Source organism: Caballeronia sp. SL2Y3 (assembly GCF_022879575.1).
Classification (GTDB): Bacteria; Pseudomonadota; Gammaproteobacteria; order Burkholderiales; family Burkholderiaceae; genus Caballeronia.
Genome location: NZ_CP084263.1, coordinates 343,984 through 455,506, shown reverse-complemented (window position 1 = coordinate 455,506; position 111,523 = coordinate 343,984). Strand labels below are relative to the sequence as shown.

Sequence of the window (111,523 nt, the reverse complement as noted above, 5' to 3'; positions counted from 1 at the left end):
GATGAGCAGCAATCGACTTCTTGTACTTCAAGAGGCATTATGCCAATCCCAATCGAATCAGTCAACTATTTCTTCGGCTGTATTCGATAAGGACGGTTGAGCAAGCCCGGCCGCGTGTTCCACGCGACCGGGCCGACGTCATGTTGCCGTTACAGCGGGGTCTTCTTCGTGCCGGTCACGCCGGTGGTGCCTTCGAGACCCGTGGTGCCTTGCACGCCGGTCGTCGTGCCTTCCACGCCCGCGGTGCGTTCCACTTCCACTTCCGTGCCGCGGACCGTATCCGTGATCGTCTCGGTGCGGTTCGAGCTTTCCTTGCCGACGACCACTTCCTCGACCACGCGCGCCGTCTTCGCGACGACCGCTTGTTCAGCCGTTTCCTTGATCTCGACGAAGCCTTCCTTCAGGTCCGCCGCCGTCGCCGGACGGTCCACTGCGCGGCGCTCGATGCTCGCGTGTTCTTCATGCAGGTTCACGGACTCGCTGACCGGCGTTTCGGTCAGGCGCGAGTACACGCGCACGCCGCCCGTTTGCACTTCACGCTTGCCGACTTCGAGCGACTCCTGCACGACCGGGAATGCCTGACGTTCTGCTGCGATTTCATCTGCGGTGTAGGCGGGCGCATTGCGGTCGTAGCCCGTGTAGCCCGTATTGCGCCACTGAGCCACGCGCGAGTCGATGTCGATTGCGCCGGCCGCATACAGCGCGTCGCGCACGCGTTCGGTCGCCGTTTCGTCCCGCACGTCGACCGACAGCAACGCGCTTCCGCGACGCACCGCTTCCTGATAATGACCGATCTCTTCCGGGCGGTCGTCATCGCCGAAGAGGTTCTTGAAGAAGTGTTCGATACGGCCCATGGCGCCTTCGTGCGCCTCGCCGACGGGGCGGTCCGTCGAGACATCGCTCATCGTCGAGCCCGACGTCATCGACGAGCCGGCATCGTTCGAATGCACGCTCATGTCCGTGCGCGCGATGCCTTCTGCTTCGAGGCGGGTCTGGGCGAGTTCGGCGTCCTGAAGCGTATTGAATACACCAATGATAGTCTGAGTCATAGCAGCATCTCCGAGAAAAAGGCGTACGCAAGCCGGGATTAAAGCGCGTGCGAGGTGAAGCGCAACGCGCGTTCCTGCGCAACTCCCGAGCGTTCTTCAGCCTGCCTGCGAATCGCGCTTCCATTCGCCGTCCGGCCCCTCGCGCCGCTCCACGACGAGTTCCTCAGAATTCACGAGAACCTGGTGCACGACGTCCTGTTGCGTCTCGGTTGTCTTCACGTACACCTCTTCTTTCAACGTCAGTTGCATCCTGACCACCGGCACGTATTCGTATACCGGTATGACGAGCGTATCGCCTTCGCGGCGCGGCTCGCTACGCTCCTCGACAGGCCGATTCACTGCCACGCGCCTCACTTCCACTTGCTGCGTGGAGAGGCGCATCGAAACGGGTTGCATTTCCTCATGCACGACCTTGCGCACGCGCACGGAGCCGGTCTCGGTCGTGCGCACGCCGACCGAGAGTTCTTCCTGCACGGCGGAGAGGCGCACCTCTTCGGACGGCGGCGTGGCATTGGACGGGGTATCGTCTGGGTTCATCGGCTTCTCCATCGCAGATTCGCGGAACGCTGATTCGCCCGCTGGAAGACGGCCGCGTTGCGCGGGTTGCGCAGCGGCCATCCGACCCATGGACGGCGCAAGCACTGTGCCGCTCGTGAGCGAACGCAAGCCCGTGTGCGCTCAATGTATCGGCGCGACGGTCCCGAGCTTCTCCGCAAGCATTCTTTCGTACACGCCGAAGTGCAGGTCCACTTCCTCCTGCGTGACCGTCTGAACGAAGAGATTGATCTGCTCCGGCATGAGTCCGAAGACGGCGGCGATAGCGGCTTCCAGTTGCGGCGCACAGACGCGGTCTTCGGCGATCGTCGTGCCCACGGTGATGTCGTACACCTTCTCGTGCCGAAAGACGATCTCGACGATCCGCGCCCGCGCGCTCATGTTGTGATCTACCGCGAGGCGCGCCACTTCGGCGAGCTGATTCATGATCTCCGTGGGAAAGCCCCGGGTCGAACGCAGCTTGATGCGATGCCGTCCGAGCGTTCTCCAGTCGGTATCGAATTCCACGAAATTCTCCTTGTGACCTGGTGCGCGGATGGTATGGGCGACGCCTCCGTTTTCAAGCGTGCGAAGCGCACGCGCGACCCCTTGAAAATCTCGCGGCGTTTCATATATTGGCCTCGTAAAGGCAGCCGCTCTCGTCATGGGCGCTGCGTGTTTCAACCTTAATTGTCCGCGGCATGGGGCAGCTAAAGCTGAAGCGCATGGAGCTTCCCTCTTGCCGCCGGAGGAGAGCGAAAATGAACGAAGTATTCACTGGGGCCGACCTCTTCAGCGAACTGGAGAGAGTGCAGCGGCAACTGTCCAGCGTGTTCGACGGCTTTCCGCGAAGCCTGCGATCGAGCCGTCCCGGCGTGTTCCCGCCCGTCAACATCGGTTCGACCGATGACACCATCGAGATTGTCGCGTTCGCGCCGGGCCTCGACACCGCGAAGCTCGACGTGTCCATCGACAAGGGCTTGCTCAACATCGCCGGCGAACGCGCGACGCGCGAGCGCGACTTGCCCGAAGGCGCGCGCGAGTATGCGCAGGAGCGCTTCAACGGCGCGTTCCGTCGCGTGATCGAACTGCCGCAGCAGGCCGATCCGGACAAGGTGCAGGCGCGTTATGTCGATGGCTGCTTGCTGATCTCGGTCGGCAAGCGCGAGGCATCGAAGCCGCGTGCGATCAGTGTTCAATGAACCACGCAATGACCCATGCAATGAGCGAAAGAAGAGGTGACATCATGAGCGACAACACTCAGATCGCGGAACGCGAAAAAGGCGCTGTGGCTCGTCAGGAGTCCAGCCAGGAACGGCGCCGCACGACGCTTGCGCCGAATGTCGATATCGTCGAGGACGTGCATGCCGTCACATTGTGGGCGGACCTGCCGGGCGTATCGAAGGATCGGCTCGATGTGAAGGTACACGACGGCAGTCTCATCATCGAAGGCGAGTCCGTCGTGCCGGTGCCGTCCAATCTGCGCCTCGCGCATGCGGAAGTGCGCGCGCCGTACTTCTCGCGCACGTTCACCGTGAGCGAAGACTTCGATACGTCGAAAATCGAAGCGACGCTCAAGGACGGCGTGCTGAAGCTGACGCTGCCGCGCCGCGAGGAAGCGAAGCCGCGACGCATTGAAGTAACTGCCGCGTAAGGTCGTGACGCGGTGACGGGGCCGGCGCGACGCTGGCCCCGCCGATGTTATCGCTGGCTGCTCGCGCGGCCTTCGTCGCGCAACGCTTTTTCGAGTTGTTCGAGCGTGTACGGCTTGCGCAGCGCCTGCCATTCGAAGCCCTGCACTTCGTTGTCGAGCACGCTGTCTCCCGACGCGAAGATCACGCGCATACCGGGGCAACGTTCCACCGCGCGCCGCGCGAGTTCGGTGCCCGCCATGTCGGGCAAATTGACGTCGGTCAGCAGCACGTCGAAAGCGTCGAGCGTCAGCGCTTCGAGCGCCCCGCTTGCCGTGGCCGTGCTCACCGCGTGATGGCCGAGCATGACGAGCAGCTCGCTCACCGCTTCGCGCGCGAAGCGGTCGTCTTCCACCACCAGCACGCGTTTTGCAGCGGCGGGCGCGGCGGGCGGTTCGGCTTTCGTCACGGTCGTTTCGGACGATTGATTTGGAGTGCCGAGCATCTGCCGGATCTTGGAGGCGAGGTCCTCGCGGCTGTACGGCTTGCTCAACAGTTCGACGCCGGGATCGAGGCGTCCGCCGTGAACGATCGCATTGTGCGTGTACCCGGACGTGAAAAGCACGCGCAGATTCGGGTGCATCTTCACGGCGCGCCGCGCCATCTCGGGACTCTTGAGCGAGCCGGGCATCACGACGTCGGTGAAGACGAGGTCGATGTGCACGCCGCTGCTCAACACGACGAGCGCCTGATCGGCGTTGTCGGCCTTGAGCACGTTGTAGCCGAGGTCCGTCAGCATCTCGATGACGGTGGACTGCACCTTCTGGTCGTCCTCCACGACGAGTATCGTTTCCGTGCCGCCCGTCACCGGCGCGTTGCGCCACTGCGTGGGTTCGAGCGCTTCCACCAGCGATCGCGGCAGGTAGACGCGCACCGTGGTGCCGTGCCCGACTTCGCTGTAGATGCGGATATGCCCGCCGCTTTGCTTGATGAACCCATACGCCATGCTGAGACCGAGCCCGGTGCCTTCGCCTTCGGGCTTCGTGCTGAAGAAAGGATCGAATGCGCGCTCCAGCACTTCGGGCGGCATGCCGACGCCCGTATCGGTCACGCCGAGCATCACGTACTGTCCCGCCGGCACGTCGGAAAGCGAGCGCACGTAGCGGTCGTCGAGCATGGCGTTCGCGAGTTCGAGCGTGAGCTTGCCGCCGTCGGGCATCGCATCGCGCGCGTTGATGGCAAGGTTCAGCAGCACGTTTTCCAGTTGATGCAGGTCGACGAACGCATTCCACAGGCCGCCGGACACCACCGTCTCTACCTCGATGGTTTCGCCGAGCGCGCGGCGCAGCAGGTCGTCCATGCCGCGCACCATCGTGGCGAGATTCACGGACACGGGCCGCAGCGCTTGCCTGCGGCCGAACGCGAGCAATTGCGACGCGAGCTTCGCGCCTCGTTCCACTGCGTCGATCGCGTTGCCCAAGCGGTCCATGCTCCAGTTGTCGCCCATGCAGCGGCTGCGCAGCAGTTCGAGATTGCCGCGCAGCACTTGCAGCACGTTATTGAAGTCGTGCGCGACGCCGCCCGTCAGCTTGCCGATGGCTTCCATCTTCTGCGCCTGCAACAGCGCGGCGCGCGTTTCTTCGAGTAGCTGATCCGCTTCGCGCTTCTCGGTGACGTCGCGCGTGATCTTCGCAAAGCCGATCAGCGTGCCTGTTTCGTCGCGAATGGCGTCCACGATCACGTGCGCCCAGAAGCGCGTGCCGTCGCGGCGCAGGCGCCAGCCTTCGGATTCGAACCGTCCTTCGCTGGCGGCAATGCGCAGCGCGCGTTGTGGCAGGCCGGCCGCCGCATCTTCCGGGGAATAGAAGCGCGAGAAATGCGAGCCGATGATTTCTTCGGCGGTATAACCCTTGATGCGCCGCGCGCCGCTGTTCCAGTTGGTCACGAGACCTTCGGGCGAGAGCATGAAGATGGAGTAGTCCGTCACGCCCTCGACAAGCAGACGAAAGCGCCGCTCGCTTTCGATCACGGCATCGTGCGCCTTTCGTTTGTCGCTTTCGTCGCGGACAATCTTCACGAAGCCGATGAGCGACCCGTCCGCCTCGATCAGCGCCGTGGTGAGCACGCTCGCCCAGAACACGGACCCGTCCTTGCGCCTGCGCCATCCTTCGGTTTCGAAGCTGCGGTGCGCGCGCGCTTCGCGCAATTCGCTTTCGAGCGTCGCGCTCTCGCGGTCGTCGTCGGGGAAAAAGACCGAATAGTGCTGGCCGATGATTTCTTCGGGCGCATAGCCGTAGATGGCCGTGCCGCCCGGGTTCCACGTCGACACATAACCTTCCGGCGTCAGGCAAAACGCCGCAAGAGCGGTCGTGGAATCGACCCAGATGCGTGCCCAGTCGGGGCGCATGCCGGCCGGCGTGTTCTCGCTATCGCGCATGACGTTCGTCATCGGTTCTTTTGGTTCGCTGACCCCGCTGACCTGAAAGCGGCAATGAGCATCGTTTTGGTGGGCGTCTCCGAACGGACCATTCTAGCGGCTTGCTCGCCCGGCGTCGAACGACGCCCGGCCGGCTGCGGAAAAGCGCGAAAAACGGGCGGAAGGTGCGTGGCGGAAGGTGCGTGGCGAGACGCGCAACGACGGTTGCGCGCAGGCAGGCGACGGACAGGACGGGCCACCGCGCTGGACGCGCGGAAGCGCGGAAGCGCGGGCGCTGGTGCTGGCTTTCAGCCCCGCCGCAAGTTAGTCGAGGTCGCTGTAATAGACGTAGGAGGGCTGGCGCAGTTTGCCTTCCTTGCCGACCGAATCGGGCGAATCCGGCAGACGCGGCAGCTTGTCCCACAAGAGCGCGCGCCCGAGCATCTGGTTCCGGTCCATGTCCGGATGGTCCTCTTTCAGCCGGTTGAGGAACTGCTCGAACTCCGATACATACAGGCCGGTCGATACGCCGCCTTGCTCACGATGACGTTTGAACAAGCCCACTTTCTTTCTCCTTCACCAAAGTCGATGGTTTAGATCGCCGCGCGCTCAAGCATCGCCGACACGCTCGAAGCTGAACACGTGCGATGTCTTCGATCCGTTCATCTGCTGCTCGTAGACCGTCTCGCTGAACACCACGCGATAGCCGCGCTTGGCCAGAATCGGCGGGACGTTGCCGGTCGGACGGCTGTCGATGCCGCCGAGTCCGCGCGCCGGTGCGCGCACGTTATTGGACAGCGTCGCGTTCGACGAGATCACGTTGTCGTGCCAGCCGGACATATCGCGGCTCGCTTCGATCGACTTCGCGTCGGCGTCCACGGTGTCGTCGGTGGACTCCATGCCTGCGTCGTCGACCGCGCGAATGCGGCTCGCCGCTTCCTGCACCGGATCGGACGAGCCGTTGCTGGCCGCGCGGTCGTCGATGGACGGCAGCGCGCCGTTCTCGTCGGCCGGGCCGGGTTCGGCCGAGCCCGCGTGTTTCGTGCTGCCGAACTCCTTCGCCTGCGTGGCGGCGTCGGGCGAAGCCGTGCCGGTCGCGGGCGTCTTGACGGGGCTCTTCGCCGCCATTTCCTTTTGCTGTTGCTGTGTCGGATTGCCTTCTGCGTTCTGCATTGCGTCCTCGTCTAATCCAATTGCTCGATGTCGTTGCGATGCATTCCGCGTGCCCGGGCGCGCGTCAGGCCGCCGCGAGCGCGTAGCGCCGGCAATGTTCGAGATAGCCGACCTCGTGACTGCCGACCAGTTCCACGATGCTGCTCCACAGCCACAACGGCGCGTCGATGGACTTGGGCTTCGTGCGCTTCAGTTCGGCAAGCCAGCTTTTGCGCGTGGCGCGGTCCATCTGCCGCGCGTGCGCCTGACCGACGACGAAGGCGAGATAGCGCGCCACTTCCATCGCTTCCGTATGCCCGATGTGCTCGATTTCCAGCTTCAGGTCTTGCGGCAGCAGTTCGCGCAGAATCACGGGACGTCCTTGCAAAGTCGCGGATCGCATGCGCTCGCCGAGATGCGGCGACAGGTTGCGCGCGCCCTCGACCACGCGTTCCGCGTTGTCGCGCGGCATGCTCGTGCCGGGATAGCGCGGCGCGGCGGCCTTCACGCCTTCCTTGATGTCGATGAGGCACAGATCGTCGCCTTCGACCACGCCGCCGTCCACATCCAGCAGCACCGCGTAACGCAGGCGTCCGAGCGAACTGCAGCCTTTGACCCAGTACGCGGCATCCAGCACGGTGACCTTGCCGGTATCCGGACGACCGCGAAGGCTCGTCGCCAGCTTGGCGAGCGTCTCCTTCTGGAACAGCGCCTCGATCTCCGCGCGCTCGTCCTTGTTGACGGGCCAGAAGCGGCTTCCGTACGGGATGGTCGGCTGCGTGTCGTCGAGCCGTTCCAGCGCGAGATGCTTCCACGAGCGGCGCACCGCTTCGCGCATGACCACGCGCACCAGTTCGGGCTTGCGGCAGGTGTCGTCCGCGTCGCTGTCGGCATCGAAGGCGAGCGCGTAGCCTTCGAACAGCGCCTCGATCATGTTGATGGTGGTGACGCCCGGCAGCGCCGAGCCGCGCGCCGTCGTCGCGAGCGAGAGGCCGAGCCGGATCAGGTCGTGCACCGGATTGCCGATGACTGTCTGGTCCAGATCGCGTATCTGAATCTCGATGCGCTTGTTCGCGTCCGCGACGGGGCCGAGATTGCCGGTGTGGCAGTCGCCGCAGATCCAGATGGCCGGGCCTTGCGGCAAGCCGCGAATCTCCGCCTGTTCGAGCCAGTCGTAGAACTTGGACGTGTTACCGCGCACATAGGCGTGCGTCGAACGGGCCATCTTGGCATTGCGTCGCGCCGTGAGTATTTCCTGCCGGCTCTCGAACTCGGGTACTTTGTGCTTGGATGGCTTGGACATGAATCGTCTTGCGGGATAGAGTAGCGCGGTCTTTTCTAGTGCATCGCACAAGATGTGCCTGCGGCCCTGCAGGCGCTACGTCAAGCCCGTTTCAGGCACGCCGAATGCGCCGTGCTCCGCACTCGACCTGCGCTCAGGTGCCGCTTTGCAATCCCCTCCGTTCAGACTGACCGACTGGCATCGCTTCCTGTTCGGCAATGCGTCATGGCACTTCCTGCTGGAAGTGCTGCTGAGAACGTGCGCGACTTACGTGCTGCTCGTCATCGCCATGCGCTTGCTGGGCCGGCGCGTCGCCGCGCAGTTCACGCTCTTCGAGATCTCCATCGTCGTGACGCTGGCCGCTGCCATCGGCGTGCCGTTGCAAGCGGCGAATCGCGGCATGCTGCCGCCGTTCTTGATCGCGCTCGTCGCGGTCGTGCTCCAGCGGATCATCGCGGCGGCGGGCATCACGCATCGGCGCGTCGAGACGATGGTATCGACCGATGTCACGCTGCTCGCCCGCGAAGGGCTGCTCCAGCATGCCGAACTGGCGCGCGCCGCGATGCCCCGCGAGAAAGTCTACGAAGCGATGCGGCTCGCAGGCTGGCAGCATCTCGGCCAGATCAGCCGCCTCTACATGGAGCCTTCCGGCGCGTTCTCGTTCATCCCCGCGCGGCCCGCGAAACCGGGCTTGTCGGTGCTGCCCGCCATCGACGAGGAACTGCGCGACGAAGCCCGCGTGCCGGGCTGTTCCGCGTGCCTGCAGTGCGGCAATACGGTTCGCACCGACGAGAGCGGGCACGCCGACGACCTGCGCTGCGACAACTGCGGATCGCGCGAGTGGACGTACGCCGTGACGGAAGTGGAGCGCTGATGCCTTTCATCGAGCGACTGCTGATCGGCGACGGGCCGTGGGCCTTTCTCATCGAAGTCATCCCGCGAGCGGTGGTCATGTATTTGATGCTGCTCGTCGCCATGCGCATGATGGGCAAGCGCGTCGCGGCGCAGTTGAGCATCACGGAACTCGCCGTCATTCTGATGCTGGGCGCGGCCATCGGCGTGCCGATTCAGGTGTCGTCGCAAGGCGTGCTGCCGGCCGCTGTCGTGCTGCTCGCGGTGGTCGCGCTGCAACGCCTGAGCGCGCGGGCCGGCCTGCGCTGGCGCAGATTCGAAGTGCTGGAGCAGGGCGACGTCACGATCCTCGTGAAAGACGGCCGCATACTGCTCGACGAACTGAAAGCCAGCCAGGTCTCGCGCGAAATGCTCGCCTCCGAGTTGCGGGCGGCGAACGTCGCGCATCTCGGGCAACTGCGCCGCGTGTACATGGAGGCGTCCGGGTCCATCAGCATCGTGTGGCGAAAGGAGCCTACGCCGGGGCTGACCGTGCGGCCGGACATGGAGCGGTCGCTGCTCGACGCCATCGGCGCGAAGGGCTATTTCTCGTGCTGGAGCTGCGGTGTCACGGTGCAGTCGGATGAGCGTCCGGACCGGCCGTGCGAGGCGTGCGGCTACGAGCGGTGGGAGTCCGCCGTGCGCGTGCCCGTCGAGCGGTCGACCGCCACGGACACCGGCGCCGCCGCCGATACCGGTACCGAACAGACCGCGGCCAGCTGAACCCGGCAACTCCTTGCCGATGCCATCCACCGGCCCGTCTCGCGCCGGTCACATTGCTTACACATGCCACCGATACTCTTGCGTGCGCTGAGTGCAACTGCCCACTTGCCCGAGAGGACGCATGAAGAGAGCCGGAAGACGCCGCCACGTAGCGGCGGGCATCGCCGTATTCGCGTGCGCAACCGTTGGCGGCTGCAACAGCAATAGTAATCACGATACGGCAGCCGACCCTGCTGCGGCCGCACCGGCGCGCACGAGCGCCCAAGCGGATGCCGCGACTGCGGGAACGAGCGAACTGGAGAACTGGGCGATCTCGGCCACGTCCACCGGCACGCCCCGTCCGCCTCGAGCGCTGTCCGCGCAGGCCGTTTCCGCGCAGGCATCGTCCGATGCGCTCGCGCCGCCGGTCATTCACACGGTCGACTGACGCCTTTCCTTCTTTCCCCAGGTACACGGATGACAACCCATAACAGACGTGACTTCCTGCGCGCGGCCATGCAGACCGCTGGCGCGGCCACCGCACTCAACATCGTTCCGCTTGGCATTCGCCAGGCGCTCGCCATTCCCGCGAACAACCGTCACGGTTCGATCGAGGATATCGAGCACATTGTCGTGCTGATGCAGGAGAACCGCTCCTTCGATCACTACTTCGGCACGCTGCGCGGCGTGCGCGGTTTCGGCGATACCCGCGCCGTGCGGCTCGCGAACGGCAACACCGTCTATCACCAGCCGATTGCCGCCGGCGCGGGCGACGTGCTGCCGTTTCATCCGGGCGCATCCAACCTCGGGATGCAGTTCCTGCAAGACCTGCCGCACGACTGGGTGAGCGGGCAGGGCGCGTTCAACGGCGGCCGCTACGATCAATGGGTGCCGTTCAAGGGCACGACGACGATGGCGTACCTGAAGCGCGACGACATCCCGTTCCACTATCAGCTCGCCGACGCCTTCACCATCTGCGACGCGTATCACTGCTCGACCAATACGTCGACCGATCCGAACCGCTACTACATGTGGACCGGCTACGTGGGCAACGACGGCACGGGCGGCGGTCCGGTCGTCGACAACGCGGAAGCGGGCTATGGCTGGTCCACGTTCCCCGAAGTGCTGGAGCGCGCGGGCATCTCGTGGAAGATCTATCAGGACGTCGGCACCGGGCTCGACGCGAAGGGCTCGTGGGGCTGGACGCAGGACCCGTACATCGGCAATTACGGCGACAACTCGCTGCTCTACTTCACGCAGTACCAGAACGCGCAGCCGGGCAGCCCGCTCTACGAAAAGGCGCGGCGCGGCACCAACGCCGCAGCAGGCGAAGATTACTTCACGCAGCTCAGGCAGGACGTGCAGGCAGGCACGCTGCCGCAGGTCTCGTGGATCGTCGCGCCGGAAGCGTATTCCGAGCACCCGAACTGGCCGGCCAACTACGGCGCGTGGTACGTCGATCAGGTGTTGCAGGTGCTCACCTCCAACCCGGACATCTGGAGCAAGACCGCGCTCCTCATCAACTACGACGAAAACGACGGCTTCTTCGATCACATCGTGCCGCCGTTTCCGCCGACATCGAGCGCGAACGGCCTCTCGACCGTCGATACGAGCCTCGAAATTTTCCCCGGCAGCCAGAAGTACGCGGCGGGTCCGTACGGCCTCGGCGCGCGCGTGCCGATGATCGTCGTGTCGCCGTGGTCGCGCGGCGGCTGGGTGTGCTCCGAAACGTTCGATCACACGTCGGTCATCCGCTTCATTCAGAAGCGCTTCGGCGCGTCGCACCGGCTTCCCGAGCCGAACATCACGCCGTGGCGGCGCGCCATTTGCGGCGATCTGACCTCCGCGTTCGACTTCCGCAATCCGAATCGCGGCATGCCGACGCTGCCGGGCACGGCATCGTACGCGCCGCCCGACAAGGCGCGTCATCCCGACTATGTGCCGGTGCCGCCGGTCGTCGGCGCGATGCCGAAGCAGGAGCCGGGCGTTCGTCCCGCGCGCGCGCTGCCGTACGAGCTCTTCGTGCGCACGCACGCGAACGCGAGCCAGCGGACGGTGGCGTTCGACTTCGTGAACACGGGCGCGGCGGGCGCGGTGTTCCTGCTGTATCGGCAGGGCAGCACGGATGCGCCGCGCACCTACACGGTGGAGGCCAAGAAGCGCCTTGCCGATCACGTCGCGACGAACGCCGACGGCAGCTACGACTTCGTCGTGCATGGGCCGAACGGGTTCCTGCGCCGGGTGGCCGGCAAGGCGGCGGCGTCGCATAGCTGGTGGTCGCGCGAAGAGGCGCTGCCCGAAGTCGCCGAAGGCTACGACGTCGCGAACGGCAATCTGCAATTGCGCCTGAAGAACACCGGCAGCGGGCCGTGCACCTTCAGCGTGACGAACGACTACGAGCCTTCGAAGACCGTGACGCGGCGCGTGGCGGGCGGCGAGACCGCGCAGTTGTATCTGGATCTGCGCGCGTCGCACGGCTGGTACGACGTGCGCGTGACGGTGGATACGGACAGCGCGTTCGCGCGCCGTTTCGCCGGGCACGTCGAAATGGGTTGCGACAGCATGAGCGATCCCGCGCTGTCGGCGTAAGCGGTACTGGCGAGGCTAGCGCGCGGGATGAGCGTCGCGCGCGGCCTCGCGTTCGATCCATGCGAGAAACCGCTCGACGCGCGGCAAGTCGGCGTTCTGGCTCGGATAGACGAGATGATGGGCGCCGACTTCGACCGCGTAGCTCGCGTCGAACACCGGGACGAGCACGCCCTCGCTGATCTTGACGGACGCGAGCATCAGGCTTTCCAGCGCGATGCCGAGCCCGAGCGCTGCCGTTTCGATCGACATGTACGAGCGGTCGAACGAGAAGTCGAAGGTCTTCTGCGGCGCGGACACGCCCGTTCTGCCGAACCATTGCTTCCACTGCACGAGCGGCGTCTCCGAATAGATCAGACGATGCGAGAGCAGGTCGTCCGGCGTCTTCACGGGATGGCGTTCGAGGTACTTCGGCGAGGCGAGCGGCGCGATGAATTCGCCGCGCAAGGTCCGCACTTCGAGATTGGTCCAGTTGCCGTAGCCGTGGCGTATGTCGATGTCGTAATAGCCGTTCGAGAACGACACGTTTTCGTACGAGCACGCGAGGTTCAACTGGATATCGCCGTTGTCCTCCTGAAACGACGACAGGCGCGGCAAGAGCCACATGAGCCCGAAGCTCGGGCTCGAATGCACGCGCAGAATATCCACTTCCTTCTGGCTCGATGCGCGCTCGGTCGCGCGGCTCAGGTCCGCGAGCAGGCCCGTGACATCGGACAGATAGCGTTCGCCGGCGGGCGTGAGCACGAGGCCGCGTCCGGAGCGCTGAAAGAGCGGCTGCCCGATGATGCCTTCCAGATTCGCGATCTGATGGCTCACCGCCGACGCTGACAAGCCCATCTCCTCTGCCGCGCGATTCACGCTTTTCGTGCGCGCGACGCTTTCGAACGCGACGATGGCCTTGAGCGGCGGGATACGCATAGGTGCTGTATGTGGTTGTAGTCGGTTGTGGTCGAGTGTAAAGCACCGGCCCGCATTATCCGATTGTCGTCGGCCATGCGCGAGCGCCGCGCGCGGCACGCTCCATGCTGTGCCCTCCGTCAAACATCACATCCATACGCGGAGGCACACCATGGAATTCGAGTATCGTTCATGCAAGATTCACACGTCGGCGAGCATCGAAGACGGAACCATCGTCGGCAATGCGCGCATTTATATGCCGCCCGCGAACGAAGGCGACGACATCGAATCGCACGACATGGAGTTTCATCTCGCCTTCGTCGATGAAAACGAGGCGATTGCCTTCGCCCGCGAACGCGCGATGGCGTGGGTGGACGAACACGAGGCGCTCGCGCTCTGAACGAACGCGCGCAGCCTGCCATGCCCGCCGTCGTGCTCACGACGGCGGCTTGCTCTTGCTCTTCGAATTGACCGATCGTTCGCGAGCCGCATCCGGATTGTCCGCGTTCAGCTGCTCGCGCGCGCGGTGATAGTACTCGTCGGCCCGGCCGGCTTGCCGGCCTTCGGCCTCCCACATGTAATAGGCCAGCGTGCGAATGCGCTGTTCGAGGGCTTCACGCGTCATCGCGTCGCGTGCATCGTCGTCCTCGTGGTCCGGTGTGCTCGACATTCTCTCGTCCTGTGAAGTGGCGCGCTGCGCGCAGTTCGATTCTAGGGCCGCGACGTCCGCCTTGGAAGTTGTCCACTGCATTCCCCGTGCCGGCGCGAGCCGCAAACTAATGCTGCGCTTCGAGCGCGCCCGGAACCAGCACCTTGCCGGCGTAGTTGAGCGCGCGATCCAGCGGTTCGATTCCGCTGAACGACATGTCCGCATGGTCGAGCCGGCGATAGAACGCGGTTTCCATCAGTTCGCCTTTTGTGCGTCGATAGAAGATGCGCCCTGCCAGATACAACTGCGGCTCGCCGGGCATGGGGGCGTGCGCGGGAATGACGCCGCCGAAGGTCGTGCGCGTATCGCCGTCGAACCAGGCCCACCACTCGGCGCGGGCGTCGAGCAGCGTACCCTTCGTGATGACGGTGGTGACCGTATAGCCCCAGCCCGCTCTCGGCAGCGCATGCCGCGCGTCGCGATACGTTCGCTTCAGTTCGAACAGGCTGCGTACGATCTCGATGCGCGCGTCGCTCCGGTTCGCCACGGCCAGCGTCACGCGGCCGGGCTTTCCGGGGGCCGCGGTCGCCTTCAATAAAACAAGGGAGGTGTCCATGATGCTCGACTGCAAATTCAGTGAGTCCGGTGCGTAGTGGCGATTAGTGAGCCAGTGCGTTCATCTCGCAGCGCGCGACCTGCTGGAACTCGGCGAGAAACCGCAGACGATGGCTCTGCGTGGTGAAGCGTCCGAGTTCCACGGTCTCGCCGGCCACGCGCAGCGACAATCGCGTGCGCGCGCCTGTCTGCGCGACGAGAAGCACCGCCCAGCGCGCGTCGATCCGCCGCGTGCGCGTATCAGGTCCGCGCGCCGATTGGATGACGAGCGTGTGGCCGTGCAAGGTCACGATGTCGCCGTCCAGCGCGTGCCTTGCATGCCAGAAGAAGCACGACCAGATGATGCACGCGTGCAGGACTGCTAACCCGTAGAACACGACGTCGCCGTCGATCGCGTGCATCGCGGTCGCGAAGGCAACGGGGATGATCGAGAGGCTCGCGCAGACGCTCGCGAGGCCCGCCGGAGAACACGACGCGCGCCGCGCGAGCGACCATTGCTTCGGGGACGGATGGGCGAGCATGAGGACTCCTGCTTCACGTTGCGATGTCGGCGTGGCGGAAAAGCAATCCACAGTCCCGCGACAAAGCCGCTCCCGGCCGGCTCTTCATGGCGGAGGGGCATGTGGATTGCATCGTCCCCACGAACCTCGATGAAGAAAGGAGTCGCCATGCATGCAACGACACGCAATATCATCCTGGGCTCGATGCTCGTATTAGCCGGCAACGTTCATGCGGCTGGCGGAGGACTCGGCTGCGGCGGAGGCGGCTGCGTGAACAACGGACAGGGCGGGAGCACGTCCGGCGGCGCGGGAACTTCGGCAGGACAATCGGCGGATGCGTCCGGTACGCAGCGGTCGTCCAACGTTTCGCCGGGCACGGTATCGAAGGGCGGGCAGGGAAGCGGCATGAGCCGCGACATGGGCGGCGCGATGACGCCCGGCGCGCAAAGCGGCAAGCCCTCGCCCGTCACGAAGCACGATGCCGGTGGCTCGCAGGGATGGTGAGCGCGGATCAGCCGGCCTCGCGCAGCGAGCCGAAGAGACCTCGCAGTGCCGTGCGCAGCAAGTCGCCCGATGTCGGCTTGCTGACGAAGCTCATCGCGGGCGCATAGGTCAGCTCGAACACGAGCGCGCCGAGCACTTCCGGCTTGACGTCGAGGCCGGCGTCGAACCGAAGCAGCACCTCGCCGAGCGCCTTCCATTGCGCGCGCAGCACCTTCTCCTGCGACTTGCGGAAGGCGTCCGCGGGCTTCGTCACGCGCGAGTATTCGAGGATCAGCATCGGCCAGTTGCCGAGGCGCGAACTGCGCGTGGCCCATGCCGCAATGCGGTCGATGGCTTTCTCGATGCTCTGCGCACCCTGTAAATCGGCCAGTATCTGGTCGAGACTCACGCGCCCGTGCTCTTCCAGCACGCCGAGAAAAAGCTCGTCCTTTCCCGCGAAATTCGAATAGACCGCACCCTTGCTGAAACCGGCCTCGTCGGCGATGCGGTCGAGCGAGGCGGCGGCGTAGCCATCGCGGGCGAAGTGCTCTTTCGCGACCGACAGTAACCGCTGCCGCGTAAGCGCCTGAGTTTCCTCGCGCGAAAGCCTTGCCATGTTCGAATCCTCTCGATGGTGAATATTGCCGACGCCCGATACTAGCAAGTAAGGGCAGCACCGGAAACATTCGTGTTAGCATCCGGATACTTGCCGGTATCCGAAAACCGGTGAGTATGCGAAATCACTACGAGGCCGAAGGCATGTACAAGAAGGGCGCCGCGCTCGAATTGCAGTTCTCGTCGGCGCGGCTGAACAACGGCGCGGGCGATCCGTACTGGATCGACCTGACTGCGCAGGAAGCCATGCGGCTGCACGCCGAACTCGGCGCGTTTCTGGCGAAAGGCATCGATGCGCAGGCAGGTCCGCTCATCGTCTCGCTCGACGAAGACGTGCAGAGCGAATCCCGCGGATCGGATGGCCGGGGCGGGCCGCCCGAACCCGCGGCGTCCGCGCTCACCCAATGGGTCTGCCTGATCTGCGGATGGATCTACGACGAAGCCGCGGGCGACCCGGAGCACGGCATTGCACCGGGTACGCGCTGGCGCGAGGTGCCGGATGACTGGCGCTGTCCGCTCTGCGACGTCGGCAAGGACGACTTCGCGCTCGTGGAGTTTTGATAGTCGGTGCTGCCGCTTCGAGCCAGCGTGCGCACCCAATGCCACGCCATCGGCTTACCCATCCCATGCAACTAACGGTCCAGCCGAACCGCATCCACAGAACGGTCACGGGCCGAGCGCCCATGACCGCTACGTCACTAAGGCTTACAGAACCGGCAGCGCGCCGAGCTTGCCGATGGTATCCGCGCAGGCATGGGCCGCTTCTCGACCTTTCACGAGGAAATGATCGCGAAAGAAGCCGACGTGCTCGTCCCCGTGATGAAAATGATGCGGCGTAAGCACGGCGGAAAACACCGGTGTGCCTGTTTCGAGCTGCACCTGCATCAACCCGTTGATCACCGCCTGCGCGACGAATTCGTGCCGGTAGATGCCGCCATCGACCACCAATCCTGCCGCCACGATGCCCGCATAACGCCCGCTCTGCGCGAGCCGCTTCGCGTGCAGCGGAATCTCGAACGCGCCGGCGACTTCGAAAAGATCGATGTCGTCGCGCGCATAGCCCTGTTCTTCGATCGCCTGGAGAAAGGACGTCCTGCACTGGTCGACGATATCGCGATGCCAGCAAGCCTGGACGAACGCAATGCGCGGACGGCGAGCGCCCGCAGCCTGTACTGCCTGTGATTCGTTGAAAATGGATGTGTTCATGGACTTCAGCCTGTTTTGTGTGAACAGGGCGAAGGACGGCCGCGCGCCTCCCGGAGAAGGCGCGCGCACCGTCCTGTTCTCTTTCATCCGGACTATACCGTCGGCCCCGGAATCCAACCGGGTCTGCGGACATCGCCCCATGCCATCTTTCGATGATCCAGGCCGAGCAGCTCGCGGGCTACGCCCGCATGGGACGATTACCGCCGGTGGGGAATTGCACCCCGCCCCGAGAACGTGTCCTTCGTATGATCGAAGAACGCAGCCACGGTATCACGAGACGAAGCCGCTGCGCGGAATTCCCCGTGTCGCTTGAGGTTAATGCGAGGTGACTGCGGATTTCGACGGAAGCGATTCCATCGCGCGCGATCTATAATGCCTGCATCGAAGTCTCGCCCCGGAGAGCATCATGAAATCGACGGAACCGTCGTCCGCACCGTCGCTGTCGGACTTTCTGTGCTTTGCCGTGTACTCGGCGAATCTCGCGTTCGGCAAGGCGTACAAGCCCATTCTCGAAGAACTCGGCCTGACCTACACGCAATACATCACCATCATTGCGCTGTGGGAAGAAGACGATCAGACCGTCGGCAGGCTGGGGGAGAAGCTCTTTCTCGAATCCAACACACTGACGCCGATCCTGAAGAAGCTCGAAGCGATGGGCTACGTACAAAGACAGCGCGACCCCGCCGACGAGCGCCAGGTGCGCGTGAGCCTGACCAGAGAAGGCCGCCGGCTGCGCGAAAAGGGCGGCAAAATGGATCTCGTCGCAGCCACCGGTCTCAAGCCCGCCGAATTCGTGAAGGTGCAGAAGGCGATCGTCACGCTGCGCGAGAACCTCATCCGCTCGGTCAACGAAACGGCCTGACGTAGCGCCGGCGCCAACCGCGAGAGCACGCATGCAACGAAGGTTCGACGACCTGCTGCTCGGCAGTATCGAGCTCTTCTGCCTCGCTGCCGAACTGGAGAGCTTCACGCTCGCCGCGAATGCCGCGAGCGTGAATCCGGCGGCGGTGAGCCGGTCGGTCGCGCGGCTTGAAGAACGCCTCGGCGTACGGCTTTTCGTGCGCACGACACGGCAAATTCGTCTGACCGATCCGGGCCGTCGATATTACGAACGCTGTCGGCAAGCGCTCGGCGAACTGGTCGATGCCGAACGCGAAGTGACCGGTCAGCAAACCACGCCAGCGGGCGTGCTGCGCATCAGCATGCCGACGCCGTACGGGCATTACCGCGTCTTGCCGCTTTTGCCTGCATTTCGCGAGCGCTATCCTGATGTCAGCATCGAGACGCACCTGAGCAACCGCAACATCGAGTTCGCGGAAGACGGCTTCGATCTCGCGATACGCGGCCGCGCGCCGGACGATTCCTCGCTCATCGCCCGCAAGCTCGAAGATGCGGAGATGGTCGTCGTTGCGACGCCCGCGTATCTGAAGCGCAAGGGCGTGCCCGAGTCGCCCGGCGATCTTGCAGCGCACGAGTGCATTCAGTTCGAACTGCCGAGCAGCGGGCGCAATATCGCCTGGACGTTTCGCGATGCATCGGGCGATACGGATATCGTCACGCGAGGCGCCTATGGCTCGTCGGGAGACGCGCTCGCGGGCGTCACGCTCGCGCGAGCGGGCGCGGGCCTCTTCCAGACGTACCGCTTCATCGTCGAAGACGACCTGCGCGCGGGGCGTCTCGTCGAAGTGCTGTCCGGCTACCGCAGCACGCGTCCGTTCATCCTGCTGTATCCGCACGCGCGGCACCTGTCGTCGCGCGTCAGGGTGTTCGTCGACTTTCTTGTCGAACACCTGCCGCGCGCACGCGCCGATCGAGCGCCGCAGTAAAGCGTCAACCAGGCTTGGCCGCGAGCTTCTTGCGGTAGTCCTGCACCGGCAGTCCGCCCCAGCCCCAGTTCTCCAGTTCGACTTCTTCTATCACGACGAACGTCGCTTCGAGCGGCTTGTGCAACACGTCGAGCAATAGCTGGCTCGCGCCCGCGATCAGCCGCGCCTTTTCGTCGGCGGTAATCGCATTCGCGCCGGGCTGCGTGCCTTCGCGCGTGACCTGAATGGTGACGATAGGCATATCAGACTCCTGTGAAAATGGCTATTCAATGGCCCGCGCTTTGGCCGCCATCGACGTGCAGGATTTCGCCCGTGACGAACGGGGCATCGTCGAGAAAGAGAATCGCATTGACCACGTCGCTCATCTCGCCCATGCGGCCCACCGGATGCAGCGCCGACAACGCGGCGTGCGTCTGCTCCGGGTGCATCGGCGATTTGATCACGCCCGGCGATACCGCGTTCACCCGCACCCCCGAACGAGCGTACTCGATGGCGAGCGATTTCGTCGCCGCGTTCAGGCCGCCCTTCGTGAGCGAAGCGAGCACCGAAGGCACGCCGCTGATCGGGTGATCCACGAGACTCGTCGTCACGGTGACGATATGCCCGCTGCCTGCTTCCTGCATGTGCGCGATGACGCGCTGCGTGATGTGAAAGAAGCCGTCCACGTTCACGCGCTGAATGGCTGCGTAGTCCTGCGCCGTGTACTGCGTGAACGGCTTCGCGATGAAAATGCCCGCGTTGTTGACCAGCGTGTCGATGCGGCCGAATCGTTCGATGGCGGCCGCGACGATGCGCTCGGCAGTACCCGCATCGGCGATATCGCCTGCGATCGTGATGAGATTTTCGTCGGCCGATTCGCCGATGGAACGCGAAGTCGCAATGACACGATGGCCGCGTTCGCGAAAAGCCTTCACGGTTTCGGCGCCAATGCCTTGCGACGCGCCGGTGACGATGACCACTTTGCTTGCGTTCATGATGAGCCTCTGACGGTGTGAGTGCCGGCTGTGTTGCCGTTCGGATCGACGGATCCGATGGAGGGTCACTGTAGGCGCGCGCCGCCGCGCCGCGAACACCCACGGCGGACAAACACTATTGCGCGGCAGGAACAAAAGCAACAAGAGACGGCTATCGCCGGCTTAAGCATAAGCAATTGACACGCTGGAGCCGATCAAGCAGTATGGCGCAACCGATTAGATCGTATGCGATCTAAATAAACGGCCTTTCATTCATTGAGGAAAACATCATGTCCAAGATCGAAAAGGTGCTGTACACGGCGAAGACCCACACATCCGGCGGGCGCGACGGCACCGCGCGCAGCTCCGACGGCCGTCTGGATATCGACTTGTCGTCGCCCGGCAGCGCGGGCAAGGGCACCAACCCGGAGCAACTCTTCGCGGCGGGCTGGTCGGCGTGTTTCATCGGCGCAATGGGACTCGCGGCGCGCAAGCTGAAGGTGACGCTGCCGCCTGACTTGTCCGTGGACGCGGAAGTGGATCTCGGCATGACAGGCGACGCCTACTTGCTCGGCGCGCGCCTGAACGTGAGCCTGCCCGGCGTTGAACACGACGTGGCGCGTGCGCTCGTCGATGCGGCTCACGAAACCTGCCCGTATTCGAAAGCGACGCGCGGCAATATCGAGGTCGAAATCAAACTCGTCTAAGCGGATTCGCCGAGCAGCGCACTAATCAGCCTTGACGCCGATGGTTTTCGCGAAGCAGCGGGCGTCGGGCTGATGAACGTAGATGCCGTAACGGGCCGTCGGCGTGAAGCCGTTACGCTCATAGAACGCAATGGCGCGCCGGTTGAATGAGCGCGTTTCGAGCAGCAGCGTGTGATAGCCGACCGCAGCCGCATCCGCTTCGAGCTGCGTCAGAATCGCTTTCCCCACGCCGCACGTATTTGGCCTGCTGTAAAGGCGCTTGAGCTCGGCCACACCGTAGTCGAAGCGCCTGAACGCGCCGCATCCGAGGGCGAGACCCTGCGTCGTTCGCGCGACGACGAATGCGCCGCGTGCCGAACACGCATCTTCCGGGGAAAAGCGGCTTTGGCCGCCGTCGCCGGAGAACACGGCGAGCATGGCGCTCAGTTCGTCGAGCAGGGCCTGCGCTTCCAGCGACCACGGGTCTTCACGTCGGACAAGAATGGCTGTCTCAAAGGGCGTCACGGCGGGGGCTCCTTGGCTTGTCTACAGTGGCCCGGACGAGTCGAGCAAACCCCGGTCCCGCCGCCGTCTTATGAGGCGTTTTGAACGCGCGTTCGGCTGGTCAGAAGCGCGATGAAGCGTTCGGCCATCGGCGAGAGCACGCCGGTCTTGCGCGTCACGATGCCGTACGTCTGCGATGGCGAGCGCAACGTCACCGGAAGAATGCGCAGCATCTTGTGCTGCGCGAAGAAGTTGGCGATATCGGTGGGCAGCACGGACACGAGGTCCTTGCTCTGGTTGAGCAGCGCGACCGTGACGAACGTGGATGCCGTCGAGATCGTGTTGGCGGGCATGGCGACGCCCGCGAGGTCCATCTCGCGTTCCAGCAATTCGCGCAATGGCATCTGGCTCGGGTACGTGACCCAGCGGCAGTGCGCGAGATCGCGCATCTGAACGTGGCTGCGCGACTTCGTCGCGTGCCGGTAGCCGACCACCACCGAAAGCGGCTCGTCGGCGAGCTTCCAGTAGCGGTATTTGGAAGGCTGTTCGCTGACCGCCGATCTGCCGACCACGAGATCGAGAACGCCTTCGTCGAGTTGCAGCAGCATGCGCGCGCTCGTGTCCTCGACGATTTCCACCGACACATGCGGCTGGTCCGCGTGCAACGCATCGAGCGCAGGCACGACCACAGCCGGTATCGCGCCCATGATCGCGCCGATCGCAAGACGCCCGCCGCGCCCCGACTGAATCTCCGCGATGTCCTGACACAAGAGCGTCAGGTCCGTGGTGAGGAGCCGCGCGTATTGAATCACGCGATGCCCGTACTGATTCGGCAGCATGCCGCTCGCCGAGCGCTCGAAGAGGGGCGTGTCGAATAGCGCCTCCAGTTCATGCAACGCCTTGCTCGCGGCCGATTGCGTAACGGCCAGCACCGCTGCGGCCTTGTGCAGCGACTTGTGTTCGTCGAGCGCAATCAGCAATTGAAGCTGTTTCATTCTGAGTCTCGACAGCAGCATCTGGACCGTGTTCATCGGCGAGTCGCGGGGCAAGTAGGAGAAGTGATCGGGGGATGGAAACAATTCAATATACATGCCGCGTCCGGCAACCGTATAGTCGGTCTCGGAGACGACACTCGAGAAACCCGTTACGGGTTCACATCATGCAGAACGCAAGCCAAGACATAACTGGCCGGCTCGACGAAGCCCGGCCACGATCCCCCGTTATTCGCCTGCACCGTGACGACGACGTAGTCATCGCGCGGGAGCAACTGGTCGGCGGGGCGCGGCTCCCCGACGAAGGCATCACCGTATCCGGACTCATTCCGCCGGGCCATAAGATCGCGACGCGCGCCATCCATGAAGGCGAAGCGGTGCGGCGCTACGGCCAGATCATCGGCTTCGCGAGCCGCGCCATTGCGCCGGGCGAGCACGTTCACACGCATAACGTCGCGATGGGTGAATTCGATCGCGACTACGCGTTCAGCGCAAGCGCCCGCGCCACGCAGTACGCGAAGACGCCCGCCACGTTCGACGGCATCGTGCGTCCGGACGGGCGCGTGGCGACGCGCAATTACATCGGCATTCTGACCTCGGTGAACTGCTCGGCGACCGTCGCCCGCGCGATTGCCGATCACTTTCGCCGCGACACGAACCCCGCGAGCCTCGCAGCTTATCCGAACGTGGACGGCGTCGTCGCATTGACGCACGGCGCGGGCTGCGCGGTCGACCCTGAAGGCGAGGGGCTCGCGATGCTCCAGCGAACGCTCGGCGGCTATGCGACGCACGCGAACTTCGCGGGCGTCCTCGTCATCGGCCTCGGCTGCGAGACGAACCAGATTTCGCGCATTTTGGAAACGCAGGGCCTCAGCGAAGCGCCGTTTCTCCAGACGTTCAGCATTCAGGAAACCGGCGGCACCGCGAAGACGGTGGCGCACGGCATCGAGGTGGTGAAGGGCATGCTCGCTTCCGCGAATCGCGTGGAGCGCCAGCCGGTGCCGGCATCGCATTTGATCGTCGGGCTGCAATGCGGCGGCTCGGATGGCTATTCGGGCATCTCCGCGAATCCCGCGCTCGGCGCAGCCGTGGACCTGCTCGTGGCGCACGGCGGTACCGCGATTCTCTCCGAAACGCCCGAGATTTACGGCGCGGAGCATCTGCTCACGCGCCGCGCGATCAATCGCGAGGTCGGCGAAAAGCTGGTGGCGCGCATCCACTGGTGGGAAGACTATTGCGCGCGCAACCGCGCTGCGATGAACAACAATCCGTCGGCGGGCAACAAGGCCGGCGGCTTGACCACCGTGCTCGAAAAGTCGCTCGGCGGCATCGCGAAGGCGGGCAATACGAATCTCGTCGAAGTCTACGAATACGCGCAGCGCGTGGATGCGAAGGGCCTCGTCTTCATGGACACGCCCGGCTACGACCCGATCTCCGCGACAGGGCAGGTGGCAGGCGGCGCGAACCTGATCTGCTTCACGACGGGACGCGGCTCGGCCTACGGCTGCGCGCCGTCGCCTTCGCTCAAGATCGCGACCAACGACGCGCTGTGGAACCGCCAGCAGGAAGACATGGACCTGAACTGCGGCCCGATTCTGAGCGGCGAGAAGAGCATCGAGGAAATGGGCGAAGCCCTCTTCCAGCTGATGCTCGACACGGCATCGGGCGAGCGCACCCGCAGCGAGATTCACGGCTACGGCCAGAATGAATTCGTGCCCTGGCAGATCGGCGCGATCACCTGAAGGCGCATGGAAGTCCGGTCACATCCGGTACTCAACCCTTAACCATCGCATTCCTAACTATGAATAACACGACCTCATACCGCGGTGTCTTTCCCGTCGTTCCGACGATCTTCGACGAGGCGGGACAACTCGATCTCGAAGGCCAGAAGCGTTGCGTCGACTTCATGATCGATGCCGGTTCCAACGGCCTGTGCATTCTCGCCAACTTCTCCGAGCAATTCGCATTGTCCGATGAAGAGCGCGACACGGTGATGCGCGTAGTGCTCGAACACGTGGCCGGCCGCGTGCCGGTGATCGTCACGACGACGCATTTCAGCACCGACGTCTGCGCACGCCGCAGCCGCGCTGCGCAGGATGCGGGCGCGGCGATGGTCATGATCATGCCGCCGTATCACGGGGCGACCATCCGCGTGACCGAGAAGGGCATCTACGAGTTCTTCGGCAAGGTGTCGGATGCGATCGGCATTCCGATCATGATTCAGGACGCGCCGGTCGCGGGCACACCGCTGTCCGCGCCGTTTCTCGCACGCATGGCGCGCGAGATCGAGAACGTCGCGTACTTCAAGATCGAAACGGCACAGGCTGCCTCGAAGCTGCGCGAGCTGATCGAACTGGGCGGCGACAGCGTCGTGGGCCCGTGGGACGGCGAAGAAGCCATCACGCTGATGCCCGACCTCGAAGCGGGCGCGACCGGCTCGATGACCGGCGGCGGCTATCCGGACGGCATCCGCAAGATCGTCGATGCCTACGCGAGCGGCGACAAGGAGCAGGCGGCATCGCTCTATCAGCAGTGGCTTCCGCTCATCAACTACGAGAACCGCCAGTGCGGACTCTCGGCCTGCAAGATCCTGATGAAGGAAGGCGGCGTAATCGGCTCCGACGCAGTGCGTCACCCGTTTGCGTCCGTGCACCCGAAGACGCGCGAAGGCTTGCTCGAAGTCGCGCGCCGGCTCGATCCGCTGGTGCTGCGCTGGGGCCACTGAAGCACTCATGCACGACGAGCGAGCGATTCCGCTCGCCTGAACTATAAGACTGGTTAGGAGACGGACAATGGATGTGTCCAGCAGTAGTCGTGCGCAAGCCGTGAAGATGACGAATGTGCGGTGGAAGATCTTCCTTCTGCTGCTGATGCTCGTGTCCATCAATTACATCGACCGTGCGGCGCTTTCGGTCGCGATGCCCGCCATCTCGCAGGAGTTCAGCCTCACGCCGGAACGGCAGGGAATCATTTTGAGCTCCTTTTTCTGGACCTATCTGTTCATGCAGGTCCCGTCGGGCATGCTGGCGGACCGCCTGAAGCCGCGCGCATTGATCGCCGCCGCGACCGTCGGCTGGGGCTTCTTTCAGGCGCTCGGCGCGCTGAGTACCGGCTGGTTCCTGCTGTTGTTGACGCGCCTCGGACTCGGCGTGACCGAAGCCCCGATCTATCCGGGCGGCGGCAAGCTGAACGCACTGTGGCTCACGCAGAACGAAAAGACGCGCGGCGCGGCGCTGCTCGACGGCGGCAGCGCGCTCGGCTCGGGCGTCGGCGCGATCGTCGTGGCAACGCTGATGACGGTGCTCGGCTCGTGGCGCGCGGCCTTCGTGGTCGCGGGCGTCGGCACCATTCTGTGCGGCGTGTGGGCGTGGTGGTATATCCGCAATACGCCGCGCGAGCATCCGTCGATCAGCGAGGAAGAGGCCGCATACATCGAGCGCGCGCACGCCGAAGAAGACGCGAACGAGCCGAAGGTCGCGGCGGGCGGGTCGCTGTTTCGCTTCTTCGCGTACCGGTCCGTGTGGGGCATGTGCCTGAGCCATACCTGCACCAACCTGATTTTCTTCGGGCTGATGACCTGGCTGCCGACGTACCTGTTCAAGGTCCACGGTTTCGATCTCAAGTCGCTGGGCGGCGCGACGTTCCTGATCTTCTTCTGCGGCTTCGTGGGCGAAGTGCTCGGCGGTCAGCTCGCCGACAAGTGGAAGGCGTCGGGCGCGAGTGCGAACCTGGTGTATCGCTCGATGATGATCATCGGCGCGGCGGCCGTCGCGTTGTCGATGCTCGGCGTCGCCTTCGTGAAGACACCGTTCCTGGTCGTGACGCTGCTGTGCGTTGCGCTCTTCTTCCTGCGCTGGAACGGCGGCTGCAACTGGGCGACGCCCGCGATGCTCGCGACGCGCGCGCGCACTGGCACGCTCAACGGCATCATGAACTTCGTCGGCAATATCGCGGGCATCTTCGTGCCGATCTTCATCGGCTATATCGTGCAGACGACGGGCTCGTATTTCCTCGCGTTGATGTTCTTCGTTGCCGTGGCCGTGTTCCAGGTGGTGTCGGTACTCAACATCAACTATCAACGCAAGCTGCCGGTATAACGGACAGTACAGCAGGTATAGGTACGCGGTACCTGCATCGACTCCGGGCAACGCAGAGTCGATGCAGAAGCCGTCACTTTCTGAGCGCAACGTCAATGAACACGAACAACATGAGCCTGAACGAAACGGCATCTGCCGCGCGCATCGAACGCGTCGGCATGATCGGACTGGGACTGATGGGCAGCGCCATCGCCTCGCAGGTGATGAAGAAGGGATTCAAGCTCTCGGTGGTCGGGCACCGCAGCCGTCAGGCGCTCGAAGAACTGGTCGCGCAAGGCGCGACCGAACTCGGCAGCGCCGCCGAACTCGCGCGCAACGTGGATGTGGTGATCGTATGCGTCACGGGCACGCCGCACGTACGCGATGCCGTGTTCCGCGAAGATGGCCTGCTCGCGGGCGCGCACGACGGTCTGATCGTGATAGACAGCACGACGGCCGATGCCGACTTCGCCGCCGAAGCGGCCAGCGCATTCGCCGAGAAGGGCGCGGCGTTCCTCGATGCGCCCGTGAACCGCACGCCGAAGGAAGCGCGCGAGGGCCGGCTCAACGTGCTGGTCGGCGGCGATGCAGCGGTGCTCGACCGCGTGCGGCCGCTCATGGCTGCGTACGGGGAGACGGTGCATCATTTGGGCGCGCACGGGTCGGGCTATCGCGCGAAGCTCATTCACAACTTCATTGCGCAGGCGAACGGTGCGATTCTCGCTGAAGCGTTCGGCACGGCCGCGAAAGCGCAGTTGGACCTGCATGAGTTCGCGGCGGTGTGCCGTCTGAGCGGCGCGCATAGCAAGACTTTCGATCGTCTCATTCCGTATCTGCTCGAAGGCGACGACAGCGGACAACAGTTCGCAATCCGAAATGCCGCGAAGGACATGCGCTCGTATAGCCAGCTTGCGGCTTCGTATTCATCGACCGCCATTCTGGCCGAAGCCGTGCGGCAGATTTACGTGCTCGGCATCAACCTCGGCCACGGCGACGAATATGTACCGCATATGTTCGATGTCGTTGCCGAGTTGAACGGCACGAAACAAAACGGCTGATATCTCGCGGCGGCCTAATCGTCGAAGCCGCTTTCGGCGAGCAGGTCCGCCACGCTGTGATGAAGCGCCGGGTCGAACTGCGTCTGCCGCGCGTTGAAGCCGATCGAATAGCCGCGATGCACGCGCGCTTCGCGCTGACGCAGCGCGTGGCGCAGCCGTTCGATCAGATCGTCGGCGTCTTCGGCGCTCGTGTCGGTGAGCAGCACGGCGAACTCGTCGCCACTCAGCCGCGCGATCACGTCGCTTTCGGCAAGCACATCGCGCAGCACGTCGGAGAACGTCTGCAACGCGCGGTCGCCTTCGGCGTGGCCATAGGTATCGTTGATCTCGCGAAAACCGTTCAGGTCGATCAGAAGCAGCGTGGCCTCGCGCGCGAGCCGCTTGCAGACGTTCAGCGTATGTTGCGCGAGGGTCTCGAAGCCGCGGCGGTTCGAAAGCAACGTAAGTTCGTCGATGGTCGCGAGTTGCAGCGCGGCCATTTCCTGTTCCGCCATGCGGCCGAGGTCGCGCAAGAGCCGGCGGTCTTCCTCGCCGAATGCGCGCGGCTGCTGGTCGATGAGACATAGCGTGCCGAGCTTCGCGCCGTTGGACAGGCTCAGCGGATAACCCGCATAAAAGCGGATGAACGGCGGGCCGATGACGAGCGGATTGTCGTGGAAGCGCGCGTCGGCGCGGGCATCGGGCACGATCAACACGTCGCTGCCGCCGATGGCATGTGCGCAGAACGAAACATCGCGCGACGTTTGACGCGTCTTGAGGCCGGTGCATGACTTGAACCACTGGCGATTTTCGTCGACCAGACTCACCAGTGCGATGGGCACGTCGAACAGGCGCTTGGCGAGCCGCGTCAGGCGGTCGAAGCGCTCTTCGGGCGCGGTATCGAGAATATTCAGTGCGCGGAGCGCGGCAATGCGCTCGCTTTCGTTCGCAGGCTAAATAGGGACAAGCATCGGTGTCGGCAACGGCTTGCGGATGCCCGGGCGGGCGGGAGAACTTAAGACTATTCTACCGTCTGACGGCTCTTTATTGAGACACCGATGAAGCGAACATGCATGACGCCAGCGCGGCTCGAACCGCGCTGGCCTGATGCGTGAAACGCGTGCCTTACCATCCGCCGCGCGATCCGCCGCCGCCCGGCGACGGCGTGTTCTGCGGGCTCGTCACGCCGGACGACATGTTGCGCGTCGCGCCCGGCGGCTGCATGCCGCCCCGGCCCGGCGCTGCGCTCATGGTGCCGTCGTTCGCGCCGCCGATGCCGCCGCCGCGCGTCATGCCGGCGCCGTTGCTCGGCCCCGATGTGTTGGCGCCGGTCGCGCCGGACAGTCCGTTGACGCCGTTCGTCCCTGTGCCCGCGCCGCTTGTTCCGCCGACGGCGCCGCCCGCCGCGCCGCCGATCATGCCGCCACCCGCGCCCGCCGCGCCGGCCACATTCACGCCGCCTGACAGTGCGATCGCAAGCGCAGTCACTGCAAGTTTCGCTTTCATTTCGAATCTCCCACTGGATGCATACGAGAGCATTGCGCGCAAGCGTCGTGCCGCGCCTTGGGATGGCAGCGACGCAAAGCGATTGGTCTAGGCGCGGCTGCGTGCTGTCGTCGTAACCGAGTCATCGCGAAGGCGCGCAGGCGGTCGCGCCTTGCGGTGGATCGGATCGTCCTGTGGGCGTCGAATGTATCGACAGCTCGATGACGGTTCTGCGCGAACGGTACGGCTGGAGCGAGCAATGGCCGGCGCGGTTTCCCGGCGGTCTCGCGATGAATCGCCTGCGGGCATCGCTGCTTTTGCCGGGCTTCACTGTGACGGCGAACGGGCAGGCGCGCGAACGCCGCTCGCTGCCGTAACGTATCAGCGCAACGGAGCGATACCTTGCGCGACGCCGGACGGCATGCAGATATGCTTGATCTCGGTGAAGTCGGCGAGCGCGTCGTAGCCATGCAGACGCCCGAGGCCGCTTTGCCGGTATCCGCCGGTTTCCGCTTCCGCGAAGAGCTTGTTGTGGTCGTTGATCCAGACCGTGCCGTTACGCAGCGCACGCGCCATGCGAAAGGCGCGCGGGCCGTCGTGCGTCCATACGCTGGCCGACAGGCCGAAGACCGTGTCATTGGCCTTCGCGAGGGCTTCCTGCTCGCTCTCGAATACTTCCAGCGTGACGAACGGCCCGAAGATTTCGTCCTGGCAGAAGAACGCCTTCGGGTCGTCATGCTCCACCAGCGTCGGCGAAAGGAACGCGTGGCCCGAGCGCGCGCCGCGCAACAGCACGCGATCCGCCATGTCGCATGCGCGTTCGATGGTGCAGTCCACTGCATCGCGCGTGGGCGCATCGACGAGCGCGCCAATATCCGTCGCCGGCTCGATGCCCGGTCGCACTTTCAGCGCGGCGAGCGCGCCCGCGAGATGCTCGCGCATTTCGGCCGCGCGCGACGCATGCACCAGCACGCGACGCGCGGCCGTGCATTGCTGACCGGAGATGATGGTCGCGGCGCGCGCGAGACGCGGCGCGATGGCGGCGATATCGGCATCGTCGAACACGAGGCAGCACGACTTGCCGCCGAGTTCGAGCGAGAGCTTCTTCATGCTGTCCGCCGCCGCGGCCATGATCTTCTTGCCGGTCGCGGTCGATCCCGTGAAGCTCACCACGTCGACGTCGTGCGAATCGGCGAGCCGTTGACTGGCGGCGTGCGCCTGTTCGTTCACGAGGTTGACTGCGCCCTTAGGCAACGCGGTGTGCTCGAAGCAGCGCAGCATCGCGGCCGTGACGAGCGAGGTCTGCGCGGCCGGTTTCACGACCGCCGTGCAGCCTGCCGCGAGCGCGGGCGCGAGCGAGCGCACGAGCAGCACGGCCGGCGCGTTCCACGGCACGATGATCGCCGCGACGCCCGCGGCTTCGCGCAGCATCGTGGAAATGGTGCCGGGTTCCGGTTCGAGGACGTGACCCGCGATATGCCGCGCGAGCCCCGCGTAATAGCGCACCTCCGATATGGCGCCCGCAATCTCGCCGCGCGATTGCGCAATCGCCTTGCCATTTTCGCGCGTGAGCAGCGTCGCCAGCGCATCGCGCTGCTGTTCGAGCGCCGCGGCCCACGCAAGCAGCACGTCCTGGCGCAAACGCGCGTCCTGCGCCCACGTCGTGCGGTGGAACACATGGCGCGCGGCGGCAATGGCGGCGTCCGCTTCGTGCGCGCCGCCGTCGGCGTATTGGCCGATGGCTTCGCCCGTCGCGGGGTCGATGCTGTCGAGCGTCGGCGTGCCGGCCCATTCGCCGCCTATCCAGTGCAATGCGTTCATCGTGTTCGTTCCTTCATTGGGGTGATGTATCGGACACCGAAATATTAGATGCTTGATGCAGTTCGTCGCCGATGATCGCGATGAGCGCCTCCGCTGCCGCGCTCAGCGGCCGGCGCGGATGACTCACGCACACGATATGGCGCACGATGCGCGGCGCGAGAATGGGGCACGCGCGCAAGGTGCCGTGCCGCGCGGCGCGTTCGACCACGATGCGCGGAAGAATCGTCGCAAAGCGCGTGTGCTCGACGAGCTTGAGAATGGTGGAGAGCACGTCGATTTCGAAGCGCGGCGCGAGCAGCACGTCTTCGTGTTGCGCGGCGCTGTCGAGCACGCCGCGCAGACCGTGGCGCTTGGTCGGCAAGACGAGTTCGAGCTCCGGCAACTGCGCCAGTTCTATCGCGTGGGGCAAGTCGGGGCCGTGCGCGGCGCTGGTTGCGAGCACCATCTCTTCGTCGAGCAGCGGGCGCGAATCGAGCGAAAGGCGCGCGCGCGGCTTGTTGATGATCGCCGCATCCAGTTGGCCGCCCGCCACCCAGTCGATGAAGGTCGCGCTGTAGCCATCGGCGACGGTCACTTCGACATCCGGATAGCGCGCATGAAAACGCGAAAGCGAGTCCGCGAGCACGCTCTCCGTGACCGACGCGATCAGCCCGATGCCCACGTGTCCCGTCACGACTTCATCGCGCTGCACGAGTTGCTGCCGCGCGTGCGCGAGGTCGCGCATGATCGGCAGAAAGAGGCGATACATGAGCCGCCCCGCCGCGGTCGGCGCCATGCCGTGCGCGCCCCGTTCGAAGAGTTGCTGATGCAGTTCGTCTTCGAGCTTGGCGATCTGCATGCTCAACGCGGGCTGCACGATGTTCAGGCGCTTGGCCGCACGCGTGACGGAGCCGTCTTCGAAAAGCGCGATGAAGTACTGGATTTGCTTGAGGTCCATCTGATCCCATCGTCATCAGCAACGCTAATGGGTTTGCGCCGGGTCATCACTATGCGTCAAACGCGGCCCGTCGAGTTGCGCCCGACTGGGCGGCGTATCGAAGGCATCCATTGATACGGAACTGTAAGAACGCTGTCATCGGGGCTAACACGGATATAAGACGCGATGATTCGGCGCATCAGAAAACAGTATTAGAACTTATGGAGTGATCTCGCTACGCTTCAACCATGCGCTTGCTGCGGCATTTCCGATCAACGGCAGGCAATGGATGGAGACACCAATGAACACACGCGATGCCGCAACGAACGGCATTTCCTCACTGGCGTGGGCCCCCGAAGACGTTGACGCGGCCTCGCTCTCGCTGCGCGACTGGCTCGCGCATCTCGCGAAGACCGGACGCGTCGCGACCATCGACAAGCCCGTCGCGCTCGAACATGAACTCGCGGCCATCGCCAAACGGCTCGACGGCACGCGAGCAGCCTTCTTCACGCGTCCGGGCGGCCATTCGGTGCCGGTCGTGAGCGGCTTCATGGCGAAGCGCGCATGGATTGCCGAAGCAATGGGCGTCGAAGAAGCCGGGCTGCTCGCGCGATTTTCGGCTGCGGCCGCCGCGCCGCTCGCGTCGAAAGTGGTCGAGCGTGACGACGCGCCGTGCCAGCAAGTGGTGCATACGAACGGCATCGACCTGCACGCGCTATTGCCGATTCCCACGCACAGCGAGCACGACAACGGCCCGTACATCACGGCGGGTCTCGTGATCGCGCGCAATCCGCGCACGGGCGTGCAGAACGTGTCCATCAACCGTATTCAGGTGCATGGCCGCGACCGCATGGCGATTCTGCTGCTGCCGCGCCATCTGTACGCATTCCAGCGCGCCGCCGAAGAAGCGGGCGATGCGCTCGACGTGGCCGTCGCCATCGGCGTCGACCCGCTGACGATGCTCGCGTCGCAAGCCATCACGCCGATCGATCACGACGAGCTGGAAATCGCGGGCGCGCTGCACGGCGCGCCGCTGCCTGTCGTGTCGTGCGTGACGAACGGCGTGCATGTGCCGGCGTTCGCGGAGATCATCATCGAAGGGCGCATTCTGCCGAACGTGCGCGAACCCGAAGGCCCCTTCGGCGAGTTCCCGAAGTACTACAGCGCGAAGGAATCGCGCGAAGTCATCGAAGTGACGGCGGTCACGCATCGGCGCGACCCGATCTTTCATACGATCGTGCCGGCCGAGATGGAGCATCTGCTGCTCGGCGGGATCCCGCGCGAAGCCACGCTGCTCGCGCATCTTCAGCGCAGCCATCCTTCGGTCAAGGACGTGCATCTTTCGGTGGGCGGCGTGTGCCGCTATCACCTGTGGGTGCAGTTCGACAAGAAGCGCGAAGGCGAGGCGAAGAATGTGATTCTCTGCGCGTTCGGCGCGCACTACGACATCAAGCAGGTCGTCGTCGTGGATACCGATGTGGACGTGCATGATCCCGCCGAAATCGAATGGGCGATTGCCACGCGCTTTCAGGCCGACCGCGATCTCGTCGTGGTGGCGGGCGCGCAAGGCTCGCCGCTCGATCCTTCGACGACGGTCGGCCTGCCCGACGACGCGCCCGCGCATCTGCAAGGCGTGAGCGCGAAGATGGGCCTCGACGCCACGCGCCCGGTCGTTTATCCGGCGCACGTCTTCACGCGCGTGCGGATTCCGGGACAAGACACCGTCGATCTGGATGCGCTCGTCGCGAATGACAACAGCGCGCTCGACGCCTACCTCACGCGCGATCATGGCTGAGCGAAAGAAGCGCATCGTCGTCGGCATCTCGGGCGCGAGCGGCGCGGTCATCGGCGTGCGTCTCATCGCCGCGCTGCGCCGGCTCGGCACGCACGAGACGCATCTGATCGTCTCGGCATCGGGCGCGGTCACGGCGGCGCAGGAACTCGGCCTCGCGCGCGCCGACCTCGATTCGCTGGCTGACGTCGTGCACAACGTGCGCGATATCGGCGCGGCGGTGGCGAGCGGTTCGTTCCTGAGCGACGGCATGGTGATTGCGCCGTGTTCGATGAAGACGCTCGCCGCGGTCGCGAACGGCTTCGCCGACAACCTGCTGACGCGCGCCGCCGACGTCATGCTCAAAGAGCGCCGCCGCCTCGTGCTGGTCGCGCGCGAGACGCCGCTCAACCTCGCGCATCTGCGCAACATGACGCTCGCGACCGAAATGGGCGCCATCGTGATGCCGCCCGTGCCCGCGTTTTACGCGCATCCGCAGACCATCGACGATGTGGTCGATCACACGGTCGGGCGCATTCTGGATTTGTTCGGCATCGAGCACGGCGAGATCGCGCGCCGCTGGAGCGGTCTCGCCGATGAATTCGGCAGCCGCGCCGAGAGCAAGGAGTGACGCCATGAACCAGCGCGACACAGGATTCGCGGATATCAACGCACGCGTCGCTGACAACGCTGCCGCCGCGCCCGAGCGCCACGTCGGCCGTCCGATGCCGCGTTTCGAAGACCCGGCGATTCTGACGGGCCGAGGCCGCTACGGCGACGACCTCGCCGTGAAGCCGGGCACGCTGCAAGCCGCGATTCTGCGCTCGCCGCATGCGCACGCGGATATCGTGTCCATCGACACCGAAGCCGCATCGAAGCTGCACGGCGTGCGCGCCATTCTCACGCGCGACGACTTGCGTCCGTGGTCGCGGCCGTTCGTCGTCGGCGTGAAGTCGCCGATGGAGCAGTGGGCGCTCGCGATGGACCGCGTGCGCTATGTCGGCGAGCCGGTTGCAGTCGTGATGGCGGAATCGCGCGCCATTGCCGAAGATGCGATGGACCTCATCAAGGTCGAGTACGCGCTGCGCGATGCGGTCACGTCCATCGATCAGGCGGTGCAGGACGATTCGCCCGTACTGCACGAGCGCGTCGGCAGCAACGTGATCAGCGACCGGCATTTCAGCTATGGCGATCCGCAAGCCGCGTTCGAGCGCGCGCCGCATCGCGTGAAGCTCGTCGCGCACTATCCGCGCAATACGTGCGCGCCGATCGAATGCGGCGTGGTGATTGCCGAATACCTGTCGGGCGACGAAGGCTACGACGTCACGTCGAATTTCATGGGGCCGTTCTCGCTGCACGCCGTGATGGCGATGGCGCTCAACGTTCCCGCGAACCGTCTGCGTCATAAGGCTCCGCGCGATTCCGGCGGCAGCTTCGGCGTGAAGCAGGCGGTGTTTCCGTATGTCGTCTTGATGTGCCTCGCCTCGCGCAAGGCGGGCGCGCCGGTGAAATGGGTCGAGGACCGGCTCGAACACCTGAGCGCCGCGACCTCCGCGACCGCGCGCCTGTCCACCCTCGAAGCCGCCGTGGAAAGCGACGGCCGCATTCTCGCGCTCTCGTACGATCAACTGGAAGACGTGGGCGGCTACGTGCGCGCGCCCGAGCCCGCGACCTTCTACCGGATGCACGGCTGTCTGACGGGCGCATATGCGATCCCGAACCTCGCCGTGCGCAACCGCGTGGTGCTGACCAACAAGACGCCGACCGGCCTCGTGCGCGGCTTCGGCGGACCGCAAGTGTATTTCGCGCTGGAGCGGCTGATTCAGCGCATCGCCATCGAACTGAAGCTCGATGTGCTCGACGTGTACCGCCGCAACTTCGTTCCCGCCGATGCGTTCCCGTATCGCGCGGCAGCAGGCGCGCTGCTCGATTCGGGCAACTATCAGGAGGCGCTGCGCCTTTCGAACGTCGAGGGCGGCTACGAAGAACTCGTCGCGCGGCGCGACGCGGCCCGCAAGGAAGGGCGTCTCTACGGCATCGGCTTTGCGGCGATCGTCGAACCGTCCGTATCGAACATGGGCTATATCACGACCGTCATGCCGCCCGACGCGCGCAAGAAGGCCGGCCCGAAGAACGGCGCGATAGCCAGCGCGACCGTGAGCGTGGATCTGCTCGGCGGCGTGGTCGTCACGATTGCATCGACGCCGGCGGGACAGGGCCACATGACGGTGTGCGCGCAAGTCGTCGCGGATGTGCTCGGGCTGGACCCGAAGGACATCGTCGTGAACGTGGAATTCGACACGCACAAGGACGCGTGGTCCGTCGCGGCGGGCAACTATTCGAGCCGCTTCGCGGGCGCGGTGGCCGGCACGGTGCATCTCGCCGCGACGCGCGTGCGCGACAAGCTCTCGCGCATTCTCGCGAAGCAGTTCGGCTGTGCAGTGGATGACGTGCGCTTCGAGCGCGCGCGCATTTTCCCGAAGGATGCCGAAGACCGCGCGCTGCCGTTCGCGCGCGCGGCGAGCAACGCGCCGCACTGGGCGCCCGCGCTGCTGCCCGAAGGCGAAGAGCCAGGCTTGCGCGAGACTGTGTTCTGGTCGCCGCCGCACATGGACGCGCCCGATGAAGAGGACCGCATCAACACATCGGCGGCGTATGGCTTCGCGTTCGACATGTGTGCCGTCGAAGTGGATCGCGCGACGGGACGCGTGCGCATCGACCGCTACGTGACCGCGCACGACGCCGGCACGCTGCTGAATCCCGCGCTCGCGGACGGCCAGATTCGCGGCGCGTTCGCGCAAGGACTCGGCGCTGCTCTGATGGAAGAGTTCCGCTACGGCGCGGACGGCAGCTTCCAGTCGGGCACGCTCGCCGACTATCTGATGCCGACGACCTGCGAAGTGCCCGATCCGGTGATCGTTCATCTGGAAACGCCGTCGCCGTTCACGCCGCTCGGCGCGAAAGGGCTCGGCGAAGGCAACAACATGAGCACGCCGCCGTGCATCGCGAATGCGGTGGCGGATGCGCTCGGCGTCGACGACATTCGCCTGCCGCTCACGCCGCAAAAGGTGATGGCGCTGATCGGCATCGACGACCCAGAACCGTCGCGCCCCGAGTACCGCGAAGCAGCCGCGACGAAGCCCGCGACGCCGGGCGGCGGCAAGGCATTGACGGCGCAAGGCACGGTCGATCTGCCCGCGACGCCCGAAGCCGTGTTCGCCGTGCTGCTCGATCCGGAGGCGCTCGCCAACGTCATCCCCGGCTGTCACGCGCTGGACGAGACCGCGCCGAACCAGTATCGCGCGGACGTGACCGTGGGCGTCGGCATCATCAAGGCGCGTTTCGAAGCGCGCATCGGCTTGTCGGAGATCGACGCGCCGCGCCGCCTTCGTCTCGCGGGCGCGGGCATCTCGCCGCTCGGCAGCGCGCGCGGCAACGGTCTCGTCGAACTGACGCCGCACGGTAACGGCACGCGCCTCGCGTACGACTACGAAGCGCAGGTCTCGGGCAAGGTCGCGGCGGTCGGCGGACGCATGCTCGAAGGCGCGGCGAAGGTGGTGCTCAGGCAATTGTTCGAATCGCTCGGCCGGCAGGCGGCGGGCAAGCCGGTGGCAGAGCGCCGATCATGGATCGCGCGGCTGCTCGGCCGTTTCAGGAGGCATGCATGAAACCCGCGCCGTTCGATTATCTGCGCGCGATGACGACGCAACACGCGCTCGACGCGCTGGCGCAACACGGCGAGGACGCGCGCGTGCTGGCAGGCGGGCAGTCGCTGATGGCGGTGCTCAACATGCGGCTCGCGCAGCCGCGCGTGCTCGTCGATATCTCGCGCACCGCCGAGCTGGACGCCGTGCGCGTCGATAACGGGGCGGGGCATCTCGTCGTGAGCGCGGCGGCGACGCAAGGCAGCGTCGAGTGGCGCCGCTCGTTGCGCGACGAAGTGCCGTTGCTCGCGATGGCCTTTCCGAACATCTCGCATTTTCAGATCCGCAATCGCGGGACGGTGTGCGGTTCCATCGCGCATGCCGATCCGAGCGCGGAACTGCCGCTCGTGCTGGCCGCGCTCGGCGGCGACGTCATGCTGCGCTCGAAGAAGAAGCGCCGCGCGCTCGCCGCGCAGGACTTCTTTCAGGGAATGCTGATGACGGCGCGCGAGCCCGACGAACTGGTCGAAGCCGTGCGCTTTCCGTTGAGGAAGTCCGGCGAGCGCCATGCGTTCGCCGAGTTCTCGGCGCGGCACGGCGATTTCGCGGTGGTCGCGTGCGCGGCGGTCGTGACCGACGACGCCATTCGCATCGCGGTAGGCGGCGTCGCGGACCGGCCGGTGGCCGAGACCTGGCCGCGTCTGACAGGCGACGACCTGCGCGGCGCATTGAACGACCTGAGCTGGAAACTGAACGCGCAGGACGACGCGCACATCAGCGCGAAGTATCGCCGGAATCTGGTCCGGCAACTGGGATGGCGCGTGATCGAGGAGGCGAAGTGAGCAACACGGCGGACAACATCATGCGGCACGGCGAAGAGCAGCGCATCACGCTGACGCTCAACGGCCGCGAACGCAGCGGCTATTGCGAGCCGCGCGAACTGCTGTCGGATTTCATCCGGCACCAACTCGGCGCGACGGGCACGCACGTGGGCTGCGAGCACGGCGTCTGCGGCGCATGCACGGTGCATGTCGACGGCATCGCGGCACGGTCGTGCCTGATGCTCGCGGTGCAGGCGGACGGACGGCGCATTGATACCGTCGAAGGCCTCGCGCCGGAGCAGACGCTCGGCGACTTGCAACAGGCCTTTCAGCGCCATCACGCGTTGCAGTGCGGCTTTTGCACGGCGGGCATTCTGATGTCGTGCGCGGATTATCTGCAACGCGTACCGGACCCGAGCGAAGAGCAAGTGCGCGAGATGCTGTCGGGCCACATCTGCCGCTGCACGGGCTATACGCCGATCGTCGCGGCTGTGCTCGACGTCGCCGCGCGCCGTCAGGAAAAAGCAAATACGAAGGAGTCCGAACATGCTTGATCTCGGCCGCACTTTCCTGCAAAGCGTCGAGCGCAGCCCGAACGCGCTCGCGCTCGTCGACGGTGATCTGCAACTCACGTACGCGGCGTGGCATCGCGTGATCCTGAATGTCGCCGATGGCCTGCGCGCGCTCGGCGTGCGACGCGGCGACCGGCTGCTCGTCGTGCTGCAAAATCGCTGGGAAATGGCGACGCTGCATTGGGCGGGGCAGTTCGCGGGCATCGTGATCGTGCCGCTCAACTGGCGCGCGAAGCCGGAGGAAGTCGAATACTGCGTGACGGATGCGGGCGTGAAGGCCATCGTCTACGAACCCGTTTCCGCCGATGCCGTGATGCAGAGCGCGTCGGCGCAGAACCTGCCGCGCATCGGGCTCGACGACGTATCCGGCGGCACGCTGACATTCGACGCGCTGACCGCGGAGCGCACGCCGGAATGCGCGGGCGACTGCGCAACCGAAAGCACGCAAGCCACCGCCGACGACATCTCACTGATCCTGTACACGTCCGGCACCACCGGCAAGCCGAAGGGCGTGCCGCGCCGTCACCGCCACGAACGCGCGGGCGCGCTTGCGCACGTCGCGCAGAACCTGTACCGGCGCGGCGAACGCACGCTCGGCGTGATGCCGCTCTATCACACGATGGGCGTGCGCTCGCTGCTTGCGATGGCGCTCGTCGATGGCGTCTTCGTCTGCGTGCGCCGCTGGAACGCGAAGCTCGCGCTCGAATCCATCGCACGGCACCGGCTGACGTGCCTTTATCTCGTGCCGACGCTCTATCACGACCTGCTCGCCGACAGCGGTTTCGCGAGCACGGATACGTCGTCGGTCAGAAAGCTCGGCTTCGCGGGCGCGCCGATGAACGACGGTCTGCTCAAGCGCCTTTCGGCTGCGTTCGAGCCGGAGCTGTTCGTCAATCACTACGGCTCGTCCGAGGTCTACACGTTCAGCATCGATCAGGACGCGACGAAGAAGCCGGGCAGCGCGGGGCGCGCGGGCATCAACACGCGGCTGCGCGTGGTGAAGCTCGACGCGGTGTCGCCCGACGAGACGGCGGCCGTCGGCGAGGAAGGGCAGATCATCGCGGACCTGCTCGGCGACGAAGCATTCGAAGGCTACTGGAATCGCCCGGACGCGAACGCGAAGTCCTTGCGCGACGGCTGGTACTTCACCGGCGACACCGGCTATTTCGACGCAGACGGCGATCTCTACGTGACCGGCCGCGTGGACGACATGATCATCAGCGGCGGCGAGAACATTTCGCCCGTGGATATCGAGTCGGTGCTCTCGCTGCATCCCGCCGTCGATGAAGTCGCCGTCGCGGGCGTGAAAGACGAGCGCTGGGGCCAGCGCGTGGTCGCGTTCATCAAGCGCCGCGAATATGTGGATGCCGAAGGGCTCGACGCGTGGTGCCGCCAGTCCGACCTCGTCAACTTCAAGCGCCCGCGCGACTACGTGTTCGTCGATGACATTCCGAAGTCGCCGGTCGGCAAGATCCTGCGCCGCAAGCTCTCAGCGGGCGAGTACGTGCCCGACGACGCACCCCTTGCACAACATACAGAAACCACGAAGGAGTAACCCGACATGACCGACCTGAACCACCGCGGCCAGACGCTGCTGCAAGACCTCGACGGCTTCTCGGTCGAGATCGACGCCGAACGCGAACGCGCCGACATCATCCTGCACCGGCCGCCCTTCAACGTCATTTCGATGCACGCGCGCGATCAGTTGCGCGCCGCATTCGAAGCACTGGACGACGATGAGCGCGTGCGCGTGATCGTCGTGCGCGCGAACGGCGAGCACTTTTCGAGCGGCGGCGACATCAAGGGCTTTCTCGAAGCATCGCCGGAACACGTGTCGAAGCTCGCCTGGAACATCGCGGCGCCCGCGCGCTGCTCGAAGCCGGTGATCGCGGCCAATCGCGGATTCTGCTTCGGCGTGGGCTTCGAGTTGTCGCTCGCGTGCGACTTCCGCATCGTCACCGACACCACGTTCTACGCGCTGCCCGAACAGAAGCTCGGCCAGATTCCCGGCTCCGGCGGCTCGGCGCGCTTGCAGGCGATGGTCGGCATCGGCCGGACCAAGGACATCGTGATGCGCTCGCGCCGCATCCCCGGCAAGCAGGCGTACGAGTGGGGCATCGCGGTGGACTGCGTGCCGGATGCCGAACTCGAGGCCGCGACGGACGCGCTCGTCGACGAACTGCGCGCGTTCTCGCCGCTCGCGCAGCGCACCGCGAAGAAGCTCCTGAACGATTCGGAAGACGCGCCGCTTTCCATCGCGATCGAACTGGAAGGGCATTGCTATAGCCGCCTGCGCTCGTCGGACGACTTCCGCGAAGGCGTCGAGGCGTTCCACGGCAAGCGCAAGCCGGTGTTCCGCGGCTTCTGACAACGCAGACAAAGGAAGACGACATGAGACGCTTCGATTACGTGATCGTAGGCGGCGGTTCGGCGGGATGCGTGCTTGCGCATCGGCTGTCGGCGTTGCCGTCGCTGCGCGTCGCGTTGATCGAGGCGGGCGCGGACACGCCGCCGGGCGCGGTGCCCGAGGCCATTCTCGACAGCTATCCGATGCCGGTGTTTTGCGGCGACACGTACATCTGGCCGGACCTGAAGGCGCAGGCCACGAAGCAGGCCGCGCCGCGCGTGTACGAGCAGGGCCGCGTGATGGGCGGCGGGTCGAGCATCAACGTGCAGTCGGCTAATCGCGGCTTGCCGCGCGATTACGACGACTGGGCCGCGACAGGCGCCGATGGCTGGGCGTGGCGCGACGTGCTGCCGTACTTCCGCAAGCTGGAGCGCGACCTCGACTTTCCCGGCGGCGAACTGCACGGCGGCGACGGCCCCGTGCCGATCCGCCGCATCATGCCGAAGGACTGGCCCGCGTTCTGTCATGCGTTCGGCAAGGGCTTGCGCGCGCAGGGCGTCGCGGAACTGAAGGATCAAAACGGCGAGTTCGGCGACGGCTTCTTTCCCGGCGCGTTTTCGAACGAGGACGACAAGCGCGTGTCCACGGCCATCGCCTATCTGGACGACGCGACGCGCAAGCGCCCCAATCTCAGGGTGTATTCGAAGCTGCGCGTCGAGCGGATCGTGATGCAAGGCGCGACCGCGCGCGGCGTGATCGCGGTGGACGAAGACGGCGAGCGCCTGCGCTTCGATGCGGGCGAAGTGATTCTGAGCGCGGGCGCGCTGCAATCGCCTGCGCTTCTGATGCGCGCCGGCATCGGCGATGCGCGCGAACTCGCGGCGCTCGGCATTACGTGCGCGGTGAACCTGCCGGGCGTCGGACGCAATCTGCAGGATCATCCGTCGCTCACGTTCTGTCATTTCCTGGAGCCGCGCTTTCGCATGCCGCTTACGCGACGCCGCGCCAGCATGATGGCTGCGCGCCTGAGTTCGGGCGTCGCGGGCTGCGACGAGTCGGACCTGTATCTGTCGAGCGCGACACGCGCCGCATGGCATGCGCTCGGCAACCGGCTCGGGCTGTTCTTTCTGTGGTGCAACCGGCCGTATTCGCGTGGCCGCGTGCAGCTCCTTTCCGCCGATGCCGCCGCCGCGCCGCGCGTCGATCTCAATCTGCTCGACGACGAACGCGATGTAGAGCGGCTCGCTGTCGGCGTGCGGATGCTGGCGCGCATCGTCGAAGCGTCGGGTCTGAGCCGTGATGGACGCGACTTCTTTCCGGCGGCGTTCTCGCCGCGCGTGAAGGCGTTGAGCCAGGTCGGCGAGGGCAACGCGCTTCTCACGTCCGCGCTCGGGATTCTGCTGGACACGCCTGCGCCCGTGCGCCGGATGCTGATCGAACGCTTCTTCACGCGCGGCCTGAAGATGAACGCGCTGCTCGCCGACGACCGCGCGCTCGCGGACTTCATTCGCGCGAACGTGTTCGGCGTGTGGCACGCGAGCGGCACCTGCCGCATGGGCGGCGCAAACGACCGCGATGCCGTCACGGACGGCCAAGGGCGCGTGCATGGCGCGCGAGGCTTGCGCGTGGTGGATGCATCGCTGATGCCGAAGCTGCCATCGGCCAATACGAACATACCGACCATCATGATCGCCGAGAAGATCGCCGACGCGATGGTCGCGGCGCGGCGCGAACGCGCGGAACTCGACGTCTCGGGTTCGCCGCCGCTCGCCGCCGCCCACTAACGATTATTCAATAACGATTTTTTTAACCTCGACAAGAGCACGCAATAAGAAACGTGCCTGCGAAACCGGGGCGATCGAAAGACCGCCCAGTGACAAACCAGGAGATACACATGTCCGTAGCTGCACAAGACGGGGCCGCCGCGCTTCCGGTGAATCAGCGGCAGATCATGGGCGCGGTGGTGGCCTCGTGCATGGGCTGGGCGCTCGATCTGTTCGACCTCTTCGTGTTGTTGTACGTCGCGCCGGTGGTCGGGCGTCTCTTCTTCCCCTCCGAACACGCGATGCTGTCGCTCGCGGCAGTCTATGCGTCGTTCGCGGTGACGCTGCTCATGCGTCCGCTCGGCTCGGCGCTCTTCGGCTCGTACGCGGACCGTCACGGCCGCAAGGGCGCGATGATCTTCGCGGTGGTCGGCGTCGGCATCTCGACGGCGGCGTTCGGCGTGCTGCCGACCGTCGCGCAGGCGGGCCTCGTCGCGCCGATCCTGTTCCTGCTGCTGCGTCTCGTGCAGGGCGTGTTCGTCGGCGGCGTGGTGGCATCGACGCATACCATCGGCACCGAATCGGTCGCGCCGAAGTATCGCGGCGCGGTGTCGGGGCTGATCGGCGGCGGCGGCGCGGGCCTCGGGGCGTTGCTCGCCTCGCTCACGTATCTGGCGATGTCGTCCATCTTTCCGGGCGAACTCTTCGATGCGTGGGGCTGGCGCTGCATGTTCTTCACCGGCATCGTGAGTTCGGTGCTCGGGCTCTTCGTGTTCAACAGCCTCGAAGAATCGCCGCTCTGGAAGAAGCTCGCGGCGGAGAAAGCGGCCAAGGCGGCGGCGCAAGTCAAGACGGGACCCGTCGAAGTCGTGCGCTCGCCCATTCGCACGCTGTTTTCGCGCGAGTATCGCGGAGTGCTGTTCGTGAACCTGCTGCTCACCATCGGCGGCGGCAGCGGCTATTACCTCACCTCGGGCTATCTGCCGACGTTCCTCAAGGTCGTGAGCCATGCGCCGAACGGCGCGGCCGCCGCGATTCTGATGATCTGCAGCGTCGCGGTAGTGATCGCATCGATCGCGGCGGGGCATCTCTCGACGTTCATCGGGCGCAAGAGCGCGTTCGTGTGGATCGGCCTCATTCGGCTGGTCGCGCTGCCGGGGCTTTTCCTGTTGTTGCCGACGGCGCAGAGCATCACGATGATCGGCGTCTACGCGGTGCTGCTTTCCGCACTCGGCAGCGCAGGCTATGCGCCGATTCTGATCTTCCTGAACGAACGCTTCCCGACCGCAATCCGCGCGACCGGAACGGGCCTTTCGTGGAACATCGGCTTCGCCATCGGCGGGATGATGCCGACCTTCGTTTCGCTCGTCGCGAAGGACGCGAGCCAGTTGCCGTCGACGCTCGCGATCTTCGTCGGCGCGATCAGCATCATCTTCCTCGTCGGCGCGTTCGTCGTGCCGGAGACGCTCGGCAAGCTGGACAACAGCGCGGCGCGTAATCCGTCCTGAAGCATGTCCTTGCGGGCGCGCGACGCACGCGCCCGCATCCTCTAACACAAGAAACCGGAGACGCTCATCATGAAATATGACGAGGACGTTCGCGCGCGCTCGTACAAGTTTCGCGACGAATACGTGGAAGCGACGCCGAAGTGGTATCGCGGAGAGATGCATCTGGGCTTTACGCTCGTCTTCACGACGGCGGTGATCGTGTATTGCGCCATGCAGCTTCACACGCCCACGTTCGCGGAATGGCTCGCGGTCGTGCCGCTCTTTCTCTTCGGCAACTGGGCGGAATGGGCCGCGCACCGCTATGTGCTGCATCGGCCGACGAAGTATTTCAGCATGGTCTACAAGCGGCACTGCGCGGTGCATCATCGCTTCTTCACGCATGTGACGCTGGAGTACAAGGGCCACAAGCACTGGCGCGCGCTGCTGTTTCCGCCGTTCGCGCCGGTCGCGTTCGTGCTCGCGGCCGCGCCGCTCGCGTTGCTGATCGGCTTCGTGTTCACGCGCAATGCAGGATACATCGCACTCCTGACGATGGCCGCGTACTACCTGATGTACGAAGGGCTGCACACGCTTTCGCACGTCACGGACAGTCCGTTTCTCGACCGCCTGCCGTTCGTCAACACGGTGCGCCGCCTGCATGTGACGCATCACGATCCCGAGCAGATGGCGACGCAGAACTTCAATCTCACCTTCCCGATCTGCGACACGCTGTTCGGAACGCGCAGCGATGCGCCGCGCACGGTGCCAACGACTGCGCGCCGCGGCTGATTCGCATCATGCAGAAGGAGCCGGCGCGCCCGTGGTCACGCGCCGGATCTCCTCGGTGATGATGGCGATAAGCGCCTGCGCCGCCGGCCCGATGGGCCGCTTCGGATGCGTGACCTGAATGATGTGACGCACGATGGGCGGCTTGTCGATGGTGCGCACGCGCAGCCGCCCTTCGTCCACTTTCGACTGCACGACGACGCGCGGCAGAATCGTCGCGACGCTGCTCTGCTCGACGAACTGCACGATCGTGCTGAGAAGGTCGATTTCGAACTTCGGCTTGATGACGATATCGGCGGCCATGAGCGCGGCGTCGAGTGCGCCGCGCAGGCCGTTGCGCCGCGTGGGCAGCACGAGTTCGATATCGGACTGCGCGACGAGGTCGATCGTCTCCGGCAGATCCGGCCCGTGCGCGGCGCTCGTCACGAGCACCATCTCTTCCACGAGTAGCGGCTCGACGTCGAGCGCGAGTCGGCCGCGCGGCTTGTTGATGATCGCGGCATCGAGCCGGCCCGATTCCACGGCGTCGATGAGTTGCGCGCTGAAGCCGTCCGCCACCGACACTTCCACTTGCGGAAAGAGGGCGTCGAAGCGCGCGAGCGATTCGGGCAAGACGCTCTGCGCCTCCGACGACACCATGCCGAGCGACACGCGCCCTGTCACGATGACATCGCGCCGGCTCAACTGCTCGCGCGCATGGCCGATATCGCGCATGATCGGCGTATATAGCCGGTACATGAGGCGCGCGGCTTCGGTCGGCGCCATGCCGTGCGGCCCGCGTTCAAAGAGCGTCTGCCGCAGCTCGGTTTCGAGCTTCGCGATCTGCATGCTCAACGCAGGCTGCGCGATATTGAGGCGCTTGGCCGCCCGCGTGACGGTGCCTTCCTCGAATAGCGCGATGAAGTACTGGATCTGCTTCAGTTCCATGTGACAGGCGTGCACAGCCGGGCGGCGAAACGGACATGGTACCGCCGGGCGGCGCATCGCGGTTCGACGCACCCTTCAGCATTCGCTGCGTCGAGCCGTTAACTCCGTCGTATGGAATCGTCATTTCCGGCAGATATCAGGCAAGCGAGCGCATGCGTGTCGACCTCATCACCTTCTACGTCCTAGTCGTCGGAACGCTTCTCGTCAGTTGCGGGATGACGTTCTGGGAGCATCGCACGAACCCCGGGCGCAGCAGGGAACTCAAAATCCTCGCGGCGGGATACGGCACGCTCGCCATCGGCTGCGCGGCGGCGTCGTTCCGCCACGCGGTGCCGGGCGTGTTCGGCTCGGCGTTGAGCAACCTCGTCATCGAGGCGGGGTATCTGTTGCTCCTGCACGGCGTCGCGGCGTTGAACGGGCGGCGTTATCGCGCGTTCTCCATCGGCCTCTTTGCCGTGCAGGCGCTTGCGTGGGCGCTCGCCTGGGCGATCGGCGGCGTGCGCTGGCAGGAGACCGTGTGGAGCTATGCGAGCGCGCTTCCCATCGCCGCCGCGGCCGCGATGACCTCGCGCGAACTCCTGCAGAGCGACCGCATGCACTGGGGACAGGCGCGGCGCATCGCGGTGATTGTCTGCGGCGCGCATGCGCTTCTCTATGCCGCGCGCGCGTGCGTTCTTCCATGGATGGCGGCGCTCGGCACGCCGCTTTTGATGCTGATCGCCAAGATCACGATGTACGAGGGCATCCTCTATTCCGTCCTCTTGCCGATGACGCTGCTGCGGCTCGTCCGCGACGAAGCTCACGCGCAGCTTTTGCGTCAATCGCAGACCGACTATCTGACCGGACTCGGCAATCGCCGCTCGTTTTTCGAAGAAGGCGGGCGCGTGGCCGCCGGGCGCGACGTATCGGTGCTCGCCATCGACCTCGACCACTTCAAGACCATCAATGACCGCTACGGCCATCAGGCCGGCGACGAAGTGCTGAAGACGTTCGCGCTCATCGCGCGAAAGGTGCTGGGACCGGATGCGGTTCTCGCGCGCATCGGCGGCGAAGAGTTCGCGGCGGTGCTCGCCGGGCCGCATGGCGATCGCGCGAAAGAGCTCGCGGAGGACGTCGTCAGACGCTTCGCCGCGACGACCTCTCGCGGTGCAAACGGCGCCGAGTTGCGGGCGACGGTGAGCATCGGCCTCGCGCGATCCGGCACGCCCGCGAGCGCGCTCGCCGATGTGCTCGGCGCGGCGGACCGGGCCTTGTATGCGGCGAAGGCGGGCGGCGGGAATCGGGTGGAAGTGGGACGCCTCCCGCAGTGGGGCGAGGCGCGGTGTGGGGAGGAGGTGGTTTGAGCGGGCACGGTACGCGATCGTGCCGCCACTGCTATAACTTTCGGAATAACGCACTACCGTCCGCTTGCTGCGGCGTGGTAACTCTCTCTGATTGAATCGGAGAGGACGCACAATTGCCAAGCGGAATCAGAGCCGACAAGTGGTCGCTCACGTTGTACCTCAGGCGCGACAGGTGTTTCGTCAGCACAGACGAGAAACAGCGCGCGGCCGAGAGCAGGCGCAGGTTTCTGGCTGACGCTTCTCATTGGATGCACGATCAGGCGATCATGGCGAAGCTGAAGGCGCTACTGGGCATCGAGGAGACCGACACTGCCAACGCACGCTGGAAAATCCAGCGCGCCATTGAGACAGGCGAGATCGTGACGATACCCGACCTACGGCGCAGCAGCGGCGCCTGTGGTAGTCACGGCATCGATATGCCGAAGCCGCGCTCGGTGACTTACACGCCATCGCAACTTTTCAGGGGCGCGCCGCGCATATCGAGCGCCGGCTCTTTCGACCGCCCTGCACCCATAAGGCTCTTCGCTGACGACTGCATGGCCGCGTGGCTTGCCAGGCCCGGGGATGTGCTTCCCGATGGCAGAATAGCGACCGCCATCGGGACGAGAGGCGGTTCAATGTTCCAGAGTCTACGGAATGTCGATGACGATTCTCTCGCGCAGGCAGCGCCTTTCGAGTATCAGCCGGATTCGGCCTATACCGATGCCTTCGACATCGCATCGCAGGAAACAAAAACGCCAAACACGGGCGACGCATGGGCGTGGTACACGAATCCCGGCAGCGGTCAGATGCGCTTATACGGAGACACAGGTGCGCCAGTGATCGACCTCGATTTCGACCATGTGCACAGCGGTCTCCGCCCGCATGCTCACAATTGGAATGACGGCGTCAGAGACGGTGGCGACGGCGTTGTTCCTTTTAGCCCTTGGAATCCCTGACATGGAAAACAATTCGAGCGTTATCGCGCAGTATCACGCTTTTCACGATTGGTACTTGTGCGCAATTTCGGCAGATATGTTCGGGGCCGTCGTCGAACTCAGACTCTTGTTCGATAACCGAAAGGATCGGGTCCGCGTCGTCTTCAGAGGGGCGACGCGATGTCTAGTCAAAGACTTCCTGATTCAAAACATCATCTCGTCGATGACTGTCCTATCGGATTTCGAGTCTCAGCAATTCAAGCAGGCTCGCTCCGCTCTCGACGATTCATATCCGTGGGGAAAAGATGACCCGCCCAGGCTTATCGCCTCTATCGACGCGTCCATTGGCGCCGACGCGCTCATCGAGTTTGATTCAGTGGAGGTATATCGGGATCAGTAGGCGCGCGATTGCATTCGGTCTGCCCACGCCCGTCCCACTCTCCCTATAATCCCCGCTTCGCACCTGCATCAACGGAAATTCGATGGACGTATTGTGGAAGGGTCTGCTCGGCGGTCTCGTCACCGCGCTGATCGCGATGGCATCCAAACGGGGCAACGTGCTCCCCGGCATTCTGCCTCTTGCGCCCACGTTCGCGATCATGGCGCTGCTCGTGGTCGGCGCCAAGGGCGATGCGACCGGTTTCAGGACCGCATGCCTCTCCGGCGCGCGCACCATTCCCGCCTACCTCGTGTTTCTGGGCACATGCTACGTGCTCGTGCATTTCGTGGACTACCGGCTGGCGATTCTCGGTGGACTCGCGGCATGGCTGATCGCGGCGCTGACCATCTTTCTCGCGCCGCGATTCTTCTAGCCACGCGCACGGTTCGAAGCGCTCGCGCCATGCGCCCCGAACCGTTCGTCGATCAACGCGCCGCTTCTTCTTCCGGCTCGTTGGTCGTGTAGGCCGGCGTGTCGCGGCCTTCGCCCGGAAGCGGCTTGCCTTCCAGCGGCGGCAGCTTCCTGGCTTCTTCCAGGTCGATGCCCGCGCCCTGCGCGACGCGCGTTCCGTAGTCCGGATCGCAATGCCAGAAGTGCCACACCATGCGCAGCGCGATCGGCTTCGGGCACGCCTTCATGTCTTCCACAAGGTTCGCGACCAGATCATCGCGCTCCCAATCCTCGAACGTACGATACCGCTCGCCGGCCTGCTTGTAGTCGTCCTGCGTGCGTGAGGTCTGATAGCGTCCGAGATGCCCTTCGACCCACTGGTGGTAGTCGTGCTCCTTCTTCGGCGCTTCTTTCAGGCCACCCATCATGCTCGGCTCATAGTTGACGTGCGGGTTCTCGCCCGCCTGATCGACGTAATACGCCATCTGCCCGTCGCGCTGATTCGTGCGCGCGCCGTTCTTCGGCGCATTGACCGGCAGTTGCAGATAGTTGGGGCCAACGCGATACCGCTGCGTATCCGAATACGAGAGCGTGCGTCCTTGCAGCATCTTGTCGTCGGAGAAGTCGATGCCGTCCACCAGCACGCCGGTGCCGAACGCGGACTGCTCCGTTTCGGCGAATACGTTCTTCGGATTCTGGTCGAGCACGAGACGTCCCACCGGCAGGAGCGGAAACTTGTCCTCGGGCCAGCGTTTCGTGTCGTCGAGCGGATCGAAGTCGAGTTCGGGATGCTCATCGTCCGACATGATCTGCACGCACATTTCCCACTCGGGAAACTCGCCGCGTTCGATCGCATCGTACAGGTCGCGCGTGGCATGGCCCACGTCCTTCGCCTGAATCTCGGACGCCTGCTGCGAGGTCAGATTCCTGACGCCCGCTTTCGGCTCGAACGAGAACTTGACGAGCACCGCTTCGCCCTGATCGTTCACGAGCTTGTACGTGTTGACGCTCGAACCCTGCATGTGGCGGTAGTCGGCGGGAATGCCCCACGGACTCTTGACCCACGTCACCATGTGCAGCGATTCCGGATGATGCGCGATGAAATCGTAGAAGCGCCACGGCTCCTGCCGGTTCGAGACAGGATCGGGCTTGAACGCGTGGATCATGTCCGGGAACTTGATCGCATCGCGAATGAAGAAAATCTTGAGGTTGTTGCCGACGAGGTCCCAGTTGCCGTCTTCCGTATAGAACTTGATGGCGAAGCCGCGCGGATCGCGTGCCGTCTCGGGCGACTCCTTGCCGCCGATCACCGTGGAAAAGCGCAGGAAAACGGGCGTCTTGACGCCGCTTTGCGTCAGGACCTTGGCGCGTGTGTACTTGGAAGCCGGCTCATTGCCGATCTTGCCGTAGGCCTCGAAGTAGCCGTGAGCCGCAGTGCCGCGCGCATGCACGACGCGCTCGGGAATGCGTTCGCGATCGAAGTGAGTAATCTTTTCGATGAACGGATAATTTTCCAGCGTCGCCGGGCCGCGTTCGCCGACGGTGCGCATGCTCTGATTGTCGGGAACAGGATGTCCCTGTCGCGTGGTGAGAAATGCCTTGTCGCTCATAGCGCGCTCCTTGCTCTGTGCCAGAGTCACAGGTGAGTGGTCGAGCCGGCGGCATGCTTCTTGTCCGCCGGTTCGCCTCATCGTAGCAACGCGCATACCGATCGACAATACAATGGACGACGACGCGCTTCATCACGGAGCGCGTCGTCGTCCAGCATTCGTCGATGATTCGTGCGAGCTTTGCGGGCAGACCGCCACGTCGATCTGCCCGCGTACTGCTTACTTCGGGTTAGTCGCCACGAAGTTCTTGAACGCGCTGTAGGCCGCCTTGACCGTCTTGCCGTCGTTCTTCAAGAGACCGTAGTTGCCTTCGCCGCCAACGGGGTCGTCATACAGCTGATACGCCTGGATCGACTGGATGTTGTACTTGGACGCGATCGAGACGAACTGCGCCATCATCTTGTTGCCCACGAGGTACGACGCGATCTGGTCATCCGTGCCGAGCCACGGCCGCACGCCGAACTCGTTGATCCAGATCGGCTTGCCGAACTGTTGCAGCGTCGCGAGGATGTCGTGACAGCCGGTGCCGCCGCAAGCATGCGTGATGTCGCCCTGATCCGAATACCAGTGCCATGCCGTGATGTCCCACGTCACCTTCGGATAGCCCGACGTGCCGTCCGGCTGCGTGCCGTTCCACAGCATCTGGTCGAAGCCGTAGTGCATCCACGCGCCGCCGCCGATGATGATCTTGCCGTTCGTATCCACCGACTTGATGCCCGCGATCATGCCGCGCACGATGCCGCGCGCGATCTGGAACTTGGCGTTGACGAACTGCTGCGGGTACACGCCGTCCACATTGCCGGTCAGAAGGCTGCTGTCCAGCTCGTTGCTGACTTCGTAGTACGGGTACTTGTATGCCGTCGCCGTTTGCTGGCCGAGCGTGAAGCCCGCGTTGTAGGCGTCAGTTTCGTTCGTGAAGCTGCTCACACCGATCAGCAGCACGGGATAAACCGTCACGCCCGCTGCAGCCGCCGTCTTTGCAATACCGGCGAGCTTGGTCGCCGAGCCGAGGTTGTACACCTCGTTGCGGTACATGGTGGCGCCGAGGTCCTTCACCTGCTGAAGCTGAAGCGTGGGCGTCGAGATGTCGTACGCGCCGCCTTCGTTGTTATGCCCGTTGATGCCGTAGAAAATGCTGCCCGGCACGGTCGTGACCTTCGCGGTGGCGGCTGTATCGAAAGCGGAGTCGGCGGCGCTGCCACCGCCGCAAGCGGCGAGCAGCAATCCGGTGGTCAGTGCGGCGGCGAGGGCGGCCTTGCGCGCGAAGAGGCGTCGTGTGGTGGTCTGGGTCATGACTTTTTGTTGGTTAGTATGGTAAGTAGTACTGATAGACAAGCGTGCATCGTCAAGAAGAGGCGTGCTGTCCGGAGCGCCGTTTCAGGGGCGGGTCGGCAACGGGCCAGGGTCCCGCGTATCCCTGCGGGCGGGCAAAGCTGCGTAACTCCGAGTCGGATGCCGAGCGCGTGCGCTTGCGTGCCTCCATGTGTTTCAGGGACGGAAGTGCATGCGGTGCAAACGTTTGCAGCCGAGTCGCTTTAGGAAGAACTTACCGTGTTTGTAACCAGTTGTTGCTCTTCTTGCTTGTTTAACGTCCCTCGCTAGACCAACTTTAGCTTTCGTCTAACAAATTTACTGGGACAATTCTGGCAACGGTATAAGTTACTTCTCGACGCGCGACGCGTTCTGCGCCCGAAGGAAGTCGACGAATGCGCGCAGCGGCCCGGGCATATGCGCGCGACTCGGGTAGTAGAGGGACGGCCCCGGAAAGCTCTGCCACCACGGCTTGAGCACGGGAACCAGCGTGCCGCGCTCGATTTCCGCGCGGACGAATTCTTCGAAGGTGTAGGTCAGGCCGAGTCCGGCGAGCGCGGCGCTGCGGCTCAGTTCAATCGATGTCGTGGCAAGCGGCCCGCGCGGCGTAATGCGCACTGTCTTGCCGCCGCGCTTGAATTCCCACGACGCGAGCACGCCGCTTTCAAAGCGATGCCCGATGCACGCGTGATTCACGAGTTCGCGCGGATGCTTCGGCTCGCCATGCGCTTCGAGATACGCAGGCGCGGCCGCCGCGACGAAGCGTTGCGTGCGCGGTCCGATCGGCACGGCGATCATGTCGCGCTCGATGCTTTCGTCGTAGCGGATGCCGGCGTCGAAACCCGCGGCGAGCACGTCGATGAAGTTGTCGGTTGCGCTGACTTCGAGCGAGATGCCCGGATGCGCTGCTAAGAAGCGCGGAATGATGGACGGCAGAATTTCCCGCGAGGCGATCGTCGGCACATTGAGACGCAGCGTGCCCGTGGGACTGTCGCGAAAGACGTTGACGGCGTCGAGTGCGCCGGCGATCTCCGCGAATGCGGGCGTGAGCCGCTCGATCAGACGCTGCCCGGCTTCCGTCGGCGTGACGCTGCGCGTCGTGCGGTTCAGAAGACGTACTCCGAGCCGCGCTTCGAGACGGCGAATGGCGTCGCTCAGAGACGAAGCGGACACGCCGCGCAACAGCGCCGCCTGACGGAAGCCGCGTGAGCGCGCCACCGCGAGATACGCATGCAGGTCCGACAGATCCGGTTCGCTCATTGTTCGCCTCGGCGCACAGCCCATTCGAATTGAGGCGGATTATCGCACGCGAGGTTTGCTCGGATAATGCATCGCAAGCCCGGGTTCGCGGGCTCCATCGTCTGACTATCTCGTTCGGAGAATCAACATGAAAGTGCGTCAACTCGGCAAGACGGGACCGCAGTCGTCCGCCCTCGGTCTCGGGTGCATGGGCATGTCCGGCATGTACGGCCCGTCCGACCGCGCGGAAAGCATCGCGACGATTCACGCCGCGCTCGAAGCCGGCGTCACGCTGCTCGATACCGGCGACTTCTACGGCATGGGCCACAACGAAATGCTGATCGCGGAGGCGCTGAAGAGCGCGCCGCCGTCGCGCCGCGATTCGGCGATCATCAGCGTGAAGTTCGGCGGCATGCGCGAGCCGTCGGGCAACTGGACCGACTACGACGCGCGGCCCAATGCGGTGAAGAACTTTCTCGCCTACACGTTGCAGCGCCTGCAAGTAGACCATATCGACATTTACCGCCCCGCGCGGCTCGATCCCAAGGTGCCGATCGAAGACACCGTGGGCGCGATCGCGGACATGATCCAGGCCGGCTATGTGCGCCACGTCGGACTGTCCGAAGTGGGCGCGGCGACGATCCGCAAGGCCGCCGCCGTGCATCCGGTCTGCGATCTGCAAATCGAATACTCGCTGATCTCGCGCGGCATCGAGGACGCGATTCTGCCGGCGTGCCGCGAACTCGGCATCGGCATCACGGCGTACGGCGTGCTGTCGCGCGGACTCATCAGCGGCCACTGGACGAAGGCATCGGCGCAAGCGGGCGACTGGCGCGCGCACAGCCCGCGGTTTCAGGAAGGCAACGTCGAGCGCAACCTCGCGCTCGTCGATGCGCTCGCGCAGATCGCGCAGAAGAAGGGCGTGAGCGTGGCGCAGATCGCGATTGCATGGGTGCTCGCGCAGGGCGAGGACATCGTGCCGGTCATCGGCGCGCGCACGCGAGAGCGGCTCGTCGAATCGCTGGGCGCAATGGACGTCTCGCTGAACGCGGACGATATCGCCGCCATCGAGGCCGCGGTGCCGAAGGGCGCGGCCGCCGGAGACCGCTATGCGGCGGTGCAGATGGCGCATCTCGACAGCGAGAAAGGCTGACCGCGCGCATGACTGAGCGGGTCCACGAGTTGCGACGTGAATCGCGCGCGCTTTTCATCGCGCGACCGATTCACTGCCGCAGCGCGGCCAAGGAGATTCTGATGAAGGCATACGTCGTCCGCGCGCCGGGCGGACTGGACAAGCTGGAAGTTCGCGACATCGCCGATCCGGGCGAGCCGGGGCCTGGACAGATCCGCGTTGCGATACATGCGACATCGCTCAATTTCCACGACCTGCTCGTGGTGAGCGGCAAGAGCCCGGCCGCCGATGGCCGCGTGCCGATGGCGGACGGCGCGGGCGTCGTGGAGGCGCTCGGCGAGGGCGTGACCGAGTTCGCCGTGGGCGAATCTGTGATGTCGTGCTTCTTTCCGCAATGGCTCGACGGCGCCGCGCAAGCCGAGGTGGGCAACTTCGCGGGCACGCCGGGCGACGGCATCGACGGCATGGCGGCGATGCACGTGGTGCGCGCGGCGACCGCCTTCACTCACGCGCCGCGCGGCTGGCGTCACGCCGAAGCCGCGACCATCACGACAGCGGGCCTCACCGCGTGGCGCGCGCTCGTGGAGGACGGGGCGCTGAAGGCCGGCGATACCGTGCTGGCGCTCGGCACCGGCGGCGTGTCGATCGCGGCGTTGCAGATCGGCAAGATGATGGGCGCGCGAGTCATCGTCACGTCGTCGTCCGACGAGAAGCTCGAGCGCGCGAAGGCGCTCGGCGCGGACGAGGTCGTCAACTACCGCGAACACGAGAAATGGGCGGCGCAAGTGCGTGAGCTGACCGGCGGACGAGGCGTCGATCACGTGATCGAAGTAGGCGGGCCGGGCACGCTCGCGCAGTCCATCGAGGCGGTGCGCGTGGGCGGGCATATCTCACTGATCGGCGTGCTGACGGGGCGCGAAGGCACGGTGCCGACGTCGCTTTTGATGGCGCGGCAGGCGCGCTTGCAGGGGCTGATCGTCGGCAGCCGGCGGCAACAGCAGGAGTATGTGCGCGCGCTGCAACAGAGCGGCGTGCGGCCTGTCATCGACCGGACTTTCGACTTCGATGCGCTCGCGGATGCCTTCCGTTATCAGCAAAGCGCGGCGCATCTGGGGAAGATCTGCGTCGAGTGGTAGGAGCTTCGATGCCGCGCGTGGCATGCGCATTGCACGGATGCTGGTCGAATAATTCGAAGGAGAATGCAATGACGGGCAAGTACACAGCGGCATTGGGTCTGGTGCTCACCACTGCGGTAATCGCAGCGACGCCCGCCTCGGCGAACGACGCTGGCGGCTCCGCGCTCCTGCTCGCGCAGGCGACGCCGGGCAATCAGCAGCGCAACGAAGGCATGGGCGTGCGCGGCGGGCAGACGGGGCAGAGCGGGCAAGGCGCGAGTCCGCAGGGCGGTCAGGGCGCCGCGACGCAAACCGGCACGCCGCCGGCCGAACTGAAGCGCGAGGAAACCGCGCGGCAGCAGGGGAAGGCGGGTGGGGCGTCGGGGGTGGGGGGGAAGTAGGGGGTGTGGCGCGAGGCGGTTTGGTCGATCGAATGCACATACTAGATGCCCTCAGTCGCGTTCCGCCGCGCGATGACGGCGGCTTCAATCCTTCCACCATCGCATATCGCGTAAGGCGGTGATGCCTGGCTCTTGCATCGGCATGGAAGGCCAGATTCATCGCGTATTCGGACAGCGCGAGCGGCGTGTACATCAAGAACGAAATGTTCGCGAAGCTCGGCATCGAGGATCGGTTCGAGCCGAAGGCGAAGATGGTCGAAGACACGGGCGGTCGCCGAACACGTTGAAGCGCGATTCCTGGATGCACGACGCCGCGCCTATTGCTGACGGCGAACCTTGCCCTCTATCGAATATCAGTCGCCGACCTACGCGTACACCTCAGCCTCCGCCAACCCTTCCTCAAACACGACCCACCGGTTTCTTCCCCCGTGCTTGGCCGCATACATCGCCGCGTCGGCCTTGTTGAGGAGCGGCTGCGCTTCGTCGCCGTCCTCGGGGCACGTGCTGATGCCCACGCTCAGCCGCGGACCGACCGTGTCGCTGCCGAGCCGCACCGGCGCGTTCACCGCGTCGATGAGCCGCGCCGCCAGCGACTTCACCGCTTCCAGCGCGGGCAGTGTCGACACCATCACGAATTCGTCGCCGCCGTATCGCCCGGTCTGCTCCGTGACGCCAGCCGTTGCCATGAGCCGCGCCGCCACCGTGGCCAGCAGTTCGTCGCCGAGATGATGGCCGAGCGAATCGTTCACCACTTTGAATTCGTCCAGATCGATGAACAGCACGCTCACGCGCGTGCGGTCCGCCCGCGCCCGCGCGAGCGTGTCGTCCAGACGCCGCGCGAGCGTCGCGCGGTTCAGGAGGCCGGTGAGCACGTCGCGTTCGTTCAGATGCTTGAGCGCGCGGGAGCGCTCGGCGAGCTTTATCGCCGTGCGGTGCGTGACGATGCCGAGCGACAACGGATAGACGATCAGCATCGGCGCGCTGGCGATGGTGCTCGCCGACACGCTGCCCCAGTCGAATGCGACGCCGAACACGAGCGCGCCGAGCGCAAAGCCCGCGAGACAAAAGAGCAAGCCGCGAGCGAGCAGGCGCGCGCCGCCCGCCGCCACGTTGTTCATCATGAACATCAAGAGGACGAGCGTGGACGGCAGCCACGCGAACTTCATCGCGACGACGATCATCGCGCCCGCGAGGTTGTCGACGTAGATATTGCGCCGCTCGCTGCGATCCGGGTAGGCGCCGGTGCGCGCGAGCACAAACGCCAGATGCGGCCAGCCGAAGCAATACGCCAATACGAATAGCCGCTCGCCGGCCGATGCATGCTGCATCCACAGCACCGTTTGAACGAGCACGAAGCCCATCGCGAGGCCGATGCAGCGCAGCCCGTAGGAACGCCGGGCGAAACCGGCGCCGCGCCGATGCGTCGCCGGGCGCGCGTTGGATGCGACATGCGACGCATCAACCGAGTTCATGGCGGCGGCCCTCGGTCGATGCAACGCTTGCGCGATGCGCGAACCCATGTCCGCACCCGAGCGTGTCCGGCGCATCGCCGCGACGGGCGACGATGCGGCGGGTGATCGATGGAAGGTGACGAAACATGGGTCTGAGAAGCAAGGCGATAGCTGGTCTACGTCGCGCGGATGCGATGCTTTAGCACGACGAACCGCGCATTTACCCGCAGGATGCCGCTCACTTTTTGTCCATACGCGTCGGCGCGTAACGCTTTCGAAAGTCCGCCGCGACGAATCGTCAACTCGGGGTAAGTCGGCCGGAAGCGCACTGTCTTAATGAGGCCATCAGCGGATGCTTAAATCCGTCGCGCGTGCAAAGCGCGCGCCCTCGCTTTCGCGGCGCCTGAAAGCGCGAACGAACGAACCACAATCAAAACGACACCGGAGTCCCCTTCATGTTTCGTCGAGCCCTCATGGTTGGCGCATCGGCCGCCGCCGCAATCGGCATGTACGCCTGCGGCAGCGACCATAACGACACCCCTCAAAGCGCGCAGAACAAGCTCGCCACGGCGACGCCGATCAAGCATCTCGTCGTGATCTTCAACGAGAACGTCTCGTTCGATCACTATTTCGCGACCTACCCGAACGCCACGAATCCGGCCGGCGAACCGGCCTTCACGGCGGCGTCGGGCACCCCGGCAGTCAACGGCCTGAGCGGCACGCTGCTCACCGCCAACCCGAACTTCACGAATACGCTGAACGGCGCGGCGGCGGCCAATCCGTTCCGCCTCGACCGGACGCAGGCGGCCACCGCCGACCAGAATCACGCGTACACGGCCGAACAGCAGGCCTACAACAACGGCGCAGCGGACCTGTTTCCGAAGTACACGGGTAAGGGTTCGAGCGGCGGCGCGGGTTCGTTCGGCACGGCCGGGCAGGTGATGGGCTATTTCGACGGCAACACGGTCACCGCGCTCTGGAACTACGCGCAGAAGTTCGCGATGAGCGACAACGCCTACACCGACACCTACGGCCCGTCGACGCCGGGCGCGCTCGAAGTGGTGTCCGGCCAGAACAACGGCATGCAGATCGTCAAGGCGAGCAAGCCCGTGTTCAATATGACGACGGCGTCCGGTTCCTACTATGTCGCGGACGGCCAGGGCGGCTACTCGATGATCAACGACGTCGATCCCGGCTATGACGTCTGCTCGAGCACGACCGACCAGGCGATGATGACCTCGAAGAACATCGGCGATCTGCTCAACGCGAAGAACATCACGTGGGGCGGCTTCATGGGCGGCTTCAACCTCGCGACCGTGAACGGCAACGGCACGACGGGCTGCAAGCGCAGCACCGTGTCGCAGGTGGTCGGACAGGCGACGGCCGACTATATCCCGCATCACAACTGGTTCCAGTACTACGCGTCGACGGCCAATCCGCAGCACTTGCGCCCGAGCTCGACGGCGGCCATCGGCTCGTCCGTGGAAGCGGACGGCAAGACGCCGGAGCCCGCGAACCATCAGTACGACAGCGACGATTTCTTCGCGGCGGTGAAGGCGGGCAACTATCCGTCGGTGAGCTTCGTGAAGGCGCCCGCGTTCCAGGACGGCCATGCGGGCTACTCGGACCCCCTCGACGAACAGGCGTTCACGGCGAAGGTGGTGAACTTCCTGCAGCAGCAGCCGGACTGGAACAGCACCGCCGTGATCGTCGCATGGGACGACTCGGACGGCTGGTACGACCACGCGTACGCCGCGCCGACTGCGTCTTCGTTCGACGCGCAGGCCGACCAGCTGAACGGCGCGGGCAAGTGCGGCTCGGGCGCGGCGCCCATCGGCGTGAACGGCGGCGCGGTGAATGGCCGCTGCGGTCCCGGCACGCGCATTCCGTTCCTCGTGATCTCGCCGTGGGCGAAGGTGAACTACGTCGATCACACGCCGATCAGCCAGGCTTCCGTGGTGCGCTTTATCGAAGACAACTGGCTCGGCTCGGCGCGTCTGGGCGGCGGCTCGTTCGATGCGACCGCGGGCAGCATGATGGGCATGTTCGACTTCAGCGGCAAGGGCAACAACGCGAAGCTCTTCGTCGATCCGAACCTCGGCTCGCCGGTGGCTTCCGTGCCGGCAATCTAAGCTCGCCATGCACACGAGCACGCACGGCGCGTCCGTGCGTGCTTACGCCTTCACGTTTTCCGTTGTCGCCGCTTGCCGGCGACAACGCGTTTTCATCGAAGCTCTCGTATTCATCAGTCCATGTCCACTACCGTCGATCCGGCTCTTCGCCAGTCCAGTGATATGCCGAACTGGAAGCGCCGCGCGCTTCGTGTGACCGCTCTGCTCATCGTCGCGGCGGGCGCGTTCGGCGTATATGCCGTCGTCGCGCCGTCGCGCGTGCCCGCGGCTATCGGCGATATCGTCGAGAATCTGACGGGCGCGAACGCGCATCCTGTTGTGTTGCAGCGTCCGCCGGCGGTGCAACTGAGCGCCGTCGCGCAACTCGGCAAGCGCATCTTCTTCGACCGGAGTCTTTCGGCGTCGGGCCAGCAGTCGTGCGCCTCGTGCCACGATCCGGCGCATGCGTTCGGCCCGCCGAACGACCTCGCCGTGCAGCAGGGCGGGCCGCATCTGACGCTGCCGGGATATCGGCCGCCGCCGTCGCTCATGTATCTGTATCGGCAGCCGGCATTCAGCATCGGTCCCGATCAGGGCGATGCCGACGAAGCGCCGGATCTCGCGAAACTCGCCGCGCAGGCGAGCGGCACGGCGCGCGCGCAGAAAAGCGCGGGCGTGGCGCCCGCCGCCCCGGCGATGGTGCCGCAAGGCGGCCTCTTCTGGGACGGCCGCGCGGATACGTTGCAGGCGCAAGCGAGCGGGCCGATGGTCAATCCGGTCGAAATGGCGAACGCGAGCCTCGCGCAAGTCGCGCAGAAGCTCGCGCATACGCCGTACAAGGGGGAATTCGAAAAGCTCTTTGGGCCGCGTATTTTCAGTAGCGGCGATCTGGCGGTATCGGAGGCAATGTTCGCCGTGGCCCGCTATCAGGTGGAAGAGCAGGCGTTTCATCCGTACGCGAGTAAATACGACTACTGGCTCGAAGGCAAGGCGCGGCTGACGCAGGCGGAACTGCACGGGTTGCGCCTCTTCAACGATCCCGACAAGGCGAATTGCGCGGGCTGCCATGTGTCGAAGCCGAGCCCCGACGGTCTGCCGCCGATGTTCACCGACTTCCAGTACGAATCGCTCGGCGTGCCGCGCAATAACGCGCTCGCGATCAATCGCGATCCGACGTTCTACGACATGGGCGTGTGCGGCCCGTTCCGCGAAGACCTGCGCGAACAGACGCAGTATTGCGGCATGTTTCTCACGCCCACGCTGCGCAACGTCGCGACGCGGCACGCGTTCTTTCATAACGGCATCTATCGTTCACTGGACGACGTGATGGCGTTCTACAACGAGCGCAACACCGCGCCGCAGAAGTTTTATCCGAAGGACGCCAAGGGTGCCGTGCGCAAATACGACGACCTGCCGCTGCAATTTCACGCGAACGTGGACGACAAGGACGCGCCGTTCGATCGCAAGCCCGGCGATGGGCCTGCGATGACGCAAGAGGATATTCACGATATCGTCGCGTTTCTTCATACGCTGAACGATGGGTATAAGCGATGACGAGCTTAGCCACCGAAATACGCGACGCCGCCCGGCGCTTAGCAAATCCCCTCGTTTTACCGAGTCATCACCGCGAGGGCATTTCGACTTGGCGAGGCTCATCCTCCAGGGCGTACCGTTTCCCGTCGAGGCTTGTCTGGCGAAGCGAGAAAAGCGAGCCGAACGAATGCGAGCGCCCGGTCTATGTAGATGCGGCGCCCTGGGAAATGAAGGGGAATGATTATTGGAAGGCTTCAGCCCAATGCCCAAATCCCGATAGCATAGAGACCCATGAACAGCAGCAAACCACTTAGGAGGCGCTTGGTGTACACGACCCAGAAAAAACAAAGTATCAGCAGCGTTAGTTCAAGTAGCTGAAAACCACGGAAATCTCTCGCCCATGTGACAATATCCTGTTGGCCAAACGAAGAGTCGAACACGATACACCCCATCATGGCCTGGCAGCTGTAGTTCAAGACTCTATAGAACTTGCTATCCTTCGAATTCAATAAAGCGCTGCGATGGAATGCGAACGGAAAAACGCGGAAGATAAGCGCCGTGCATGATGCGAACAAGATGACATACCACATTATCAGTTCTTACCTGCTGGAGTAGGTTTGAGGAAATCTTCCAAAATCGCCATGAAAAACCCGACAATCAAAGGAGTAAAAAGGGGGCTCAGTTCGTGGAGAATCCCAAAGAGGACTGGTGCGGCAATAAAGCCCAATACATAACTAGCCACTGAAAAGCGTTCGTCCCAATGCTTGGCCGCCAGCATGGTAAATTGAAACGGCAGTATCAACTTAATCAGGAGTGTCCAGAACGGCGACATCGCCTTGCCCGCGAGTACAAAGCCAATCGCCGTGCAAAGGATCGAAATGCCCCATATAGGAAGCCCTAGGCCTAAGAAGTAAAGAAAAGGCCGCTCAATTGGCTGCTTGAATCGCGCCATGCAGCCGCTAAAAACGGACGGGCACAGTAGTATCGACGAGACAATTAATTTATAGAAACGCGTTCTTCCCAAAAAAGGCGAAAGATTGGCGGAAAGCAGGATAAATCTTGCATTCATCATTAAGATAAGCGGTGCAAGAACAAAGAACCCACTGTGATTTTGGGTTAGCGCAAATTGCAATGGAGTAGAGAACAGGAAGAGAGTCATTCCCATGGTCTCTGCAAACGTGTGAGTCGACTGCTGGCCCACGAGCCCGATTGCCAAATACAGTGGAATGAATGCCGCGCCAAAACCAATTGAATCTTTCAATCCTTCTCGCCATTCACTCGTTGATGCCATATGCATCTATAGCCACTCCTTTAAACATTATCGATCTTGGGGAATACTGCCTGTCGCACATGGGAACTTCTTCCTATCCGAGAGTCGATGCGTCTGCGGACCTCACTGCACGAGGTCCGCAGGTCATGCGCGTGTTAGTTATCCTGAATTATTGAATGAAAGAATCACGTGCGGGCGGAACCGAACTCTGAGATGTCATGCCATCGCCAAGTCATCGGACGGGAGATACTCTGCATACTGCTCCTGCAGTGATATCCTCTTTCGGCCGCCTTTGCTTCTATACAGCAAGCGTGGCACATGGGAGAAGTCGAAGCTGGTCGCAGAGACGAATTTTGTCTTATCAAGACTGCTTAGCACAGATCGAGCGTGTAGAAGCTTTCTGTTTGAGACAATGAAATATGTTCCGGTGTCAGGGACAGAATGAATCGGCAAAGCTTCCGCAACTAGGGCCCTCATCTTCTCCAGGACACGAGCGCCGCGATCTGACCTTTCAATCATCCGTTCGCCAACAACCGAATCTATCCGGAAATCCATACTCACGTGCAATTCGCCATTGCATGACGAGAGAACCAATTGCTCACGCTGCTTGTGAATATCTACGTTCTTGCCTGACTGGAAGATGTACGGTTCAGACTGCAATAATTCGATCTCGCTGTCCTCGAGGTATCTGATGATGTCATAAGGTCTATAAGCAGCGGTTGGAGTCTTCGTTTCATCCCTGCAAGGTGAGTGTTGTGATCTTCTGAGATTGCTCGATTATTCGACGCCTGATGTTGAGGGGCTAAAGCAATCCAGCGTTTTAAGCAGTGGAACAGCCGATCAACTAACCTGAATCCTCTCCTATTCATGGTCTGCCGATGCATCACTCATGTTAGCAGAGCCGTGATGGTAGCACTGGCTTGAATTTATCAGAATGATAAGTATTGACTATGACAATCTTCTACATACGTTCTAGATAATTATATGTAAGTAATTGGAAAGAATCTTCAGAGGCTCTAAGGAACTTACTTCGCTTCCAGATTCAGTTTTCGCCTTGTTCTCAAGGAGTTGGCGAACTGTGCGCTGTTATTAAACGAATGTCGCGAAAGGGAGCATCGCGCTATCGCGGCTAAGCCGAAATGTTGGACTTGCGCATATCACTAATGTCTAGTCGGAGTCCTTTGACGTATCGGCTCAGGCCAAGAAACGTCAATGAGTCAGCCCTCCTTGCCGCCGCCACTGCCGTTATGCTCGGATTCGCCATGCGAAGGCTGACGCCACACTGGCGTAGACATTTCTATCAGGGCAGCATCTGATTAATGCCGGGATAGCCCGTCGGGCGCTAAGGCGTTCGCATAACCCGACGCGGCACATGCGGCGCGTTTTGCGCGATATCGTCGAGTTCGTCGCGCACGACATCGATGCTGAACATCGCTTCTTCGCGCGCACCGTCGACGTGAATCGTCTCGAGTCGCCGGCGCACCGCGCCATAGCGCGCGGCCGCATTGCGATGCAACTCCGCGCGCTCGCTATAGCGCAGGAAGGTCTGCAACGACGCAAGCACCGCAGCGCTCATGCTCGTGAGTCCGACGACCACGCGCAATCCCGGCGACACGGCCAGCGTCACGAGCGACACGAACGCCGATGTGCCCGTGAGCGCGGTGATGGCGATGACCGCGAGCCCCAGGTATCGCGCGCAGGCGCTCAGGCGGTCGGCCATCGCGTAGTGACGGATTTGCGCTTCGCGGGCGCGCCTTATCCATGTGAGAACGAGCGATTCGGCGTCGTGCGGCGGGTCGTAGGGCGCGTGCTTGTTTGAAGTGGACATGGTCAGGATGCGTTGGAACCTTGATAGTGAATATGCCTGCTGAATAGGACAGACGGTGTCTCGGACAACGAGGCTGGCATCGCAACGCCATTCTTCTCGCTACTCTGTGCGCATTACGATCGATCGTTCGACTTCGAGCCGAAGGGCTGACCGTCAAGCCCCGCTCGTCGCGTAGAATGAACTGGCCGCTTCGTCTCGTCTCCCGCGAAACAGGACACTCCATGCTCCAGCCATTTGCGTCGTCAGAGCCGTTCACGATCGGAGTCGAACTGGAAGTTCAGGTCGTCAATACGCACGACTACAACCTGACGAAGGCGACGACGGAACTCCTGAATCGCGTGAGAGAAGAGCGTTTCGAAGGCGCGATCAACCCGGAGACAACCGAAGGCATGATCGAGTTGTCGACGGGCATCTGCAAGAACTTCGATCAGGCGAAAAGCGAATTGCAGGTGCTGCGCGATACGCTCGTTCGGGCAGGCGACTTTCTCAATGTCGGCGTGTGCGGCGGAGGAACGAATTTCTTCCAGAACTGGTACGACCAGCGTTCCGACGGACGCGAGCGCTCGGAATATCTGATGAGCCTTTATGGCGCGCTCTATCAGCAGTTCACGATTTTCGGCCAGCACGTGCATGTCGGCTGCGCGGACGCCGATTCGGCGCTCGTTCTGTTGCACTCGCTTTCGCGTTACGTCCCGCATTTCATTGCGCTCGCCGCGTCTTCTCCGTTCGTGCAGGGCAGCGATACGCAATTTCAATGCGCCCGGCTCAATTCTGTCGCGCCGTTTCCGTTGTCTGGCCAAGCGCCGTTCGTAACGAAATGGAGTGAGTTCGAAGCGTACTTCGATCGCATGACGCAAACGGGTCTCGTCAAAAGCCTGAAAGACTTCTATTGGGACATTCGTCCGAGTCCGGGATACGGCACCATCGAAGTGCGCGTAATGGATACGCCGCTGCGCGTCGAATGGGCTGCGGCCATTGCCGCCTATATTCAGTCGCTCGCGCGCTATCTGCTGACCGATCTGCCTTTGCGCCTTAGCGAGCGCGACTACGAAGTCTATCGGGCGAACCGCTTCATGGCCTGCCGCTTCGGACTGGACGGCGTATGCGTGAATCCAGAGACAGGGCAGCGCCGCCCGATTCGCGAAGACATTCTCGCCACGCTCGATGCCATCGCGCCGCACGCCCATGCTCTCGCCGCTGACGAAGCGCTCGACGCGATCAGGCGCACCGTGACGCAGGGAATGACCGATGCGATGTGGCTGCGCCGCATCTACGGCGCGCACGATTCGCTGCATGAAGTCGTGCGCCAGCAATGCCGCGTATGGCGCGGCGCGCAGACGCCGGAATGATGCGGCTCTTGCTGACTTACCGTGACACCGCCGCCACGCAGTCGATCTCGATGTCGAAGCGTCCCGGCCACGCGGGCACATTCACGAAGATGCGGGCTGGCGGCTCACGCCCGAAGAAGCGCGCATAGATTTCGTTTACGACCGAAAACATCTCCACCGACGTGCAGTAGACATTGCACTTCAACACTTCATCGAGCGACGATCCCGCCGTCTCCACGCACAGCCTCAATTGCTCGAGCACGCGTTGCGTCTGCTGCTCGATAGGCGCATCGAGTACCTCGCCGGTCTCGGGATCGAAGGGCGGAAGACCTGAGACATACACCGTGTCGCGATGACGCGTGACGACCGATACCGGCGCCTTCCTTCGTTCGAGCCAACTGGAAAGCGGTTCCACGCGAATGATTTCACGAGCCATCACACGCTCCTTCGAAGTCACGCGTTGCCTGAGAACAGCGCGTTGAATTGCGCGCCGGATGCCGCGCCTTCGAAGCCGTCGAAGCGTCCGTCGGCAAGCGTCGCGGCCGCACGCATGAACCCGCCCCACGCGGCCCGCGCCAGCGCGCCGCCGACGCTCACCCGCCGCACGCCGAGCGCGGCGAGGTCGCTCAACGTGAACGCCGACGGCCCGCCGATCAGCACGTTGACCGGCTTGGGCGCGACGGCGGCGACCACGGCCTCGATCTGCTCGCGAGTGTGAATGCCGGGCGCGTAGAGGCAGTCCGCACCCGCCGCCGCATAAGCCGTGAGGCGCGCGAGCGTGTCGCTCAGATCAGGCGTTCCGGCAAAGAAGTTTTCCGCGCGGCCGATCAAGAGCGTGTCGCCGCCATTCGCGTCGATGGCGCGGCGCGCGGCTTGCAGGCGCGCGACCGCGACATCGAGCGGAAAGAGCGGCGCGGACGCATCGCCGGTGGAATCTTCGATCGACAAGCCTGCCACGCCGGTCGCGACCGCCAGCTCGACGCTTGCGGCAACTTCTGCCGGCGTCGCGCCGAAGCCGTTTTCGAAGTCGGCGTTCACAGGCAGATCGGTGGCGTCCACCATCGTGCGCAAATGCGCGATGACGAGATCGCGCGTGACGTGATTGTCGGCGTGTCCGGTGGACCAGGCAAAGCCGGAACTCGTGGTCGCAAGCGCCTGAAAGCCGAGGCTCGCGAGATAACGCGCGCTGCCCGCGTCCCAAGGGTTCGGCAACATGAAGCAACCGGACTCATGCAATGCGCGAAAGGCCGCGCGTTTCTCTGCGACGCTGCGTGACATGATGTGCTCCCGATGGTTGACGCTCGATGGTTGATTGTCTCACCCGCCTTCGCACAGTCGTTTCACGCGCGCCCGAAGCGTGGCTGTATTACCGCACATAGTCCAGAAGCCCCTGCACGAGCGCATCGAAAGTCGCGCGGCAAGGCGGCGACGCGCGCAGATCCTCATGCGTGGTCACCCACGTTTCCAGTTGCAGCGCGACGAGCTTGGGCAGCACGCGGACGAGCGCCGCGTCGCGGCGGGCGAGCGGCACCTGACACACGCCGATGCCCGCGCCTGCGCGAATCAGCGCGAATTGCGCGACATCGCTGTCGGTGCGTAGCGAGAGCGCGCCGCGCGAGTAGCCGGGAAATGCCTTGCTCGCCTCGCGGACGAAGGCCGTCCATTGATCGTAGCCGATGATCGCGTGTTTCCACAGCGCCGCCGCGTTCCTGGGCGTGCCATGCATCGCGAGGTAGTCGCGATGCGCATGCAGCCCGAGTTCGATGCTGCCGATACGCCGCGCGACGAGTTGCGTCTGCTTCGGCCGCACCATGCGCACGGCGATATCGGCTTCGCGCCTCAGCAGGTCCTGCACGCGATTGGACAGCACCAGTTCCACGACGAGATGCGGGTGCCGTTGCCGCAGCGCCGCGATGATGGGCGGCAGCACTTCGACGCCGACCACTTCGCTCGCCGATACGCGCACTACGCCTCGCACGTCGCCGCCATTGCCGTGCCCGCTCGCCGCGCGTTCCAGCGATAGAGCCGTGCTCTGCATCGCCTCAGCATGAGCGCGCAGGCTGAGCGCCAGGTCGGTCGGCTGCAAGCCGGTTTGCGAACGCGTGAAAAGGCTCGCGTTTAACGCCCGTTCGAGCGCTTCGATGTGACGGCCCGCGGTCGGCTGCGTGATACCCAATGCGCGCGCCGCCGCCGACAGCGACCCTTCCTGAAGCACCGCCAACAGCGTGCGATACAGTTCCCAGCCTATGTTGTCCGCCATGCAAATATGTATATCCGCTCTACGTTGTTCGGCAATTCTATTGCAGCCGTGTCTCGCGCAGAATCATCCAATCGACATAACAAGGAGCGGGGCATGACTCGGGAAACGGCTTTGGTGCTTGGCGCAACCGGCGGCATCGGCGGCGAGGTCGCGCGGCAGTTGCGCGATGCGGGCTGGCATGTGCGCGGACTGCGGCGTTCCGTTGCGGCGAGCGAGCAAACGGACGGCATCGAATGGATTCATGGCGATGCGATGAATCGCGCGGACGTGACACGCGCGGCGAAGGGAGCGACGGTCATCGTGCATGCGGTGAATCCGCCGGGCTACAAGCGGTGGGCCGATTTCGTGCTGCCGATGCTCGACAACACGATTGCGGCAGCGAAGACCGAGCGCGCGACCATCGTGCTGCCGGGCACGGTGTACAACTTCGGACCGGACGCGTTTCCCGCGATCGCCGAAGATGCGCCGCAAAATCCAGTCACGAAGAAAGGAGCGATTCGCGTGGAGATGGAAGCGCGGCTGGAACGTGCAAGCCGCGAAGGCGTGCAGACGCTGATCGTACGTGCGGGCGATTTCTTTGGGCCGAAAGGGGGCAACAACTGGTTCTCGCAAGGGCTCGTCAAGCCGGGAAAGCCGGTCCAAAGAATCGTCTATCCGGGGACGGCGGGTGTCGGACACGCATGGTCATATCTGCCGGACGTGGCACGCACCATGGTCGAATTGCTCGCGCGCCGCGATACGCTGGATCGGTTCGCGCGCTTTCATATGCGCGGTCATTGGGACGAGGACGGCACGCAATTCGCTGCGGCCATTCAACGCGTGGTCGCGCGACAAACGGGGCGAGCGCCTTCGATCGGCGCTTTTCCGTGGTGGCTGCTCACGCTCGCATCGCCCTTTAACGCGACCTTTCGCGAGATGCGCGAAATGGGCTATTTATGGCGAACGCCGGTGCGCATGATCAACACGCGGCTTGTCGAAGTGCTCGGCCATGAGCCGCATACGCCGCTCGACGATGCAATCGAAGCGACGCTCGTGGGTCTGCGCTGCGTCGAGTCTTGAACGAGAGACGCAACCACACAGGGATTGCGCTTAGCCGCTCGTCGTCGTAACGTGAGTTATCCGGCGTCGCGATTGCCGAGGGCAACGATCATGTCAACCGAGTGGAAGCGTCGCGTCCGATTGTTCGTGCAGCGTTTCTGGCAGCCGACGAGTGCATGCATGACCTGCATGCCGGGTAGCTGGAGCAACGTCATGAGTCTCGCGCATTGGATCATCGCATTTAAAACCGGACTCTTGACCGGACTTCTGGCGGTGCTGCTGACTTTCACGCCGGCGATGAAACTCTATGGCAACCGATACGGCAATGCATTGCTGGTCGGCTTGCTGACCGCGTTAGGCGATGCCTATTCACACGCGAGTCGCTACTCCAATCCGTACGTCGAACATATTCTCACAGGCGTGGTTTCAGGAATCTTCGCGCTCATCGCTTCGTTTCTGTTCGAGGATCGAGCTCGCCGTATTTGTAAAATTTGGGCGCGTTTCTCCAGATAGTCTGACTCTGGCCGCTTGAATTGCGTTTGCTTCGATCGATGTCGGCCATTGTGTCACGCGATGAATGTGCTTCGCGGGCAACGCATATGGCATAGTTCGGCATTGCAATCGAAAAGGGGAGTCCTATGGCAACGCTCAAAGACATTCAGACGAAGATAGCCAAACTACAGGCGCAAGCCGAAGCAATAGCGAAGAAAGAGTCGGCGGGTGCCATCGCCCGAATTCATTCGTTGATGGACGAATACGGTTTGACTGTCGACGACCTGCGTGCGCACGGGGCGGGAAAAGGCAGTGGCGTGAAACGTGGCGCAAGCACCGGTTCGCAGAAAGGCGGCGCGTCGAATGCGAAATATCGCGATCCGAAGAGCGGGGCGACATGGAGCGGTCACGGCCGCGCGCCCGGCTGGATTGCCAACGCGAAGAACCGTAACCGGTTCCTTATCGACGCGGACGCAAGCACGGCATCTGCCGTCGATGCGAAACCGGCAAAGCCTCGCGGCAATTATGTGCGGGGTCCGCAGCCGCCTAAGTATCGCGATCCGAAGACGGGCGCGGAATGGAGTGGCCGAGGCAAGGCGCCGGCGTGGCTCGCGTCCGCGAAGGACAGGACCAGGTTCCTGATCGATGCGACGGCGGCAAACGGCGCGTCCGAGAAAAAGACTGCGACCAAGAAGGCGGCCACGAAGAAAGTCGCAAAGAAAGCCCAGGCCGCGACAAAGAAAACGGCGACGAAGAAGGCTGCAAAGAAGGCTTCCGCCAAGCGCGCTTCGGTGTCCGAGGCAGCGCAAAACGGCAGCGCGAACACAGCCGAGGCCAGTTAAGTGATGCAAGCGCCGGTTCGTCATGTCAATGACTCCGGCGCTTCTTCAAGCACCGCAAAGAAGCGTGCTAATCGCTCGCCTTCGATGGCGAGCAATCAATCATCGGGCCAATCGGCCAACTCATGCGAAGGAAGGCACGCATACGGCCTTCCGCCACTCGCAAAGGCAATTCAAAGCGAACGCGAGCCGATGAGCCGCGCATCGGCGAGGTAAAGCCTACCTTCGCAACTCTCTCCTATTCCCGCCGAGGCAGTAAGTCTTATTTGAATTGATTGGCAGCCCACGCGTCGGTACACGCCCCGCTTGACTTCCATTGCGCCGCCGTCAACGATTCTTACGCGGACGCAAAGAAGCGCACCGCACGACGCGGCACGAGAACGCCGTTCACGAGAGCCGTTCACGAGAGCGATTCAATTGCCAGGAGGAAGGAGACATGCCCGAAGCACTTTGCAGGCCTCGCACTATCCGATACGTCAACAAGGCAGCGGTAGCGGCTGCGCCGTTTGCCGCGCTGGCGCTTGCCGCGTGTCATGGCGGAAACGACGACAACAACAACGGCACGCCGCCGACTGCTGCGCTCAGTTGTGCGCAACTCGCGGGAATGAGCGTGCCTGCAAGCGCAATCGGTTTGCCGACGACGGGCGCGACCGTAGCCGCCGCCGCGATCGTGCCGGCTTCGGGAACGGGCGTCACGGCCACGCCCGAGTATTGCCTCGTGAGCGGGTCGATTGCGCCCGTCGATCAGACGGCACCGAAGATCAACTTCCAGGTCGCGATGCCGACGCAGTGGAACAGCAAGGCGATGATGTTCGGTGGCGGCGGCTACGACGGCACTGTACCCGCCGTGACCGGCAACGTCCCCGCCGGCCCGACGACACAGCCGGCGCCGCTTGCTCGCGGCTATGCGGTGTTCGGGAGCGATTCGGGCCATCAGGCCGGCGCGCTCGGCAGCCGCGACGGTTCGTTCGGCACCAACGACGAAGCCGTCGCCAACTTCTCCGGCGATGCGCTCAAGAAAACGCGGGATGCAGCGGTCTATCTGATCGGCAAGCGTTATGCGGTGGACAAGCCCAAGCGCGCGTACTTCGCGGGCGGTTCCTCCGGCGGACGCGAGGCGCTGGCGGTCGTGCAGCGTTGGCCGCAGGACTGGGACGGCTCCATCGTGCTGTATCCGGCATGGAATGCGGCAACGCTGGACCTGCAGTTCGGCCGCATCACGCGCGCGCTCGCGCAGCCGGGCGCGTATCCGAATCAGGCGAAGCGCAAGGTGCTGCTCGATGCCGCGCTGTCCGCCTGCGATGCGCTCGACGGCGTAGCGGACGGCCTCATCAGCAACATGGCCGCCTGCAATGCGAGCTTCGATCCGGCGACCGCGACGGTGAACGGCACGCCGCTGCGATGCGCGAACGGCGCGGACACGGGCGATACGTGCCTCTCCGATGCGCAGATCGCGGCGCTCAAGGTCTACGCGACGCCGATCACGTTCAGTTACCCGCTCGCAAGCGGAGAGACGCAGTATCCCGGCTTCAACGTGTGGGGCGCGGACCTGGGCGTGGTCAATGCATCGACAGTGCAGCCGACCGTCATTGCCCTCGCGTTGAATCTGGTGCAGCCGGCGAGTCCGATGCCTGCCACCGCGCCTTACTTCAGCGTCTTCTGGGACCAGTGGATTCGCTACTTCGTGGCGCGCGATCCGAGCGTCAACTCGCTCACGGTCGATCCGCAAAACCCGGGCGCGTATCAGGCGCGCATCAGTGCGCTGACGGCCGAGCAGGACGTGAACAAGACGGACCTGTCCGCGTTCAATGCAAAGGGCGGCAAGATCCTGATGGCGCACGGCATGTCCGATGCACTCGTCAGCACGCAGGCCACGGAGCAGTATTACCAGCGTTTGCGTCAGACGATGGGCGCGTCGACGGTCAGCAATTTCGTGCGCTATTACGAGATTCCCGGCTACGGGCACTCGACCAGCAGCATCTTCAACGCGGGATGGGACTCGCTGACGACGCTGGAGAACTGGGTCGAGAAGGGCGTAACGCCGCCTGCGCAGATCGTCGCGGACAAGACGGGCGTGCCGGGCCGCACGCGCCCGCTCTGCGAATACCCGACCTTCCCGCGCTATAACGGTTCGGGCGATGTGAACGTCGCGTCGAGCTTCACGTGCGCGGCGCAGTAATGGCATTGTGATGGCCGATGCCGCGGGCTTGCATCATGCTCGCGGCATCGGTTTTATCGGCGGGGCGGGAAGTCGAGTAACGCTCGCGCTTCGGCCAAGCGCGGCCAAGCGCGGCCAAGCGCGTTCAATGCGCCGTGGCTGCCCGCATCGCGCGATATTCACGCCGCACGATATCCATCAGCTCGGCCACCGACGTATTCGCGCTGCGCTGCTCATACGTGACGCGGCCGCGCTGCATCAACATGATGCGATCCGCTATGTCGAGCGTCTGCGCGTAGTTGTGCATGATCATGATGATCGACAGCCCGCCTTTCTCCTTCAGCCGCAGCACGAGGTCGATGATGAGCCCCGCTTCGCGCGCGCCCATTGCGGCCAGCGGTTCGTCGAGCAGCAGAATGCGCGCGTTCGAATTGACGGCGCGCGCCACGGCAATCGCCTGACGCTGACCGCCCGACAGACGCTCCACCGGCAAATCGACGGACGGCACATGCACGCCGATATCGTCGAGACATTGCGCCGCGCGCTCGCGCATCTGCTTGTGATCCACGAGCCGCATGAGACTGAGCGGCCCGCGCCGCACGATCTCGCGGTTCAGAAACATGTTGTGGTAGATGCTGAGCGAATTCGCGAGCGCGAGGTCCTGATACACGCATTCGATGCCGAGCGACCGCGCATGATCGACGGAACGGATCAGCGTTTCCTGACCGTGCACCTGCAGCGTGCCGCTCGTCTGCTGATGAAAGCCCGTGAGAATCTTGACGAGCGTGGACTTGCCCGCGCCGTTGTCGCCGAGCACGCCGAGAATTTCGCCCTTGCCGAGCGTGAGCGAGACGCCGTCGAGCGCGGTCACCGCGCCGAAGCGTTTCACGAGATTGTCGCCGCGCAACGCGAGATCGGGCGCGGCGGTTTGCGCTTCAGCCATCACCGTGCTCCCTTGCGGCGAATGCGCCCGACGTGAATGTTGAAGATCATTGCGGCGAGAATCGCGGCGCCGAGAATGATGTTGAACGTGAACGCGTTGATGCCGATGAGCGTGAAGCCGTCGTTCAGAATGCCGAGCACCGCCGCGCCGATCAGGCCGCCGACGATCGTGCCCGAGCCGCCCGTCAACGGCGTGCCGCCGATCACCGCTGCCGCGACCGCGAGAAACATGATCTGATTGCCGCCCGCTTGCGGATCGATCGACGTGATGCGAAAGCCTTCGAGTATGCCCGTGAGACCCGCGAGCACCGCAGCAAGAACGAAATTACCCAGACGCAGCCGGCTCACGAGAATGCCGGCCTCGCCTGCGCCGAGCGGGTTCGCGCCCGCCGCCTGCGTATGCAGGCCCCAGCGCGTGTGCCGCAACAGCACATGCATGATGATCGCGAGCCCGACCGTCCAGATGATCTCGCTGTAACCCCACGCGCCCATCGCAGCGGCGAACCCCGGCGAGCCGGGCGTCGCGACCGGCGTGCCGCGCGAAACCGTGAGCGTGATGCCGTTGATGAGGAACAGCGTGCCGAGCGTCGTGACGAAGGAGGGCAGGCGCAGATACACCGTCACCGCGCCGTTCACGAAGCCGATGATGGCCGCCGCGACGAGGCCCGCGATCACGGCGAGCCACATGGGCGCGCCGGCATCGTTGGCGAAGACCATCATGAACGGCGCGAACGCGAACACCATGCCCGCCGACAGATCGATATCGCCGCCGATCATCAACATGATCTCGCCGAGCGCGATGATCGCCACCGGCGCGATGAACTGCGACAGGTTGACGAGACTCGCGTTGGAGAGCAGGAAGTCGTGGTTGACGATCTGAAAGTATGCGGCGAGCAGCACCGCGACGAGCAGTATCCGCAACTCGGGCGCCCATTGGGCGAAGAGCGCGCCGCGCGGTCTCGCGACCGGCGCGGCGCCGTGTGTTTTGCCCGGCTCGTTCAGCGTATTCATCAGGACTTGATCGCGCCGTTCATCGGAACGATTTGCGGCTTGGTGGTCTTGCCTTCATAACGCGTCGACGTATTGAGGTACGGCTCGACGGTCGCCTTGGTCACGAACTTGAGACCCGTGTTGATGTTCGCCGGTCCGACGAGTCCGCCCGACGCGAGGAACGTGAACGCTTCCACCACGGTATAGAAGCCCTGCACATACGGCTGCTGGTCGATGGTGAAATCGAGGAAGCCTTCGTGGATCAGCTGAACGGTCTGCGGCAACAGGTCGAAGCCGCCGCCATGCACGCCCTTCGACGGCAGGTTCGATTCCTTCATCACTTGCGCGATGCCTTGCGTGCTGCCTGCATCGACGGCGAACATGCCCTTGAGGTTCTGGTGTCCCAGATAGAACGACTTGATCTTGGACAGTTCCTCGTTGACCGTCGCGCCCGTCGCCACGGTCTGAATGTCGATCTTCTTGCCGGACTTCTTGATGGCGTCGCTCGCGCCGTCCAGACGCGGCTGGATGTTCAGCTGACCCGGCGTCGAGATGAAAAGCGCCACCATGCCGCTATCGACGAGACTCGCAATGCGCTCGCCCATCTGATAACCGGAGAGATACAGTTCCTGCCCAATATACGCGAGACGCGGACTCGTCTTGCCGCGCGGCGCGTCGGCGTTATAGGCGAACACCGGAATGCCGGCATCGAGCGCGGCTTGAATCGGTTTGTCGAATGCAGTCGGATCGACGATCGGCACGGCGATGGCATCGGCTTTCGCGGCGATCGCGGAGTTCACGGCGCGCACCATTTCACCGGCATCGGACGTGGCCGAGCCGGTCCACTGATAGTCCATGCCGAAGAGCGAGCATGCGTCCTGTATGCCGTATTGCGTCGGCACGAAGAACGGATTCGTGGTGACGTGATTGACGAACACGATCTTCCATTTCTTGTGCTGCGGGAATGCGGATTCGGCGGCCTGGGCGCTCGAAATGAGACCGCCCGCGCCCGCAGCGCCGCCGAGCAGCGAGAGCGCCGCGCCGAGCCCCGCGCCCTGCATCAGGCCGCGCCTTGCGGTGCTGATGCCGTTGTTATCGTCTTTCGTGTCCCGGTTCTGCGTCATGTCCACCTCCGTTCTTGGTCGATGCGAGTCGACGTGTCGTCGATTGCGTCCAGATAATGGGTGATCGCTTGCTCATCACTTCGGAGCGGCTTTCACATTGGAAAGACGTCGATGATGATTTTGTTTCGATGCGTTTCGATAAAGCTCAATGCTTATTTATTCGCGTCTTGGCGCTCAGAAACGGGAATCGCGGCGGGCATGACGCACTGAATCGCAATCGCGCGGTTGTCTCATAGTTTGGTTTATGCAGCGCACAGGCGGGAAAAAGAACAGAGCCACTATATGCAGGTATTTTCGGCGCTTCGATTAGAGCTTTCCCGATGAAACGCACGCACGGACGCATGCGGTGAATGAGTCCGCGAAAAGTGTGCGATGCGGGCGGCGGAACGTGCCTGCTCTAACGCCCGAAAAGGTTCTCGCGAATCTGCAGCAGATGCCCCGTCAGTAGCTCGCAAGCCAGCTCGGCGTCGCGATCCCGAAGCGCATCGACGATGGCGCGGTGCTGCGCTTCGTACTGACTGCGACGCTCGGGCGTGAGCGACTTGCGCTTCAGGCGTCCCCATTCGCCTTGTTCGCGCACTTCGTTCGTCAATTCCAGCACGCGCAGAAAGAAGCTGTTATGCGTCGCCACCGCGAACGCGCGATGCAATTCGCCGTCCCAGTGTTCGAATTCTTCGATGTTCGACGCCGCTTCCGAACGCTCGATGCACTCGGTCATGTGCGTGAAGTCGGCGACCGTCGCATAGCGCACGATCAAGCCCGGCATCAGCGGTTCGATCAGGAGCCGCGCTTCCATCAGTTCGGCGGGACTCGTCTGTACGGCGTCGGTCTTTGGCTCCGGTTGCGGCTCGGACGGTGTTAGCGGCGTTAGCGGCGTTAGCGGTGCCACGGGGCTCGTCGACATCCCGCCCGGCATCACGAACGTGCCGCTGCCGACTGCCTGGCGAATGAGCCCGCGCTCTTTGAGATCCGCGAGCACGCGACGGACCGCGCCGCGCGACGCGCCGAACTCCTCGCTTAACTCGCGCTCCGGCGGCAGACGCACGCCCACGCCCAGCCGGCCGCTGCGGATTGCCTCTTCGAGATAGTGGGCGAGCTCGCGCGCTCCTTTTGACCTGACTGTCAGCCTGATTTCGTCGACGCTGCCCATGACTTTTTCTGCTCGTCCTATTAGACCAATTGGTATCGGAGATTGGTTAACCCTAGTTCTCTTTGTCCTTTTTTGGTCCTAGAGTGGCTCCAGATTCACCGACAAGTCTAGATTAAAGGCCCACCATGAAATTAGCAACTTTGCGGGTAGATGGCGCGAAAACCGTCGCTGTCGTGGATTCGGAAGGCGGCAAGTACTGGCCGGTTTCCGAACTTTGCGACGGCTTCTCCGGCGATATGGTCCAATTGGTTCAACTGTTCACCGACCTGCGCGAAACGCTACATCCGCGTGGCGAAGGCAAGCCGCTCGCGTCGGCGCAAGTGCTCGCGCCGATCGACCAGCCGCGCCGCAACGTGTTCTGTGTCGGCAAGAACTATCACGACCACGCCGAGGAGTTCAGCAAGTCGGGCTTCGACAAGAGCGCGCAGGCGGGCGAGCACATTCCGGAAGCGCCGGTCGTGTTCACCAAGCCCGTCTCGACGATCATCGCGACGGGCGAGCGCATTCCGCGCCACGCCGACGTGACGCAGCAGATGGACTACGAAGTGGAGATCGGCGTGGTGATCGGCAAGGCGGGGCGCGGCATCAAGAAGGCCGACGCGATGAACCACGTCTTCGGCTACACCATCATCAACGACGTGACCGCGCGCGATCTGCAAAAACTGCATCGCCAATGGTTCATCGGCAAGTCGCTCGACGGCTTCTGCCCGATGGGCCCGTTTCTCGTCACGGCGGACGAGATCGACGCAGAGAACATCGACGTGCGCTGCTGGATCAACGGCGAACTGCGTCAGGAATCGAACTCGAAGCTACTGATCTTCGATATCCCGACGATCATCGAAACGCTTTCGGCCGGCATGGAGCTTCAGCCGGGCGACGTCATCTCGACGGGCACGCCCGCGGGCGTGGGCATCGGCTTCAATCCTCCGAAATTCCTGCAAAGCGGCGACGTCGTGCGCATGGAGATTCCGGGCATCGGCATTCTTGAAAACGAGGTGGCGTGAACATGGCAACGAGAGAAGTGCAGGGCGTATTCATCGAGACCGAGGGCGAAGGCGCGCCGGTCGTGTGCATCCACGGTCTCGGCGGATCGTCGAACAACTGGACGCCGGTGCTGCCGGCATTCGAGGGCAAGCAGGTCATTCGCATCGACCTGCCGGGCAGCGCGCGTTCGCCGTTGCCTGAAGGGAAGCTGTCGATCGATCTGTACGTGGACACGATCGCTTCGGTCCTGCGCGAGATGCAAGTGACGAAGGCCGATGTCGTCGCGCATTCGATGGGCACCATCGTCGCGCAGCATCTGGCCGTGAAGCATCCGGAACTGGTGAAGAGCCTCGCGCTCTTCGGGCCGCTCGTCGCGCCGCCGGATGCGGGCCGCGAAGGCATGCGCCAGCGCGCCGGAATCGCGCGCGAGAAGGGCGTGCCGGGCGTGCAGGAGATTGCCGATGCCATCGTGAAGGGCGCGACCAGCGACGAGACGAAATCGCAGCGGCCGGTGACGCTCGCGCTCGTGCGCGAAAGCGTGATGCGGCAGTCGCCCGAAGGCTACGCGCAAAGCTGCGAGGCGCTCGCGGGCGCGCAGGCCGCCGAGATCGAGCGCATCGAAGTGCCGACGCTGCTCGTCACCGGCGATCAGGACGGCGTCGGCAAGCCGGATGCCGTGAAGGCGATGGCCGAGCGCATCAAAGGCGCGAAGGTCGTCGTGCTGAACGGCTGCGGCCACTGGACGACGTTCGAGAAGCCCGCCGAATCGACGGCGGAACTCAAGCGCTTCTACGAGGCGGCGCAGTGAGGAACTGAACGAGGCCGGCACGCCACGTCATTGAACGCCGCAGAGACGGCAACGACCGGCGCCGGAAGAACACCAATCAGGTCAGACCGTAATCAACCGGCGGCCCGCGCGCGAATGCGGCGGGTCCGCGTGGAGGAGACAGACATGAGTTCGATCCTGTTCGACAACGTATCCATTTTCGATGGCAGCGGCGCGCAGCCGTTCAAGGGCCAGGTGCTCGTCGATGGCCGCCGCATCGTGCGCGTGGCGCGCGAGGAAGCGCCGATCAGCGCGCCCGACGCGCGGCGCATCGACGGCCGCGGCGCGTTCCTGATGCCCGGCATGACCGAGGCGCACACGCATTTCTCGTGGAACGACCAGCCTTCGCTATCCGCGATCCAGTTCATGCCGCCCGAAGAGCACATGCTCTGGTGCGTGCGCGTGGCGAAGCGCTACCTCGAAATGGGCTGGACGTCCGCGCTCGGCGCGGCCGCCGCAAAGCCGCGGCTCGATGTCGTGCTGCGCAATGCCGTGAATGCCGGCGAGTTTCCGGGGCCGCGCTATCTCGCGGGCAGTCAGGAAATCACGATTCTCGGCGGCCTCGCCGATAACACGCTGCCGCACATGCCGTTCAAGGAGCTGAACTTCGGCGCGGTCGTGAGCGGCCCGGAAGAGATGCGCGCGACCACGCGCATGTTCGTCAAGTATGGCGTCGATCACCTGAAGATCAATCTGTCGGGTGAGTACATCGCGGGCATTTCGGCGGAATCGTCGCCGTTCTCGGAAGAAGAAATCGCCATGCTCGCGGCCGAAGCCAAGCGCGCCGGCAAGCGCGTGGCGGCGCATGCGCGCTCCAGCGAATCGGTCAAGCAATGCGTGCGGCACGGACTCGAACTGATCTTCCACGCGAGCTTCGCCGACGAGGAAGCGCTCGACATGCTCGAAGCCAACAAGGAGAAGCACTTCGTCGCGCCGGGCATCGGCTGGCTCATCAGCACGCTGCATCACGCGGAGAAGTGGGGCATCACGGAGGAAATGGCGACGAAGATGGGCTACAAGCGCGAGCTGGAAACCGCCGCTGAAACGCTGCGCAAGATGCACAAGCGCGGCATTCGCGTTCTGCCGGGCGGCGATTACGGCTTCGCGTGGATGCCGCACGGCACCAACGCGCGCGACCTTCAGTACTTCGTCGATTACATCGGCATGACGCCGATCGAAGTGCTCGTTTCGGCGACGCGCTACGGCGGCGAACTGATGATGATGCCCGACGAGCTGGGCCAGATTCGCGAGGGCTATCTCGCCGACATCATCCTCGTGGACGGCAATCCGCTCGCGGACCTGACCATCTTGCAGGACCCGAAGAAGATCACGCTCGTGATGAAAGACGGCGACATCTTCAAGACGACGCATGACTCCCTGCCGCCGCGCGGGGAACTGCATATCGGCACGCCGCTGCCGGCCGATGCAGGCGTCGAGCAAGCGGCGCCCGCGCCGGTGCATTGAACGCTTGCAGACGCGGTGCGTGGCGCCGGCCGTTCCTTGCGGCCGGCGCCTTCGCTTACGAAAAATCAGGAGACGACCACATGAAACCGCGCACTTTGCTCGCCGCGCTGGCGACCGGCCTCGCGTGCGCATCCGCGTTCGCCGCCGCGCCGACCATCGGGCTGTCCAACGGCTACTTCGGCACCGAATGGCGCAACCAGATGATCGACGGCGCGAACCAGCAATTCGAGACCTATAAGGCGAAGGGCATGGCCGACAAGCTGGTCATCCAGCAGTCGGGCGCGAACACCGGCCAGCAGATTCAGGACATGCGCAACATGATCCGCCAGAAAGTCGGCGCGATCATGGTCGATGCGAATTCCGCGACCGCGCTCAACGGCGTCATCAACGAAGCGGAGCGCAGCAAGATTCCGGTCGTCTCGTTCGATCAGGCCGTGTCGAATCGCTATGCGACCAACGTGACGGTCGATCATTACAAGTGGGGCCAGCGCTACGCCGAGTGGATCGCGGAGCAATTGCACGGCACGGGCAACGTCGTGGTGCTCGACGGCATTCCCGGGCACCCGGCGGCCGAAGCGCGCAAGAAGGCCGCGCTCGATACGTTCGCGAAGTATCCCGGCATCAAGGTCGTGTGGTCCGGCTACGGCGAATGGGACGAGGCGAAGGCGCAGTCCGTGATGGCGACGGTCATCGCCGCGCAGCCGAAGATCGACGCCGTGTTCACCGAAGACGCGATGGCGCTCGGCGTGCTGCGCGCCTTCGAGAACGCGAACCGCCGCGTGGCGATCATGACCGGCGAGGCGCAGAAGGGCTTTCTCACCGAATGGAAGAAGCAGCGCGACGCGGGCAATCCAATGAAGGTCTTCGTGCAAGTGAATCCGCCCGATATCAGCCGCACGGCGCTCGGCATCGCGGTGCGGCTCGCGCAGGGACGCAAGCTCAAAGCGCTGCCGGACAACACGTACTATTTCCCCATCACGAAGACGGTGACGAGCGAGACGCTCGACGCCACGCTCGCCTCGATGGACGGCAAGCCGGACAGCTACTTCCTCGGGCAATGGCTCACAGAAGCCGAGCTCGACGCGCTCTTCGCGCAGTGACGGCGGCACCATGTCTCTCTTGATCGCGAAGGGACTCACGAAACGCTACGGCGGCGTACTGGCACTCGACGACGCGAGCCTCACCCTCGAAGCCGGCGAAGTGCTCGGCTTGCTCGGCGCGAATGGCTCGGGGAAATCGACGCTTTCCAGCATTCTCGCGGGCGACAGGATGCCGGACCACGGTTCCATCGAACTCGACGGCGTGCCGCTCGCCATCGGGTCGCCGAAGGCAGCGCGGGCGGCGGGCATCGCCATCGCGCATCAGCATCCGGGGCTCGCACCCGACTTGCCGGCCTGGGAGAACGTGTTCCTCGGCGCGGAGCTGTGCCGCGCGGCGCGCTTTCTGAATCAGCCGCGCACTCGCGAGCGCGCGCTGCAATTGCTCGAAAGCCTGCGGCCGGGCTGGAACGTCGATGCCGCTGCGGGCAGCCTGACCGCCGCAGATCAGCAACTGGTCGAGATCGCGCGGGCACTCGCGCTCGCGCCGCGCGTGCTGATTCTCGACGAACCGACCGCTGCGCTCGCCGCAGCCGAAGTCGAAAGCCTGATGCGCGCCGTGCGCGGCCTGACGGCGCGCGGCACGGCGGTCGTCTTCATCTCGCATCGCATGGCGGAGATCGAGTCGCTGTGCGATCGCGTGATGGTGCTGTGCAACGGCCGCGCGGTCGGCGAGTTGCCGGTGCGCGGCCATCTGGATGAGCCGCGCGTGCTCGAACTGATGGGCGGCGTGGCGGGCGGCGCGGCCGCCGCGCATCTGCACGATGGCGCGCGCGAAACGGCGCAAACGGACCGCGTGTCGCGCAACGGCGCATCGGTCGCGATGACGGTGCGCGGCCTGCGAGCGGGCGCGCGGCTGCGCGGCGTCGATCTGGAGTTGAAGCGTGGCGAGATTCTCGGCATCGCGGGATTGCAGGGCCACGGCCAGGAAGAACTGCTCGACGCGCTCGCCGGTTTCCGCGTGCCGGATGGCGGCACGGTGACGCTCGCTGGACCGCACGGCGCGAAGACGGTCGAACCGCGCTCGCCGCGCCAGATGATCGCGGCGGGCGTCTGCCTCGTGCCGAACGACCGGCATCGTCAGGGCTTGTGGCTCGATCATTCGGTCGAATTCAACCTTGCGCAGGTCGGCGTGAACTTCGCGCAGAGCCCGTGGCGGCTGCATCGCGCGCCGATTCGCCGCTTCGTCGACGATGTAGTGAAGCGCCTGCGCATCAAGACATCCGACGCGCGGCAGCCGGTGCGCGATCTGTCGGGCGGGAATCAGCAGAAGGTGGTCATCGGCCGCTGGCTGAACCGTCAGGTCGATGTGCTGCTTCTCAGCGATCCCACCAAGGGCGTGGATGTCATCGCCCGCAAGGACATTTACGAAGCGATCGGCGCGCTCGCTGCGGCAGGAACCGCTGTGCTCGTTTATGCTTCGGACACCGAAGAATTGCTCGCAGTGTGCGACCGGCTCGTCGTGATGTACGAAGGGCGGATCGTCGCGCTGCTGGAAGGAGAAGAGATGAACGGATCGCGCGTGACCAGCGCGCTCTTCGGAAGGAGCGCGGCATGAAAGCGCACTTGAGCGAAGGGCTTCCCGGCACGAAAGCCGTGCCGATGAAAAGCACCGGCACTGCGTTGAAAGCGACGCTTGCGCGCACCGCGAGCGCATTGCCGGCGCTCGTCATGCTGCTCGCCGTGACCGTGTGCAACGCGTGGCTTCAGCCCGACTTTCTGACGCTCGATTCGCTCGCGAGCAACATGCAGAACGCCGCGCCGGTGATTCTCGTCTGCATGGCGCAGGCGGTCGTCGTGTTGATGGGCGAGCTGGATCTGTCGGTGGGCGCGGGCATTTCGCTCGTCAATTGCGTGCTCGCCGCCGCGCCCGGTCTCATGGGCTGGGGCACGGGCGCGACGTGTCTCGCTGCATTGGTCGCCGCGCTCGCGGCCGGTGCGTGCAACGGCTTTCTCGTCGGCTATGCGAGGCAGAGCGCGCTCATCGCCACGTTCGCGACAGGCGCGGTGTGGTTCGGCTGCGCGCTGCTCTTGATGCCGCAGCCGGGCGGCACCGTTCCCGACGCGCTCGGCGAATGGTTCGCGGCGCGCATCGGCGTGGTGCCGCTCGCGGCGCTGCCCGTGCTCGCGGCTGTCGTGATCTGGGCCGTGCTGCAACGGCACCGCTTCGGGCGGCGGCTGATCGCAACTGGCAGCAACGCCGACGCCATGTTCAAGGTCGGCGTCGACGTGCGGCTCGTCAAACTGCTCGGCTATATGCTCGCGTGGCTCTTCGTGTTCGCGGCGGCGGTGTGCCTGTCGGCGCAGACCGCATCCGGCGATGCGCGCCTCGGCCTGCCGTACACGCTGAACTCGGTGGCCGCCGTGGTCATCGGCGGCATCTCGCTCGCGGGCGGGCGCGGCTCCATGCTCGGCGCAATCTGCGGCTCGCTCGTGCTCGCGCTGATCGGCAACGTCGTCTACTTCGCGGGCATTCCGAGCAACTATCAGGAAGTGTTCAAGGGCGCGGTGATCGTGATTGCGCTCGGCTTCACGTTCGTCGGCGCGAAAAGGAGAGCTTGATGATGAATACGCAATCGCGCCGACTCTTTCTTCTCGTGCTCGCGATCATCGTGCTCGTCGGCGGGCAGTTCGCCGTGCCGGGTTTCGCGAGTCCGGGGCAAGTCGCCAATCAATTGAAGATCGCGACGTTTCTCGGTCTATTCGGCATCGCGCAATCGCTCGTGATGATCGCGGGCGAACAGGGGCTGGACCTGTCGGTCGGCGCGGCGGCCACGCTCGGCGGCATTCTCGGCGCTGCGCTGCTCGGGCCCGCGTCGCCGGGTCTGGGCGCGGCCTTCGCCGCTGCTGCCGCGAGCGGCGCGCTGGTGGGCGCGGTGAACGGCGTCGGCATCACGCTCTTGCGGATACCGCCGCTCGTCATGACGCTCGCAATGGCGAGTCTCGTGGATGGCGGCCTGATCGTGTGGTCATCGGTGATGCACGTGAACACGGCGGCGAGCCCGGCGCTCGCCGCGCTCGCCGGCCGAACGCTCGCGGGCGTGCCGACCGTGGCGGTGATCTGGCTCGTGGCCGGCGCGCTCGTGTGGCGCTTTCTCGATCATTCCGCGTGGGGGCGACGGCTGCTCGCGAGCGGCGCGAACCCGACGGCGGCGGCGATAGCGGGGACGCGCGTGCGCGCCATTCGCATCGCGGTCTATACGGCGAGCGGCGTCATCGCCGCGCTGACGGGCGTGCTGCTGGTCGGCTATGTCGGTCAGGCGTTTCTCGGGCTCGGCACCACGTATGTGCTGCCGAGCGTGGTCGTCGCGGTGATCGGCGGCGTGTCGCTCGCAGGCGGACGCGGCGACTACATCGCGGTGGCGATGGCCGCGCTGCTGCTCACCGCGCTGACGAGTCTCTTGACCGCGCTGCAGATCGGCGAAGCAGGGCGGCAATGCATCTTCGGCGCGACGCTGCTCGTGTTTCTCGCGCTGAACAAGTGGTCGTTCAAGGGCATGCTACGTCGCGCGCAGGCTTGAACGCCATTTGCAGGCCATTTGCACGCCGCTACTGACCTCTCCCGAAGTCCTTAGCAGAACATAACGATGCGGCAAGAGCCAGCTTGGTCTCGTCTTCGCCGCGCAGGCGGGCGAGCCATCGGCTCGTGCTCGCCTTCATCGCCGTGACCGGTGACGTCAGGCGCTGCAGCCATGCAGTCGTCGGCGATACCACGGCCACGTTCTCCATCATGCCGCGGTCTTCGTGATCGAGTATATGGCAGTGCATCACGAATTCGCCGGTGAAGTCCTCGTAGGCCGTGCGCATTTGCAGCGTGTAGCCCGCTTTGATGAAGAGCGTGTCGCGTATCACGCCTTGCAGGTTGCAGTATTCCGTGTCGCCGGTTGCCAGTTCCTCCTGCGTGCAATTGCCGGAACCGTCGAAGACGGAATGGTTCGCCGCATTCTTGATGTCCATGATCTTGAACGGGTTCGTGTGGATATGAAACACGTGCGTCGCGAAGGTCGAGGCGGACACGTTCCACTGATCCACCGTGCCCAGCGTGCCGGTCACGCGGATGACGGACGGATCATACGACGCGCCTTCGATCTGGAAAGTCAGCGGCTGGTTCGGCCCTGTGGGCAGGTTGATCTGGAATTGCTGATTGACCGTCTGCTTGATGGGACCGTCGACGGGCACGGTCGGCGCGAAAGCGCGCAGGTTGAGCGACTGGAGATCGGACTTCGCGGGTTGCGCGAGCGTGGGATTGGCGGCCACCAGTTGATCGCGAATGAACTGCCAGTACTTCGAATGGCTGCCCACGGTGGTATTGGGAATGTTCACGCCGGGGCCGACGCGCGCGAACGACAACAGCCGGCGGTCCTTGACCTTGCTCGCGCCGCGTCGGAAGTTGATGGTGGCCGAAGCCGACGCCGCTTCGTCGAGGATGCAGTACAAGCCAGGCGACGGGAACGCCACCAGCACGTCGCTTCGATAACCGGGGTTCATCGCGTTGACGTCTTTCTCCACCATCGTCTGCATGGTGATGCCGTCTTCGGCGAACTCCAGTTGCTTCACCGTCTCGCCGCTGCACAGCGCGTCGAGCGTCACGACTTGCGAAGACTTCGTGCGGTCGTTCGCCAATGCGGACGTCGCGGCGTTGGTCGCCGTGTTCACCTGCGCGGTACTGAGCGATTGCGAATCGGCAAGGCCGAGCGCCGACAGATTCGCCCGCACGATCTTCACGTTGATGGTGTCGCGGTTGCCGCCATGCACCATGCGCAGGCGCCGGATGTCGCCGGCCGGCACGAAGCCCACTGCACTCGGGAAGATGGGCTGCACCACGCCGTTGATCTGCGTATAACGGCCCGAGATGATCCACGATGATTTCACCGCGCCTGCCGGCGCGCCCGTCCGCGTATCGGGAACGAACCCTAACTGATTGTTATACCCCCGAATCTCGCCTACTTTGCCGGAGGGGCAGATCCATTCGCCCGTGGTCGGGTCGAGCAGCGGCACGGTGGAAGTCGCGTCGCTGAAGCACGCGTATTCGATCTGCTGGAACAGCATCACATGCTCGGTGAGCGGCAATCCGAATGTCCTGCGCTTGAGGATCGTATCGATGTCCGCGCTGCCGTTCGCGACGCCCGCGCGCGCCTGACGCGAGCCGCGCACGATGAGCACGCCCGCCATGCCGCTCGCCACGTCGATGGCGGTGGACCCGTGCAGATGCGAGTGATACCAGAAGGTGCCCGACGGATGGTTCGACGGAATCTCGAAGACGTAGTGATGCGTGCTGTCGCTCGTGGATTTTCCGCCGCTGGGCGGCACCGTAATCAGCACATTGTCGGCATTACCGGACGGCGATACATGCAGCCCGTGCGTATGGATGTTCGTGTTGTTGAAGCAATGCGGCGTGACGTGATCGGGCTGGCTGGGACAGGTCGCGTCGTTCGGATTCAGCGGAAGATTGTTCGTAAAGTTCAGCTTGAGCGTGGCGCCCGGCTTGATGCTGATGGTCGGTCCCGATGGACAGCCGTTGTACGAACGCATGTTGACGGTATCGAACGCGTTCGTCGAGGGGTTGTAGATTCGATACGACGTCATCTTCGCGGTGAGGGAGACGGTCGCTGAGTTGCCTGACGGATTCAATCCGGAGGCGCATTGCAGCCGCTGCAACAGCGAGGCGAGACTTCCCGCGGTCGTTACGGCCGAATTGCCGGCGGTCGCATCGGCGGTGTCGTCTACATCGGTGAAGGAACGCGCGTTCAGATTGCTCTGCGCATGCGATAGCGCAGGAACCACGATCAGCGCCAGAAGCAAGGCGCGCATTGCAGCGCCGATTTCTTTCAGCGACGTTTTCATGTGTGCTCCTCTGTCCACGGACGGCGTCGGGTCGCCGCAAGGAGACATTAGGGCATTGGAAAAACCGTCGTATCCCTAATCGTTTTGCATGTGTGTGGTTCCCCACAAAGGCCGCGCGCCGAATCGGTAAGTTGGACCGGAGGCCTATTCGTTAGCTGAATTACGGATGGCTAAGAGTGCGTGGCGGCGCGGCGGGGAATCGTCGAAGGAATGCTCGCGGTGGAAAACGCATCAGAATGGTGCGTCGCGATTGTCGGCTCGTGCCGAGCAGCGGGGCGAAGCAGGCATCGTCGCCGAAGCGTGGCCAGCATAGTCTGGCCGTCGCCCAGCAGCGCATAGTCTTCGATGGGGCAGCTCACCGCTGTCCGCTCCTTCTTTTAGATAGAAGTCCGAACAAACCCATTGTGCCGATGCCCGCCAGTCCCCAGAACAGCGCGCGGTGACGATCGGTGAACATTTCGACGCTGCGTTGCCGCGCTTCGTCGCCGAAGCGCCCATGGGCGCCGTAATCGCCAGGAACGGGATCGAACAGATTGCTCGGCGCGTCATGCGGGAGCGGTTCGTCGGTAAGCTGCCCGCTATAACCGCTGCGCGCCAGATAGCGGTCGATGAGATTCGGCGCGATGCGGTTCGCCACGATCGCCTTGACGCTCGAAAAGCCCACCCAGACCTCCCGCCGATGGTGAGTCGCGGCAAAGTAGATGGCGCGCGCTGCGACCTCCGGTTCGAAGATCGGCGCGACGGGTCGCGCGCGTTTGCCCATCTTGTTGAGGGCCCAGTCGAACTGAGGCGTGTTCAGAGCGGGTAGCGCGACCATGGTCAGATGGATCTTCAGCCGGTCATGGATGATCTCGGAGCGAAGCGCGTCCGTGAAGCCGCGAATGGCGAACTTCGCGCCGCAATACACGGATTGCAACGGCACCGAGCGGTAGCCCAGCGCCGAGCCGACATTCACGATGGTGCCGCGGTTGCGCGTGCGCATGCGTGCGAGCGCGGCCATCATGCCGTGGACCTGTCCGAGATAGGTGACCTTCGTGCCGCGCTCGATTTCTTCTGCCGTGAGTTCGGAGACCGGCGCGAATGCGGTCGCCATTGCAACGTTCACCCAGACGTCGATGGGTCCCAGTGTCTCTTCGACATGCGATGCAGCACGGTCAACGGCTCTGGCATCCGCGACATCCGTCGGAATGGGTAGCGCGCGCACGCCATAGGTCTCGCGGACTTGCGACGCCGCCCGCTCCAGCCGCTCAGCGTCGCGTGAGAGAAGGGCGACGTCGTAGCCCTGCCGCGCGAATTCATCTACAGTCGCGCGACCTACGCCGGCACCCGCACCCGTGATTACGACTACCTTTGGCATTCGGTGCCTCCTCATCGACGCTTAGGGCGATGTCAGGAACAACGGTTGAGAGAACGACAGTCGAACGCATTGGAGCAGCAGCCGTGCCAATAGGTCACACGATGCTGTTTCGTCGTGCGGTGAACGGCTGACGCGCTAACGACCCTATGAAAACATCACACGCTGCCTGCCAGCCAGCCGAACGTTTGCATTTCGGTGAGGTGCATTGCAGCGAGCTTCAACAAGCATCGCTCGCCCTTGGCCGTGAGGTGCACTTCCACCTGACGCCGATCGCTTTCTCCCGGCTTTCGAACGACGAGCCCCGCACGCTCGCACCGGCTCACCAGCGCAGCCGTGCCGTTGGGCGCTGCCTGAAGGCGTTCCGCCAGTTCACCGACACTCGCCCACGTTCGTCCCGGCATGCCGCGCACATGCAACAGCAATTGATACTGCAGAGGCGTGATGCCGGCCGCGTGAGTGATTTCTTCGGAATAGCGAAGGAACTTCCGCAGTTGATAACGGAAATTCGAAAGCGATTCGAGATCCGTCTTGCTCGGCAGGCCCTTGGTCCCGCGGTTATTCGGTTGCTTCATTTCTGCGCACGGATCTTCTGTTCAGTGGGTCGGTAAATGCATTGCGTTCGGGCTGGACGCGCCGTTCATGGTAGCAGATGCATTCGGCGCTGCTGACTGCTTGAAGTCCCGCGCAGCGGCGCTCCGGAACATTTTGCAATTGGCGGGAAAAAAGCACAGCGTGATATAAATCGGCCTTCGATGCCACCGTTGGCGCAACCCGGATCGACGGCGCCAACGTCGCATGCTGTCCCGGAATGCGGCTTGCTTGATGCAAGCCCCCAGATATTCCCCTTTTTTCGATGACCGCCGGAAGCTATGGAGAACAAAGATGCCGGCACACTGGTCGGTCGTGATTGCACCGGCATGGCTGGCGTTATCGGTGCTTTGCGCGTGCGCAGTGGTAGTCGACATCACGTTGCTCGGACACCGGCAACCGGTGGCGATCATGTCGGTGGTATGGCCGTTGACGATGCTGTACTGGGGCCCGATAGGCTTGATCTTCTATTTCGCGTTCGGTCGCGCGACGCCCGGCGCACAGCAGCGCGAAGCGCCGATGTGGCAAGCCACTTTTCTCGGCGCGACGCATTGCGGCGCAGGCTGCGCGCTCGGAGACTTCATTGGGGAATGGCTCGCCTTTCTACTTGCCTTCAGCATCGCGGGCTCGCAACTGATCGGGCGGCTCGCGTTGGCGTTCGTACTGGCCTATCTCATCGGCGTGGCTTTCCAGTATTTCTCGATCGCGCCAATGCGGGGCCTCGGCTTTCGCGATGGCGTGATCGCGGCAGTCAAGGCGGACACGCTTTCTCTCGTCGCGTACGAGGTGGGCATGTTCGGCGTGATGATCGCTTTCACGGAGCTTGCCACGCCGCTCAAGCCGACTGACTCAGCGTACTGGGTGCGAATGCAACTTGCGATGGTGGCGGGCTTTCTCACTACGTATCCGGTCAACTACTGGCTCATCCGGCGAGGCATCAAGGAGAAGATGTGATCTGTGTGCGTCGGTTATTCGTATCTATCTTGCGAACGGGGCTGGCGCTCGCGGTCTCGCTGCGGCACATCACAGCATCTGCGAACGAGGCAGCGCCAGACACATCCGATTCACTCACGAGCGGACCGACGCCGCTTGCCTATTTCCTTCACAGCAAGGGACCCGCAGCGCATCCCGTCCTGCATCTCGATTGGGTACTGACGGCGATATGCGGTCTTGTTTGCATCATCATCGCGGTGATGCTGTTGATTGCGATGTTCCGTCACCGCAAGAAAGAAGACCACCGTGCGCTCGGCAATGGCGGCGGCCTGAGCTTCATCTATGTCGGCACGGCCATATCGACTGTCGCGTTGTTCGGCATCGCCATCTACATGCTGATGGTGCTGGCCGAGGTCGCCGATCCGCCGAAAACGCCGGCTCTCACCGTCACGGTCACCGCGTACGACTGGTGGTGGAAAGTGGACTACGGACAGGGCCCGAGCGCGTTCACGACCGCCAACGAACTGCATATTCCGGTGGGCGTGCCGGTGCTCGTGCTGCTAAAGAGCGCGGACGTCATTCATGCGTTCTGGGTGCCGCAATTGTCGGGCAAGACGCAGACCATACCCGGCAACACCAACCGTCAGTGGATACAGGCAGATAAGCCCGGCATTTTTCGCGGCCAATGCACGCAGTACTGCGGCGTGCAACATGCTCACATGGCATTCGAAGTCTATGCGCAGCCGCAAGCAGACTATGCCCGGTGGTACGCCGCCCAGCAGCGCGCAGCAGGCGCGCCGGCCACGACGCAGGCGATGCACGGCAGGAAGCTCTTCGAGGAACGCTGCGCGGGATGCCACGCGGTGCGCGGCAGCAATGCGGCCGGCGTGCAGGCGCCCGATCTCACGCATGTGCTGTCGCGCCGGCTGTTGGCGGCGGGCACGGTCGTCAATACGCCGGAGAATCTGATGGACTGGATTCAGCATGCGCAGGAAATCAAGCCCGGCACGCTCATGCCCGACATGAAGCTTTCGCCCGCCGAATCAGGCGAGCTGTCGGCATACCTCGCTACTCTCAGGTAAGGACAAGACGATGGCCGTGACAGGGGATCGAAGCGCCGGGCACACGCACCGCGTCGCGTTCAGACGCGAGCCGGAGTTCGGCAGCGTCCCGAAAGGATCGGAAGCCGAGAAGCGGCTGCTCGACCTATGGGAAGGCGAATCGGGATGGCGCGGCTTCATCACGACAGTCGATCACAAGAAGATCGGCCTGCGCTATATCGTGACCGCGTTCGTATTTCTGCTGCTGGGCGGCGTCGAGGCGCTCATCATGCGCTTGCAACTCGCGCGGCCGAACGAGACGCTCGTCACGCCCGGACAGTTCGCCGAGCTGTTCACCATGCACGGCATCACGATGATCTTTCTCTACGCGCTGCCGGTCCTGAGCGGCTTCGCGAACTTTTTGTGGCCGCTCATGCTGGGCTCGCGCGACATGGCGTTCCCGCGTCTGAACGCGCTTTCGTATTGGGTCTTTCTCTTTGCCGGCATCTTTCTCTATTGCAGCTTTCCGCTCGGCGAAGCGCCCAATGCGGGCTGGTTCAACTATGTGCCGCTTGCGTCGCTCGAATACAGCCGTGGAATAAACATCGACGTCTATTCGCTCGGCATGGTGTTGCTCGGCATTTCGACGACCGTGGGCGCAGTGAATTTCGTGGTCACGCTCTTTCGCATGCGCGCGGTGGGCATGTCGGTGGACCGGCTGCCGATCATCGTATGGGGCACGCTGACCACTTCCTTCGCGAACCTCTTTGCCGTGCCTTCCGTGAGTCTCGCCTTCTTCCTGTTATGGATGGACCGCAACATCGGCACGCATTTCTTCGATGTCGCGAGCGACGGCAGGCCGCTGCTCTGGCAACACCTCTTCTGGATGTTCGCGCATCCGTGGGTGTATGTCGTGGTGCTGCCCGCGATGGGTATCGTCTCCGATGCATTGCCCACGTTTTGCCGGCGTCCGCTCGTCGGTTACGCGGCAGTGGCCATGTCGACGGTCGCGACGATGATCATCGGCTTCGAAGTGTGGATTCATCACATGTTCGCGACCGGCATTCCGCCGCTTGCTCTGGCTTTCTTCGGCGCAGCGAGTGTGCTCATTACGATTCCGAGCGCGGTCGCCGTCTTCGCATGGATCGCGACGATCTGGACCGGGCGCCCCGTGTTCTCGGTGCCGTTCCTCTATTTCGCGAGCTTCGTGCTGATGTTCGTGATCGGCGGCGTCTCGGGCGTAATGACCGCAGCGGTGCCGCTTGACTGGCAACTCACTGACACTTACTTCGTCGTCGCGCATCTTCATTACGTGCTGCTCGGCATCAACGTATTCCCCGTGTTCGGCGGCATCACCTACTGGTTTCCGAAATTCACCGGGCGTCTGATGAGCGAGCGGTGGGGCAAGATCGCGTTCTGGATCATTCTCGTCGGCTTCAATGTCGGCTTCTTTCCGATGCATATATCCGGGCTGCTCGGCATGCCCCGGCGCATTTATACGTATCCGGAAGGCATGGGATGGGACACCTCCAATCTCATTACGACGATCGGCTCTTTCATCTTCGCCATCGGCGTAGGCATCTTTCTGATCAATGCACTGGTTTCGGCGAAGCGAGGAAAGAAGGCGCCACAGAATCCCTGGGATGCGCCGGGCCTCGAATGGTCGACTGACTCGCCGCCCGCGGCCTACAACTTCGCGGTGCTGCCGATTGTCGAGTCGCGGCATCCTATGTGGGAAGACCGCCTGCAACCGAAAGGGCGGCAATCGAGCCTTGAATCGGGTTATCTGCTGCATCAGGGACGCGAGGCGCTCGGCGTGCATCCGTTCAACGGCAAGCCCGACGCGATACTCAAGATGCCCGAGGATGCATGGTCCCCGTTCCTGCTGGCTCTTTTCGCGGCGCTTTGTTTTGCGGCGCTGTTGCTGCGCTCGCCGTGGTTCACTGGTCTCATGGTTGCGGGTTGCGGTGCGACGCTGGTTGCGTGGATGTGGCCGCGCCGCTCGCTCGGGCAACGCGAACCGCCGACGCCCGAAGAAACCATTCCGGCGCAGACCGCAAAGAAGAACGACGTGCTGCCTGTCGGAAGCACGGGCGAGCATTCGGGCGGATGGTGGGGCGTGCTCGCGCTGGTCGCCACCGAAGCGAGTCTCTTCGGTTATCTCATCTTCTGCTATTTCTACTCGCAGTCGCAAACCACGCTGCCGTGGCCGCCCGAGGGCATGCCGAAGATCGGCAGCGGCGCGATGAGTACCGGCGTGCTCGTCATAAGTAGCGTGCTGGCATGGATGTCGGAGCGAACGCTCAAGAAGGGCAGGCGCTGGCCGGCATTCGCGTGGATGCTCGGCGCCATTGCGCTCGGCTGCGTGTTCTCCGGCATGCAGTTGAAGGAATGGCACGACCATCCATACGGCATCACGGCTCACCTCTATGGCTCGCTGTACTTCACGATCACCGGCTTTCACATGGCGCACGTCATGGTCGGCATCGTGATTCTCGTGTTGCTCGCTGTGTGGATCGCGCTCGGCTATTTCGACGAGGAACGCAATGCACCGATGCGTATTGGCGGGCTGTACTGGCACTTCGTCGACGTGGTGTGGCTCTTCATCTTCACGTCGCTCTACGTGACGCCTTTCTGGATGCGGGGCCACTGATGCAAACGTCCGCTCTGCCCGAGCAGCATCTGACGAAAGAAGAGAAGCGACGTCTCGCGTTGTGCGCGTGCGCGGGCTTTTTTCTGTCGCCGGGCGCGTGGCTGCTGCAAGTGATGATCTCCGAGACCATCTCGGCGCAGGCCTGCTACGCCGAGTCGATTCGGCGCGCGCAGCCTGTTTTCAGGCACTTTCATGCGTGGCTGTACGGCACGTCGGTCGCGGCCGTGATTGTGTCGCTCGTTTGCGCAAGCCTGGCGGTCTACGGTTTTCGCTTCCTCCAGAAGAAGGAGCAGCAGGCCAAAGCGAGCGATGCTTCGTCGGATAAGCCTTCGCGGTTGCAAGAAGAGTTGGCCCGCAAGCGCTTCATTGCGCTGTGCAGTGCGTTGATCGGCTGTCTCTTCGTCCTCGCGTTGGTCTTCACCATTCTGGCCGAAGTGTTCCTCGACTCCTGCAATCAATGGCATTGAAATGAACGCGACGAGTTTGAAAAACCACATCGCCGCTGCACTGATGCCAGTCGTGCTCGCCACCCTGGGCGCATGCAGTGGCCGCGCGAACGACAATCTTCCCGACAACGTCACGGCGCAGTCGCCGATGACGAGTTCGCCGCAATTGATCGCTCGCGGCGAATACCTCGCCAAAGCAGGCGATTGCAGCGCGTGTCACGACGCGGCCGATCACACGCCGCTTGCCGGTGGCATGCCGGTGAATTCGCCGTTCGGCCCGATCTATTCGAGCAACATCACGCCGGACCCGGTCTTCGGTATCGGACGCTATACGCTGAAGGAGTTCTCGGACGCGATTCGCTATGGCAAGCGCCGCGACGGCAAGCGGCTTTATCCAGCCATGCCGTATCCGTCGCTCGCGAACATGACGGATGACGACGTGACCGCGCTCTATGCCTATCTGATGCATGGCGTGAAGCCGAGCGCGAAGCGCGCGCCGGAAACGCATCTGCCTTTTCCGTTCAATCAGCGATGGGGCATGTTGTTCTGGAGCCTCGCATTCGGCAATCGCGATGAATTCCAGCCCGATCCGAAGCGCAGCGCGCAATGGAATCGCGGCGCGTACCTTGTGCAAGGTCTTGGGCATTGCGGCGCATGTCATACGCCGCGCGGTCCCGCCTACAACGAGCTTGGCTACAGTGAGAAGTCGCCTTGGTATCTCACGAGCGGCGTCAACGATCACTGGCTTGCACCTAACCTCACCGGCGATCCGGGCAGCGGACTAGGACGCTGGACCGAGCAGGACATTGTCGACTTTCTGCATACCGGTCATGGCGCAGGCGCAATCGCGTTCGGGGCCATGGCGCCGGTCATCGGTGACAGCACGCAGTACATGACCGATGCCGATCTGCATGCCATCGCCACTTATCTCAAGTCATTGCCTCCTAAGCGTACGTACGGCAGCTACGACAACAACGAGCACGCCAAGGTGCAGACGGCGCGCAGCATTCAGACCGGCGAAGTGGAGCGTCCCGGCGCGGGCATCTATCTGTCGTTTTGCGCGCGCTGTCATCAGGCGGACGGCCACGGTCAGCCGGGCAAGGTCGCCGCGCTCGCCGGCAACCCGCTCGTGCTGGCGGAAGACCCGACATCGGTCATGCGCATCGTGATCGAGGGCAGCAAGAGCCCGGAGACGGAGACAGGGCCTGCGCCACAGAAGATGCCTGGTTTCCACGGTCAATTGACGACCGCGCAGATGGCGCAGGTCGTCACTTTCATTCGTGGCACATGGGGCAATCATGCGGCGCCGGTCTCGGACCGCGAAGTGGAGCGCCTTCGCTCGAAGATCCATCAATGAATCCCGCGCGTCGCTCAGATAAGCGACGCCTGAATCAAACCTAAATCACACTATACGCACCGGAATCGACTTAGCCCCCGGCACCTTGCTTTCCTCGGCGTAATGCCATAGCGGCAGCAACACATTGCACTCGGGGTAATAACCGCCGATGCAGCCTTCGGGAATCGAATACGCCTTGATCTTCAGCCCGGAAAGCCGGCGGTCGATGCCGTCGTCTGCAACGGTCTGCAAGGTTATTTCCTGGCCTTCCTTCAGATGATGCTTCTCGATGTCGGCCTCGTTCATCAGTATGACCATGCGCGAACCCTTCACGCCTCGGAACCGGTCGTCGAGGTTGTAGATGGTCGTGTTGAACTGGCTGTCGCTGCGCAAGGTCATGAGCCGCAATGCTTCCGGCGTCTTCTCCGGCATGTCGGGATCCTCGGCGAGCGAGTTGGGCACCATGAATTCCGCTTTGCCCGACTTCGTTTGCCACACGCGTTCGCAAGCGGGCAGCGGCCGATGAAAGCCGCCCGGCTCCCACAGGCGTTCGTTGAAGTCATGGAACGTCTCGGGATACGTGGTCGCGATCTCGTTTCGGACGAGCGAATAGTCGTCGCTCCACGCGTCCCAGTCGACTGTCGAACGCGAGCCGAGCGTCGCCTTGGCGATGCCCGCGACGATGAATTGCTCGGCTCGCGCTTTCTCGCTTGCCGGCTCGGTCACGCCCTTGGAACCGTGCATGCAGCCCGTGCTGTCTTCCATCGACACTGCCTGATCGCCCAGCCGCGTGCGATGAAACTCGATGCGGCTCAGACACGGCAGCACGTACGATATCTCGCCATGCACGAGGTGACTGCGATTGAGCTTCGTGGCCACGTTGATCGTGAGGCGCAGGCTCGACCACGCCGGCTCCGTCTGCAATCTGTCCGGCACCGAACGCACGAGGTTCCCGCCGAGATTGAAGACCGCCTTCACTTTGCCTTTCACCATCGCCTCGAATGCTTCGACGGTGTTCATGCCTTTCTTTCGCGGCGGCTCGAAGGAAAACTGCTTCGCGAGCTGATCGAGCGGCGCGAGTTCAGGCTTTTCCGTGATGCCGACCGTGCGCTGCCCCTGCACGTTGGAATGGCCGCGTATCGGCGAAGGCCCCGCGCCGGGCTTGCCGACGTTGCCGCGCAGAAAGAGCAGGTTGCAGAGCATGCGCACGTTCTGCACGCCGAGCCTGTGCTGCGTGAGTCCCATGCCGTAGTGCGCCATGACGGCCTTGGCTTTCATGTACTCATTGGCCGCTTCGAGCAGCGCCGAGCGCGGCAGGCCGCTGATCTGTTCGATCTCGCTCCATTCGGTCTGACGCGCGCAGGCCGCGAACGCTCCGAAGCCGGTCGTGTGTTCCTCGATGAACGTGACGTCGATCATGCGTTCCGTGCCTTCGGCCTGTGCGCGGTCGTCGGCTTCGATCACCGCCTTGCAGATGCCGAGAATGGCAGCCGTATCGCCGCCGGTCTTCAACTGATGATATTGCGTGCTGATCTGCGTTTCCTTCGGCGTCAGCATGTCGACAGGCGACTGCGGATTGGCGAACGACACGAGACCCGGCTCGCGAAGCGGATTGAACGTGATGATCGGCACGCCGCGTTTGCGCGCATCCTGCAACTGGTGCAGCATGCGCGGGCTATTCGTGCCGACGTTCTGGCCGAAGAAGAACATGAGATCCGTCTTCTCGAAGTCTTCGAGCGTGATGGTCCCGACGCCGACCCCGATCGCTTCCTTCAGACCGACGCTCGAACTCTCGTGACACATGTTCGAGCTGTCCGGAAGATTGTTGCAGCCGTACATGCGCGCGAAAAGCTGGTACATGTATGCCGTTTCGAGCGAGGCGCGCCCTGACGCGTAGAAGACGACGGTCTCCGGGTCCAGCGCGTTCAGCTCCTTGCCGATCTCGTCGAACGCCTGCTGCCAGGTGACTTCCACGTACTTGTCCGTCGCTGCGTCGTAGCGCATGGGCGCAGTCAAACGTCCTGCTTCTTCGAGATCGTGATCGTGCCAGTTGAGCAATTGCTTAACGGTGTGCAGTTCGAAGAACTCGGGCGTCATTCGCTTGGCGGTCGTATCCCACGCGGTGGCCTTCGCGCCGCTTTCGCAGAATTCGAACGTATGCGGGTCCGCGGGCTTGGCCCACGAGCAGCTCACGCACATGAAGCCGTCGGGCTTGTTCTGCTTGAGCAGGATGGCGCTGTCCTTTATCGGCACTTTCTCCTGCATGAGAATCGTGGCGACCGCTTTCATTGATCCCCACCCGCCAGAAGCGAAAGGATACGATGGGTTCTTGGCTTCTTTGCTCATCTGTGCGCTCCCGGGGGACCAATATCACGTCGTGACATAAGCAAGCGCCGTTCCGCATCGCGGTCCGGGCAAGCCGTTCGCATTCGTCGGCATTTACATCGTTCAGGAAGATCTGCTCTGTTTCGAGCGTGATGGTATAGGCGCGTGCTCGAACGCCTCTAGTGCGATGCATCGCGCGACCCCGACTACTCGTTCTTATGCCCCGGCAGCACCGCGCCCAACACCTGCTTCGCCGTATCGACGATGATGCTGCGTTCGTTCGGATCGCCTTCGAAGAGCGTCGTCGCGAATGCCTTCGCCTGTTGCAGCGTGATGTGCGGCGGCAGCGGCGCGATGTTCGGGTCCGCCTTCACTTCGATCACGACAGGCCTGTCCGATGCCAACGCCTCGTCCCATACGGCGGCCATGCGCTCGGCGTCATCCACATAGAAGCCGCGCAAGCCGATCAGCTCCGCGAAGCGGTGATACGGCACGGACGGAATGTTCTGCGATGCTTCGAACTTCGGGTCGCCGTTCATCACGCGTTGCTCCCACGTGACCTGATTCAGGTCTTCGTTGTTGAGCACCATGCAGATCCAGCGCGGATCGGACCACTGCTTCCAGTACTTAGCGACGGTGATGAGCTCGGCCATGTTGCTCATCTGCATGGCGCCATCGCCGACGAGCGCGATCACGGGCCGCTCCGGATGCGCGAACTTCGCCGCGATCGCATACGGCACCGCCGCGCCCATCGAAGCCAGGCCGCCTGACAGCGAGCACATCATGCCGCGCTTCACCTTCAGATCGCGCGCGTACCAGTTTGCACAGGACCCCGAATCACTTGTGACGATGGCGTTGGCGGGCACGCGCGGCGACAGTTCCCACACCGTGCGCTGCGGATTCACGCCTGTCGTAGCCGGCTCCAGCGCGCGCTTTTCGAGCTTCTTCCACCAATCGGCCATCCAGCCTTCGATGCCTTCGCGCCATGAACGATCCGTCTTCTGTTGAAGCAAAGGCAGAAGGGCACGCAGCGTTTCGGCGCTATCGCCGACGAGGTTCACTTCCATCGGATAGCGGATGGAAAGCATGTCCGCCTTCAGGTCGATCTGCACGCCGCGCGCCGCGCCTTCCTTCGGCAGAAACTCCGAATATGGAAAGCCCGAGCCGATCATGAAGAGCGTGTCGCATTCGGTCATCATCTTGTAGCTCGGCTCGGTGCCGAGCAGACCGATTGAGCCGGTCACGAACGGCAGATCGTCAGGCAGCGCGGCCTTGCCGAGCAGCGCCTTCGCGACGCCCGCGCCGAGCTTTTCGGCGACGGCGATCACTTCGTCCGTGGCTTGCAGCGCGCCTGCGCCGACCAGAATCGCGACTTTCTTGCCCGCGTTGAGGACGTCGGCGGCGCGTTGCAGATCGTCGGCGTAGGGCACCGTTTTCGGCGCGCGATAGCCGACGCCCGAATGCACCGTGCCGTGCTTGCGGCCGGGCGGTTCATAGTCGAGGTCTTGCAGATCGTTCGGCAGGATGAGCGCCGTTACCCTGCGTTCACCGAGCGCGGTGCGAATCGCGCGATCGACAAGATGCCGAACCTGCGAAGGCACGCTCGCCTGTTGCACGAAGGCGCCCGCGACGTCCTTGAACATCGCGGACAGATCGAGCTCCTGCTGATAGTGACCGCCGAGCGATGCGCGCGCCTGTTGTCCGGCGATGGCGAGCACCGGCATGTGATCCAGGCGGGCATCGTAGAGACCGGTGAGCAGGTGCGAGGCGCCCGGTCCCGAAGTTGCGATGCACACGCCGAGTTCGCCCGTGAACTTCGCGTGCGCGGAGGCCATGAAGGCGGCCATTTCCTCGTGGCGCGCCTGAATGAATTCGATCTTTCCGTTGGCGCGGTTCAGCGCGCCGAATACGCCGTTGATGCCGTCGCCGGGATAGCCGTAAATGCGGCGCACGCCCCAGGCATAGAGGCGGTCGACAAGGAAGTCACCCACCGTCGGGCTCGTCATTTGATTCTCCGGGAAAAGGATGCGATCGGTGTCACCTTACGTCGAGATTCGCTGGTGCGAAGACGCGGTGACAGCGTTGGTGTCTGGCACGTCGCAACGAACGTGCCGTTGGCGCGCGAGGCGTCTGGAGGGCGGTTTCGTTTCGATTGCGGCTGCCGAAGGGACGCACCCACGAGCGTCGGAAACGAAGATTCGTCGGCTTTCGCAATGGACAGGAGAGGCGCCGTTCTCATCTTGATCCGCACTGCCGCGGTAATCAGAGGATGCCGTTGCACGCATTTTCAAAACGTTGAAAGTTCGTCACAGTGTGACGTATTCGGCAGGGCAGCGCGAACGGTGTGGGGCGTCCCGACTGAATTGCAATGAAAGTCATTTGACGGGAACGAGCGCATCCAAACGTAATTTGATGCTTGCAGCTATTCACTCGACGCCTGAGATCAATGGGCGTGGGCGATGTCTGTGATGAGAATCGCCAGGCCTTCGGTATGCGCATTTATAGAACGAGCGTTCGAAAACGCCCGATCCGCATTGCCGTCGCCCGGCGGTGGAGCGGCTCATACTCACTGCCGCTTCGCTGCCTCCTTCTTGAGCTTCTTCGCTTCCTTCTTTTCTTTCGGTGTCTTGGTGGCGGCTTTCTTCTGCGCCTTCTTTGCATCCTGTGTTTTGCTCATGATGTCCTCGCGGTGTACGGTGTTTGACCAGTGTACGACGTGATGCGCTCGCGCATCACAGGAGCGACAAGCCGCGATGCCATTTCGTCAGACACAGGCGCACGCCGAGCGTCATACCGCGAGTCGGGGAAACACCATGCTCGCCCCGCCGCCGATGATGCATACTTGACTCGGCCGACGGCGACGCTGCGACCGTTATGGACCGCATCGGCGAATAGAAGCGTGCCCCGACTCACTCTGGGAGACTGCAATGAAACCGCTCTTGTTGAAAGCGTCTCTATGTGCGCTCGCGCTCGGCCTCATCGGGTCTGTCCACGCGGCAGGAACCAGCGATGCAGCGTCTTCCGTCGATACGGGCAAGGCGAGCGGTCGCGTCAGCGGGCAGGGATCAGCAGGCGGCATGCAGCCCGCCACGCCCGGCGGCACCGCCGACACTTCAGCAGGCAACGCACGACCGGCCGCGCAAGGCTCGGCAGGCGGCATGCAGCCGGTGACGCCGGGCACCAGTCAAGGCACCGGTGGCGGAAAAGCCAAAGCGGGAACCGAGTAGCCAGTCTTTAGAGCGATGTTCACAAAGAGCGCCATCGCGCTTTGCGCATCATCGCGTTCTGGAAGTGGCTCGTTAAATTGCCTATGCTTTCTCCGGGTTCCGGACTATTCATGCGGCCGCTCACAGCCGACACACCCGACTCATACGCGAAGAACGAAAACGAATAGGGAGACGTCATGACAGGCTATTCCCGCGTTTTGCTTGGTTCGATAGCAGTCTGTATCGGCGCTTGGGGGACATGGACAGCGCTTCCCGCCCGCGCGGCCGACGAGATCCAGAACACCAACACGACGGAATCCGCGCCCGTTCCCGCTACCTTGCGGCCCGTATCGCAAGCACAGCTCGATGCCGCCGCGAACGACGGCGCGTCGTGGCTGCATTCCAACGGATCGTATTCCGAAACGCGGTACGCGCCGGCCAGTCAGATCAATCGCTCGAACGTGGCGAAGCTGAAGCCCGCGTTCATCTTCCAGACTGCCGTCATGGAGTCGATGGAGACCGCGCCGATCGTGTCCAATGGCGTCATGTTCCTGACGACTTCGTATAACCACGTCTATGCCATCGACGCCGTCAGCGGCAAGGAGTTCTGGCATTACAAGCACAAGATGGGGCCGGTGACGACCTTCTGCTGCGGGCCGAATAATCGCGGCGTCGCGATATCGGGCGACCGGCTATACATGGGCACGCTCGACGCCAAGCTCGTCGCGCTCGACGCGAAGTCGGGCAATCTCGTCTGGTCATCGCAGATCGCGGACCCCGAGGACGGCTACTCGGAAACGATGGCGCCCGTCGTGGTGGACGGCAAAGTGCTGATCGGCACGAACGGCGGCGAATACGGCATACGCGGTTTCGTGAAAGCATTCGACGCGGATTCCGGTCAATTGCTCTGGACGTTCTACACGATTCCCGATTCCGGCAGCGAAGGCGTCTGGGCCGAGAACGACGCGGTTGGCCGCAACATGAAGCGCGATATCGAAGCGGAGAAGAAGACGCTCGCGGACAAGGGCCGCGACTTCGAGAAGACGCTCGGCGGCGGGGTATGGATGGCGCCGGCGGTGGACCGCGCGACGCGCACCGTGTATTTCGTCGTGGGCAATCCCTCGCCGGACCTGTATGGCGCGATTCGTCCCGGCGACAATCTCTATACCGATTCGCTCGTCGCCATCGATCTCGATACGGGCAAGTACAAGTGGCACTACCAGTACATTGCGCATGACGTATGGGATCTCGATGCGGTGAGTCCACCCATTCTCATCGACGTGAAGGACAAGAACGGGCAGATGGTGCCCGCCGTCATTCATGGCGGCAAGACAGGCTTCGTGTACGTGCATGATCGCCGCGACGGACACATCATCCGCATTTCAGAAGCGATGATTCCGCAAGAGGGCGTATGGACGCTGCCGACTCCCACAGGTGCGCGCATGTTGCCCGGCGCGAACGGCGGCGTCGAATGGTCGCCCATGGCGTTCAATCCGCAGACGCGCATGGCTTATGCGGCGAACCTGCATCAGCCGATGACGTATCAGGTGGAAGACGCAGCGTATCCCGGCGGCAAGCTGTGGCTCGGCGGCGCGTTCAAGACCATTCCGGGCGAGCAGCAATGGGGCAGGCTCGTCGCGGTGAATGTGGATACAGGCAAGATCGCGTGGGGATACAAGACGGATCAGCCATTGATCGGCGGCGTGCTCGCGACCGCGGGCGGGCTCGTGTTCAACGGCGAGGGCAACGGTCTCTTCCGCGCGTTCGACGCCTCCACGGGCCGCAAGCTGTGGGAGTTCCAGTGCGGCGCGGGCGTCAACGCGCCGGCCGTGTCGTACATGGTGAACGGCAAGCAATACATCGCGGTCGCGGCGGGCGGCAATACGCAACTCGACTTCAAGCGCGGCAACAGCCTGCTCGTCTTCGCGTTGCCCTGAACGTGTTGCAGATGATGATGCTTCCGCGGATACGCAAGGCAGCCGCGATCGTCGCGTGCGTCGCGCTTTCGCTGCCCTGTCTCGCGCATGCCGACGCCCAAGCGGGCGCAGCGAAAGCCGCCGTCTGCGCGGCGTGTCATGGTCAGAACGGCAATTCGACGAGCGGCGATTATCCGTCGCTCGCGGGGCAGTCGTCGCGCTATATCTTTCTGCAACTGCGCGACTTCAAGGCGGGCCGCCGCAGCGACCCTCGCATGTCGCCGATGGCGGCGAATCTTTCATCGGAAGACATGCATGATCTCGCCGACTACTTCGCCGCGCAGACGCTCGCGCCGACCGACTTCAAGGCGGACCCGGTGAAAGTGGAAGCAGGCAAGAAGATGTCCGACGAAGTGCTCTGCACCATGTGTCATCTCGGCGGCTTCAAAGGGCAGAACGAGATACCGCGCGTGGCCGGTCAGCAGTATGCGTATATCGTGAAGCAGTTGCAGGACTTTCGCGCGAAGAAGCGCACGAACGATGCCGGCAATATGACGAGCGTGACCAAGAACCTGACCGACGCGGATATCGAGAATCTCGCGAACTACATCGCCAATCTGCAATGATGCTGCGATTCACACGCACCTTTCTTCTGGCGTGCGCGGCCCTCGCGTCCATGCCGCAAGCTCACGCTGATACCGACGCATACGCGCTCAACGAACGGCTGCTGATAGCGACGCGCAATGGCGATGCGCAGGCCGTCGCGCAGATGCTCGATCAGGGCGCGAAGATCGACTCACGCAACCGCATCGGCGACACGCCGCTTATCAGCGCGTGCAAGCGCGGCATGACGCCGCTTGCGCGCATGCTGATCGAGCGCGGCGCGAACGTGAATCAGGCCGACGTGCAAGGCATTACGCCGATGATGGCCGTCGCGTTCGACGGCAACGATGAACTCGCGGCGCTGCTCATCGCGCATCACGCCGATACGGCAGCGACCGATCGCGTCGGCAAGACCGCAATGGAATATGCCGCGGGGCGCGGACACACGGCGATCGTGCAACGTCTGCTCGATGCGGGTGTCGATGTCAACGCCGCGTATCACAACCATCTGACCGCGCTCATGTGGGCAGCGGGCTACGATCAGGCGCAGACGGCATCGATGCTGCTCGCGCGCGGGGCGGATCGTGACTTGCGCGATGATCGCGGCAAGACGGCGCTCGATATTGCGGAAGAGACGCGTTCGGTGCATGTGTCCGCGTTGCTCAGGGCGCAGTGAGGACAAGTGTCAGGAGACGGAGACCCCGAGCAGATGCCCGACGCCGAACGTGAATGCAGCGGCGGCAAGTCCGATCACAATCTGACGCGCGGCGGAGAAGACCGTGCTGCGGCCATTGAAGAGAGACGTGAACATGCCGATGGCCGCGAGCGCCAGTATGCTCAGTGCGATGCATTGAACGATCGCGGGCCGTCCAGACGACCACAGGAACGGCATCGCGGGAAACACGGCTCCCGCCGAGAACAGGCAGAACGATACGGCCGCCGCGGACCACGGGTTGCCGCCGAGTTCGGCCGGGTCTAGGCCGAGCTCTTCGCGTGTAAGCGCATCGAGCGCCTTGTCCTTGTCGCGCATGATCTGTGACGCGACGCGGCTTGCTTCCTCGCCATCCAGACCCTTTGCCCGATAGATCATGCGAAGCTCGTGCTCTTCGGCTTCTGGCGTGTGTTCGAGTTCGTCCGCTTCCCGTTGAATCTGTGTGCGAGCGAGTTCACGCGCGTTCGTGACCGACAGCCACTCGCCGAGCGCCATCGAACATGCGCCCGCGATGATTCCCGCCAGCGCAGTCAATAGAATGGCTCGGTTGGGCGCGCCCGCGCCGGCCACGCCCATGATGAGGCAGAAGTTGGACACGAGACCGTCATTGGCGCCGAGCACCGCTGCGCGCAGATCGTTGCCCGATGAGACGCCCCGGTGCCACGACTCGGCATCGGCGATTTCAGCGCCTTTCGTCGCGGCTTGTTTGCCTTCATTCGCTAGCGACTGCACGACGTTTGCATGACGGTGCTCGTCGGCCGACATCGTTGCCGTATCGGGATTGCCTGCATATTTGTTTCGGTCGGCAAACTCAGATGCAGCAAGCGTCGGCAGCACGAAGCGCGCGCCGAACACATGAACCAGTCCCTGCATCAAGGCGGTTTTGAGAGCCGGTCCCGTGCGAGCGCGTTCGTGGTTGGCTTTGAGCTTGTCGGCCCATACTTGCGCGTGCTGTTTCTCGGATGCCGCGAGTTCCGCGAAAATGCGCTTGCGGTCGGCTCGCACTTCGACGCGCGAGAGCGTCTCGTAGAGTGCCGCGCTGTGCAGTTCATCGGCAAGATTCGCGCGATACCGCTTCAATTCTTGTTTTGATGCCATGACGGAGTGCCTGCGGATCAGAAGCACAACTCTATCGCCGGCGCGCGATGCGAGCGCGAAAAGCCCTCAAGTTTGCGCTGACCAAGAATGCCAATGGTTTGCATTCGTGCATGCATGCCGCGCCGTTAAGCGAGCCTTAAGCCGCGGCGTAACAGACTTTGGGGCTCGTCAAAGAATCGCGAAGGTCGTCCCGCTATTCTGCTATCTTCCGATGTCGAGCGCTTGACTGCCTCGCGAACGCACTAGTCGCCGCTTGTTCATGAACGTTGAACAACCTGAGCGGCTCCATTTACGGACATTGCACCATGCAACGCAAGCAACCTTCGAATGCCGCCATCACGGCGACCCGAATCGCGGCCGGCGACGACAGAACCTCGTACGACCGCGTGTCCATCACGCTGCACTGGCTGACCGCCGTTCTCGTGCTGGCTCAATTCATTCTCTCTCAGGTGTGGGGATTCACGCCCCGCCCGACACGGCATCTTTTGATCGTCGCGCATATGTCCTTCGGCATCACGTTGTCGGCGGTGATCATTGCGCGCATTCTGTGGCGCGTGTCGCCCGGACATCAGGCGCCGGTCGCCTCGTCCGGATGGGCGGAGCTCGCGGCCAAGGGCATGCACTATCTGCTGTATGCGTTACTCGTTTCCGAAGCCGTGCTGGGCTTCGTGCTGAGATGGTCGGGAGACGAGTCGATGAGCTTCTTCGGCCTGCTGATTCCGCCGCCGTTCGCGCCGTTCAGCAAGGCGGCGCATCACAACATCGGTGAAGCGCACGAGTTCATCGGTTGGGCGATCATCGTGCTCGCGGCGGCGCATGCGGCCGCTGCGTTGTTCCATCACTGGGTTGTGCGCGATGCGGTCTTGACGCGCATGCTGCCGGGGCTGAAGCGGCGTGACCTTTGAGCTATCAATGCACGCTCGCCTTCGAAAAGACATTGATGATGACGACGCCCACTACGATCAGCGCAAGACCGAGAAAGGCGGGCGCATCCAGCTTGTGATGGAACACGAAGATGCTGACGCACGAGATCAGAACGATGCCTAGCCCGCTCCAGATGGCGTAAGCCAGTCCAACGGGAATCGTCTTCAGCACGATAGAGAGAAAATAGAACGCGCCGAGATAAAGGCAAGCCATTGCGAGCGTCGGGGCGAGCTTCGTGAACTGTTCGGACCTCTGCAGGCAAGTCGTTGCGCCGATCTCGAGCAGTATCGCGACCAATAATGCGCCATAGGCCGACGTCTTTTCGTGGGTCATGAGTTGCTCATGGCTTCGTCGTCGAATGCAAGCTGCTGGCGAATCGAGTCGCCAGCAGCACTGTCTCAGTGGTTCGCCAGATAAGCCTTGACCGCGGGCAGTCCCGGCTTTCCGTCGATCGTCGTCACGCCCGCGAGCCAGCCGTCGAGAATAGAAGGGTTAGCCTTCAGCCAATCGAGCGTTGCCTTGTTCGGGTCTTCCTTGTCCATGATGTGAGTCATGATCTGATTTTCCATCGCGGTGCTGAAGCGAAGGTTCGAGAAGAGCTTCGCCGCGTTCGGGCATCGCGTCGCGTAGTCGGTCGGCTGAACCGTGTACACCTTCGCTTCACCGTAGTTCGGGCCGAACACGTCATCGCCGCCCGATAGATAGTTGATCTTCATTCGCACGTTCATGGGATGCGGTTCCCAGCCGAGAAAAACAATCCACTCCTTGTTTTGAATCGCCCGGTTGACCTGCACGAGCATGCCCGCCTCGCTGGATTCCACGAGCTTGAACTTGCCGAGACCGAACTGGTTGGCTTTGATCATCTTGTCGATCAGGATATTCGCGTCGTTGCCCGGCTCGATGCCATAGATCTTGTACTGCAGCTTGTCCGCGTTCTTCGCGATATCGGAGAAGCTCTTGATGCCCGCTTGATAAACATAGTCGGGAACGGCGAGCGTATATTTCGCGCCGGTCAGATTAGGCGGGTTCACGACCTTGACAGCCCCGGACTTGACGAACGGCTCGATGACCGGGTCCATGGAAGGCGACCAATAGCCGAGAAAGGCGTCGATCTGTTTAGACTTCACGCCGGCGAACGTGATGGGAACCGAGGCGATCATCTTCGACGGCGCATAGCCCAGGCCCTGCAGGACATTGGTCGTCAGCCCGGTCGTCGCGGCGATGTCGGTCCAGCCGATGTCGGCCATGCGGACGGTACGGCAGCTTGCCGGATCCGCCGCCTGCGCATTGACGGCGAAGCTGCTGGCGAAAGCAAGTGCGAAGGTGCAAGTCAATCCGGCTACGAAGTGTCTCATCGCTGCTCCAGTTGGAAGGGTTGATCGTGGAATTGCCGTTTCTTGGCGCCGTCAGCAACAAAATAAGGAGTATTGACTTTAGGAAGCGGCGCGATACCCCGGACGCGGTCCGCGATCTTCTCCGCGAGCATGATGGTCGGCGCATTCAGATTGCCCGTCGTGATCTGCGGCATGATCGACGCGTCCACCACGCGCAGGCCGCTCATGCCATGCACGCGTCCCTCGGCGTCGACGACTGCCATGTCGTCATAGCCCATCTTGCACGAGCATGAAGGGTGATAGGCGGTTTCCGCCTTCGCGCGCACGAAGGCATCGAGTTCGCTATCGCTCATGGCATCGGCGCCGGGATGCAGCTCTTCGCCGCGATAGCGCGCGAGCGCCGGCTGCCGCATGATGTCCCGCGTGATGCGGATGCCGTCGCGGAACTCGCGCCAGTCCAGCGGATCGGCCATATAGTTGAACAGGATGCTCGGATGCGCGTTCGGATCGCGCGACCTGAGCTTCACGCGGCCGCGGCTCGGCGAGCGCATCGAGCCGACGTGCGCCTGAAAGCCGTGCATTTCGATGGGATTCGAGCCGTTGTAATTGATCGCGACGGGCAGGAAGTGATACTGAATGTTCGGCCAGAGATCGTCGTCGCGCGTGCGGATAAAACCGCCCGCTTCGAAATGATTCGTTGCACCGATGCCGGTTCCCTTGACCATCCATTCGAGCCCGATGGCCGGCTGGTTCCACCACTTCAGCGCAGGGTAGAGCGTCACGGGTTCCTTGCAGGCGTACTGCATGTACATCTCCAGATGATCCTGAAGGTTCTCGCCGACGCCCGGCAAGTCGTGCACCAACGGAATCTCCAGCTCCTTCAGCCACGAAGACGGCCCCACGCCGGAACGTTGCAACAACTGGGGCGACGCAATCGCTCCGCAGCATACGAGCACTTCGCGGCGCACATGCGCCGTCTCGCGCTGCCCGCCATGCAGATAAGCGACGCCGATCGCGCGCTTGCCCGAAAACAGCACGCGGTCCGTTGCGGCATGCGTCACGATGGTGAGATTGGCGCGATGCCTCGCGCGGTCGAGATAGCCTCGCGCCGTGCTCGCGCGCCGGCCGTTGGCGGTGACCGTGCGATCCATCGGGCCGAAGCCTTCTTGCTGATAGCCGTTGAGATCGTCCGTGCGCGGATAGCCCGCCTGCACGCCGGCTTCGACCATCGCGGCGAAGAGCGGATTGTTGCCGGGCTTGCTCGTCGTCACATGCACCGGGCCGTCGCCACCGTGGTATTCGTTCGGGCCGATATCGCGCGTCTCGGCCTTGCGGAAATACGGCAGGCAATCGAGATAGCTCCAGTTTTCGAGCCCCGGCATCGACGCCCAGTTGTCGTAGTCGAGCGCATTGCCGCGGATATAGCACATGCCATTGATGAGCGACGATCCGCCGAGCCCCTTGCCGCGTCCGCATTCCATGCGGCGGTTGTTCATGTGCGGCTCCGGCTCCGTTTCGTAGGCCCAGTTATAACGGCGACCTTGCAGCGGATACGCGAGCGCGGCCGGCATCTGCGTGCGGAAATCGAAGCGGTAATCGGGACCGCCTGCTTCCAGCAGAAGCACAGTCACGTCTTCGTCTTCGGTCAGACGGGACGCGAGCACGTTGCCCGCCGAACCCGCGCCGACGATGATGTAGTCGAACTCTTTCGCGCTCATCGGCATGCTCCTCAAAACACGGGTTGATACGGTCCGAGTTCCACTTGAACCGACTTGATGCGCGTATAAGCCTGCAAGGTGACGATGCCGTTCTCGCGGCCGATGCCGGACTGCTTATAGCCGCCCACGGGCATCTCCGCCGGCGACTCGCCCCACGTATTGATCCAGCAGATGCCCGCATGCAGCCGATGCACCACGCGGTGCGCACGCGACAGGTTCTCGGTCACGACGCCCGCCGCGAGGCCATAGACCGTGTCGTTTGCGCGGGCGATGACTTCGGCTTCGTCGTCGAAGGGAAGAATGCACATGACCGGTCCGAATATCTCTTCCTGCACGATGCGCATATCGTCGCGGCAATCCGCGAAGATGGTCGGCGCTACGTAGTTGCCGCGAGCGAATGCGCCTTCCGTTAGGCGCTCGCCGCCCGCAACGAGCCGCGCGCCTTCGCGCTTGCCATCTTCGATGTAGCCGAGCACCTTCTGCATCTGCGCGGCGCTGACAAGCGGCCCGAAGTTGGTATCCGCATTCTCCGGCGCGCCGATACGAATGCGCTTCACGCGTTCCAACACAAGGCGTTCGAACTGCTCGGCGACACCGCGCTCGACGAACACCCGCGTGCCGTTGGTGCATACCTGGCCCGAGCTGAAGAAGTTCGCGCTCATCGCGATATCGGCGGCGCGTTCGAGGTTCGAATCGGCGAAGACGATCAGCGGCGACTTGCCGCCGAGTTCCATCGTCACGTCCTTGAGCGTGGAACCGCCCGCGCGCGCCATCACCTTCTTGCCGGTCTCGATGCCGCCAGTGAACGATATCTTGTCGATGCCGGCGTGTTCCGCGAGCATCGCGCCGACGCGGGCATCGCCCTGCACCACGTTGAACAAGCCCGGCGGCGCGCCCGCTTCCGTGTAGATTTCCGCGAGCTTCAGCGCGCTCAAGGGCGTGACTTCGCTCGGCTTGAAGATCATCGCGTTGCCAGCCGCGAGCGCGGGCCCCGACTTCCAGCATGCGATCTGTATGGGATAGTTCCACGCGCCGATGCCCGCGCACACGCCGATAGGCTCGCGCCGCGTATAAACGAAGGACGCTTCGCGCAGCGGTATCTGCTCGCCTTCTATGGCTGTCGCGAGCCCCGCGTAATACTCGATGACATCCGCGCCCGTGACGATATCCACGGCGCGCGTCTCGGCGATCGGCTTGCCCGTATCGCGCGTTTCGAGCGCGGCGAGTTCGTCGTTGCGCGCGCGTAGCAAGTCCACCGCGCGACGCAGAATGCGCGAGCGTTGCATTGCTGTCAACGCGGCCCATTCCTGTTGCGCGGCCTGCGCTGACCGAACCGCCCGGTCGATGTCGGCCTGCGAGGCCTGCTGCACGCGCGCGAGGCTTTCACCCGTGGCGGGATCGAACGTCTCGAAGGTTTCGCCGCTCGTTGCATCGACATATTCGCCGCCGATGTAAAGCCGTTGCTCGTCGAAAAGGCGCATCGGGTGCGTCTCCTGAATGCGTTGAGGGGATCAGTCGCGTGGCTGGATCATGAGATCGATGTAGTCGTACGAGACGCGCAACGCGCTCTTCGTATCGAACGGTTCGCCCGCGAGCGCGCCGCGCAGCCACAGACCGTCGATCAGCGCCGCGAGTCCCGTCGCCGCGCGGCGCGCGGCAGCGCGGCTCAATACGCGCGAGAAGTCGGTGCAGAGGTTCGAGTAAAGACGGCGCGTATTCACGTATTGCAGGCGCCGCAGTTGTTCCTTGTGCATGCTCTCGGACCAGAACGCGAGCCACGTTTTCATGACCGGTCCGTTGACTTGCTCGACGTCGAAGTTCGCGGCGACGACCGCGCGCAGCTTCGAACGTGCATCGGGCTTCGCCGCCTTGCGCCGGCGCGAGGTGCCTTGCCACAGGGATCGCAGCACATGGCGCATGGTGGCCTCCAGCAGCCCGTCCTTATCCCCGAAGTAATGGCTCACGATGCCCGTCGAGATCGACGCGCGCTGCGCCACGGTCGCGAGCGTGGCGCCCGTGAGTCCCACTTCGTCGATGGTCAGCAACGTGGCATCGATAAGTTGCGCGCGACGAAGCTCGCGCATTCCAAGCTTGGGCATGGTGATCGACCTGTGAGAGCACGGCCGCCCTTGGCTTTACCAGAGCGTCGGCACATGCTACTTTTTTTATATTGAACGGTCAATCAACAAAAACGGCAAGAAATGAGAGAGCGGTTTGCGTCAGACGATTGCATCGCACTCGTCCAGCAGCCAGTCCTGAAACGCGCGCACGGCGGGCGGTTCTTCGCGTCGCGTGAGCAGCATGTAGCCGCGATCGGTCACGAGCGAGGTCTCACTCAACGCGACAAGCTGCCCGGTGGACACCAGTTCGTCGATGAGCGGCGACCAGCCAAGCGCGACGCCCTGGCCCATGACAGCCGCATGCGCGACGAGGGCATAGCTGTTGAAGGTCAGCCCGCCGTGCATAGGCGGCGCGGCCTGTCCGTGCGCGTCGAACCACGCGTTCCACGAGAGCCATCGCTCGGGTTGCGTGCGCTCGACGTGCAACAGCGGCAGCTTCGAGAGATCGGACGTGTCGTGGGTTGCCGCGAACGTGGGGCTGCATACCGGCGTCACGCGTTCGGGGAAGAGCTTCACGGCCCGGCGCGCGCCCCAGTCGCCGTGCATGTCGCCGAACACGATGGCTACGTCCGCGCCGTCGCCGGACGCACTCGGCATCTGCTGCGACGTGATGATCTTCACGTCGACATCGGGCATCAGCGCCTTGAATTGCGGCAGGCGCGGCATGAGCCAGTAGGTGGCGAAGCCGAAGTCCGTCGACAACGTGAGCGCGCGCTGGGCACGGCGCGAGCGGATATCGCTCGTCGCCTGGCGGATGACGTTGAGGCCCTGACGCACCGCGTCGAAGAGGCGCGCGCCGTCTTCAGTGAGCGTCACGCCGCGATGGCCGCGCTCGAAAAGCGCCGTCCCGAGCGCTTCTTCCAGTTGCACGACGCGCTGACTCACTGCGGGCTGCGTTGAGCCGAGTTCGCGCGCAGCGGCCGTGAAGCTCGCGAGCCGCGCGGCGGATTCGAACATCAACAGCGC

The 111,523-nt window shown here is 63.7% G+C and carries 106 protein-coding genes, 1 pseudogene and 1 riboswitch (1 of these 108 cut by a window edge); of the genes and pseudogenes, 59 read left to right on the top strand and 48 right to left on the bottom strand.

Annotated elements, in window-relative coordinates:
* Positions 1-149: 149 nt before the first annotated feature.
* The 3 genes from LDZ26_RS24410 to LDZ26_RS24400 all read right to left on the bottom strand — a co-directional run bounded on the left by LDZ26_RS24410 (position 150) and on the right by LDZ26_RS24400 (position 2,111).
* Positions 150-1,049: a YsnF/AvaK domain-containing protein gene (locus LDZ26_RS24410; RefSeq protein WP_244851249.1), complete on the bottom strand. Its 900-nt coding sequence runs from the start codon at positions 1,047-1,049 to the stop codon at positions 150-152.
* 96 nt (positions 1,050-1,145) lie between these two features.
* Positions 1,146-1,586, bottom strand: a complete 441-nt coding sequence (locus LDZ26_RS24405; RefSeq protein ID WP_244851248.1) for a YsnF/AvaK domain-containing protein — start codon at positions 1,584-1,586, stop codon at positions 1,146-1,148.
* A 141-nt stretch (positions 1,587-1,727) separates the two neighbouring features.
* Entirely contained in the window at positions 1,728-2,111 is a 384-nt protein-coding gene (locus LDZ26_RS24400; RefSeq protein WP_175943644.1) for a hypothetical protein, read from the bottom strand.
* A 233-nt stretch (positions 2,112-2,344) separates the two neighbouring features.
* On the opposite strand from LDZ26_RS24400, the gene LDZ26_RS24395 reads away from it, so the two are divergent.
* Together LDZ26_RS24395 and LDZ26_RS24390 are read left to right on the top strand one after the other, a co-directional pair.
* Positions 2,345-2,785, top strand: coding sequence for an Hsp20/alpha crystallin family protein (locus LDZ26_RS24395; RefSeq protein WP_244851247.1), 441 nt, complete (start codon positions 2,345-2,347; stop codon positions 2,783-2,785).
* A gap of 44 nt (positions 2,786-2,829) precedes the next feature.
* Entirely contained in the window at positions 2,830-3,237 is a 408-nt protein-coding gene (locus LDZ26_RS24390) for an Hsp20/alpha crystallin family protein (RefSeq protein WP_244851246.1), read from the top strand.
* A gap of 47 nt (positions 3,238-3,284) precedes the next feature.
* Here the strand turns inward: LDZ26_RS24390 and LDZ26_RS24385 are convergent, their stop codons facing one another.
* From LDZ26_RS24385 to LDZ26_RS24370, 4 genes are all read right to left on the bottom strand, one after another.
* Positions 3,285-5,663, bottom strand: coding sequence for a PAS domain S-box protein (locus tag LDZ26_RS24385; protein WP_370650764.1), 2,379 nt, complete (start codon positions 5,661-5,663; stop codon positions 3,285-3,287).
* Positions 5,664-5,954: 291 nt separating this feature from the next.
* Positions 5,955-6,194 carry a DUF3460 family protein gene (locus LDZ26_RS24380; protein WP_244851245.1) on the bottom strand — a complete coding sequence of 80 codons (240 nt, stop codon included), beginning with the start codon at positions 6,192-6,194 and terminating at the stop codon, positions 5,955-5,957.
* A 45-nt stretch (positions 6,195-6,239) separates the two neighbouring features.
* Entirely contained in the window at positions 6,240-6,803 is a 564-nt protein-coding gene (locus LDZ26_RS24375) for a DUF3005 domain-containing protein (RefSeq protein ID WP_244851244.1), read from the bottom strand.
* 64 nt (positions 6,804-6,867) lie between these two features.
* Positions 6,868-8,085 carry a DUF2252 domain-containing protein gene (locus LDZ26_RS24370; protein WP_244851243.1) on the bottom strand — a complete coding sequence of 406 codons (1,218 nt, stop codon included), beginning with the start codon at positions 8,083-8,085 and terminating at the stop codon, positions 6,868-6,870.
* A gap of 145 nt (positions 8,086-8,230) precedes the next feature.
* On the opposite strand from LDZ26_RS24370, the gene LDZ26_RS24365 reads away from it, so the two are divergent.
* The 4 genes from LDZ26_RS24365 to LDZ26_RS24350 all read left to right on the top strand — a co-directional run bounded on the left by LDZ26_RS24365 (position 8,231) and on the right by LDZ26_RS24350 (position 12,246).
* Positions 8,231-8,938, top strand: a complete 708-nt coding sequence (locus LDZ26_RS24365) for a YetF domain-containing protein (protein WP_244851242.1) — start codon at positions 8,231-8,233, stop codon at positions 8,936-8,938.
* On the top strand, positions 8,938-9,678 hold the full coding sequence (locus tag LDZ26_RS24360) for a DUF421 domain-containing protein (protein ID WP_244851241.1): 741 nt from the start codon (positions 8,938-8,940) through the stop codon (positions 9,676-9,678). The genes LDZ26_RS24365 and LDZ26_RS24360 overlap by 1 nt, the downstream gene beginning before the upstream one ends.
* A 121-nt stretch (positions 9,679-9,799) precedes the next feature.
* Positions 9,800-10,105, top strand: a complete 306-nt coding sequence (locus LDZ26_RS24355; RefSeq protein WP_244851240.1) for a hypothetical protein — start codon at positions 9,800-9,802, stop codon at positions 10,103-10,105.
* Between the two features lie 29 nt (positions 10,106-10,134).
* On the top strand, positions 10,135-12,246 hold the full coding sequence (locus tag LDZ26_RS24350; protein WP_244851239.1) for a phosphocholine-specific phospholipase C: 2,112 nt from the start codon (positions 10,135-10,137) through the stop codon (positions 12,244-12,246).
* Between the two features lie 15 nt (positions 12,247-12,261).
* Here LDZ26_RS24350 and LDZ26_RS24345 read toward each other — a convergent pair whose 3' ends face one another.
* Positions 12,262-13,161 (bottom strand): LysR substrate-binding domain-containing protein, encoded by a 900-nt coding sequence (locus tag LDZ26_RS24345; protein WP_244851238.1) that lies wholly within the window; start codon positions 13,159-13,161, stop codon positions 12,262-12,264.
* A 151-nt stretch (positions 13,162-13,312) separates the two neighbouring features.
* On the opposite strand from LDZ26_RS24345, the gene LDZ26_RS24340 reads away from it, so the two are divergent.
* Entirely contained in the window at positions 13,313-13,540 is a 228-nt protein-coding gene (locus LDZ26_RS24340; RefSeq protein ID WP_244851237.1) for a hypothetical protein, read from the top strand.
* 36 nt (positions 13,541-13,576) lie between these two features.
* Here the strand turns inward: LDZ26_RS24340 and LDZ26_RS24335 are convergent, their stop codons facing one another.
* The 3 genes from LDZ26_RS24335 to LDZ26_RS24325 all read right to left on the bottom strand — a co-directional run bounded on the left by LDZ26_RS24335 (position 13,577) and on the right by LDZ26_RS24325 (position 14,925).
* Positions 13,577-13,810, bottom strand: a complete 234-nt coding sequence (locus LDZ26_RS24335; RefSeq protein WP_244140179.1) for a DUF2934 domain-containing protein — start codon at positions 13,808-13,810, stop codon at positions 13,577-13,579.
* A gap of 106 nt (positions 13,811-13,916) precedes the next feature.
* Positions 13,917-14,405 carry a hypothetical protein gene (locus tag LDZ26_RS24330; protein WP_244851236.1) on the bottom strand — a complete coding sequence of 163 codons (489 nt, stop codon included), beginning with the start codon at positions 14,403-14,405 and terminating at the stop codon, positions 13,917-13,919.
* A 43-nt stretch (positions 14,406-14,448) separates the two neighbouring features.
* Positions 14,449-14,925 carry a DUF2244 domain-containing protein gene (locus tag LDZ26_RS24325; RefSeq protein ID WP_244851235.1) on the bottom strand — a complete coding sequence of 159 codons (477 nt, stop codon included), beginning with the start codon at positions 14,923-14,925 and terminating at the stop codon, positions 14,449-14,451.
* Between the two features lie 147 nt (positions 14,926-15,072).
* Here LDZ26_RS24325 and LDZ26_RS24320 point away from each other — a divergent pair, with 147 nt between their 5' ends.
* Positions 15,073-15,408, top strand: coding sequence for a hypothetical protein (locus LDZ26_RS24320; protein WP_244851234.1), 336 nt, complete (start codon positions 15,073-15,075; stop codon positions 15,406-15,408).
* Positions 15,409-15,415: 7 nt separating this feature from the next.
* On the opposite strand, the gene LDZ26_RS24315 is transcribed toward LDZ26_RS24320, so the two are convergent.
* A complete protein-coding gene (locus LDZ26_RS24315) occupies positions 15,416-16,003 on the bottom strand; it encodes a TetR/AcrR family transcriptional regulator (RefSeq protein ID WP_244851233.1) in 588 nt (195 codons plus the stop codon).
* A 143-nt stretch (positions 16,004-16,146) separates the two neighbouring features.
* Here LDZ26_RS24315 and LDZ26_RS25610 point away from each other — a divergent pair, with 143 nt between their 5' ends.
* Positions 16,147-16,563 carry a rubredoxin gene (locus LDZ26_RS25610; protein ID WP_244851781.1) on the top strand — a complete coding sequence of 139 codons (417 nt, stop codon included), beginning with the start codon at positions 16,147-16,149 and terminating at the stop codon, positions 16,561-16,563.
* Between the two features lie 144 nt (positions 16,564-16,707).
* On the opposite strand, the gene LDZ26_RS24305 is transcribed toward LDZ26_RS25610, so the two are convergent.
* Positions 16,708-17,208, bottom strand: coding sequence for a 6,7-dimethyl-8-ribityllumazine synthase (locus tag LDZ26_RS24305; RefSeq protein ID WP_244851232.1), 501 nt, complete (start codon positions 17,206-17,208; stop codon positions 16,708-16,710).
* Between the two features lie 71 nt (positions 17,209-17,279).
* A riboswitch (FMN riboswitch) is annotated at positions 17,280-17,446 on the bottom strand.
* 168 nt (positions 17,447-17,614) lie between these two features.
* Here LDZ26_RS24305 and LDZ26_RS24300 point away from each other — a divergent pair.
* Together LDZ26_RS24300 and LDZ26_RS24295 are read left to right on the top strand one after the other, a co-directional pair.
* Positions 17,615-18,070, top strand: a complete 456-nt coding sequence (locus LDZ26_RS24300; protein WP_244851231.1) for a MarR family winged helix-turn-helix transcriptional regulator — start codon at positions 17,615-17,617, stop codon at positions 18,068-18,070.
* A 31-nt stretch (positions 18,071-18,101) separates the two neighbouring features.
* Positions 18,102-19,034 (top strand): LysR family transcriptional regulator, encoded by a 933-nt coding sequence (locus LDZ26_RS24295; RefSeq protein WP_244851230.1) that lies wholly within the window; start codon positions 18,102-18,104, stop codon positions 19,032-19,034.
* A gap of 4 nt (positions 19,035-19,038) precedes the next feature.
* On the opposite strand, the gene LDZ26_RS24290 is transcribed toward LDZ26_RS24295, so the two are convergent.
* Together LDZ26_RS24290 and LDZ26_RS24285 are read right to left on the bottom strand one after the other, a co-directional pair.
* Complete coding sequence (locus LDZ26_RS24290; protein ID WP_244851229.1) at positions 19,039-19,275, bottom strand: 4-oxalocrotonate tautomerase family protein; 237 nt, start codon at positions 19,273-19,275, stop codon at positions 19,039-19,041.
* 25 nt (positions 19,276-19,300) lie between these two features.
* Positions 19,301-20,008: an SDR family NAD(P)-dependent oxidoreductase gene (locus LDZ26_RS24285; RefSeq protein ID WP_244851228.1), complete on the bottom strand. Its 708-nt coding sequence runs from the start codon at positions 20,006-20,008 to the stop codon at positions 19,301-19,303.
* A gap of 269 nt (positions 20,009-20,277) precedes the next feature.
* Between LDZ26_RS24285 and LDZ26_RS24280 the strand changes: the two genes are divergently transcribed.
* The gene (locus LDZ26_RS24280) at positions 20,278-20,694 is read left to right on the top strand and encodes an organic hydroperoxide resistance protein (protein WP_244851227.1); all 417 of its coding nucleotides are present in this window, start codon (positions 20,278-20,280) and stop codon (positions 20,692-20,694) included.
* A 21-nt stretch (positions 20,695-20,715) separates the two neighbouring features.
* Here the strand turns inward: LDZ26_RS24280 and LDZ26_RS24275 are convergent, their stop codons facing one another.
* A complete protein-coding gene (locus tag LDZ26_RS24275) occupies positions 20,716-21,198 on the bottom strand; it encodes a GNAT family N-acetyltransferase (RefSeq protein WP_244851226.1) in 483 nt (160 codons plus the stop codon).
* 68 nt (positions 21,199-21,266) lie between these two features.
* Positions 21,267-22,172: a LysR family transcriptional regulator gene (locus LDZ26_RS24270; protein WP_244851225.1), complete on the bottom strand. Its 906-nt coding sequence runs from the start codon at positions 22,170-22,172 to the stop codon at positions 21,267-21,269.
* A gap of 164 nt (positions 22,173-22,336) precedes the next feature.
* On the opposite strand from LDZ26_RS24270, the gene LDZ26_RS24265 reads away from it, so the two are divergent.
* From LDZ26_RS24265 to LDZ26_RS24250, 4 genes are all read left to right on the top strand, one after another.
* On the top strand, positions 22,337-23,911 hold the full coding sequence (locus LDZ26_RS24265; RefSeq protein ID WP_244851224.1) for a UxaA family hydrolase: 1,575 nt from the start codon (positions 22,337-22,339) through the stop codon (positions 23,909-23,911).
* Between the two features lie 59 nt (positions 23,912-23,970).
* Positions 23,971-24,894: a dihydrodipicolinate synthase family protein gene (locus LDZ26_RS24260; RefSeq protein ID WP_244851223.1), complete on the top strand. Its 924-nt coding sequence runs from the start codon at positions 23,971-23,973 to the stop codon at positions 24,892-24,894.
* A 67-nt stretch (positions 24,895-24,961) separates the two neighbouring features.
* Positions 24,962-26,266 (top strand): MFS transporter, encoded by a 1,305-nt coding sequence (locus LDZ26_RS24255; RefSeq protein WP_244851222.1) that lies wholly within the window; start codon positions 24,962-24,964, stop codon positions 26,264-26,266.
* Between the two features lie 95 nt (positions 26,267-26,361).
* Positions 26,362-27,303 carry an NAD(P)-dependent oxidoreductase gene (locus tag LDZ26_RS24250; RefSeq protein ID WP_244851221.1) on the top strand — a complete coding sequence of 314 codons (942 nt, stop codon included), beginning with the start codon at positions 26,362-26,364 and terminating at the stop codon, positions 27,301-27,303.
* Positions 27,304-27,317: 14 nt separating this feature from the next.
* Here LDZ26_RS24250 and LDZ26_RS24245 read toward each other — a convergent pair whose 3' ends face one another.
* On the bottom strand, positions 27,318-28,214 hold the full coding sequence (locus LDZ26_RS24245) for a diguanylate cyclase (RefSeq protein ID WP_244851780.1): 897 nt from the start codon (positions 28,212-28,214) through the stop codon (positions 27,318-27,320).
* 193 nt (positions 28,215-28,407) lie between these two features.
* Positions 28,408-28,788, bottom strand: coding sequence for a hypothetical protein (locus LDZ26_RS24240; protein WP_244851219.1), 381 nt, complete (start codon positions 28,786-28,788; stop codon positions 28,408-28,410).
* A gap of 200 nt (positions 28,789-28,988) precedes the next feature.
* Between LDZ26_RS24240 and LDZ26_RS24235 the strand changes: the two genes are divergently transcribed.
* Positions 28,989-29,144: a hypothetical protein gene (locus tag LDZ26_RS24235; RefSeq protein ID WP_244851218.1), complete on the top strand. Its 156-nt coding sequence runs from the start codon at positions 28,989-28,991 to the stop codon at positions 29,142-29,144.
* A gap of 4 nt (positions 29,145-29,148) precedes the next feature.
* Here LDZ26_RS24235 and LDZ26_RS24230 read toward each other — a convergent pair whose 3' ends face one another.
* Both LDZ26_RS24230 and LDZ26_RS24225 read right to left on the bottom strand, forming a co-directional pair.
* Positions 29,149-30,588, bottom strand: coding sequence for an aldehyde dehydrogenase family protein (locus LDZ26_RS24230; protein ID WP_244851217.1), 1,440 nt, complete (start codon positions 30,586-30,588; stop codon positions 29,149-29,151).
* A gap of 13 nt (positions 30,589-30,601) precedes the next feature.
* On the bottom strand, positions 30,602-31,525 hold the full coding sequence (locus tag LDZ26_RS24225; RefSeq protein WP_244851216.1) for a LysR family transcriptional regulator: 924 nt from the start codon (positions 31,523-31,525) through the stop codon (positions 30,602-30,604).
* A 280-nt stretch (positions 31,526-31,805) separates the two neighbouring features.
* On the opposite strand from LDZ26_RS24225, the gene LDZ26_RS24220 reads away from it, so the two are divergent.
* The 10 genes from LDZ26_RS24220 to LDZ26_RS24175 all read left to right on the top strand — a co-directional run bounded on the left by LDZ26_RS24220 (position 31,806) and on the right by LDZ26_RS24175 (position 44,698).
* Positions 31,806-33,299, top strand: a complete 1,494-nt coding sequence (locus LDZ26_RS24220) for a UbiD family decarboxylase (protein ID WP_244851215.1) — start codon at positions 31,806-31,808, stop codon at positions 33,297-33,299.
* A complete protein-coding gene (locus LDZ26_RS24215; RefSeq protein WP_244851213.1) occupies positions 33,292-33,906 on the top strand; it encodes a UbiX family flavin prenyltransferase in 615 nt (204 codons plus the stop codon). The genes LDZ26_RS24220 and LDZ26_RS24215 overlap by 8 nt, the downstream gene beginning before the upstream one ends.
* A 4-nt stretch (positions 33,907-33,910) precedes the next feature.
* Entirely contained in the window at positions 33,911-36,943 is a 3,033-nt protein-coding gene (locus LDZ26_RS24210) for a molybdopterin cofactor-binding domain-containing protein (RefSeq protein ID WP_244851212.1), read from the top strand.
* Positions 36,940-37,761, top strand: coding sequence for a xanthine dehydrogenase family protein subunit M (locus tag LDZ26_RS24205; protein ID WP_244851210.1), 822 nt, complete (start codon positions 36,940-36,942; stop codon positions 37,759-37,761). The genes LDZ26_RS24210 and LDZ26_RS24205 overlap by 4 nt, the downstream gene beginning before the upstream one ends.
* Entirely contained in the window at positions 37,734-38,294 is a 561-nt protein-coding gene (locus LDZ26_RS24200; protein ID WP_370650763.1) for a (2Fe-2S)-binding protein, read from the top strand. The genes LDZ26_RS24205 and LDZ26_RS24200 overlap by 28 nt, the downstream gene beginning before the upstream one ends.
* Positions 38,287-39,867, top strand: a complete 1,581-nt coding sequence (locus tag LDZ26_RS24195; protein WP_244851208.1) for an AMP-binding protein — start codon at positions 38,287-38,289, stop codon at positions 39,865-39,867. Before LDZ26_RS24200 ends, LDZ26_RS24195 begins: the two co-directional genes overlap by 8 nt.
* Positions 39,868-39,873: 6 nt before the next feature.
* The gene (locus LDZ26_RS24190; protein ID WP_244851207.1) at positions 39,874-40,680 is read left to right on the top strand and encodes an enoyl-CoA hydratase/isomerase family protein; all 807 of its coding nucleotides are present in this window, start codon (positions 39,874-39,876) and stop codon (positions 40,678-40,680) included.
* Positions 40,681-40,703: 23 nt separating this feature from the next.
* Positions 40,704-42,443, top strand: coding sequence for a GMC family oxidoreductase (locus tag LDZ26_RS24185; RefSeq protein ID WP_244851206.1), 1,740 nt, complete (start codon positions 40,704-40,706; stop codon positions 42,441-42,443).
* Positions 42,444-42,553: 110 nt separating this feature from the next.
* Complete coding sequence (locus LDZ26_RS24180) at positions 42,554-43,930, top strand: MFS transporter (protein WP_244851205.1); 1,377 nt, start codon at positions 42,554-42,556, stop codon at positions 43,928-43,930.
* Between the two features lie 69 nt (positions 43,931-43,999).
* Positions 44,000-44,698 carry a sterol desaturase family protein gene (locus tag LDZ26_RS24175; protein ID WP_244851204.1) on the top strand — a complete coding sequence of 233 codons (699 nt, stop codon included), beginning with the start codon at positions 44,000-44,002 and terminating at the stop codon, positions 44,696-44,698.
* Between the two features lie 6 nt (positions 44,699-44,704).
* On the opposite strand, the gene LDZ26_RS24170 is transcribed toward LDZ26_RS24175, so the two are convergent.
* Positions 44,705-45,622 carry a LysR family transcriptional regulator gene (locus LDZ26_RS24170; RefSeq protein ID WP_244851202.1) on the bottom strand — a complete coding sequence of 306 codons (918 nt, stop codon included), beginning with the start codon at positions 45,620-45,622 and terminating at the stop codon, positions 44,705-44,707.
* Positions 45,623-45,774: 152 nt separating this feature from the next.
* Here LDZ26_RS24170 and LDZ26_RS24165 point away from each other — a divergent pair, with 152 nt between their 5' ends.
* The 4 genes from LDZ26_RS24165 (at position 45,775) to LDZ26_RS24150 (ending at position 48,694) form a co-directional block, all read left to right on the top strand.
* Positions 45,775-46,965: a diguanylate cyclase gene (locus LDZ26_RS24165; RefSeq protein ID WP_244851201.1), complete on the top strand. Its 1,191-nt coding sequence runs from the start codon at positions 45,775-45,777 to the stop codon at positions 46,963-46,965.
* A 266-nt stretch (positions 46,966-47,231) separates the two neighbouring features.
* Entirely contained in the window at positions 47,232-47,903 is a 672-nt protein-coding gene (locus tag LDZ26_RS24160) for a hypothetical protein (protein ID WP_244851200.1), read from the top strand.
* 1 nt (position 47,904) lies between these two features.
* On the top strand, positions 47,905-48,282 hold the full coding sequence (locus LDZ26_RS24155; protein ID WP_244851197.1) for a hypothetical protein: 378 nt from the start codon (positions 47,905-47,907) through the stop codon (positions 48,280-48,282).
* A gap of 82 nt (positions 48,283-48,364) precedes the next feature.
* A complete protein-coding gene (locus LDZ26_RS24150; protein ID WP_244851196.1) occupies positions 48,365-48,694 on the top strand; it encodes a GlpM family protein in 330 nt (109 codons plus the stop codon).
* 52 nt (positions 48,695-48,746) lie between these two features.
* Here LDZ26_RS24150 and LDZ26_RS24145 read toward each other — a convergent pair whose 3' ends face one another.
* The 3 genes from LDZ26_RS24145 to LDZ26_RS24135 all read right to left on the bottom strand — a co-directional run bounded on the left by LDZ26_RS24145 (position 48,747) and on the right by LDZ26_RS24135 (position 52,892).
* Positions 48,747-50,321, bottom strand: a complete 1,575-nt coding sequence (locus LDZ26_RS24145; protein ID WP_244851194.1) for a catalase — start codon at positions 50,319-50,321, stop codon at positions 48,747-48,749.
* Between the two features lie 219 nt (positions 50,322-50,540).
* Entirely contained in the window at positions 50,541-51,614 is a 1,074-nt protein-coding gene (locus tag LDZ26_RS24140) for a glycoside hydrolase family protein (protein ID WP_244851193.1), read from the bottom strand.
* A gap of 366 nt (positions 51,615-51,980) precedes the next feature.
* The gene (locus LDZ26_RS24135; RefSeq protein WP_244851192.1) at positions 51,981-52,892 is read right to left on the bottom strand and encodes a LysR family transcriptional regulator; all 912 of its coding nucleotides are present in this window, start codon (positions 52,890-52,892) and stop codon (positions 51,981-51,983) included.
* 127 nt (positions 52,893-53,019) lie between these two features.
* Here LDZ26_RS24135 and LDZ26_RS24130 point away from each other — a divergent pair, with 127 nt between their 5' ends.
* The 4 genes and pseudogenes from LDZ26_RS24130 to LDZ26_RS24115 all read left to right on the top strand — a co-directional run.
* Positions 53,020-54,024: an aldo/keto reductase gene (locus tag LDZ26_RS24130; protein ID WP_244851191.1), complete on the top strand. Its 1,005-nt coding sequence runs from the start codon at positions 53,020-53,022 to the stop codon at positions 54,022-54,024.
* Positions 54,025-54,125: 101 nt separating this feature from the next.
* On the top strand, positions 54,126-55,139 hold the full coding sequence (locus LDZ26_RS24125; RefSeq protein WP_244851189.1) for an NAD(P)-dependent alcohol dehydrogenase: 1,014 nt from the start codon (positions 54,126-54,128) through the stop codon (positions 55,137-55,139).
* Between the two features lie 68 nt (positions 55,140-55,207).
* On the top strand, positions 55,208-55,519 hold the full coding sequence (locus tag LDZ26_RS24120) for a hypothetical protein (RefSeq protein WP_244851188.1): 312 nt from the start codon (positions 55,208-55,210) through the stop codon (positions 55,517-55,519).
* 149 nt (positions 55,520-55,668) lie between these two features.
* Positions 55,669-55,776 (top strand): annotated as a pseudogene (locus tag LDZ26_RS24115) (ABC transporter substrate-binding protein); the annotation flags it as partial.
* Positions 55,777-55,884: 108 nt separating this feature from the next.
* Here the strand turns inward: LDZ26_RS24115 and LDZ26_RS24110 are convergent.
* A complete protein-coding gene (locus tag LDZ26_RS24110) occupies positions 55,885-56,991 on the bottom strand; it encodes a sensor domain-containing diguanylate cyclase (protein WP_244851186.1) in 1,107 nt (368 codons plus the stop codon).
* 434 nt (positions 56,992-57,425) lie between these two features.
* Between LDZ26_RS24110 and LDZ26_RS24105 the strand changes: the two genes are divergently transcribed.
* Together LDZ26_RS24105 and LDZ26_RS24100 are read left to right on the top strand one after the other, a co-directional pair.
* Positions 57,426-59,102 (top strand): phospholipase C, encoded by a 1,677-nt coding sequence (locus tag LDZ26_RS24105; RefSeq protein WP_244851185.1) that lies wholly within the window; start codon positions 57,426-57,428, stop codon positions 59,100-59,102.
* Positions 59,103-59,222: 120 nt separating this feature from the next.
* On the top strand, positions 59,223-60,635 hold the full coding sequence (locus tag LDZ26_RS24100) for a cytochrome-c peroxidase (RefSeq protein ID WP_370650762.1): 1,413 nt from the start codon (positions 59,223-59,225) through the stop codon (positions 60,633-60,635).
* Positions 60,636-60,868: 233 nt separating this feature from the next.
* Here LDZ26_RS24100 and LDZ26_RS25720 read toward each other — a convergent pair whose 3' ends face one another.
* The 3 genes from LDZ26_RS25720 to LDZ26_RS24090 form a co-directional block, all read right to left on the bottom strand.
* The gene (locus tag LDZ26_RS25720) at positions 60,869-61,204 is read right to left on the bottom strand and encodes an AzlD domain-containing protein (protein WP_370650761.1); all 336 of its coding nucleotides are present in this window, start codon (positions 61,202-61,204) and stop codon (positions 60,869-60,871) included.
* Between the two features lie 2 nt (positions 61,205-61,206).
* On the bottom strand, positions 61,207-61,911 hold the full coding sequence (locus tag LDZ26_RS24095) for an AzlC family ABC transporter permease (RefSeq protein ID WP_244851184.1): 705 nt from the start codon (positions 61,909-61,911) through the stop codon (positions 61,207-61,209).
* A 1,315-nt stretch (positions 61,912-63,226) separates the two neighbouring features.
* On the bottom strand, positions 63,227-63,712 hold the full coding sequence (locus LDZ26_RS24090) for an SLATT domain-containing protein (protein ID WP_244851183.1): 486 nt from the start codon (positions 63,710-63,712) through the stop codon (positions 63,227-63,229).
* Between the two features lie 221 nt (positions 63,713-63,933).
* On the opposite strand from LDZ26_RS24090, the gene LDZ26_RS24085 reads away from it, so the two are divergent.
* Positions 63,934-65,061: a YbdK family carboxylate-amine ligase gene (locus LDZ26_RS24085; RefSeq protein ID WP_244851182.1), complete on the top strand. Its 1,128-nt coding sequence runs from the start codon at positions 63,934-63,936 to the stop codon at positions 65,059-65,061.
* A 16-nt stretch (positions 65,062-65,077) separates the two neighbouring features.
* Here LDZ26_RS24085 and LDZ26_RS24080 read toward each other — a convergent pair whose 3' ends face one another.
* From LDZ26_RS24080 to LDZ26_RS24070, 3 genes are all read right to left on the bottom strand, one after another.
* Positions 65,078-65,476 carry a RidA family protein gene (locus LDZ26_RS24080; protein WP_244851181.1) on the bottom strand — a complete coding sequence of 133 codons (399 nt, stop codon included), beginning with the start codon at positions 65,474-65,476 and terminating at the stop codon, positions 65,078-65,080.
* A gap of 17 nt (positions 65,477-65,493) precedes the next feature.
* Entirely contained in the window at positions 65,494-66,318 is an 825-nt protein-coding gene (locus LDZ26_RS24075) for an oxaloacetate decarboxylase (protein WP_244851180.1), read from the bottom strand.
* Positions 66,319-66,406: 88 nt separating this feature from the next.
* Positions 66,407-67,300 (bottom strand): LysR family transcriptional regulator, encoded by an 894-nt coding sequence (locus tag LDZ26_RS24070; RefSeq protein WP_244851179.1) that lies wholly within the window; start codon positions 67,298-67,300, stop codon positions 66,407-66,409.
* Between the two features lie 93 nt (positions 67,301-67,393).
* Between LDZ26_RS24070 and LDZ26_RS24065 the strand changes: the two genes are divergently transcribed.
* From LDZ26_RS24065 to LDZ26_RS24050, 4 genes are all read left to right on the top strand, one after another.
* Positions 67,394-68,359, top strand: a complete 966-nt coding sequence (locus LDZ26_RS24065; RefSeq protein ID WP_244851178.1) for an NAD-dependent epimerase/dehydratase family protein — start codon at positions 67,394-67,396, stop codon at positions 68,357-68,359.
* 90 nt (positions 68,360-68,449) lie between these two features.
* Positions 68,450-68,851, top strand: a complete 402-nt coding sequence (locus tag LDZ26_RS24060; protein ID WP_244851177.1) for a hypothetical protein — start codon at positions 68,450-68,452, stop codon at positions 68,849-68,851.
* A gap of 125 nt (positions 68,852-68,976) precedes the next feature.
* The gene (locus tag LDZ26_RS24055) at positions 68,977-69,672 is read left to right on the top strand and encodes an H-NS family nucleoid-associated regulatory protein (protein ID WP_244851176.1); all 696 of its coding nucleotides are present in this window, start codon (positions 68,977-68,979) and stop codon (positions 69,670-69,672) included.
* 433 nt (positions 69,673-70,105) lie between these two features.
* Positions 70,106-71,848 (top strand): tannase/feruloyl esterase family alpha/beta hydrolase, encoded by a 1,743-nt coding sequence (locus LDZ26_RS24050; RefSeq protein WP_244851175.1) that lies wholly within the window; start codon positions 70,106-70,108, stop codon positions 71,846-71,848.
* A 124-nt stretch (positions 71,849-71,972) separates the two neighbouring features.
* Here the strand turns inward: LDZ26_RS24050 and LDZ26_RS24045 are convergent, their stop codons facing one another.
* The 4 genes from LDZ26_RS24045 to LDZ26_RS24030 form a co-directional block, all read right to left on the bottom strand.
* Positions 71,973-72,770 (bottom strand): ATP-binding cassette domain-containing protein, encoded by a 798-nt coding sequence (locus LDZ26_RS24045; RefSeq protein ID WP_244851174.1) that lies wholly within the window; start codon positions 72,768-72,770, stop codon positions 71,973-71,975.
* Positions 72,770-73,780, bottom strand: a complete 1,011-nt coding sequence (locus LDZ26_RS24040) for an ABC transporter permease (RefSeq protein ID WP_244851173.1) — start codon at positions 73,778-73,780, stop codon at positions 72,770-72,772. Before LDZ26_RS24040 ends, LDZ26_RS24045 begins: the two co-directional genes overlap by 1 nt.
* Complete coding sequence (locus LDZ26_RS24035; RefSeq protein ID WP_244851172.1) at positions 73,780-74,883, bottom strand: sugar ABC transporter substrate-binding protein; 1,104 nt, start codon at positions 74,881-74,883, stop codon at positions 73,780-73,782. Before LDZ26_RS24035 ends, LDZ26_RS24040 begins: the two co-directional genes overlap by 1 nt.
* Before the next feature lie 397 nt (positions 74,884-75,280).
* The gene (locus LDZ26_RS24030) at positions 75,281-76,033 is read right to left on the bottom strand and encodes a FadR/GntR family transcriptional regulator (RefSeq protein ID WP_244851171.1); all 753 of its coding nucleotides are present in this window, start codon (positions 76,031-76,033) and stop codon (positions 75,281-75,283) included.
* Between the two features lie 125 nt (positions 76,034-76,158).
* Here LDZ26_RS24030 and LDZ26_RS24025 point away from each other — a divergent pair, with 125 nt between their 5' ends.
* The 7 genes from LDZ26_RS24025 to LDZ26_RS23995 all read left to right on the top strand — a co-directional run bounded on the left by LDZ26_RS24025 (position 76,159) and on the right by LDZ26_RS23995 (position 83,925).
* Positions 76,159-77,037 (top strand): fumarylacetoacetate hydrolase family protein, encoded by an 879-nt coding sequence (locus LDZ26_RS24025; protein WP_244851170.1) that lies wholly within the window; start codon positions 76,159-76,161, stop codon positions 77,035-77,037.
* Between the two features lie 2 nt (positions 77,038-77,039).
* A complete protein-coding gene (locus LDZ26_RS24020; RefSeq protein WP_244851169.1) occupies positions 77,040-77,825 on the top strand; it encodes an alpha/beta fold hydrolase in 786 nt (261 codons plus the stop codon).
* A 144-nt stretch (positions 77,826-77,969) separates the two neighbouring features.
* Positions 77,970-79,307, top strand: coding sequence for an amidohydrolase family protein (locus LDZ26_RS24015; protein ID WP_244851168.1), 1,338 nt, complete (start codon positions 77,970-77,972; stop codon positions 79,305-79,307).
* Positions 79,308-79,387: 80 nt separating this feature from the next.
* Positions 79,388-80,407: an ABC transporter substrate-binding protein gene (locus tag LDZ26_RS24010; protein WP_244851167.1), complete on the top strand. Its 1,020-nt coding sequence runs from the start codon at positions 79,388-79,390 to the stop codon at positions 80,405-80,407.
* 10 nt (positions 80,408-80,417) lie between these two features.
* Complete coding sequence (locus tag LDZ26_RS24005) at positions 80,418-81,962, top strand: sugar ABC transporter ATP-binding protein (RefSeq protein WP_244851166.1); 1,545 nt, start codon at positions 80,418-80,420, stop codon at positions 81,960-81,962.
* Positions 81,959-82,966 (top strand): ABC transporter permease, encoded by a 1,008-nt coding sequence (locus LDZ26_RS24000; protein WP_244851165.1) that lies wholly within the window; start codon positions 81,959-81,961, stop codon positions 82,964-82,966. Before LDZ26_RS24005 ends, LDZ26_RS24000 begins: the two co-directional genes overlap by 4 nt.
* Positions 82,966-83,925: an ABC transporter permease gene (locus LDZ26_RS23995; RefSeq protein WP_244851164.1), complete on the top strand. Its 960-nt coding sequence runs from the start codon at positions 82,966-82,968 to the stop codon at positions 83,923-83,925. The genes LDZ26_RS24000 and LDZ26_RS23995 overlap by 1 nt, the downstream gene beginning before the upstream one ends.
* Positions 83,926-83,953: 28 nt before the next feature.
* Here the strand turns inward: LDZ26_RS23995 and LDZ26_RS23990 are convergent, their stop codons facing one another.
* The 3 genes from LDZ26_RS23990 to LDZ26_RS23980 form a co-directional block, all read right to left on the bottom strand.
* Positions 83,954-86,248, bottom strand: a complete 2,295-nt coding sequence (locus LDZ26_RS23990) for a multicopper oxidase family protein (protein ID WP_244851163.1) — start codon at positions 86,246-86,248, stop codon at positions 83,954-83,956.
* A gap of 355 nt (positions 86,249-86,603) precedes the next feature.
* Positions 86,604-87,605, bottom strand: coding sequence for an SDR family oxidoreductase (locus tag LDZ26_RS23985; RefSeq protein ID WP_244851162.1), 1,002 nt, complete (start codon positions 87,603-87,605; stop codon positions 86,604-86,606).
* Positions 87,606-87,760: 155 nt separating this feature from the next.
* Entirely contained in the window at positions 87,761-88,177 is a 417-nt protein-coding gene (locus tag LDZ26_RS23980; protein ID WP_244851161.1) for a MarR family winged helix-turn-helix transcriptional regulator, read from the bottom strand.
* Between the two features lie 310 nt (positions 88,178-88,487).
* Between LDZ26_RS23980 and LDZ26_RS23975 the strand changes: the two genes are divergently transcribed.
* The 5 genes from LDZ26_RS23975 to LDZ26_RS23955 are packed head-to-tail and all read left to right on the top strand — an operon-like array spanning position 88,488 to position 94,622.
* Positions 88,488-89,147, top strand: a complete 660-nt coding sequence (locus LDZ26_RS23975) for a DUF4396 domain-containing protein (protein ID WP_244851160.1) — start codon at positions 88,488-88,490, stop codon at positions 89,145-89,147.
* A gap of 26 nt (positions 89,148-89,173) precedes the next feature.
* Entirely contained in the window at positions 89,174-90,208 is a 1,035-nt protein-coding gene (coxB, locus tag LDZ26_RS23970) for a cytochrome c oxidase subunit II (RefSeq protein ID WP_370650781.1), read from the top strand.
* Between the two features lie 10 nt (positions 90,209-90,218).
* Complete coding sequence (ctaD, locus tag LDZ26_RS23965) at positions 90,219-92,819, top strand: cytochrome c oxidase subunit I (RefSeq protein ID WP_244851159.1); 2,601 nt, start codon at positions 90,219-90,221, stop codon at positions 92,817-92,819.
* Complete coding sequence (locus LDZ26_RS23960; protein WP_244851158.1) at positions 92,819-93,286, top strand: hypothetical protein; 468 nt, start codon at positions 92,819-92,821, stop codon at positions 93,284-93,286. The genes ctaD and LDZ26_RS23960 overlap by 1 nt, the downstream gene beginning before the upstream one ends.
* 43 nt (positions 93,287-93,329) lie before the next feature.
* A complete protein-coding gene (locus LDZ26_RS23955) occupies positions 93,330-94,622 on the top strand; it encodes a cytochrome c (protein WP_370650780.1) in 1,293 nt (430 codons plus the stop codon).
* Between the two features lie 45 nt (positions 94,623-94,667).
* On the opposite strand, the gene LDZ26_RS23950 is transcribed toward LDZ26_RS23955, so the two are convergent.
* A complete protein-coding gene (locus LDZ26_RS23950; protein ID WP_244851156.1) occupies positions 94,668-96,947 on the bottom strand; it encodes an FdhF/YdeP family oxidoreductase in 2,280 nt (759 codons plus the stop codon).
* Between the two features lie 185 nt (positions 96,948-97,132).
* Positions 97,133-98,932: a thiamine pyrophosphate-requiring protein gene (locus LDZ26_RS23945; RefSeq protein ID WP_244851155.1), complete on the bottom strand. Its 1,800-nt coding sequence runs from the start codon at positions 98,930-98,932 to the stop codon at positions 97,133-97,135.
* A gap of 921 nt (positions 98,933-99,853) precedes the next feature.
* Here LDZ26_RS23945 and LDZ26_RS23940 point away from each other — a divergent pair.
* The 4 genes from LDZ26_RS23940 (at position 99,854) to LDZ26_RS23925 (ending at position 103,327) form a co-directional block, all read left to right on the top strand.
* Positions 99,854-100,153 carry a hypothetical protein gene (locus LDZ26_RS23940; RefSeq protein ID WP_244851154.1) on the top strand — a complete coding sequence of 100 codons (300 nt, stop codon included), beginning with the start codon at positions 99,854-99,856 and terminating at the stop codon, positions 100,151-100,153.
* A gap of 176 nt (positions 100,154-100,329) precedes the next feature.
* Positions 100,330-102,069, top strand: coding sequence for a PQQ-binding-like beta-propeller repeat protein (locus LDZ26_RS23935; RefSeq protein ID WP_244851153.1), 1,740 nt, complete (start codon positions 100,330-100,332; stop codon positions 102,067-102,069).
* Between the two features lie 14 nt (positions 102,070-102,083).
* Complete coding sequence (locus LDZ26_RS23930) at positions 102,084-102,674, top strand: cytochrome c (protein WP_244851777.1); 591 nt, start codon at positions 102,084-102,086, stop codon at positions 102,672-102,674.
* A gap of 50 nt (positions 102,675-102,724) precedes the next feature.
* Positions 102,725-103,327 (top strand): ankyrin repeat domain-containing protein, encoded by a 603-nt coding sequence (locus LDZ26_RS23925; RefSeq protein ID WP_244851152.1) that lies wholly within the window; start codon positions 102,725-102,727, stop codon positions 103,325-103,327.
* Positions 103,328-103,336: 9 nt separating this feature from the next.
* Here LDZ26_RS23925 and LDZ26_RS23920 read toward each other — a convergent pair whose 3' ends face one another.
* Positions 103,337-104,461 (bottom strand): VIT1/CCC1 transporter family protein, encoded by a 1,125-nt coding sequence (locus tag LDZ26_RS23920; RefSeq protein ID WP_244851151.1) that lies wholly within the window; start codon positions 104,459-104,461, stop codon positions 103,337-103,339.
* Between the two features lie 305 nt (positions 104,462-104,766).
* Between LDZ26_RS23920 and LDZ26_RS23915 the strand changes: the two genes are divergently transcribed.
* Positions 104,767-105,366: a cytochrome b gene (locus LDZ26_RS23915; RefSeq protein WP_244851150.1), complete on the top strand. Its 600-nt coding sequence runs from the start codon at positions 104,767-104,769 to the stop codon at positions 105,364-105,366.
* Between the two features lie 4 nt (positions 105,367-105,370).
* On the opposite strand, the gene LDZ26_RS23910 is transcribed toward LDZ26_RS23915, so the two are convergent.
* From LDZ26_RS23910 to LDZ26_RS23885, 6 genes are all read right to left on the bottom strand, one after another.
* A complete protein-coding gene (locus LDZ26_RS23910; RefSeq protein WP_244851149.1) occupies positions 105,371-105,718 on the bottom strand; it encodes a multidrug efflux SMR transporter in 348 nt (115 codons plus the stop codon).
* A gap of 65 nt (positions 105,719-105,783) precedes the next feature.
* Positions 105,784-106,740 carry a choline ABC transporter substrate-binding protein gene (locus LDZ26_RS23905; RefSeq protein WP_370650760.1) on the bottom strand — a complete coding sequence of 319 codons (957 nt, stop codon included), beginning with the start codon at positions 106,738-106,740 and terminating at the stop codon, positions 105,784-105,786.
* On the bottom strand, positions 106,737-108,437 hold the full coding sequence (betA, locus tag LDZ26_RS23900) for a choline dehydrogenase (protein ID WP_244851148.1): 1,701 nt from the start codon (positions 108,435-108,437) through the stop codon (positions 106,737-106,739). The genes LDZ26_RS23905 and betA overlap by 4 nt, the downstream gene beginning before the upstream one ends.
* 11 nt (positions 108,438-108,448) lie before the next feature.
* Complete coding sequence (gene betB / locus LDZ26_RS23895; protein WP_244851147.1) at positions 108,449-109,918, bottom strand: betaine-aldehyde dehydrogenase; 1,470 nt, start codon at positions 109,916-109,918, stop codon at positions 108,449-108,451.
* A 30-nt stretch (positions 109,919-109,948) separates the two neighbouring features.
* Positions 109,949-110,536, bottom strand: coding sequence for a transcriptional regulator BetI (gene betI, locus LDZ26_RS23890; RefSeq protein ID WP_244851146.1), 588 nt, complete (start codon positions 110,534-110,536; stop codon positions 109,949-109,951).
* Between the two features lie 120 nt (positions 110,537-110,656).
* Positions 110,657-111,523, bottom strand: the 3' portion of a protein-coding gene (locus LDZ26_RS23885; protein WP_244851145.1) for a LysR family transcriptional regulator. It continues 33 nt past the right edge of the window; only the last 867 of its 900 coding nucleotides appear in the window; its start codon lies off the right edge, out of view — the gene reads right to left on this strand; it ends in the stop codon at positions 110,657-110,659.

Excerpts from the sequence above, each read along its gene's own strand:
- LDZ26_RS24410 (WP_244851249.1), bottom strand. The coding sequence starts at position 1,049 with ATGACTCAGACTATCATTGGTGTATTCAATACGCTTCAGGACGCCGAA.
- LDZ26_RS24405 (WP_244851248.1), bottom strand. The coding sequence starts at position 1,586 with ATGAACCCAGACGATACCCCGTCCAATGCCACGCCGCCGTCCGAAGAG.
- LDZ26_RS24395 (WP_244851247.1), top strand. The coding sequence starts at position 2,345 with ATGAACGAAGTATTCACTGGGGCCGACCTCTTCAGCGAACTGGAGAGA.
- LDZ26_RS24390 (WP_244851246.1), top strand. The coding sequence starts at position 2,830 with ATGAGCGACAACACTCAGATCGCGGAACGCGAAAAAGGCGCTGTGGCT.
- LDZ26_RS24385 (WP_370650764.1), bottom strand. The coding sequence starts at position 5,663 with ATGACGAACGTCATGCGCGATAGCGAGAACACGCCGGCCGGCATGCGC.
- LDZ26_RS24375 (WP_244851244.1), bottom strand. The coding sequence starts at position 6,803 with ATGCAGAACGCAGAAGGCAATCCGACACAGCAACAGCAAAAGGAAATG.
- LDZ26_RS24370 (WP_244851243.1), bottom strand. The coding sequence starts at position 8,085 with ATGTCCAAGCCATCCAAGCACAAAGTACCCGAGTTCGAGAGCCGGCAG.
- LDZ26_RS24360 (WP_244851241.1), top strand. The coding sequence starts at position 8,938 with ATGCCTTTCATCGAGCGACTGCTGATCGGCGACGGGCCGTGGGCCTTT.
- LDZ26_RS24355 (WP_244851240.1), top strand. The coding sequence starts at position 9,800 with ATGAAGAGAGCCGGAAGACGCCGCCACGTAGCGGCGGGCATCGCCGTA.
- LDZ26_RS24350 (WP_244851239.1), top strand. The coding sequence starts at position 10,135 with ATGACAACCCATAACAGACGTGACTTCCTGCGCGCGGCCATGCAGACC.
- LDZ26_RS24345 (WP_244851238.1), bottom strand. The coding sequence starts at position 13,161 with ATGCGTATCCCGCCGCTCAAGGCCATCGTCGCGTTCGAAAGCGTCGCG.
- LDZ26_RS24340 (WP_244851237.1), top strand. The coding sequence starts at position 13,313 with ATGGAATTCGAGTATCGTTCATGCAAGATTCACACGTCGGCGAGCATC.
- LDZ26_RS24335 (WP_244140179.1), bottom strand. The coding sequence starts at position 13,810 with ATGTCGAGCACACCGGACCACGAGGACGACGATGCACGCGACGCGATG.
- LDZ26_RS24330 (WP_244851236.1), bottom strand. The coding sequence starts at position 14,405 with ATGGACACCTCCCTTGTTTTATTGAAGGCGACCGCGGCCCCCGGAAAG.
- LDZ26_RS24325 (WP_244851235.1), bottom strand. The coding sequence starts at position 14,925 with ATGCTCGCCCATCCGTCCCCGAAGCAATGGTCGCTCGCGCGGCGCGCG.
- LDZ26_RS24320 (WP_244851234.1), top strand. The coding sequence starts at position 15,073 with ATGCATGCAACGACACGCAATATCATCCTGGGCTCGATGCTCGTATTA.
- LDZ26_RS24315 (WP_244851233.1), bottom strand. The coding sequence starts at position 16,003 with ATGGCAAGGCTTTCGCGCGAGGAAACTCAGGCGCTTACGCGGCAGCGG.
- LDZ26_RS25610 (WP_244851781.1), top strand. The coding sequence starts at position 16,147 with ATGTACAAGAAGGGCGCCGCGCTCGAATTGCAGTTCTCGTCGGCGCGG.
- LDZ26_RS24305 (WP_244851232.1), bottom strand. The coding sequence starts at position 17,208 with ATGAACACATCCATTTTCAACGAATCACAGGCAGTACAGGCTGCGGGC.
- LDZ26_RS24300 (WP_244851231.1), top strand. The coding sequence starts at position 17,615 with ATGAAATCGACGGAACCGTCGTCCGCACCGTCGCTGTCGGACTTTCTG.
- LDZ26_RS24295 (WP_244851230.1), top strand. The coding sequence starts at position 18,102 with ATGCAACGAAGGTTCGACGACCTGCTGCTCGGCAGTATCGAGCTCTTC.
- LDZ26_RS24290 (WP_244851229.1), bottom strand. The coding sequence starts at position 19,275 with ATGCCTATCGTCACCATTCAGGTCACGCGCGAAGGCACGCAGCCCGGC.
- LDZ26_RS24285 (WP_244851228.1), bottom strand. The coding sequence starts at position 20,008 with ATGAACGCAAGCAAAGTGGTCATCGTCACCGGCGCGTCGCAAGGCATT.
- LDZ26_RS24280 (WP_244851227.1), top strand. The coding sequence starts at position 20,278 with ATGTCCAAGATCGAAAAGGTGCTGTACACGGCGAAGACCCACACATCC.
- LDZ26_RS24270 (WP_244851225.1), bottom strand. The coding sequence starts at position 22,172 with ATGAAACAGCTTCAATTGCTGATTGCGCTCGACGAACACAAGTCGCTG.
- LDZ26_RS24265 (WP_244851224.1), top strand. The coding sequence starts at position 22,337 with ATGCAGAACGCAAGCCAAGACATAACTGGCCGGCTCGACGAAGCCCGG.
- LDZ26_RS24260 (WP_244851223.1), top strand. The coding sequence starts at position 23,971 with ATGAATAACACGACCTCATACCGCGGTGTCTTTCCCGTCGTTCCGACG.
- LDZ26_RS24255 (WP_244851222.1), top strand. The coding sequence starts at position 24,962 with ATGGATGTGTCCAGCAGTAGTCGTGCGCAAGCCGTGAAGATGACGAAT.
- LDZ26_RS24250 (WP_244851221.1), top strand. The coding sequence starts at position 26,362 with ATGAACACGAACAACATGAGCCTGAACGAAACGGCATCTGCCGCGCGC.
- LDZ26_RS24240 (WP_244851219.1), bottom strand. The coding sequence starts at position 28,788 with ATGAAAGCGAAACTTGCAGTGACTGCGCTTGCGATCGCACTGTCAGGC.
- LDZ26_RS24235 (WP_244851218.1), top strand. The coding sequence starts at position 28,989 with ATGACGGTTCTGCGCGAACGGTACGGCTGGAGCGAGCAATGGCCGGCG.
- LDZ26_RS24230 (WP_244851217.1), bottom strand. The coding sequence starts at position 30,588 with ATGAACGCATTGCACTGGATAGGCGGCGAATGGGCCGGCACGCCGACG.
- LDZ26_RS24225 (WP_244851216.1), bottom strand. The coding sequence starts at position 31,525 with ATGGACCTCAAGCAAATCCAGTACTTCATCGCGCTTTTCGAAGACGGC.
- LDZ26_RS24220 (WP_244851215.1), top strand. The coding sequence starts at position 31,806 with ATGAACACACGCGATGCCGCAACGAACGGCATTTCCTCACTGGCGTGG.
- LDZ26_RS24215 (WP_244851213.1), top strand. The coding sequence starts at position 33,292 with ATGGCTGAGCGAAAGAAGCGCATCGTCGTCGGCATCTCGGGCGCGAGC.
- LDZ26_RS24210 (WP_244851212.1), top strand. The coding sequence starts at position 33,911 with ATGAACCAGCGCGACACAGGATTCGCGGATATCAACGCACGCGTCGCT.
- LDZ26_RS24205 (WP_244851210.1), top strand. The coding sequence starts at position 36,940 with ATGAAACCCGCGCCGTTCGATTATCTGCGCGCGATGACGACGCAACAC.
- LDZ26_RS24200 (WP_370650763.1), top strand. The coding sequence starts at position 37,734 with ATGGCGCGTGATCGAGGAGGCGAAGTGAGCAACACGGCGGACAACATC.
- LDZ26_RS24195 (WP_244851208.1), top strand. The coding sequence starts at position 38,287 with ATGCTTGATCTCGGCCGCACTTTCCTGCAAAGCGTCGAGCGCAGCCCG.
- LDZ26_RS24190 (WP_244851207.1), top strand. The coding sequence starts at position 39,874 with ATGACCGACCTGAACCACCGCGGCCAGACGCTGCTGCAAGACCTCGAC.
- LDZ26_RS24185 (WP_244851206.1), top strand. The coding sequence starts at position 40,704 with ATGAGACGCTTCGATTACGTGATCGTAGGCGGCGGTTCGGCGGGATGC.
- LDZ26_RS24180 (WP_244851205.1), top strand. The coding sequence starts at position 42,554 with ATGTCCGTAGCTGCACAAGACGGGGCCGCCGCGCTTCCGGTGAATCAG.
- LDZ26_RS24175 (WP_244851204.1), top strand. The coding sequence starts at position 44,000 with ATGAAATATGACGAGGACGTTCGCGCGCGCTCGTACAAGTTTCGCGAC.
- LDZ26_RS24170 (WP_244851202.1), bottom strand. The coding sequence starts at position 45,622 with ATGGAACTGAAGCAGATCCAGTACTTCATCGCGCTATTCGAGGAAGGC.
- LDZ26_RS24165 (WP_244851201.1), top strand. The coding sequence starts at position 45,775 with ATGCGTGTCGACCTCATCACCTTCTACGTCCTAGTCGTCGGAACGCTT.
- LDZ26_RS24160 (WP_244851200.1), top strand. The coding sequence starts at position 47,232 with ATGGCGAAGCTGAAGGCGCTACTGGGCATCGAGGAGACCGACACTGCC.
- LDZ26_RS24155 (WP_244851197.1), top strand. The coding sequence starts at position 47,905 with ATGGAAAACAATTCGAGCGTTATCGCGCAGTATCACGCTTTTCACGAT.
- LDZ26_RS24150 (WP_244851196.1), top strand. The coding sequence starts at position 48,365 with ATGGACGTATTGTGGAAGGGTCTGCTCGGCGGTCTCGTCACCGCGCTG.
- LDZ26_RS24145 (WP_244851194.1), bottom strand. The coding sequence starts at position 50,321 with ATGAGCGACAAGGCATTTCTCACCACGCGACAGGGACATCCTGTTCCC.
- LDZ26_RS24140 (WP_244851193.1), bottom strand. The coding sequence starts at position 51,614 with ATGACCCAGACCACCACACGACGCCTCTTCGCGCGCAAGGCCGCCCTC.
- LDZ26_RS24135 (WP_244851192.1), bottom strand. The coding sequence starts at position 52,892 with ATGAGCGAACCGGATCTGTCGGACCTGCATGCGTATCTCGCGGTGGCG.
- LDZ26_RS24130 (WP_244851191.1), top strand. The coding sequence starts at position 53,020 with ATGAAAGTGCGTCAACTCGGCAAGACGGGACCGCAGTCGTCCGCCCTC.
- LDZ26_RS24125 (WP_244851189.1), top strand. The coding sequence starts at position 54,126 with ATGAAGGCATACGTCGTCCGCGCGCCGGGCGGACTGGACAAGCTGGAA.
- LDZ26_RS24120 (WP_244851188.1), top strand. The coding sequence starts at position 55,208 with ATGACGGGCAAGTACACAGCGGCATTGGGTCTGGTGCTCACCACTGCG.
- LDZ26_RS24110 (WP_244851186.1), bottom strand. The coding sequence starts at position 56,991 with ATGAACTCGGTTGATGCGTCGCATGTCGCATCCAACGCGCGCCCGGCG.
- LDZ26_RS24105 (WP_244851185.1), top strand. The coding sequence starts at position 57,426 with ATGTTTCGTCGAGCCCTCATGGTTGGCGCATCGGCCGCCGCCGCAATC.
- LDZ26_RS24100 (WP_370650762.1), top strand. The coding sequence starts at position 59,223 with ATGTCCACTACCGTCGATCCGGCTCTTCGCCAGTCCAGTGATATGCCG.
- LDZ26_RS25720 (WP_370650761.1), bottom strand. The coding sequence starts at position 61,204 with ATGTGGTATGTCATCTTGTTCGCATCATGCACGGCGCTTATCTTCCGC.
- LDZ26_RS24095 (WP_244851184.1), bottom strand. The coding sequence starts at position 61,911 with ATGCATATGGCATCAACGAGTGAATGGCGAGAAGGATTGAAAGATTCA.
- LDZ26_RS24090 (WP_244851183.1), bottom strand. The coding sequence starts at position 63,712 with ATGTCCACTTCAAACAAGCACGCGCCCTACGACCCGCCGCACGACGCC.
- LDZ26_RS24085 (WP_244851182.1), top strand. The coding sequence starts at position 63,934 with ATGCTCCAGCCATTTGCGTCGTCAGAGCCGTTCACGATCGGAGTCGAA.
- LDZ26_RS24080 (WP_244851181.1), bottom strand. The coding sequence starts at position 65,476 with ATGGCTCGTGAAATCATTCGCGTGGAACCGCTTTCCAGTTGGCTCGAA.
- LDZ26_RS24075 (WP_244851180.1), bottom strand. The coding sequence starts at position 66,318 with ATGTCACGCAGCGTCGCAGAGAAACGCGCGGCCTTTCGCGCATTGCAT.
- LDZ26_RS24070 (WP_244851179.1), bottom strand. The coding sequence starts at position 67,300 with ATGGCGGACAACATAGGCTGGGAACTGTATCGCACGCTGTTGGCGGTG.
- LDZ26_RS24065 (WP_244851178.1), top strand. The coding sequence starts at position 67,394 with ATGACTCGGGAAACGGCTTTGGTGCTTGGCGCAACCGGCGGCATCGGC.
- LDZ26_RS24060 (WP_244851177.1), top strand. The coding sequence starts at position 68,450 with ATGTCAACCGAGTGGAAGCGTCGCGTCCGATTGTTCGTGCAGCGTTTC.
- LDZ26_RS24055 (WP_244851176.1), top strand. The coding sequence starts at position 68,977 with ATGGCAACGCTCAAAGACATTCAGACGAAGATAGCCAAACTACAGGCG.
- LDZ26_RS24050 (WP_244851175.1), top strand. The coding sequence starts at position 70,106 with ATGCCCGAAGCACTTTGCAGGCCTCGCACTATCCGATACGTCAACAAG.
- LDZ26_RS24045 (WP_244851174.1), bottom strand. The coding sequence starts at position 72,770 with ATGGCTGAAGCGCAAACCGCCGCGCCCGATCTCGCGTTGCGCGGCGAC.
- LDZ26_RS24040 (WP_244851173.1), bottom strand. The coding sequence starts at position 73,780 with ATGAATACGCTGAACGAGCCGGGCAAAACACACGGCGCCGCGCCGGTC.
- LDZ26_RS24035 (WP_244851172.1), bottom strand. The coding sequence starts at position 74,883 with ATGACGCAGAACCGGGACACGAAAGACGATAACAACGGCATCAGCACC.
- LDZ26_RS24030 (WP_244851171.1), bottom strand. The coding sequence starts at position 76,033 with ATGGGCAGCGTCGACGAAATCAGGCTGACAGTCAGGTCAAAAGGAGCG.
- LDZ26_RS24025 (WP_244851170.1), top strand. The coding sequence starts at position 76,159 with ATGAAATTAGCAACTTTGCGGGTAGATGGCGCGAAAACCGTCGCTGTC.
- LDZ26_RS24020 (WP_244851169.1), top strand. The coding sequence starts at position 77,040 with ATGGCAACGAGAGAAGTGCAGGGCGTATTCATCGAGACCGAGGGCGAA.
- LDZ26_RS24015 (WP_244851168.1), top strand. The coding sequence starts at position 77,970 with ATGAGTTCGATCCTGTTCGACAACGTATCCATTTTCGATGGCAGCGGC.
- LDZ26_RS24010 (WP_244851167.1), top strand. The coding sequence starts at position 79,388 with ATGAAACCGCGCACTTTGCTCGCCGCGCTGGCGACCGGCCTCGCGTGC.
- LDZ26_RS24005 (WP_244851166.1), top strand. The coding sequence starts at position 80,418 with ATGTCTCTCTTGATCGCGAAGGGACTCACGAAACGCTACGGCGGCGTA.
- LDZ26_RS24000 (WP_244851165.1), top strand. The coding sequence starts at position 81,959 with ATGAAAGCGCACTTGAGCGAAGGGCTTCCCGGCACGAAAGCCGTGCCG.
- LDZ26_RS23995 (WP_244851164.1), top strand. The coding sequence starts at position 82,966 with ATGATGAATACGCAATCGCGCCGACTCTTTCTTCTCGTGCTCGCGATC.
- LDZ26_RS23990 (WP_244851163.1), bottom strand. The coding sequence starts at position 86,248 with ATGAAAACGTCGCTGAAAGAAATCGGCGCTGCAATGCGCGCCTTGCTT.
- LDZ26_RS23985 (WP_244851162.1), bottom strand. The coding sequence starts at position 87,605 with ATGCCAAAGGTAGTCGTAATCACGGGTGCGGGTGCCGGCGTAGGTCGC.
- LDZ26_RS23980 (WP_244851161.1), bottom strand. The coding sequence starts at position 88,177 with ATGAAGCAACCGAATAACCGCGGGACCAAGGGCCTGCCGAGCAAGACG.
- LDZ26_RS23975 (WP_244851160.1), top strand. The coding sequence starts at position 88,488 with ATGCCGGCACACTGGTCGGTCGTGATTGCACCGGCATGGCTGGCGTTA.
- ctaD (WP_244851159.1), top strand. The coding sequence starts at position 90,219 with ATGGCCGTGACAGGGGATCGAAGCGCCGGGCACACGCACCGCGTCGCG.
- LDZ26_RS23960 (WP_244851158.1), top strand. The coding sequence starts at position 92,819 with ATGCAAACGTCCGCTCTGCCCGAGCAGCATCTGACGAAAGAAGAGAAG.
- LDZ26_RS23955 (WP_370650780.1), top strand. The coding sequence starts at position 93,330 with ATGCCAGTCGTGCTCGCCACCCTGGGCGCATGCAGTGGCCGCGCGAAC.
- LDZ26_RS23950 (WP_244851156.1), bottom strand. The coding sequence starts at position 96,947 with ATGAGCAAAGAAGCCAAGAACCCATCGTATCCTTTCGCTTCTGGCGGG.
- LDZ26_RS23945 (WP_244851155.1), bottom strand. The coding sequence starts at position 98,932 with ATGACGAGCCCGACGGTGGGTGACTTCCTTGTCGACCGCCTCTATGCC.
- LDZ26_RS23940 (WP_244851154.1), top strand. The coding sequence starts at position 99,854 with ATGAAACCGCTCTTGTTGAAAGCGTCTCTATGTGCGCTCGCGCTCGGC.
- LDZ26_RS23935 (WP_244851153.1), top strand. The coding sequence starts at position 100,330 with ATGACAGGCTATTCCCGCGTTTTGCTTGGTTCGATAGCAGTCTGTATC.
- LDZ26_RS23930 (WP_244851777.1), top strand. The coding sequence starts at position 102,084 with ATGATGCTTCCGCGGATACGCAAGGCAGCCGCGATCGTCGCGTGCGTC.
- LDZ26_RS23925 (WP_244851152.1), top strand. The coding sequence starts at position 102,725 with ATGCCGCAAGCTCACGCTGATACCGACGCATACGCGCTCAACGAACGG.
- LDZ26_RS23920 (WP_244851151.1), bottom strand. The coding sequence starts at position 104,461 with ATGGCATCAAAACAAGAATTGAAGCGGTATCGCGCGAATCTTGCCGAT.
- LDZ26_RS23915 (WP_244851150.1), top strand. The coding sequence starts at position 104,767 with ATGCAACGCAAGCAACCTTCGAATGCCGCCATCACGGCGACCCGAATC.
- LDZ26_RS23910 (WP_244851149.1), bottom strand. The coding sequence starts at position 105,718 with ATGACCCACGAAAAGACGTCGGCCTATGGCGCATTATTGGTCGCGATA.
- LDZ26_RS23905 (WP_370650760.1), bottom strand. The coding sequence starts at position 106,740 with ATGAGACACTTCGTAGCCGGATTGACTTGCACCTTCGCACTTGCTTTC.
- betA (WP_244851148.1), bottom strand. The coding sequence starts at position 108,437 with ATGAGCGCGAAAGAGTTCGACTACATCATCGTCGGCGCGGGTTCGGCG.
- betB (WP_244851147.1), bottom strand. The coding sequence starts at position 109,918 with ATGCGCCTTTTCGACGAGCAACGGCTTTACATCGGCGGCGAATATGTC.
- betI (WP_244851146.1), bottom strand. The coding sequence starts at position 110,536 with ATGCCCAAGCTTGGAATGCGCGAGCTTCGTCGCGCGCAACTTATCGAT.